The sequence below is a fragment of the Pseudomonas sp. AM8 genome, assembly GCF_036346475.1.
Taxonomy (GTDB): Bacteria; Pseudomonadota; Gammaproteobacteria; order Pseudomonadales; family Pseudomonadaceae; genus Aquipseudomonas; species Aquipseudomonas marginalis.
This window is the reverse complement of the sequence record NZ_JAOTNX010000010.1, coordinates 229,095-322,074: the sequence shown is the minus strand read 5'-3', so window position 1 is coordinate 322,074 and position 92,980 is coordinate 229,095. Positions and strand designations below refer to the sequence as shown.

General features: G+C 61.0%; 80 protein-coding genes, 2 tRNA genes and 1 pseudogene (1 of these 83 running past the window's edge). 30 read left to right on the top strand and 53 right to left on the bottom strand.

Features of this window, described 5'->3' with window-relative positions; translation table 11 throughout:
• Positions 1-169: 169 nt before the first annotated feature.
• The 13 genes from V3W40_RS23750 to hutC form a co-directional block, all read right to left on the bottom strand.
• Positions 170-1,117, bottom strand: a complete 948-nt coding sequence (locus V3W40_RS23750) for a choline ABC transporter substrate-binding protein (protein WP_065925737.1) — start codon at positions 1,115-1,117, stop codon at positions 170-172.
• Between the two features lie 131 nt (positions 1,118-1,248).
• Positions 1,249-2,049 (bottom strand): N-formylglutamate deformylase, encoded by an 801-nt coding sequence (gene hutG / locus V3W40_RS23745; protein ID WP_065925738.1) that lies wholly within the window; start codon positions 2,047-2,049, stop codon positions 1,249-1,251.
• A gap of 11 nt (positions 2,050-2,060) precedes the next feature.
• Positions 2,061-3,266, bottom strand: a complete 1,206-nt coding sequence (hutI, locus tag V3W40_RS23740; RefSeq protein WP_330215737.1) for an imidazolonepropionase — start codon at positions 3,264-3,266, stop codon at positions 2,061-2,063.
• A 15-nt stretch (positions 3,267-3,281) separates the two neighbouring features.
• Complete coding sequence (locus tag V3W40_RS23735; protein ID WP_065925740.1) at positions 3,282-4,691, bottom strand: amino acid permease; 1,410 nt, start codon at positions 4,689-4,691, stop codon at positions 3,282-3,284.
• Between the two features lie 160 nt (positions 4,692-4,851).
• Positions 4,852-6,390: a histidine ammonia-lyase gene (hutH, locus tag V3W40_RS23730; RefSeq protein WP_137211651.1), complete on the bottom strand. Its 1,539-nt coding sequence runs from the start codon at positions 6,388-6,390 to the stop codon at positions 4,852-4,854.
• 33 nt (positions 6,391-6,423) lie between these two features.
• Positions 6,424-7,932 carry a histidine ammonia-lyase gene (gene hutH, locus V3W40_RS23725; RefSeq protein ID WP_330215736.1) on the bottom strand — a complete coding sequence of 503 codons (1,509 nt, stop codon included), beginning with the start codon at positions 7,930-7,932 and terminating at the stop codon, positions 6,424-6,426.
• 117 nt (positions 7,933-8,049) lie between these two features.
• Positions 8,050-8,874 carry a quaternary amine ABC transporter ATP-binding protein gene (locus V3W40_RS23720; RefSeq protein WP_051429333.1) on the bottom strand — a complete coding sequence of 275 codons (825 nt, stop codon included), beginning with the start codon at positions 8,872-8,874 and terminating at the stop codon, positions 8,050-8,052.
• A complete protein-coding gene (locus V3W40_RS23715; RefSeq protein ID WP_027605053.1) occupies positions 8,871-9,722 on the bottom strand; it encodes an ABC transporter permease in 852 nt (283 codons plus the stop codon). The genes V3W40_RS23720 and V3W40_RS23715 overlap by 4 nt, the downstream gene beginning before the upstream one ends.
• A 71-nt stretch (positions 9,723-9,793) precedes the next feature.
• Complete coding sequence (locus V3W40_RS23710) at positions 9,794-10,759, bottom strand: ABC transporter substrate-binding protein (protein WP_027605054.1); 966 nt, start codon at positions 10,757-10,759, stop codon at positions 9,794-9,796.
• A gap of 70 nt (positions 10,760-10,829) precedes the next feature.
• Positions 10,830-12,290: a purine-cytosine permease family protein gene (locus tag V3W40_RS23705; protein ID WP_330215735.1), complete on the bottom strand. Its 1,461-nt coding sequence runs from the start codon at positions 12,288-12,290 to the stop codon at positions 10,830-10,832.
• Positions 12,291-12,432: 142 nt separating this feature from the next.
• A complete protein-coding gene (hutU, locus tag V3W40_RS23700; RefSeq protein WP_027605056.1) occupies positions 12,433-14,103 on the bottom strand; it encodes a urocanate hydratase in 1,671 nt (556 codons plus the stop codon).
• 406 nt (positions 14,104-14,509) lie between these two features.
• Positions 14,510-15,070 (bottom strand): HutD/Ves family protein, encoded by a 561-nt coding sequence (locus tag V3W40_RS23695; protein WP_065925743.1) that lies wholly within the window; start codon positions 15,068-15,070, stop codon positions 14,510-14,512.
• A complete protein-coding gene (hutC, locus tag V3W40_RS23690; protein ID WP_223841674.1) occupies positions 15,067-15,777 on the bottom strand; it encodes a histidine utilization repressor in 711 nt (236 codons plus the stop codon). Before hutC ends, V3W40_RS23695 begins: the two co-directional genes overlap by 4 nt.
• Positions 15,778-15,924: 147 nt before the next feature.
• Between hutC and V3W40_RS23685 the strand changes: the two genes are divergently transcribed.
• Complete coding sequence (locus V3W40_RS23685; protein ID WP_330215734.1) at positions 15,925-17,289, top strand: formimidoylglutamate deiminase; 1,365 nt, start codon at positions 15,925-15,927, stop codon at positions 17,287-17,289.
• 129 nt (positions 17,290-17,418) lie between these two features.
• On the opposite strand, the gene V3W40_RS23680 is transcribed toward V3W40_RS23685, so the two are convergent.
• The 6 genes from V3W40_RS23680 to V3W40_RS23655 form a co-directional block, all read right to left on the bottom strand.
• Positions 17,419-17,988: a lipocalin family protein gene (locus tag V3W40_RS23680; protein ID WP_027605060.1), complete on the bottom strand. Its 570-nt coding sequence runs from the start codon at positions 17,986-17,988 to the stop codon at positions 17,419-17,421.
• Between the two features lie 30 nt (positions 17,989-18,018).
• The gene (locus tag V3W40_RS23675; protein WP_027605061.1) at positions 18,019-18,273 is read right to left on the bottom strand and encodes a hypothetical protein; all 255 of its coding nucleotides are present in this window, start codon (positions 18,271-18,273) and stop codon (positions 18,019-18,021) included.
• A 176-nt stretch (positions 18,274-18,449) separates the two neighbouring features.
• The gene (locus V3W40_RS23670) at positions 18,450-19,460 is read right to left on the bottom strand and encodes a class 1 fructose-bisphosphatase (RefSeq protein WP_027605062.1); all 1,011 of its coding nucleotides are present in this window, start codon (positions 19,458-19,460) and stop codon (positions 18,450-18,452) included.
• Between the two features lie 109 nt (positions 19,461-19,569).
• On the bottom strand, positions 19,570-20,922 hold the full coding sequence (locus tag V3W40_RS23665) for a DUF3999 domain-containing protein (protein WP_330215741.1): 1,353 nt from the start codon (positions 20,920-20,922) through the stop codon (positions 19,570-19,572).
• The gene (locus V3W40_RS23660) at positions 20,922-24,437 is read right to left on the bottom strand and encodes a DUF2339 domain-containing protein (RefSeq protein ID WP_330215733.1); all 3,516 of its coding nucleotides are present in this window, start codon (positions 24,435-24,437) and stop codon (positions 20,922-20,924) included. Before V3W40_RS23660 ends, V3W40_RS23665 begins: the two co-directional genes overlap by 1 nt.
• A gap of 133 nt (positions 24,438-24,570) precedes the next feature.
• Positions 24,571-27,021, bottom strand: coding sequence for a glycogen/starch/alpha-glucan phosphorylase (locus V3W40_RS23655; RefSeq protein ID WP_065925746.1), 2,451 nt, complete (start codon positions 27,019-27,021; stop codon positions 24,571-24,573).
• A 238-nt stretch (positions 27,022-27,259) separates the two neighbouring features.
• On the opposite strand from V3W40_RS23655, the gene V3W40_RS23650 reads away from it, so the two are divergent.
• Positions 27,260-27,694: a YkgJ family cysteine cluster protein gene (locus tag V3W40_RS23650; protein WP_024072902.1), complete on the top strand. Its 435-nt coding sequence runs from the start codon at positions 27,260-27,262 to the stop codon at positions 27,692-27,694.
• Between the two features lie 247 nt (positions 27,695-27,941).
• Here V3W40_RS23650 and typA read toward each other — a convergent pair whose 3' ends face one another.
• Complete coding sequence (gene typA, locus V3W40_RS23645) at positions 27,942-29,762, bottom strand: translational GTPase TypA (RefSeq protein WP_053140412.1); 1,821 nt, start codon at positions 29,760-29,762, stop codon at positions 27,942-27,944.
• A gap of 139 nt (positions 29,763-29,901) precedes the next feature.
• The gene (gene thiI, locus V3W40_RS23640; RefSeq protein WP_330215732.1) at positions 29,902-31,356 is read right to left on the bottom strand and encodes a tRNA uracil 4-sulfurtransferase ThiI; all 1,455 of its coding nucleotides are present in this window, start codon (positions 31,354-31,356) and stop codon (positions 29,902-29,904) included.
• Between the two features lie 334 nt (positions 31,357-31,690).
• Here thiI and glnA point away from each other — a divergent pair, with 334 nt between their 5' ends.
• The 5 genes from glnA (at position 31,691) to ntrC (ending at position 37,251) form a co-directional block, all read left to right on the top strand.
• Entirely contained in the window at positions 31,691-33,097 is a 1,407-nt protein-coding gene (gene glnA / locus V3W40_RS23635) for a glutamate--ammonia ligase (protein ID WP_024072899.1), read from the top strand.
• A gap of 275 nt (positions 33,098-33,372) precedes the next feature.
• A complete protein-coding gene (locus tag V3W40_RS23630) occupies positions 33,373-33,912 on the top strand; it encodes a chorismate mutase (protein ID WP_065925748.1) in 540 nt (179 codons plus the stop codon).
• A 98-nt stretch (positions 33,913-34,010) separates the two neighbouring features.
• Positions 34,011-34,436, top strand: coding sequence for a cupin domain-containing protein (locus V3W40_RS23625; RefSeq protein WP_065925749.1), 426 nt, complete (start codon positions 34,011-34,013; stop codon positions 34,434-34,436).
• Between the two features lie 296 nt (positions 34,437-34,732).
• Positions 34,733-35,818, top strand: coding sequence for a nitrogen regulation protein NR(II) (gene glnL, locus V3W40_RS23620; protein ID WP_024072896.1), 1,086 nt, complete (start codon positions 34,733-34,735; stop codon positions 35,816-35,818).
• Entirely contained in the window at positions 35,815-37,251 is a 1,437-nt protein-coding gene (gene ntrC, locus V3W40_RS23615; RefSeq protein WP_323145910.1) for a nitrogen regulation protein NR(I), read from the top strand. Before glnL ends, ntrC begins: the two co-directional genes overlap by 4 nt.
• 529 nt (positions 37,252-37,780) lie before the next feature.
• On the opposite strand, the gene V3W40_RS23610 is transcribed toward ntrC, so the two are convergent.
• Positions 37,781-38,221 (bottom strand): hypothetical protein, encoded by a 441-nt coding sequence (locus V3W40_RS23610; protein WP_330215731.1) that lies wholly within the window; start codon positions 38,219-38,221, stop codon positions 37,781-37,783.
• On the opposite strand from V3W40_RS23610, the gene V3W40_RS23605 reads away from it, so the two are divergent.
• A complete protein-coding gene (locus tag V3W40_RS23605; protein ID WP_065946679.1) occupies positions 38,220-38,675 on the top strand; it encodes a tRNA (cytidine(34)-2'-O)-methyltransferase in 456 nt (151 codons plus the stop codon). The two genes, V3W40_RS23610 and V3W40_RS23605, sit on opposite strands and share 2 nt — an antisense overlap.
• Positions 38,676-38,801: 126 nt before the next feature.
• Here V3W40_RS23605 and secB read toward each other — a convergent pair whose 3' ends face one another.
• The 3 genes from secB to V3W40_RS23590 are packed head-to-tail and all read right to left on the bottom strand — an operon-like array spanning position 38,802 to position 39,993.
• Complete coding sequence (gene secB / locus V3W40_RS23600; protein WP_014716520.1) at positions 38,802-39,281, bottom strand: protein-export chaperone SecB; 480 nt, start codon at positions 39,279-39,281, stop codon at positions 38,802-38,804.
• 42 nt (positions 39,282-39,323) lie between these two features.
• Entirely contained in the window at positions 39,324-39,578 is a 255-nt protein-coding gene (grxC, locus tag V3W40_RS23595) for a glutaredoxin 3 (RefSeq protein WP_010213876.1), read from the bottom strand.
• Between the two features lies 1 nt (position 39,579).
• On the bottom strand, positions 39,580-39,993 hold the full coding sequence (locus tag V3W40_RS23590) for a rhodanese-like domain-containing protein (RefSeq protein WP_027605071.1): 414 nt from the start codon (positions 39,991-39,993) through the stop codon (positions 39,580-39,582).
• Positions 39,994-40,144: 151 nt separating this feature from the next.
• Between V3W40_RS23590 and gpmI the strand changes: the two genes are divergently transcribed.
• The 4 genes from gpmI to V3W40_RS23570 all read left to right on the top strand — a co-directional run bounded on the left by gpmI (position 40,145) and on the right by V3W40_RS23570 (position 45,280).
• Complete coding sequence (gpmI, locus tag V3W40_RS23585; RefSeq protein ID WP_330215730.1) at positions 40,145-41,671, top strand: 2,3-bisphosphoglycerate-independent phosphoglycerate mutase; 1,527 nt, start codon at positions 40,145-40,147, stop codon at positions 41,669-41,671.
• Between the two features lie 185 nt (positions 41,672-41,856).
• Positions 41,857-43,152, top strand: a complete 1,296-nt coding sequence (locus tag V3W40_RS23580) for a murein hydrolase activator EnvC family protein (protein ID WP_027605073.1) — start codon at positions 41,857-41,859, stop codon at positions 43,150-43,152.
• Between the two features lie 30 nt (positions 43,153-43,182).
• Positions 43,183-44,499: a S41 family peptidase gene (locus tag V3W40_RS23575; protein WP_027605074.1), complete on the top strand. Its 1,317-nt coding sequence runs from the start codon at positions 43,183-43,185 to the stop codon at positions 44,497-44,499.
• Position 44,500: 1 nt separating this feature from the next.
• The gene (locus tag V3W40_RS23570; RefSeq protein ID WP_330215729.1) at positions 44,501-45,280 is read left to right on the top strand and encodes a divergent polysaccharide deacetylase family protein; all 780 of its coding nucleotides are present in this window, start codon (positions 44,501-44,503) and stop codon (positions 45,278-45,280) included.
• Here the strand turns inward: V3W40_RS23570 and V3W40_RS23565 are convergent.
• The 7 genes from V3W40_RS23565 to V3W40_RS23535 all read right to left on the bottom strand — a co-directional run bounded on the left by V3W40_RS23565 (position 45,271) and on the right by V3W40_RS23535 (position 50,970).
• Complete coding sequence (locus tag V3W40_RS23565; protein ID WP_065925754.1) at positions 45,271-46,026, bottom strand: substrate-binding periplasmic protein; 756 nt, start codon at positions 46,024-46,026, stop codon at positions 45,271-45,273. The two genes, V3W40_RS23570 and V3W40_RS23565, sit on opposite strands and share 10 nt — an antisense overlap.
• 66 nt (positions 46,027-46,092) lie before the next feature.
• On the bottom strand, positions 46,093-46,863 hold the full coding sequence (hisF, locus tag V3W40_RS23560; protein WP_003171107.1) for an imidazole glycerol phosphate synthase subunit HisF: 771 nt from the start codon (positions 46,861-46,863) through the stop codon (positions 46,093-46,095).
• A gap of 9 nt (positions 46,864-46,872) precedes the next feature.
• Complete coding sequence (gene hisA / locus V3W40_RS23555) at positions 46,873-47,610, bottom strand: 1-(5-phosphoribosyl)-5-[(5-phosphoribosylamino)methylideneamino]imidazole-4-carboxamide isomerase (protein WP_027605077.1); 738 nt, start codon at positions 47,608-47,610, stop codon at positions 46,873-46,875.
• A 39-nt stretch (positions 47,611-47,649) separates the two neighbouring features.
• Complete coding sequence (locus V3W40_RS23550) at positions 47,650-47,907, bottom strand: DUF2164 domain-containing protein (RefSeq protein ID WP_027605078.1); 258 nt, start codon at positions 47,905-47,907, stop codon at positions 47,650-47,652.
• A complete protein-coding gene (gene hisH / locus V3W40_RS23545; RefSeq protein WP_330215728.1) occupies positions 47,908-48,546 on the bottom strand; it encodes an imidazole glycerol phosphate synthase subunit HisH in 639 nt (212 codons plus the stop codon).
• On the bottom strand, positions 48,546-49,139 hold the full coding sequence (gene hisB, locus V3W40_RS23540; RefSeq protein WP_017849940.1) for an imidazoleglycerol-phosphate dehydratase HisB: 594 nt from the start codon (positions 49,137-49,139) through the stop codon (positions 48,546-48,548). Before hisB ends, hisH begins: the two co-directional genes overlap by 1 nt.
• A gap of 169 nt (positions 49,140-49,308) precedes the next feature.
• Entirely contained in the window at positions 49,309-50,970 is a 1,662-nt protein-coding gene (locus V3W40_RS23535) for an OFA family MFS transporter (RefSeq protein ID WP_074848444.1), read from the bottom strand.
• Positions 50,971-51,295: 325 nt separating this feature from the next.
• Between V3W40_RS23535 and V3W40_RS23530 the strand changes: the two genes are divergently transcribed.
• The 4 genes from V3W40_RS23530 to V3W40_RS23515 all read left to right on the top strand — a co-directional run bounded on the left by V3W40_RS23530 (position 51,296) and on the right by V3W40_RS23515 (position 55,018).
• On the top strand, positions 51,296-53,506 hold the full coding sequence (locus V3W40_RS23530; protein WP_330215727.1) for an AsmA family protein: 2,211 nt from the start codon (positions 51,296-51,298) through the stop codon (positions 53,504-53,506).
• A complete protein-coding gene (mutY, locus tag V3W40_RS23525) occupies positions 53,503-54,570 on the top strand; it encodes an A/G-specific adenine glycosylase (protein WP_065925759.1) in 1,068 nt (355 codons plus the stop codon). Before V3W40_RS23530 ends, mutY begins: the two co-directional genes overlap by 4 nt.
• Positions 54,567-54,839: an oxidative damage protection protein gene (locus V3W40_RS23520; RefSeq protein WP_027605083.1), complete on the top strand. Its 273-nt coding sequence runs from the start codon at positions 54,567-54,569 to the stop codon at positions 54,837-54,839. Before mutY ends, V3W40_RS23520 begins: the two co-directional genes overlap by 4 nt.
• A gap of 103 nt (positions 54,840-54,942) precedes the next feature.
• Positions 54,943-55,018 (top strand) — tRNA-Phe (locus V3W40_RS23515).
• A gap of 129 nt (positions 55,019-55,147) precedes the next feature.
• Here the strand turns inward: V3W40_RS23515 and V3W40_RS23510 are convergent.
• The 3 genes from V3W40_RS23510 to V3W40_RS23500 form a co-directional block, all read right to left on the bottom strand.
• Complete coding sequence (locus V3W40_RS23510) at positions 55,148-55,417, bottom strand: hypothetical protein (RefSeq protein ID WP_027605084.1); 270 nt, start codon at positions 55,415-55,417, stop codon at positions 55,148-55,150.
• Positions 55,418-55,511: 94 nt separating this feature from the next.
• A complete protein-coding gene (locus V3W40_RS23505) occupies positions 55,512-57,116 on the bottom strand; it encodes a hypothetical protein (protein ID WP_074848442.1) in 1,605 nt (534 codons plus the stop codon).
• A gap of 85 nt (positions 57,117-57,201) precedes the next feature.
• On the bottom strand, positions 57,202-58,167 hold the full coding sequence (locus V3W40_RS23500) for an arsenic resistance protein (protein WP_141605333.1): 966 nt from the start codon (positions 58,165-58,167) through the stop codon (positions 57,202-57,204).
• Positions 58,168-58,339: 172 nt separating this feature from the next.
• Between V3W40_RS23500 and V3W40_RS23495 the strand changes: the two genes are divergently transcribed.
• Positions 58,340-59,278: an alpha/beta hydrolase family protein gene (locus V3W40_RS23495; protein ID WP_330215726.1), complete on the top strand. Its 939-nt coding sequence runs from the start codon at positions 58,340-58,342 to the stop codon at positions 59,276-59,278.
• 17 nt (positions 59,279-59,295) lie between these two features.
• The gene (locus tag V3W40_RS23490; protein WP_027605088.1) at positions 59,296-59,700 is read left to right on the top strand and encodes a hypothetical protein; all 405 of its coding nucleotides are present in this window, start codon (positions 59,296-59,298) and stop codon (positions 59,698-59,700) included.
• 74 nt (positions 59,701-59,774) lie between these two features.
• On the opposite strand, the gene gabP is transcribed toward V3W40_RS23490, so the two are convergent.
• Positions 59,775-61,166 carry a GABA permease gene (gene gabP, locus V3W40_RS23485; RefSeq protein ID WP_065925763.1) on the bottom strand — a complete coding sequence of 464 codons (1,392 nt, stop codon included), beginning with the start codon at positions 61,164-61,166 and terminating at the stop codon, positions 59,775-59,777.
• A gap of 555 nt (positions 61,167-61,721) precedes the next feature.
• On the opposite strand from gabP, the gene V3W40_RS23480 reads away from it, so the two are divergent.
• The 5 genes from V3W40_RS23480 (at position 61,722) to V3W40_RS23460 (ending at position 65,885) form a co-directional block, all read left to right on the top strand.
• Positions 61,722-62,495, top strand: a complete 774-nt coding sequence (locus V3W40_RS23480) for an ABC transporter ATP-binding protein (RefSeq protein WP_065925764.1) — start codon at positions 61,722-61,724, stop codon at positions 62,493-62,495.
• A gap of 13 nt (positions 62,496-62,508) precedes the next feature.
• Entirely contained in the window at positions 62,509-63,261 is a 753-nt protein-coding gene (locus V3W40_RS23475) for an ABC transporter substrate-binding protein (RefSeq protein ID WP_065925765.1), read from the top strand.
• A 74-nt stretch (positions 63,262-63,335) separates the two neighbouring features.
• The gene (locus tag V3W40_RS23470) at positions 63,336-64,028 is read left to right on the top strand and encodes an ABC transporter permease (RefSeq protein WP_027605092.1); all 693 of its coding nucleotides are present in this window, start codon (positions 63,336-63,338) and stop codon (positions 64,026-64,028) included.
• A complete protein-coding gene (locus V3W40_RS23465; RefSeq protein ID WP_315871229.1) occupies positions 64,028-64,717 on the top strand; it encodes an ABC transporter permease in 690 nt (229 codons plus the stop codon). Before V3W40_RS23470 ends, V3W40_RS23465 begins: the two co-directional genes overlap by 1 nt.
• The gene (locus tag V3W40_RS23460; protein ID WP_074848433.1) at positions 64,698-65,885 is read left to right on the top strand and encodes a methyltransferase; all 1,188 of its coding nucleotides are present in this window, start codon (positions 64,698-64,700) and stop codon (positions 65,883-65,885) included. The genes V3W40_RS23465 and V3W40_RS23460 overlap by 20 nt, the downstream gene beginning before the upstream one ends.
• 240 nt (positions 65,886-66,125) lie before the next feature.
• Here V3W40_RS23460 and bcsQ (V3W40_RS23455) read toward each other — a convergent pair whose 3' ends face one another.
• From bcsQ (V3W40_RS23455) to V3W40_RS23405, 11 genes are all read right to left on the bottom strand, one after another.
• Positions 66,126-67,055: a cellulose biosynthesis protein BcsQ gene (bcsQ, locus tag V3W40_RS23455; RefSeq protein WP_330215725.1), complete on the bottom strand. Its 930-nt coding sequence runs from the start codon at positions 67,053-67,055 to the stop codon at positions 66,126-66,128.
• 175 nt (positions 67,056-67,230) lie between these two features.
• Positions 67,231-68,355, bottom strand: coding sequence for an alginate O-acetyltransferase AlgX-related protein (locus tag V3W40_RS23450; RefSeq protein WP_330215724.1), 1,125 nt, complete (start codon positions 68,353-68,355; stop codon positions 67,231-67,233).
• 12 nt (positions 68,356-68,367) lie between these two features.
• The gene (locus V3W40_RS23445; protein ID WP_330215723.1) at positions 68,368-69,783 is read right to left on the bottom strand and encodes an MBOAT family O-acyltransferase; all 1,416 of its coding nucleotides are present in this window, start codon (positions 69,781-69,783) and stop codon (positions 68,368-68,370) included.
• Between the two features lie 17 nt (positions 69,784-69,800).
• Positions 69,801-70,466 (bottom strand): DUF4397 domain-containing protein, encoded by a 666-nt coding sequence (locus tag V3W40_RS23440; protein ID WP_065925770.1) that lies wholly within the window; start codon positions 70,464-70,466, stop codon positions 69,801-69,803.
• Entirely contained in the window at positions 70,466-71,131 is a 666-nt protein-coding gene (locus V3W40_RS23435; RefSeq protein WP_027605099.1) for an SGNH/GDSL hydrolase family protein, read from the bottom strand. The genes V3W40_RS23440 and V3W40_RS23435 overlap by 1 nt, the downstream gene beginning before the upstream one ends.
• A gap of 17 nt (positions 71,132-71,148) precedes the next feature.
• A complete protein-coding gene (locus V3W40_RS23430; protein WP_330215722.1) occupies positions 71,149-74,988 on the bottom strand; it encodes a cellulose biosynthesis protein BcsC in 3,840 nt (1,279 codons plus the stop codon).
• Positions 74,970-76,166: a cellulose synthase complex periplasmic endoglucanase BcsZ gene (bcsZ, locus tag V3W40_RS23425; protein WP_330215721.1), complete on the bottom strand. Its 1,197-nt coding sequence runs from the start codon at positions 76,164-76,166 to the stop codon at positions 74,970-74,972. The genes V3W40_RS23430 and bcsZ overlap by 19 nt, the downstream gene beginning before the upstream one ends.
• Positions 76,163-78,430: a cellulose biosynthesis cyclic di-GMP-binding regulatory protein BcsB gene (gene bcsB / locus V3W40_RS23420; protein ID WP_027605102.1), complete on the bottom strand. Its 2,268-nt coding sequence runs from the start codon at positions 78,428-78,430 to the stop codon at positions 76,163-76,165. Before bcsB ends, bcsZ begins: the two co-directional genes overlap by 4 nt.
• Positions 78,427-80,646 carry a UDP-forming cellulose synthase catalytic subunit gene (gene bcsA, locus V3W40_RS23415; protein WP_065925774.1) on the bottom strand — a complete coding sequence of 740 codons (2,220 nt, stop codon included), beginning with the start codon at positions 80,644-80,646 and terminating at the stop codon, positions 78,427-78,429. Before bcsA ends, bcsB begins: the two co-directional genes overlap by 4 nt.
• Positions 80,643-81,692 (bottom strand): cellulose biosynthesis protein BcsQ, encoded by a 1,050-nt coding sequence (gene bcsQ / locus V3W40_RS23410; protein WP_442962865.1) that lies wholly within the window; start codon positions 81,690-81,692, stop codon positions 80,643-80,645. Before bcsQ (V3W40_RS23410) ends, bcsA begins: the two co-directional genes overlap by 4 nt.
• 573 nt (positions 81,693-82,265) lie before the next feature.
• Positions 82,266-82,676, bottom strand: a complete 411-nt coding sequence (locus V3W40_RS23405) for a hypothetical protein (RefSeq protein WP_065925775.1) — start codon at positions 82,674-82,676, stop codon at positions 82,266-82,268.
• 188 nt (positions 82,677-82,864) lie between these two features.
• Here V3W40_RS23405 and V3W40_RS23400 point away from each other — a divergent pair.
• From V3W40_RS23400 to V3W40_RS23385, 4 genes are all read left to right on the top strand, one after another.
• A tRNA-Thr gene (locus tag V3W40_RS23400) sits at positions 82,865-82,940 on the top strand.
• 163 nt (positions 82,941-83,103) lie between these two features.
• Entirely contained in the window at positions 83,104-84,423 is a 1,320-nt protein-coding gene (locus V3W40_RS23395; protein ID WP_330215720.1) for a tyrosine-type recombinase/integrase, read from the top strand.
• 928 nt (positions 84,424-85,351) lie between these two features.
• On the top strand, positions 85,352-86,332 hold the full coding sequence (locus V3W40_RS23390) for an integrase domain-containing protein (protein WP_330215719.1): 981 nt from the start codon (positions 85,352-85,354) through the stop codon (positions 86,330-86,332).
• On the top strand, positions 86,329-86,604 hold the full coding sequence (locus V3W40_RS23385) for a hypothetical protein (protein ID WP_330215718.1): 276 nt from the start codon (positions 86,329-86,331) through the stop codon (positions 86,602-86,604). The genes V3W40_RS23390 and V3W40_RS23385 overlap by 4 nt, the downstream gene beginning before the upstream one ends.
• A gap of 132 nt (positions 86,605-86,736) precedes the next feature.
• Here V3W40_RS23385 and V3W40_RS23380 read toward each other — a convergent pair whose 3' ends face one another.
• From V3W40_RS23380 to V3W40_RS23350, 6 genes and pseudogenes are all read right to left on the bottom strand, one after another.
• Positions 86,737-87,483, bottom strand: coding sequence for a hypothetical protein (locus tag V3W40_RS23380; RefSeq protein ID WP_330215717.1), 747 nt, complete (start codon positions 87,481-87,483; stop codon positions 86,737-86,739).
• Positions 87,484-87,674: 191 nt separating this feature from the next.
• The gene (locus V3W40_RS23375) at positions 87,675-88,661 is read right to left on the bottom strand and encodes a reverse transcriptase family protein (protein WP_330215716.1); all 987 of its coding nucleotides are present in this window, start codon (positions 88,659-88,661) and stop codon (positions 87,675-87,677) included.
• Positions 88,618-88,944 carry a helix-turn-helix transcriptional regulator gene (locus V3W40_RS23370; RefSeq protein ID WP_330215715.1) on the bottom strand — a complete coding sequence of 109 codons (327 nt, stop codon included), beginning with the start codon at positions 88,942-88,944 and terminating at the stop codon, positions 88,618-88,620. Before V3W40_RS23370 ends, V3W40_RS23375 begins: the two co-directional genes overlap by 44 nt.
• A gap of 39 nt (positions 88,945-88,983) precedes the next feature.
• Positions 88,984-89,151, bottom strand: coding sequence for a hypothetical protein (locus V3W40_RS23365; protein WP_330215714.1), 168 nt, complete (start codon positions 89,149-89,151; stop codon positions 88,984-88,986).
• Positions 89,152-90,435: 1,284 nt separating this feature from the next.
• Positions 90,436-90,696 carry a DUF6429 family protein gene (locus V3W40_RS23355; RefSeq protein ID WP_065925781.1) on the bottom strand — a complete coding sequence of 87 codons (261 nt, stop codon included), beginning with the start codon at positions 90,694-90,696 and terminating at the stop codon, positions 90,436-90,438.
• A 69-nt stretch (positions 90,697-90,765) separates the two neighbouring features.
• A pseudogene (locus tag V3W40_RS23350) lies at positions 90,766-91,063 on the bottom strand (IS66 family transposase); the annotation flags it as partial.
• 103 nt (positions 91,064-91,166) lie between these two features.
• On the opposite strand from V3W40_RS23350, the gene V3W40_RS23345 reads away from it, so the two are divergent.
• The 3 genes from V3W40_RS23345 to V3W40_RS23335 form a co-directional block, all read left to right on the top strand.
• Positions 91,167-91,673, top strand: a complete 507-nt coding sequence (locus V3W40_RS23345; RefSeq protein ID WP_092358685.1) for a sigma-70 family RNA polymerase sigma factor — start codon at positions 91,167-91,169, stop codon at positions 91,671-91,673.
• Positions 91,670-92,632: a FecR domain-containing protein gene (locus V3W40_RS23340; RefSeq protein WP_330215713.1), complete on the top strand. Its 963-nt coding sequence runs from the start codon at positions 91,670-91,672 to the stop codon at positions 92,630-92,632. Before V3W40_RS23345 ends, V3W40_RS23340 begins: the two co-directional genes overlap by 4 nt.
• Positions 92,633-92,730: 98 nt before the next feature.
• Positions 92,731-92,980 carry the start of a TonB-dependent siderophore receptor gene (locus V3W40_RS23335; RefSeq protein ID WP_330215712.1) on the top strand. It continues 2,174 nt past the right edge of the window, so the window shows 250 of its 2,424 coding nt (coding positions 1-250); its start codon is at positions 92,731-92,733; its stop codon lies beyond the right edge, outside the window.

Below are 92,980 nucleotides of genomic sequence, written 5' to 3'. Positions count from 1 at the left end.
CCGCGCTGGGCTGCGAAGCAGCCCTAAAACCCCACGCGCTGAGTACTAACAGAAAAATCCCGGCGCTTTTATTGGGGCTGCTTCGCAGCCCAGCGCGGGGCGAGCCCGCTCACCACAGCGTTATGCGTCAACCCTTAAGATACCCATGGCTATCGGGGGCAAGCCCCGCTTAGGGTTTGAGGTAGGCCTGGAGTGACGCCAAGCCATCGCTGCCATCAAATGCTGTAACCCCGGCCAACCAGCGCTGCAAATCCTCGGGGTGGTCGCGCAGCCATTGCCTGGCCACGTCCTGCGGTGACTGGCGCTCCATGATCGGCACCATGAGCTGGCTTTCCTGGGCCGCGGTGAAGGTCAGGTTCTCGAGCAATCGGTTAGCGTTGGGGCAGCGTTCGGCGAAGTCCGGCGCGGTCACGGTGGAGACCGTGGCGCGCCCTTCGTCAGGACCGAACACGTCTTCGCTGCCAGTGAGATAGGCCATTTTCATATTGATGTTCATGGGGTGCGGGGTCCACCCGACAAATACCACGAACTCCTTGCGGTTCACCGCGCGCTGCACCGCCGCCAACATGCCAGCCTCACCGGAAGCCACCAGCTTGAAGCCGCCCAGGCCGAAGTGGTTGGTGTCGATCATTTTCTGGATATCGGTATTGGCGCCGCTGCCGGGCTCGATGCCGTAGATCTTGCCGCCCAGCTTGTCCTTGAAGCGGGCGATGTCGGCAAAGGTCTTCAGCCCGGCGTCAGCCACGTATTGCGGCACGGCCAGGGTGGCCTGGGCGTCGGCGAGGCTGGGTTTATCAAAGACTTTGACCTGCCTGGCGGCCAGAAACGGCGCGATGTTGTTGTCCATCGCCGGCTTCCAATAGCCGAGGAACACGTCCAGGCGTTTATCGCGGATACCGGCAAAGATGATCTGCTGCACGGCGCTGGTCTGCTTGCTGTCATAGCCCAGGCCGCTGAGCAGCACGTCGGCCATGCCCGAGGTGGCGACCACATCGGTCCAACTGACCACGCCCATGCGAATGGATTTGCAGGAGGCCGGTTCGGCGGCCATGGCTTGGGCACTGAGGAGTGCGGCGCCGGTGAGGGTCAACAGGTAACGGTTGAACAGTCTTCTCATGAAAGAGGTCTCACTCGGCAGCTTTTATTATGGGAAGTGGCGTCTGGTGCGCCATAACCACAACCTTACCGAGCGAGACCTCTCCCAACACGACCTGTGGCGACTGTGAGTTGCACAGGGGCGACCGTTCGTCACTCGTAGCGCTTGCGCCCCCACGCCAGCAAGCCTTCCAGCAGCTGCTTCAACACCACCTGCGTCGGCTCGGCCAGATCCGGGCGATAGCGGAACGGCTCGAACTCTTCCATATACGTGCTCTGGCACAATTCCAGCTGCACCGCATGGATATCCTGCGCCGGATTGCCGTAATGGCGGGTGATATGGCCGCCCTTGAAGCGCCCGTTCAATACATGGGTGTACTGAGGATGGGTGGCACAAATGGCCTCGAGCTGGCTGGCCAGTTCCGGATCACAGGCGGCGCCGTTGAAGGTGCCCAGGTTGAAATCCGGCAGTTTGCCGTCGAACAGGTGCGGGATCACCGAGCGGATCGAGTGCGCATCGAACAGCAACGCATAACCGAACTCGGCCTTGAGCCGCGCCAGTTCCTCTTGCAGCGCGCGGTGATACGGGCCCCAGATCTTTTGCAGGTAACTGGCGCGCTCTGTCTCGCTCGGCTCCAGACCTTCGCGGAACAACGGCACGCCATCGAACAGGGTCGCCGGGTACAGGCCCGTGGTGGCACCGGCGTACAGCGGCTTGTCGTCCGAGGGCCGGTTCAGGTCAATGACAAACCGCGAGTACTCCGCCGACAGGGTGCTGGCACCCAGCGCTTCGGCGAAGTCATACAGCGTGGGGATGTGCCAATCGGTGTCCGGCAGGCTTTGCGCTTCGGGGATCAACCCGGCTTCCACCGCAGGCGTCAGGCGCAGGCCGGCGTGGGGCATGCTGATCAGCAGCGGCACACGGCCTTGTTTGAAGTTCAGAACCTTATCCACAGCAGTGCTCCTTATAGGGTGACGTCGACGCCGTGGCGCACGACGCGTTTATCCAGCTCACCGCCCAGCCAATAGGCGAGGTCGGCGGGGCGATCAATATGCCAGGCGACAAAGTCGGCGACCTTGCCCACTTCCAGGGACCCATGGGTGTCGCCCATGCCCAGGGCGGTGGCCGCATGTTGTGTGACACCGGCCAGGGCTTCTTCCGGGGTCATACGGAACAGGGTGCAGGCCATGTTCAGCATCAGGCGCACCGACAACGCCGGCGAGGTGCCGGGGTTGAGGTCACTGGCGATGGCGATCTTCACGCCGTGCCTGCGCAGGGCGTCCATCGGCGGCAGCTGGGTTTCGCGCAGGAAGTAGAACGCCCCCGGCAGCAACACGGCGACGGTGCCGGCAGCGGCCATGGCGATGGCGTCTTCTTCGGTCATGAATTCCAGGTGATCCGCCGACAGCGCGTGGTAACGCGCCGCCAGGCTGGAGCCGTGCAGCGACGACAGCTGCTCGGCATGCAGTTTCACCGGCAGGCCGAGTTGCTGGGCGACCTTGAACACCCGCTCCACCTGCTCGGTGGAAAACGCCAGGTATTCGCAGAACGCATCCACCGCGTCCACCAACCCCTGCGCCGCCAAGGCCGGCAGCATTTCATTGCAGATGTGCTCGATGTAATCGTCGGCGCGGTCCTTGTACTCCGGCGGCAATGCATGGGCCGCCAGGCACGTGGCCCGCACGCTGACCGGCAGCGCTTCGCCCAGGCGCCGAGCCACACGCAACATCTTGCGCTCGTTGGCCAGGTCCAGGCCGTAGCCGGACTTGATCTCCACCGTGGTCACGCCATCGCGCAGCAGGCTGCGCAGGCGCTTATGGGCGCTGGCGAAGAGTTCATCCTCCGTGGCGGCGCGGGTGGCGCGCACGGTGCTGGCAATACCGCCGCCCTTGGCCGCGATGTCGGCATAGCTCACGCCCTCGAGGCGTTGCTCGAATTCGCCGCTGCGATTGCCGCCAAACACCGCGTGGGTGTGGCAGTCGATCAGCCCGGGGGTGACCCACGCGCCTTGCAGGTCATGCACCTGGGCGTAATCCGCCGTCGGTACTTCGCTGCGCGGACCGATCCACTCGATGAGCGAACCGGCGGTGACCAGGGCGGCATCCTCGATGATCGAGTATTTGCCCTGGGCCATGGTTGCGACGTGGCAGTGTTGCCAAAGGGTTTTCATCAACGCCTCCCTAAGTTATCGATGAGACAAGGCCGGGTCGTAATGGACCTTGGCCGCTTGCCCGGCGGCGGGCTTGACCCACAGCAGATAGGCAACGACCAGCAACACGATCCACACCGCACCGACCAGTAAGGCCGCCTGGGTGTCCGGGAAGTAACCGAGCACGCCAAACACAAACAGCATGAACACGATGGCCGCAGCCGGCGCGTAGGGCCAGAACGGCACCGGGAATTTCAATTCGGCGACCTGCTCTTTCGTCATCGAGCGGCGCATGGCGACCTGGGTGAACAGGATCATCAGCCACACCCATACGGTGGCGAAGGTGGCAATCGACGCGATCAGCAGGAACACGTTTTCCGGGATCAGGTAGTTGAGCAGCACACCGCCGAGCAAGGCGGCGCCCATCACCACCACCGTCATCCACGGTACGCCTTGCCTGGACAACCGGGCAAAGCCCTTGGGCGCCTGCCCTTGCTGCGCGAGGCCGTACATCATGCGGCCGGCACCGAAGATGTCGCTGTTGATGGCCGACACGGCCGCCGAAATCACCACGATATTGAGGAGGGTCGCCGCCGAGCCTATCCCGAGGTTGCTGAAGATCTGCACGAACGGGCTGCCCTGGCTGCCAATCTGCGGCCATGGGTAGATGGCCATCAAGACAAACAACGTCAGCACGTAGAACAACAGGATGCGCAGCGGCACGGCGTTGATCGCCTTGGGGATCACGCGCTGCGGATCCTTGGCTTCACCGGCGGTGATGCCGATGATCTCGATGCCGCCAAACGCGAACATCACCACGGCAAACGAGGCGATCAGCCCACCAATGCCGTTGGGCATGAAGCCGCCGTGGGCCCACAGGTTGCTCAGGCCGCTGGCCTGGGTTTCGCCGGCCGAGTGGATGCCGAACAGCATGATGCCGAAACCGCCGAGGATCATCGCCACGATGGCGCCGACCTTGAGCAGCGACAGCCAGAACTCCATCTCGCCAAAGACCTTGACGTTGCACAGGTTCAGGCCGCCGATCAAAAACACGATGCCGAGCACCCAGACCCAGCGTGCGACCTCGGGAAACCAGAAGCCCATGTAGATGCCGAAGGCGGTGACGTCGGCGAGACAGACGATGATCATTTCAAAGGCGTAGGTCCAGCCCAGGATAAAACCGGCCAACGGGCCCAGGTAGGTGCTGGCGTATTGGCCGAAGGAGCCGGAGACCGGGTTGTGCACGGCCATTTCACCGAGGGCGCGCATCACCATGAACACCGCGGCGCCGCCGATCAGGTAGGCCAGCAGCACGGCGGGGCCAGCCATCTGGATGGCCGAGGCGGACCCGTAGAACAGCCCGGTGCCGATCGCGGAACCGAGGGCCATGAAGCGAATATGTCGGGCGCTCAGCCCGCGTTTCAAACCCTTTTCTTGCTGGTGCATTTCTCGTCCCTAATTATTTTTATCCTGAGAAAGTTGTTTGTGGTGAGCGAGCCTGCTCGCGCTCGAGTGCGAAGCGCTCGCGGCCTTTTTTGGGGCTGCTGCGCAGCCCGGCGCGAGCAAGCTCGCTCACCACAGAGAGCCATGCCGTTGTCTGAACCGCTTACAGGCTCGGCAGCAACGTGGCCGGCACCAGCTCATTCAGGCAGCGGCTGGCGAGCAGTTCGCTGGCGGCGATGATGTCCGGGGCGAAGAAGCGGTCCTTGTCGTAGAACGTCACTTTGTCGCGCAGGATGCCACGGGCTTTTTCCAGCTTCGGCGAGGTTTTCAGGCCTTCGCGCAGGTCCAGGCCCTGGCACGCGGCCAGCCATTCCACCGCGAGGATGCCGCGAGTGTTCTCGGCCATTTCCCACAGGCGCTTGCCGGCAGCCGGGGCCATCGACACGTGGTCTTCCTGGTTGGCGGACGTCGGGATGCTGTCGACGCTATGGGGATGAGCCAATGCCTTGTTCTCACTGGCGAGGGCGGCGGCGGTCACCTGGGCGATCATGAAACCGGAGTTCACCCCACCATTGCCCACCAGGAACGGCGGCAGTTGCGACATGTGCTTGTCCATCATCAGCGAGATACGGCGCTCGCTCAGGGAGCCGATTTCGGCGATGGCCAGGGCCATGTTGTCAGCGGCCATGGCCACCGGTTCGGCGTGGAAGTTGCCACCGGAGATCACGTCACCCTCAGCGGCAAATACCAACGGGTTATCGGACACGGCGTTGGCTTCGACCACCAGTACCTCGGCCGCCTGGCGCAACTGGGTCAGGCAGGCGCCCATGACTTGTGGCTGGCAGCGCAGGGAGTACGGGTCCTGCACCTTGTCGCAGTTCTGGTGCGACTGCGACACCTGGCTGCTCTCACCGAGCAGGTCACGGTAGGCCGCCGCCGAATCGATCTGCCCACGTTGACCGCGAGCCGCATGAATACGCGCATCGAACGGCGAGCGCGAACCCAGCACCGCTTCCACGGTAAGGCCGCCGCACGCCAGGGCGCCGGCGAACAGGTCTTCGCCCTCGAACAGGCCACGCAGGGCATAGGCGGTGGACACCTGGGTGCCGTTGAGCAGCGCCAGGCCCTCCTTGGCGGCGAGGGTCAGCGGCGTCAGGCCGGCGACTTTCAGCGCGTCGGTGGCTTCCAGCCATTCGCCCTTGTAGCGCGCCTTGCCTTCGCCCAGCAGCACCAGGGACATGTGCGCCAACGGCGCCAGGTCACCGGAAGCACCAACGGAGCCTTTCAGAGGAATATGCGGGTACACCTCGGCATTGATCAGCGCAATCAGCGCGTCGATCACCTGCCGGCGAATCCCGGAGAACCCACGGCTGAGGCTGTTGACCTTGAGCACCATGACCAGCCGCACCAGCGCATCGCTGATCGGCTCACCGACGCCGGCGGCGTGGGACAGCACCAGGGAACGCTGGAGGTTTTCCAGGTCTTCACTGGCGATGCGGGTCGAGGCCAGCAGGCCGAACCCGGTGTTGATGCCGTAGGCGGTGCGGTTCTCGGCGAGAATCTGTTCCACGCAGGCCACACTGGCTTCGATCTGGGCCGAGGCACTGTCATCCAGACTGAGGGTTACCGGCTGCTGGTAGATGGCCCGCAGTTGGGCGAGGCTCAGTTGGCCTGGAATCAGGTTTAGCGCAGTCACATTCATACTCCTTGTGAATTATTCTTTTGAAATAAGTGTTCAGTGCAGATTCGGTAACGCGGTGTCCTTGAGCACCTTGGCGGCGGCCGCAATATCCGGCGCCAGCCAACGGTCCTGCTCATAGGCCGGCACCACTTCACGCAACAGGCGCCAGGCGCGATCGGTGCCCGCGCCGAAGCGCTGGTCTTTCAGGAATTCGAAGGCCTGGGCCGCCAGCAGGTACTCGATGGCGAGGATCTGGGTGACGTTGGCCACTACCTGGTGCAGCTTGAGCGCGGCGTTGGTGCCCATGCTCAGGTGGTCTTCCTGCAGCCCCGAGGTGACGAAGTTGTCGAGCACCGCCGGTTGCGCCAACTGGCGGTTTTGCCCGCACAGCGAGGCGGCGACGTACTGCACGATCATCATCCCGGAATTGACCCCTGGGTTGCTCACCAGGAACGCCGGCAGGCCGCTGACGTGGGGGTTGATCAGGCGGTCGAGGCGGCGCTCGGCCACCGAGCCGATTTCGGCCAGGGCAATCGCCAGCAGGTCGGCCGCCAGGGCGACGGACTGGCCGTGGGGGTTGGCCTGGGACACCACGCGGTAGTGGTCCGGCGTGCCGAGCACCAGCGGGTTGTCGGTGGCGCTGTTGAGTTCGGTCTCGATCTGACGAGTGGCGTGTTCCACCTGGTCGCGCGCCGCGCCGTGGATCTGCGGGATCGAGCGCAGGCTCAGGGCGTCCTGGGTGCGGATGCCTTTGCTGCTCGCAATCACTTCACTGCCATCGAGCAACGCACGCAGGTTGCGGCCGACATGCTGCATGCCCGGGTGCGGCTTGAGGGCGATGATTTCTTCGTCGAAGGCGTCGATCTGGCCGCGCTGGGCTTCGAAGCTCATGGCACCGATCACGTCGGCCCATTGCAGCAAATGATGGGCGTCGGCCAGGGCCAGGCAGCTCAGGCCGGTCATGCACGGCGTGCCGTTGACCAGGCACAGGCCGTCCTTGGCGCCGAGGACCACCGGCTGCAAACCTTCTTCGTCCAGGGCCTGTTGCGCCGGGACGATCCGGCCGCGATAGCTCACATTTCCGACACCCAGCAGCGCCACGCCGACATGGGCCATATGAGTCAGGTAACCCACCGAGCCCTGGGACGGTACTTGTGGCGTGATGCCGTGGTTGAGCAGCGCCAGCAGCGAATGCACCACCTGCGGATGCAGGCCGGATTTGCCGTGGCTGTAGTTGATGACCGCCGCGCAGATGATCGCGCGGGTCTGCTCGTCGCTGAGGACCGGGCCGACGCCACAGGCGTGACTCAACAGGGTATTGCGCGACAGCTGGCTCAGTTGCTCGCCTTTAAGCGACACGTTGCACAATGCGCCCAACCCGGTGTTCACGCCGTAGGCGCGTTCGCCGCTGGTAACGATGCGCTGCACGATGGCCTGGGCATTGTCGATACGCGCCCAGGCCTGGCCCGAGAGTTCGAGCACCGCACCGTGACGGGCCACGGCGACCACGTCCTGCCAGCGCAGCGGAGTGTCGGCGATGATGATTTTTACTGCCTGGGACATTGTTGACCTCTTCATATTCTCTACAGCTTTGCCGGCCTCATCGGGGGCAAGCCCCCTCCCACAGGGGAATGCATTGCAAATGTGGGAGGGCGCTTGAGCCTCACCACAGAACCTGGGTCAGACCACCGCCGCACGCCGCTGGACAAACCGGTCCACGTACTCATCCGCCGGCGAATGCAGGATCTCCCTCGGCGTGCCGACCTGGATCAGCCTGCCGTCCTTGAGGATCGCAATGCGGTTGCCGATACGCACGGCCTCGTCGAGGTCGTGGGTGATGAACACGATGGTCTTGTGCAGGGTCTTTTGCAGCTCGAGCAACTGGTCCTGCATCTCGGCGCGGATCAGCGGGTCGAGGGCGCTGAAGGCTTCGTCCATCAGGATGATGTCGGTGTCAGCGGCCAGGGCGCGGGCCAGGCCGACACGCTGGCGCATGCCGCCGGAGAGCTGGTGCGGGTACTTGTTTTCGTAGCCCTTGAGGCCCACGGTTTCGATCCAGTGCAGCGCGCGTTCAGCGCAGACCTGCTTGGTTTCGCCACGCACCTTGAGGCCGTAGGCGACGTTGTCGAGCACGCTCTTGTGGGGCAGCAGGCCGAAGCTCTGGAACACCATGCTGATCTTGTGCCGACGGAATTGGCGCAGGGCGTCCATGTCCAGTTGCAGGATGTCTTCGCCGTCCACCAGGATCGCGCCGCTGGTGGGGTCGATCAGGCGGTTGAAGTGGCGCACCAGCGTGGATTTGCCCGAGCCCGACAGGCCCATGATCACGAAGATCTCACCGGTGCCGATGCTCAGGGACAAATCGTTCACGCCGACCACGCAGCCGGTCTCGGCCAGCACCTGGTCCTTGGTCTTGCCCTGGCCAACCATCGCCAGCGCCTCCTTGGAGCGGGCGCCGAAGATCTTGAAGACGTTTTTAACTTCGATTTTGCTGACAGTAGTCATTTGCTCGCCTCATGCCGTGGACGACCATAGGCCTGGGTAATGCGGTCGATGACCACGGCGAGAATCACGATCGCCAGCCCGGCTTCGAGGCCACGGCCGACGTTGAGGGTCTGGATGCCGACCAGGACGTCTTCACCCAAGCCACGGGCGCCGATCATCGAGGCGATCACTACCATCGACAACGCCATCATGGTGGTCTGGTTGATACCGGCCATGATGCTCGGCAGCGCCAGCGGCAATTGCACGCCGAACAGCTGTTGCCAGCGGTTGGCACCAAAGGCGTTGATGGCTTCCATGACTTCGCCGTCGACCTGGCGAATCCCCAGGTCGGTGAGGCGAATCAGTGGCGGCGCGGCGTAGATCACCGTGGCGAAAATCGCCGGCACCTTGCCCAGGCCGAACAGCATCAGCACCGGGATCAGGTACACGAAGCTGGGCATGGTCTGCATGATGTCGAGCAGCGGCATCAACACCGAACGCAGGCGATTGCTGCGCGCCGACAGGATGCCCAGCGGGATGCCGATCAACACCGAGATCACCGTGGCAACCATCATCAGCGCCAGGGTCTGCATCAGCTTGTCCCACAGGCCGACCGCGCCCACCAGGAACAGCAAACCAACGATCACCGCCGTGGTCAGCACCTTGCGGGTGGCATGCCAGGCAACGGCGCCGACGATGGCCAGCATCAGCCACCAGGGGGCGGCGCGCAGCAGCCCTTCCAGGTTGACGATGGCCCACAGCAGGGTGTCGGAGATGTGCCGGAACACATCGCCGTAGTTGGTGACCAGTGAATCCACCCAACCATTGACCCAGTCGGCGATGGAAAACGTAAAACTCTCAGGAAACATAGCGTGCTCTCGATCCAGTGGGTTGTGGCCAGGCGCCCGGCTACCCATGAGGGTAGCCGTGCACACTTGACCTACAAGGCCGCGTCGATTTTCTTGGCTGCCTCGTCGCTCACCCAGGCGTGCCAGACTTCAGGATGTTCCTTGAGGAAAATTTTCGCCAGTTTCGGCGACTCAATGCGCTCCTTGGCCATGCGCCCCAGGTTCTGGTTCAGCAGGTCGATGGGCAAGTTGACTTTTTCCAGCACGGCCACCAGTTCCGGGGCTTGTTCGTGGAAGGTCTTGGACAGGCCGACCTTGATGCTCACGGTCTTATCCACACCGGGTTTTTCTTCCAGCTTGACCAGGTCGACCTGGCCCATCAGCGGGGTTGGCGACCAGTAGTAGAACAGGATCGGCTCGCCACGCTTGTAGCTCGACAGCACCGCCGCATCCAGCGCCGGGCCGGTGCCTGGGCGGAAGTTGGTGTAGGTGCTTTCCAGGCCGTAGCTCTTGAGCATTTCGCTGTTGTCCAGCTCGCAGGTCCAGCCGGCCGGGCAGTTGTAGAAACGGCCCTTGGACGGTTCTTCCTGGTCCTTGAACACCGCGGCGTACTTGGCCAGGTCGGCGATGTTTTTCAGGTCCGGCGCCTTGGCTTCCAGCTTGCGCTTGGCGTCGCCTTCGATCACGTAGCGCGGTACGTACCAGCCTTCGACGGCGCCCACCACCGGGGCACCGACACCGACGACTTTGCCGGCCTTCTCGGCCTTGTTCCAGACTTCGCTGCGGCCGACCCATTCTTCGGCAAACACTTGGATGTCGTTGCTGCTCAGGGCGTTTTCCATGGTGATGGAGTTGCCTGGCAAGCTGTCGGTTTTGCAGTCGTAGCCTTTTTCCAGCACGGTTTGCAGGATGTCGGTGAGCAACATGCCGCTTTCCCAGTTCAGGCCGGCGAATTTCACCGGTTTGCCGGATTCACACCAACCGGCCGCCTGGGCGCCAGCAGTGGCCAGCAAGCCCGCGGAAAACACGGTGGCCAACAGGGTCTTATGCATTTTCATTGTTGTGACGCTCCCAAATCTTGAAATGGATTACGGCAGTCAGTAGGCATCCTGCCCTGTCCACGTCCCATCAGGCCTGTGCAACCAGCCCGTTTGTCGTCGTCGGTGCAGCGCCCTGCTCTGTCGGCAGGGTCAGGTGTTCAGGCGTTGCGCGAGGCCACTTTTTCGCCGCCCAGTAATAGAGCGCGGCGGGAAGAACCAGGCCGATGATCCAGGAAATATCCACATCCCCCAGGGCCGCCACCAGGGGACCGGTGTAGAACTTGGTGGAGATGAACGGCAATTGCACCAGCACACCGAAGACATACACGCTGATACCGAGCAGGTTCCAACGGCCATAGCGCCCGTTCGGATCGGCCAGCGCCGGCACGTCGTAGCGATCGCGGGTGATGCAGTAGTAGTCGACCAGGTTGATCGCGCTCCATGGGGTAAAAAACGCCAGCAGGAACAGGATGAAGGACTTGAACGCCCCCAGGAACGAGTGCTGCCCGAGCAAGGCGATCAGGGTCGCCGTACCGACGATGGCCAGTACGAAAAACAGACGCTGCAAGCGCGTGACCTCGAGGCGACCGCGAAAGCCGCTGATGATCGTGGCAATGCACATGAAGCTGCCGTAGGAGTTCAGCGTGGAGATGGTGACCTTGCCGAACGCGATGCTGAAATACAGCAGCGCCGCAGTGGCTCCGGTACCGCCCAGGCCGACGATGTAGGCCACTTCGTGACCGGCAAATTGCCCGTTGGACATGGCCGCGGCAAACACGCCGAGGATCATCGCCACCTGCGCGCCAACCACCGAACCTGCGCCTGCGGCAAGAAAGGTTTTCAGCGAGGACGTGTTGCTCGGCAGGTAGCGTGAATAGTCCGCCACGTACGGGCCGAAGGCGATTTGCCAGGAGGCCGCGAGCGACACCGCCAACAGGAAGCTGCTCCAGCTGAAGTGTCGGATTTGCAGGAGTGCGCCTACGTCGGCCTGGCTCATCAGACGGCTGAACAGGTAGACAAAGGCAATCACGCCAATGACGCTGGCAACGCGGCCGATGAAGTGGATCACCCGGTAACCGAGCACCGTGACCAGCACGATGACACTGGCGAAGATCAGGATCCCGACGCTGTCGCTGACACCAAACAACTGGCCCAGGGCCTGGCCGGAAAGCACGGTGCCGGTTGCGGTGAAACCAAGGTACATCAGGCAGACCAGCACGATCGGAATCGCCGCGCCGTACACACCGAACTGCACCCGGCTGGAGATCATCTGCGGCAGGCCCAGCCTGGGCCCTTGCGCCGCATGCAACGCCATGACGCCGCCGCCCAGCAGTTGACCGATCAACAGACCGATCAACGACCAGAACACATCACCGCCCAGCACCACGGCCAGGGCCCCGGTGACGATCGCCGTGATCTGCAGGTTGGCACCCAGCCACAGGGTGAACTGGCTCAAGAGACGACCGTGTCTTTCCGCTTCCGGGATGTAGTCGATCGAACGCCTTTCGATCAACGGGGTGGTGCTTGCACGCGCGTCACTTGCAGCCATGGGTGTTCAACCTCTGATGGATTGTCTTGGGGGTCGCCGCCGCTCAACTGTGGGAGGGGGCTTGCTCCCGATAGCAGTGGGTCAGTCACCAGACCTATTGGCTGATACACCGCCATCGGGAGCAAGCCCCCTCCCACATTGGTTACTTGATCATTGGAAGATTGAGGCCCTGCTCTTTGGCGCAGTCGATGGCGATCTGGTAACCGGCGTCCGCATGACGCATCACACCGGTGGCCGGGTCGTTGTGCAGCACGCGGGCGATGCGCTCGGCCGCTTCGTCGGTCCCGTCACAGACGATCACCATGCCGGAGTGCTGGGAGAAGCCCATGCCCACGCCGCCACCGTGGTGCAGCGAAACCCAGGTCGCGCCGCTGGCGGTGTTGAGCAAGGCGTTGAGCAGTGGCCAGTCGGACACGGCGTCGGAACCGTCCTGCATGGATTCGGTTTCGCGGTTCGGGCTGGCGACCGAGCCGGAGTCCAGGTGGTCACGGCCGATCACCACCGGTGCCGACAGCTCGCCGCTACGCACCATCTCGTTGAACGCCAGGCCGAGCTTGGCGCGTTGGCCCAGGCCAACCCAGCAGATACGCGCTGGCAGGCCCTGGAAGCTGATGCGCTCGCGCGCCATGTCCAACCAGTTGTGCAGGTGTGCGTCATCGGGGATCAGCTCTTTGACCTTGGCGTCGGTTTTGTAGATGTCCTGCGGGTCGCCCGACAGCGCAGCCCAGCGGAACGGGCCGATGCCACGGCAGAACAGCGGACGGATGTACGCCGGTACGAAGCCTGGGAAGTCGAAGGCATTTTCCACGCCCTCTTCCTGGGCCATCTGGCGGATGTTGTTGCCGTAGTCGAAGGTCGGGATGCCTTGCTTCTGGAAGTCCAGCATGGCTTTGACGTGCACCGCCATCGACTGCTTGGCGGCCTTGATCACGGCAGCCGGTTCGGTCTTGGCGCGGGCGCGGTATTCGTCCCAGGTCCAGCCGGCCGGCAGGTAACCGTTGAGCGGGTCGTGGGCGCTGGTCTGGTCGGTAACCATGTCCGGGCGCACGCCACGCTTGACCAGTTCAGGCAGGATTTCAGCGGCGTTACCCAGCAACGCGATGGAGATGGCCTTGCCTTCCTTTGTGTACTTGGCGATGCGGGCCAGGGCGTCATCGAGGTCGGTGGCCTGCTCGTCGACATAGCGGCTGTTGAGGCGGAAATCGATGCTGACCTGCTGGCATTCAATGTTCAGCGAGCACGCGCCAGCGAGGGTTGCGGCCAGAGGCTGGGCACCGCCCATGCCGCCGAGGCCGGCGGTGAGGACCCAACGACCCTTCAAGTTGCTGTCGTAATGCTGGCGACCGGCTTCGACGAAGGTTTCGTAGGTGCCCTGGACGATGCCCTGGCTGCCGATGTAGATCCAGCTGCCGGCGGTCATCTGGCCGTACATGGCCAGGCCCTTGGCATCCAGTTCATTGAAGTGCTCCCAGCTGGCCCAGTGCGGTACCAGGTTGGAGTTGGCGATCAGCACACGCGGGGCATTGCTGTGGGTCTTGAACACGCCGACCGGCTTGCCGGATTGCACCAGCAGGGTTTCGTCGTCATTCAGGTGGGTGAGGCTCTCGACGATCTGGTCGTAGCACTCCCAGTTGCGCGCTGCACGGCCAATACCGCCGTACACCACCAGTTCCTTGGGGTTCTCGGCCACTTGCGGATCGAGGTTGTTCATGAGCATGCGCAGCGGTGCTTCAGTCAGCCAGCTTTTGGCGGTGAGCTTGTTACCGCGGGCGGCGCGGATTTCGACGTCACGGTATTTTGTAGGCTTGGTCACAACAAGAACTCCTCGGCGATCGATGCGCGAACATGGATGGTGCGAAGGAGAGTCTTACGCACACATCTTTACTTGTACATACAAGCATATGCAATCAAGCGGCCAACTTTCCGAGAGAGGTGTTAGGATTTTTCCGAAAAGCGTGTGCGAGCCTTGTAAATTAAGGCTTCGAGGCGTGATGAAATTTCTTGCGAAGGGGTTTTATAGCAAGGGAGGTGTGTCACGACAGCGCGGTTTTGCGCCGAGCTGGGGCGTTCGGTAACAAATTGGTGCAGGGACTGGAAACAGATTCTATAAGCGACACAAAAACAAATGTGGGAGGGGGCTTGCTCCCGATTGCGGTGTGTCAGCCCAGGATATACCCACTGATCCACCGCTATCGGGAGCAAGCCCCCTCCCACATTTTTTAACCCCGCGGGGTCAGTTCGATGATGCAGCAGCGACCCGTGACGGAAATATCCAGCAGACCGCTGTTACCGTCCACTTGCAGGCAATCGTGATGGCCCAGTACCTCGTCCAGCACCTTCACTTCATCCGCCACACTGAACACCAGCACCGTCTGCGCCGTGCTGAAAAACCGTTGCACACCATCCACCCACTGCAACCGCGCATGGTAACGCTGGGGCGAGTAGATCAGGTTGAAGTCGCGGATCGGCCCGGTAATCAAGCGGCATGAAACCTGGCTGTCGCCTTTGAAGGCGAACGGTTGCAGCGGTAACAACCCGCGCTGCTCCTCGCCATCCACGGTCAGCACCATGCCTGCGCCTTTGATCACGGTGATCACGCGCTGGTAGCCGGCAAAGGTGGAAAAACCGCCAGACTCGCCGATATCGGCAATCGACAGGCGCCAGCCGAAGCCTTCCAGGCCCTCGCCGGCATCGCGGGTGATTTCTTCGGTACTGCCGCCGCCGTTTTTCCACGGCATACGCGCGTAATCGGCGGCGCGCCAGACTTTTACTGCACTCATTTACTGAACCGTCCTTCCAGGCTGTGGCGGGAACCGGGGTGGATCAAACGCGCGGCAGTCACCGGCTGACGACCGGACCAGGTACGCCGGCGAATCAACAGGCACGGCTCGCTCGGCTCGATCTGCAGCAACTTGCACTCGGCAACGTCGGCGAGAATCGCTTCGACCACATGCTCGCCTTCGGTCAACGGCGCCACCTGGTTGAGATAGGCATAGGGGGTTTGCAGGGTGAAGTCCTGTTGCAGGTACTCCGGCGCGACCAGGGCGTTGACGAAACGGTCCTCGATTTGCACGGGAATATCGTTTTCGTAATGCACGATCAACGAGTGGAACACCCGCCCGCCTTCGCGCATTTCCAGGGCGACGGCGCGCTCGGAACCGGCAGCCTCTTCGCCCAGGGTGATGACCTGGCAGGTATGCCGATGACCGCGGGAGGCGATCTCATCGGCAATGTTGTGCACTTCGAACAGCGCCGACTGGCTCTTGGGCTCGGCGACGAACGTACCGACACCTTGCATGCGCACCAGCAAACCTTCGGCGGTAAGCTCGCGCAGGGCACGGTTGATGGTCATGCGGCTGAAGCCCAACTGGCTGACCAGTTCGCTCTCCGACGGTACGCGGTAATGGGGCGGCCAGTTGCCGTTGAGGATCTGCTGGCTGATCATCTGTTTGACGCGGGCATACAAGGGCGCCGGACTTTCGTCCATGTGGGCAGCCAGTGAAGACTTGGCGGGCGGAGTCGGCACAGGGAATCCTTGCAAGGGGAAAAGATGCATAGATTGCCGGAGTTTACCGAGCAGGCAAACGTCTGTATATGTATATACAAATAAACACACGACCGGGGTGCTCTAATCATGTCCGCTTTCTTTGCCGAACGCGCGCTGCTGCCTAGTGGATGGGCCAACGATGTACGTCTTGAAGTCAGCGCCGATGGCCTGCTGACACAGATTGAGGCCAACGCCAGCGCAGACGGTGCCGAACGGCTCAGGGGCCCGGTACTGGCGGGCATGCCGAACCTGCACTCCCACGCCTTTCAGCGCGCCATGGCGGGGTTGGCCGAAGTGGCCGGCAACCCGAATGACAGTTTCTGGACCTGGCGCGAGCTGATGTACCGCATGGTCGGCAAGATCAGCCCGGAGCAACTGCAGGTGATTGCCCGACAGTTGTATATCGAGATGCTCAAGGCCGGTTACACCTCGGTGGCTGAATTCCACTACGTGCATCACGACGTCAGCGGTCAGCCGTACGCCGACCGCACGGAACTGTCGCGGCAGATCAGCCAAGCCGCAGCGAGCAGCGGTATCGGGCTGACGCTGGTACCGGTGCTCTATACCCACTCCGGGTTCGGCGGCCAGGCGCCCAATGAGGGCCAGCGACGGTTTATCAACAGCACCGAAAACTACCTGGATCTGCAGGCGCGCATCAAACCGATTCTGGCGGCGCAGCCGGCGCAGCAACTGGGGCTGTGCTTCCACTCGCTGCGCGCGGTTACGCCACAGCAGATCAATGAGGTATTGGCCGCCAGCGACAAGACGTGCCCTGTGCATATCCATATCGCCGAACAGCAAAAGGAAGTCGACGACTGCCTGGCCTGGAGCGGCAAACGCCCGTTGCAATGGCTGTACGACAACGTCGAGGTCGATGAGCGCTGGTGCCTGGTGCACGCAACGCATGCCGATGCGGACGAGGTCACACGCATGGCCAGGAGCCGCGCGATTGCCGGCTTGTGCCTGACCACCGAAGCCAATTTGGGCGACGGGATTTTCCCGGCCGTGGATTTCCTCGCCCAGGGCGGACGCCTGGGCATCGGTTCCGACAGCCATGTATCACTGAGCGTGGTGGAAGAACTGCGCTGGCTGGAATACGGCCAGCGCCTGCGCGATCAACGGCGCAACCGTTTGTATCGCAGCGACCAGCCGATGGTCGGTCGTACGTTGTTCGATGCGGCGCTGGACGGCGGCGCACAAGCGCTGGGGCAGCCGATAGGTCGACTGGAAGTGGGCAAGCGTGCGGATTGGATCGTGCTGGACGGTAACGACCCTTACCTGGCGACAGCGACACAAGACGGCATCCTCAATCGCTGGCTGTTCGCCGGTGGTGATCGGCAAGTGCGCGATGTGCTGGTGAACGGCAAGTGGGTGGTGCGCGATGGGCGGCATGCCGGCGAGGAAGAAAGCAACCGGGCGTTCACTGAAGTCTTGAGAGATTTGCTGAGCTGACAGGCAACACATAACAAATGTGGGAGGGGGCTTGCTCTCGATTGCGGTGTGTCAGCTAGAAATAATCTGCTGATACACCGCTATCGGGAGCAAGCCCCCTCCCACAATTGGATCTGTAGTGATCCTGGGTTATTGCGAAGTCTTGGCCATCTGCTTATCCGACGTGCGCCAGATCAACCGCGTGGTGTCATACCCTTGCTGCCGCGCCCTGCTCAACAGGTCTTCACGGGTGTCCGCACTGACCGTCGGCGTGCGCGACAGGATCCACATATAGCGCCGGCTCGGGCTGCCGACGATGGCGGTCTTGTAGTCATCGCTGACGTACAGCACCCAGTAATCGCCCTTGGCGACGCCTGGCAGCAGTGACGTAAACCAGTTGTTGAATTCCACCCAGAGCTTGTCGGTCTTGCCAGGCACCTGCGGCGTGGCCGTGCCCTTGGCTTCTTCCCACTTCCACTCGGTGGTGAGGCAGCGGTTGAATACCGACATATCGCCATCAGGCAGCAATGTGTAGCGGGCTTCGGACTGCGCGCAGTTGCGCTGGAAGTACATCGGCAATCGAGCCAACTCATACCAGGTGCCCTGGTAACGCTTGAGGTTGACGTTGCTCGCTGTCTTGGGTTGCAGATCATCGCCAGAATGGCTGGCGCAGCCCGCCAAAAACAGGCTGGCGCAAAGGAACAAAACAAAACGCATCATTCTTCTTCTCCCGCAGGCTTTCGCCCCGGTTTACTTCAGGCCTTGCCCGGAAAACATCAGAACTTTGTCACCGGCATATTGAACGCTGATAAAGCTGTTTTTATCGCCCCATGTGCAGCTGGACATGCCCAGTGCGCCGGAACAATCGGTCGGCTTGCCCAGCAGCGACTCCACCTCGGCCTTAGGCATGCCGGCCGACAACTTTGCGTAGTTTTCTTGATTGACCTTGCTGCAAGCGGCCAACAGCACGCAAAAGGCCAGCAAAGCGAGACGGCGTAACGACATGGAATAACTCCTGGAGGGACGAAGCAGCTTGGGTATCTGCCAGAAGCTTAGAAGGGAAAAGAGGTGTCTGGTTCCCGACGAACGAAAACAAAAAAGCCCCGAAAACGCTGAAACGTTTCGGGGCTTCTTTAAGGGTGAACCGGCTCACAACAACGCCGTTCACTTATCGCCGCAGCTTACTTCTTGTGGTAGGCGGTCACACGCTCAACTTCTTCCTTGGAACCCAGGAACACCGCCACACGCTGGTGCAAGCCGTCGGGCTGGATATCGAGGATGCGCTGGTGGCCGTCGGTGGACGCACCGCCCGCCTGTTCTACCAGGAAGGACATCGGGTTGGCTTCGTACATCAGGCGCAGTTTGCCCGGTTTGGACGGCTCGCGGCTGTCGCGTGGGTACATGAACAGGCCGCCACGGGTCAGGATACGGTGTACGTCGGCCACCATCGCCGCGACCCAACGCATGTTGAAGTTCTTCTTCAACGGGCCTTCTTCGCCTTCCATCAACTCGTTCACATAGCGCTTGACCGGCTCTTCCCAGTGGCGCTGGTTGGACATGTTGATCGCGAATTCCTGGGTGGAAGCCGGAATGGTGATGTCTTCATGGGTGAGGACGAAGCTGCCCATTTCACGGTCCAGGGTGAAGCCTTTGACGCCATCGCCCAGGGTCAGCACCAGCATGGTCTGTGGGCCGTAGATCGCGTAGCCGGCAGCGACCTGCTCAGTGCCCGGCTGCAGGAAGGCCTTTTCGTTCAGGGCTTCGTTCTGGCTCAGGTATTCGTTCGGGCAACGCAGTACCGAGAAGATGGTGCCGACCGGGGCGTTGATGTCGATGTTGGACGAACCGTCCAGTGGGTCGAACACCAGCAGGTAGGCGCCCTTCGGGTATTTGCCCGGGATCTGGTAGGCATTGTCCATTTCTTCGGACGCCATGCCGGCCAGGTGACCGCCCCATTCGTTGGCTTCGAGCAGGATTTCGTTGGAAATCACGTCGAGCTTCTTCTGCACTTCGCCCTGCACGTTTTCAGTGCCCATGCTGCCCAGGACACCACCCAATGCGCCTTTGGACACGGCGTGGCTGATTTCCTTGCAAGCACGCGCCACCACTTCGATAAGGAAGCGCAGATCGGCAGGCGTGTTGTTGCTGCGGGTCTGCTCAATCAAATAGCGACTCAAGGTAACGCGGGACATGGAAGGCTCCGATGAAGGGGGGGCTAAAAACCCGCGCAGTTTAACGCGAGTCGGGGGTGTATTTCCTCCTATCAGAGGATTTAAACCCAATAGAGTTCATGGACTTTATTTAACGTGCCTCCGGCGGCTTGCGCAGCAAACTGTAGGCCATGCCTCCCAGCGCCGCCACGCCGAGCAGTAATACGGCCCAGAGTCCGAGTTTTTTCCAGTTCGGCCCGCTGTCGACCGCCGCCGGGACCGCTGGCGAAGTGACCGCGACGGCCCCGGCCACCTTGGCCTGTCCCAGGGTGTTGAGGCGCTCGGCGGTGTAATCCGGGATCAGCGTCGACAACGGCAGGTTCGCCGCCTTCACCGAGGCATTCCCCAGCGCCAGCGTGAACGGCGGCTCGCCCCGCGCCAGGAACACCAACTGCGTGGCGCGCACCGCGAAGTGCAGGGCCGGCGCTTCGACGCCCAGGCCACCGCCGCGCTCGTCGACCTGCAACTTGAGTTCGGTGACCGTCTGGCCGGGCAGTTGCAACTCGTCCTGCACCACATCCTGGCCATTCTGGGTCAGGCGGTAGAGCAGACCATTGCTCAGCGGCTGCCAGGCTTGATTGCCATCCCGTCGCCCCGCCAACGTCACCGGCGCCAGCGTATTGGGCTGCTTCAGCTCGATACGCAAGCGTTCGACACCCAGCCCGGTGGGCAGCTTCCAAGTGTACTCACCCGCCTTGAGCCGCGTGCCCGAGAGCGGCTGCGACCAAACCAGCGGCAGCGGCAGGCTGCTGCTGGTGGCACTGGCCAACCTGGCAGAGGTCAGCAACGGTGCCGCCTGCCCCTTCCACACCAGGCGCAGGTAACGCGCGGACTGGCCCGGCAAACTGACGTCATGCTGCTCGACCCGCTCGTCGGCAAACGACAAACGCGCCACTTGCCCATCCCCCCAGGATTGCCAGTGCTGCAAGTCATCACTGGCTTCAATGCTGAAGCGCTGGAAGCCCTCCTGCTCGCGGCTCCAGTCCAGGCTCAACTGCTGCAACGGCGCCTTGATTTTACTGGCATCGAGCACCCAGCCACGCAGCACCTGCTTGCCGGGCTTGGGTGCGGTGGACGGTTTGATTTCCACCAGGGTGCCTTCGGCCGTGGTTTTCATCACCACACCGGGCAAGGTTGCCTGGGTGTCGGCGGCGTACAGCGGGAACCACTTCACGTCGGTGACTTCACGACTTTCGGTGCGTTGCGACGCTTGACGCGACAGCGCGTAGGCCTGGGGTTCACCGGCAGCGTTAAACACCCGCACATCGCTGAGGTCAGCCTGGCGCGCATTCAGTTGCACGGCCAAGGGCAACTCAAGGCGATACCAGGGGCCGTTGCCGCTGACGCTCAGCGGCACCTGGCTGCTGAAGTCGGCCGGCGTTTCCTGCGCCCACACCGACAACGTCGTACACATGCCCAGCACGACCACGCTCAACTTACCGATCAAGAGGATGCTCCTTCAGTTTCCAACCCAGGTTCGGCACGCTTGGGCGGCAGCGGCGCAAAGTAGCCCACCACCAGCAACAACCCGCCCACGCCGATAAACGACACGATCCGCGCCAGGCCGCCACGGTTGCTCAGCTCGACAAAGAACAGCTTGGCCACCACCACCGCGATCAGCGCCGCGCCGATCAGCCACACTTCGCGGCGATGGCGCAGGTGGCCGCCGATCATCAGGCCGAGGGCGATCAGGGTCCAGACAATCGACAGGCCGGCTTGCACCAACATCGATTCCAGCAACCCATCCAGATGGAACGGCACGCCGCCCCAGTGGTGTGCGGTGCGCATCACCAGGGCCGTAAAGAACGCGAACAGCGAAATACCGGCAATGCCTTGGGCGATCAATTCAGCACGCGGCCCGCGTTGCGGCGCCACGCTGCGCGACCACAGGTACACGCCCAGCAGCGCAAACAGCAAGCCGAGGTCCAGCGGGTTGAGCAACGGCACATAGGGCAGCGGCCTGGCCGTGCCGTCGCTGAAGGTATTCGCCAGCCAGAACCAGCCCAGCATCAGCACCGCCAATGGGAGTGCCGCCAGCACTCGATATTCCCGTGGATACGCCGACACCGGCCACGGCCAGCGACGCGGTGCAGCAGCCAGCACCAGGTACAGACTTGGCAGGATTGCCCAGCCCAGCCAGCGCCAGGCGTTGTATTCGCTCGACAGCAACAACAGGCCGTAGCGCAGCTCCAGCGCCAATACGCCGATCAGCATCCAGCAACCCAACACGTGAGCAACGCTCAGGACGGTGGCCGGCACCAGCGTCGCCAAACGCCGCAGCGCGATGAAATGCACCCCGAACACCGCCAGCCAGGCCAGCCAGCCGTAGTGCGCTGCCGGGTGGTAATAATTATGCGCAGACACCAGCAATACCATCCCCGCCGCCGGCATCAACAGGGTGCAGAGCATGCCCAGGGACGCCCAGCGCAGGCGCGTCGCGAGCAACGCCCAGATCGCCACGCTGACCGCCGCACTACCCAGCAGGAGCGCACCCCGCAGCTCATCGGGTATAAACCGCAGCACTTCAGCGATCAGCGCCAACGCCCACCACGCCGCGCCCCACACCAGCAGCAGGTCCGACAGGCGTTGCAGCTTGAGTACGGCAAACACCGGCGCATGGGGTTCACGCTGCAGGCGCCAGGCACCGATCAAGGCGGCCAGGCCCAACACCATCGGTGTCCAGAACCCGCTATGCCCCAGGGGACGCAGGCCCTCGCTGGTCAAAGGCCCGAGCAGCTCCGGCACCGCCAGCAGGAACGACGCGCCGCCGATCACTTGCAGCAGTAACCCGAACACGAAACTGACGCGCTGTTGCAGGTACAGGCTCAACCAGATGATCAACAACCCACTGGCCGCCCACACACCGCTGGCGCTTTCCCATGGCAGTACAAACAGCACGGCAAGGTTGATCAGCACCAACCCGGCCAGCAGCACCACGGACAGCCCGCGCAACAGCCGTACATCGCTGCGCACCATGTCATCGCGCGCCGCCAGCAGCATGCCGCCGATCAACGCCAGGCCGATCAACGACGCGCTGAGCAGGCCGCTCCAGCCGGCGTTGAATACCGCTGCCGAGTCGCCGCCTTGCAAGCGCAGCAGGAACAACGCCCCGGCCAGCAGTTGCACGGCAAACGCCGTGAACAGGAAGGTGCGCGAGCCAATCCGCAAGCCGATGAACAGGGTCGCCAGGCCGGCGAGCGCCCAACTGATGGCAGTGCCTTGAGTCAGCAACAACAGCGGCGCGAGCAGGTACACAAAGGCCAGGCCGAGGCTGGCCAGAACCGGCAGGCCCTTGCGCTCCCACCCCGCCGCCTGCTCCGTCGCGGCCCTGCGCAGTTGGTCGAAGCTGAACAGCAACGCCGCGCCCAGCAGCAACGCCCCCAGGGGCGCCCCCTCCAGCAGCGTGTGTTCGCCGATGCGCAGCTCACTGAGAAACGCCAGCGCCGAGCCCAATTGCAGCAACAGGCCAAATGCCCGCGCCAACGGCCGCTGCTGGCGCAAGCCGAGCCAGAAGATCCCGGCACCTTCCACCGCCCAGGCGGCTGCGGTCCATCGGGCATCGAGGCCCAGGGGAATCGCCAGGCTGGCAAAGATCACCCCCAGGGCCAGGCAGGTTTCCGCCAGCAGCAAGGCGCGCCCGCCATTGAGCACGCGGGCCAGGCCCATGTAGAGGATGCCCAGGCCCAGCGCGCTGAATGCTGCGGCGAACTCAAGGTGTTGCACCAGCGCGAACTGCAGGCCAAACCCCACCAGCGGCGGGCCGAACAGCATGCTGCCATCAACGTAATCGCCCTTGGCCGCCGACCAGCGCAACAACGCATCGCGACCTTCGGGGGCGTCGCCCATCTCCCGCAATTTGCGCCGGGCGAACAACAGGCCGATAGCCAGGTACATCAGGAAAAACAGGATCAGGAACGGCTCGGTACTCCACAGCAACTCAGGCGTATAGGAACGCATGCCCCAGGCAAAGCCGATACCGAAGGTGCCGACAAAGCCGATCAGGTTGAGCAGGCGCCAGGCCTTGAACCAGGCGATGGCGAGGATACCGGCATTGAGCAGGGCAAAATAACTGAACAGCGCGACATGATTACCGGCGCCGGTGGACGTGAGGATCGGCGCCGCGAAGCCGCCGAGCGCTGCCGCACAGGCCAGTCCCAGCGCATCCTGGGTAATCGCCAGGATCGCCGAGAACACCGTGACCGCCACCAGCAGGCCCAGCGCCGCGCTCGGGTCGATCAACGGGTGCAGGCGCATCGCGGCAAACACCGTCAGGTACAGCACCGCGATCCCGGTGCCTTGCAGCATCAAGCCGTAGTTGCTGTTGCGCAGCCGCAGCCACCAGCCCAGGCCCAACAGGCCAAGGGCCGCCGCCGCAACGCCGGCGTAACGCAGTTCGATCGGCACCACCATACCTTCGGTGGCGTAGCGCAGCAGGAACGCCAGGCCGAGAAACAGCAGCACCACGCCGACACGCAGCACGGTGTTGCCACCAAACAGCCAATTGCGTGCGCCGCTGATGGCGCGTTCGATCAGGTTGGGGCCACGGGGAGCGGCAGGTTCTTGAGGCGGGCGTGGCGTCGGGGCAGGCGTCCAGACGTCATCCGGCAAGGGCTGGCTCGGTTCGGCGACCATGGCGACAGGCGTCAATTCAGCCGGCAGCTCCCACACCAGTTCAGGCGCCTTGGCGACAGGTGCCGCCTCAGGGACAGGCGGCTCGACGATGACAGTGCGTGTCGGCGTGGGTACTTCCAGTTGCCGCAGGCGCTCACCCAGGGCGATCAACGCCTTCTGCGTGGCTTCCAACTGAACAGCCTGTTGCTGCGCCTGGGCCGCCAGCTTCGACAGGCGAATCGCCTGGCCAATGCCCAACCCCAACAGCGCACCAATGCCCGCATCATAGAACGACTCATCGAGCGTCCAGCCGAGCACCAGGCCAATCAGCATGAAAATCCATTGCATGGTCGATATTCCCTAAACAAACCGTGCTGTAGGAGCGAGCTTGCTCGCGAAGAACGCAAAGATACCGCGTTAAATCAGAAAGCACGCGTTATCGTTGGCGTTTTTCGCGAGCAAGCTCGCTCCTACAGTAGATCTAGTCGAGGGCTTTCCAGATTTCCGTAGCGTACTCGCGGATCGTCCGGTCCGACGAGAACCAGCCCATCCGTGCGGTATTGAGCACCGCCGAACGCCACCACGCCTTGGAATCATGCCAATGCGCTTCGACCCGCGCCTGGGCGTCCCAGTAGGAATCGAAGTCGGCGCAGACCAGGAAGCGGTCGTAGTCGATCAACCCGTCGATCAAGCCCACATAGCGGCCCGGATCGTCCGGCGAGAACACCCCGCCCCGAATCGCTTGCAGCACATCGTTCAGACGATGGGACGCCGCAATATCGGGCCCGGCGTTGAATTCCCCGGCGTGTTTACGTGCCTCGACCTGCTGTGCGCTGAGACCGAAGATAAACATGTGATCGGCGCCCACGCGCTCGTGCATCTCCACGTTGGCGCCGTCCATGGTGCCGATGGTCAGCGCGCCGTTGAGGCCGAACTTCATGTTGCTGGTGCCCGAGGCTTCAAAGCCGGCGGTGGAGATCTGCTCCGACAAGTCCGCCGCCGGGATGATGCTTTCCGCCAGGCTGACGTTGTAGTTGGGCAGGAACACCACCTTGAGCAGCCCACGTACGGTCGGGTCGTTGTTGACGGTGCGCGCGATGTCGTTGGTCAGCTTGATGATCAACTTGGCCTGGTGATAGCTGGCCGCCGCCTTGCCCGCGAAGATCTTCACCCGTGGCACCCAGTCGGTGCCCGGCTCGGCACGGATCGCCTGGTACAGCGCCACGGTGTGCAGCAGGTTGAGCAACTGGCGCTTGTATTCGTGGATACGCTTGACCTGCACGTCGAACATCGCCGCCGGGTTCACCGAAATGCCCAGGCGCTCATGGATGATCTCGGCCAGCGCACGCTTGCTGTGCAGGCGCTGGTCGGCAAAGGCTTTGCGGAAGGTCTGTTTCTCGGCGAAGGTTTCCAGCTCGCCCAGGCGGGTTTCGATGTTGTCGAGAATGTCCGGGCCCAAGGCTTCCACCAGCATATCGGTGAGCTTGGGGTTGGCCTGGTACAGCCAGCGGCGGAAGGTAATGCCGTTGGTCTTGTTGTTGATGCGCTCCGGGTAGAGCTTGTGCAGTTCGGAGAACACCGTGCTGCGCATCAGTTGGGTGTGCAGGCCGGACACGCCGTTGACGCTGTGGGAGCCGAGGAACGCCAGATTGCCCATGCGCACACGGCGGCCGTTGTCTTCTTCGATCAGGGACACAGCGCGCAGCACGTCGAAGTCATGGATGCCCTTGGCGCGCAGCGCATCGATGTGCTGGGCGTTGATCAGGTAGATGATCTGCATGTGCCGGGGCAGCATGCGTTCCATCAGGCCGACCGGCCAGGTTTCCAGGGCTTCGGGCAACAGGGTGTGGTTGGTGTAGGACAGGGTTTCGACGGTCACATCCCACGCGGCTTCCCACGGAATGTCGTGCAGGTCGACCAACTGGCGCATCAACTCAGCCACGGCGATCGAGGGGTGGGTGTCGTTGAGTTGGATCGCCGCGTGTTCGCCCAGGCTCAGGACCGAGCCGTGCATGTTTTTGTGGCGGCGCAACAGGTCTTGCAAGGAGGCGGCGACGAAGAAGTATTCCTGGCGCAGGCGCAGTTCCTGCCCCGCTTCGGTGCTGTCCGCCGGGTAAAGCACTCGGGAGATGCTCTCGGCGCGGGCCACTTCGGCGACGGCGCCCAGGTGGTCACCGGCGTTGAAGCGCTCCAGGTGCAGGTCTTCCACCGCACGGGCACGCCACAGGCGCAAGGTATTCACGCTGGCGCCGCGCCAGCCGACCACCGGGGTGTCGTAGGCAACGGCACGCACGGTTTCGTTGGGCGTCCACACCTGGATCAGCTTGCCGGAGGCATCCGGCAGGGTCTCGACGCTGCCGCCAAAGCCAATCGGGTAAATCACCTCGGCCCGCTCGAATTCCCACGGGTTGCCGAAATCCAGCCAGCGTTCGGTCTGTTCCTGCTGCCAGCCATCGACAATCGCCTGGCGGAACAAGCCGTGCTCATAACGAATGCCATAACCATGGCCGGCGATGCCCAAGGTCGACATGCTTTCCATAAAGCACGCGGCCAGACGGCCGAGGCCGCCGTTGCCAAGCGCCGCGTCGGGCTCCAGCAGGCGAATGCGTTCGAGGTCCACACCCAGCTCGGACAAGGCTTCGCGAGCGATCTCCAGCACGCCGAGGTTGCTCAGGCTGTCGTAGAGCAGGCGGCCGATAAGGAATTCCAGGGAGAGGTAATAAACCCGCTTCTGGCCTTTGCGGTAGATACGCCGCGTGTGATCCATCCAGTGGTCGACCATCTGGTCGCGGGCGGCCAGGGCAATGGCTTCGAACCAGTCATGGTCGAAGGCATGGTCCGGGTCTTTGCCCACCGCGTAGGTGAGTTTGGTCAAGACAGCATCGCGGAATGCGGCTACCTCTGCTTCTCGTGCAAGCGGTTCCTGAGACATCGGTGTGACCTCGGGCGAGATTGAAAGAGTTGCTAGAGCCTAGTCGGTCTGACAGACGGTAGACGCTCTGGTTCGGCAGTTTTTTAACTCATTCACCTTTACAGGCATTTGATGCAGGGGTCGTGCCCGATCGGCCCATGTCCAGCCTTTGAGCTGAAATACGCAAAATATTGTTCAAAAAACCACCAATCCCGGTATGATCGCGCGCCCGGATACAGCCCCACCTTTTGGAACCCCGATGAAGCCTCAACTGATCGCCGCCGCGGAACTCGACCGTCTCGAGACTTGGCAGAAATATTCCGCCCATATGTGCGGCGGCTGCGTGTCCAGCTGCTGCACGCTGCCGGTTGAGGTGAAGATCAAGGACCTGATCCGCATTGGCATCGTCGATGAATTCGAGCGCGGCGACCCGCCGAAGAACATCGCCAAGCGGTTGCAGAAGGAAGGCATCGTCGAGCGCTACAACAACAAATCCGAGATTTTTACCCTGCAGCGCATGAGCAACAACGACTGCCTGTACCTGGATCGTAAGACGCGCTTCTGCACTATTTATGACAAGCGCCCGGATACTTGCCGCAACCACCCAAAGATCGGGCCGCGCCCGGGGTATTGCGCGTACAAGCCGAAGGAAGTGGTGCGCGAGACCAAGTTCAAGACCCTCGACAAGTTCTGATCACAACCTTGTAGTGAGCGGGCTTGTTGTGGTGAGCGGGCTTGCCCCGCGCTGGGCTGCGAAGCGGCCCTAACCCGGTGTCTGCATTTTTCCAGATAAAACTCAGGTGCCAGGATTTGGGGTGGCTTCGCCACCCAGCGCGGGGCAAGCCCGCTCACTACAAGAGCCCGCACAACACAAATTGCAGGCAAAAAAAAACGCCCCCGGCCTTTCGACCGGGGGCGTTTTTCATTCAGCCTGAGTTAACTCAGTTCTTGGCTTTCTTGGCAGCGCGGGTACGCTCGCCTTCGTCCAGGATCTTCTTACGCAGGCGGATCGACTTCGGCGTCACTTCGCACAGTTCGTCGTCCTGGATGAATTCCAGGGCCTGTTCCAGGGTGAAGCGAACAGGTGGAACCAGGGCGATGGTTTCGTCTTTACCCGAAGCACGCATGTTGTCGAGCTTCTTGCCTTTGGTTGGGTTGACGCCCATGTCGTTGTCACGGCTGTTCAGACCAACGATCTGACCGTTGTAGATCTCTTGGCCGTGTTCAACGAACAGCTTGCCACGCGCCTGGAGGGTTTCCAGGGAGTAGGTCAGTGCCTTGCCGGTTTCTACCGATACCAGGACACCGTTCTGACGGCCGGACATGTCGCCGGACTTCATGGTGTCGTAGCGATCGAAGATCGAGGTCAGGATGCCAGCGCCGTTGGTCAGGGTCAGGAACTGGTTACGGAAACCAATCAGACCACGAGCAGGGATGTTGTATTCCAGACGCACACGGCCTTTGCCATCCGGCACCATGTTGGTCAGGTCGCCCTTACGCAGGCCCATCTCTTCCATGACCTTGCCCTGGGATTCTTCCGGGGTGTCGATGGTGACGTTTTCGAACGGTTCCTGCTTCACGCCGTCAACGGTACGGATGATCACTTCCGGACGACCAACGCCCATTTCGAAGCCTTCGCGACGCATGGTTTCGATCAGTACCGAGAGGTGCAGCTCACCACGGCCGGAAACCTTGAACTTGTCAGCCGAGTCGCCTTCTTCAACGCGCAGTGCAACGTTGTACAGCAGCTCTTTGTCCAGACGTTCCTTGATGTTACGGGAAGTCACGAACTTGCCTTCTTTACCGCAGAAAGGCGAGTCGTTTACCTGGAAGGTCATGGAAACGGTTGGCTCGTCGACGGTCAGAGGCTTCATCGCCTCGACAGTGTCCGGCTGGCACAGGGTGTCGGAGATGAACAGCGAGTCCATACCGCTCACGCAGACGATGTCGCCGGCGAAGGCTTCTTCAACGTCGATGCGGTGCAGGCCGTGGTGACCCATCAGCTTCAGGATACGACCGTTACGCTTCTTGCCGTCGGCGCCGATAGCGACAACCGGGGTGTTCGGCTTGACGCTGCCACGGGCGATACGGCCAACGCCGATAACACCCAGGAAGCTGTTGTAGTCCAGTGCCGAGATTTGCATCTGGAACGGGCCTTCACGGTCAACCTTCGGTGGCGGAACGTGGTCAACGATCGCCTGGTACAGCGGGGTCATGTCTTCCGCCATGGCGGTGTGTTCCAGACCGGCAATACCGTTCAGGGCCGAGGCGTAGATCACTTGGAAATCAAGTTGCTCTTCGGTGGCACCCAGGTTGTCGAACAGGTCGAAGATCTGGTCCAGAACCCAGTCCGGACGCGCGCCTGGACGGTCAACCTTGTTGATGCACACGATCGGACGCAGGCCGGCTTCGAAAGCCTTCTTGGTCACGAAACGGGTTTGCGGCATAGGGCCGTCTTGAGCGTCAACCAGCAGCAGAACGGAGTCAACCATCGACATTACGCGTTCTACTTCGCCGCCGAAGTCGGCGTGGCCCGGGGTGTCCACGATGTTGATGTGGTAGCCGTTCCAGTTGATAGCGGTGTTTTTAGCCAGGATGGTAATACCGCGCTCTTTTTCCTGGTCGTTGGAGTCCATCACGCGCTCGTCGTTGAGCTCGTTGCGCTCCAGGGTGCCGGATTGACGCAGGAGTTTGTCTACCAGGGTGGTTTTACCATGGTCAACGTGAGCAATGATGGCGATGTTACGTAGATTTTCGATCACTTGTGTATCTCGATCAGAGGATTCGGTGTGCTGACAGGTCGTGGCAGCGATTAACAGTAGAGTCAGGCCTTGCCGTTACAGCTTGACGGCAGAGTCGGGGGGCCGGTGACGCAGGCCACAGGCAAACAGCCCCGGGCTCTTAGCTCGGTCGATAAACGCGCACATTGGCATACCCCTCACTGAGCAAATGGTGGGCATGCAGGCGACTCATCACGCCTTTGTCGCAATACAACAGGTACTGACGGCTGTTATCCAGTTCCTTGAAACGCGCGTTCAATGCATAGAACGGCAGCGTTTGTACGTCGATGCCGGCGACTTCCAGCGGCTCATCTTCAGCGGCATCCGGGTGACGGATGTCGATGACGATTTGTCCGGCCAGGGCTTCGCTGACTTCTTCGATCTGCACATCCTGGCCCAGTTCGTCGATCACACGATCGATCGGGACCAGCTTGGCGTTCTCGAGCGCACGCTCCAGAACCGCCATATCAAACTGTTGTTCTTCGTACTCCACGCGGTTGCGCTTGGCGTGGGTCTTGGGGTTCACCGAAATGACCCCGCAATATTCAGGCATGTGCTTGGCAAAGTCGGCGGTGCCGATTTCTTCTGCCAAGTCGATGATGTCCTGCTTGTGGCTGGCGATCAGCGGACGCAGTACCAGCTTTTCAGTCACGCAGTCGATCAGTGACAGGTTCGGCAGCGTCTGGCTGGAAACCTGGGAAATCGCTTCACCGGTCACCAGCGCGTCGATCTGCAACTGATCGGCGATTCGGGACGCAGCGCGCAACATCATACGCTTCAAAACTACGCCCATATGACTGTTATCGACTTTACCGAGAATTTCGCCCAGCACTTCCTCGAACGGTACGCTCACAAATAGCACGCGCTGGGAGCTGCCGTACTTCTTCCAGATAAAGTGCGCAACCTCCATCACGCCCAATTCGTGTGCACGCCCGCCCAGGTTAAAGAAGCAGAAGTGGCTCATCAGGCCGCGGCGCATGATCTGGTAGGCCGCCACCGTGGAATCGAAACCGCCGGACATGAGGACCAGGGTCTGTTCCAGGGCGCCCAGCGGGTAGCCGCCGATGCTGTCGTGCTGGCTGTGAATCACAAACAACCGTTGGTCGCGAATTTCCATGCGCACTTCAATTTGCGGCGCCTTGAGGGAAATTCCGGCGGCGCCGCACTCGCGACGCAGCTTGCTGCCGACGTATTTCTCGACGTCCATGGAGCTGAACGGGTGCTTGCCGGCACGCTTGCACCGCACCGAAAAAATCTTGCCTTCAAGGCTGTCGCCGAAGTGCCGTTTGCATTTTTCGGTGATGTCGTCGAAGTCCCCCAGCGGGTACTCATCCACCTGCAGGAAATGCGCGATACCCGGCATGCAGCTCAGGCGCTCGGTCATGTCCTTCAAGGCTTTGACGTCGGTCAGGCGGGTTTCCAGCTCGAGGTTGTCCCACACACCGTTCACCACCACAGCCGGGTCCAGATCGCGGAGCACGGCACGGATGTTCTTGGCCAACTGACGGATGAAACGCATCCGTACCGGTCGGCTCTTGATGGTGATCTCGGGGAAGACTTTAACGATTAATTTCATGGAAACAGCGCGCGCAGGGCCTGCCGAAAAAGGGGGGCGCGGATTATAGCGGAAATCGCTCAAGGTTTAACCAGTTAATATGCACAACACTCAACTCGCACTAAAGAGGTGCATTTGCATCGCCTTGCGCCACATTTCGGTGCTCGTATTTCAGGCTTTTGTCGCTATGTACCCTTTATAGGGCGTTTTTGGAGCAAAAAACCCATGTTGGCGCACTGGCATGCAATTTGCTCTCTTGTGAGGCAGGTTGCCATGGCGGACTATCCGCGCCGGCATCACCCACATTCTAAGGGCTAACTCCACTACCCCAGCCCGAAGCCACCCGGAGGACACTATGTCGAAGTCGGTTCAACTCATCAAAGATCATGACGTTAAATGGATTGATCTGCGCTTCACGGACACCAAAGGCACTCAGCACCACGTGACCATGCCGGCTCGCGACGCGCTGGATGATGCTTTCTTCGAAGAAGGCAAAATGTTCGACGGCTCCTCCATCGCTGGCTGGAAAGGCATCGAAGCCTCCGACATGATCCTGATGCCGGACGACAGCACTGCCGTCCTCGACCCGTTCACCGAAGACCCAACCCTGATCATCGTCTGCGACGTGATCGAGCCTTCGACCATGCAAGGCTACGACCGCGACCCACGTGCGATCGCCAAGCGTGCCGAGGAATACCTGAAGTCCACCGGTATCGGCGACACCGTATTCGTAGGCCCGGAGCCGGAATTCTTCATCTTTGATTCGGTCAAGTTCAAGTCCGACATCTCCGGTTCGATGTTCAAGATCTTCTCCGAACAAGGTTCGTGGATGTCCGACCAGGACGTGGAAGGCGGCAACAAAGGCCACCGTCCAGGCATCAAAGGTGGCTACTTCCCGGTTCCGCCGTTCGACCACGACCACGAAATCCGTACCTCCATGTGCAACGCCATGGAAGAAATGGGCCTGGTCATCGAAGTTCACCACCACGAAGTGGCGACTGCCGGCCAGAACGAAATCGGTGTGAAATTCAACACCCTGGTCGCCAAGGCTGACGAAGTCCAGACCCTGAAGTACTGCGTACACAACGTGGCTGATGCCTACGGCCGTACCGCTACCTTCATGCCTAAGCCGCTGTACGGCGATAACGGTTCGGGTATGCACGTTCACCTGTCCATCGCCAAAGAAGGCAAGAACACCTTCGCTGGCGAAGGTTATGCCGGCCTGTCCGACACCGCCCTGTACTTCATCGGCGGCATCATCAAGCACGGTAAGGCCCTGAACGGCTTCACCAACCCGTCGACCAACTCCTACAAGCGTCTGGTCCCAGGTTTCGAAGCACCGGTCATGCTGGCCTACTCGGCTCGCAACCGTTCCGCCTCGATCCGTATTCCTTACGTATCCAGCCCGCGCGCTCGCCGTATCGAAGCTCGCTTCCCGGACCCAGCAGCCAACCCATACCTGGCCTTCGCTGCCCTGGTCATGGCCGGCCTGGACGGTATCCAGAACAAGATCCACCCTGGCGACGCCGCCGACAAAAACTTGTACGACCTGCCGCCTGAAGAGGCCAAAGAGATCCCACAAGTGTGCGGCAGCCTGAAAGAAGCCCTGGAAGAGCTGGACAAGGGCCGTGCGTTCCTGACCAAAGGCGGCGTATTCAGCGACGACTTCATCGATGCCTACATCGAGCTGAAAAGCGAAGAAGAAATCAAAGTACGCACCTTCGTACACCCACTGGAATACGAGCTGTACTACAGCTGCTGATCCGGTAGCGCTGCTTAAGGTGGCGTGATGCGAAAAGACCTCCTTCGGGAGGTCTTTTTTTGCCTGGGGATTGTCAGGTGGCTGCTCGGCGGTCGAGCATATGGCTGACCATCGAAGACGGAGGGCGGTGGATTTGGGGTTGGCTTGAGCCCTACGCGACCACTGTAGGAGCGAGCTTGCTCGCGAAAAACGCCAGGGCACCGCATTTCTTCAACATTTACGCGTTATCGTTAACGACCTTCGCGAGCAAGCTCGCTCCTACAGGGGGATTTCCTTTGAAACATCGACTTGCGTTCACTTTGTTCTTTATCAGCGCCAGTGCATTGGCTGCGCCACCTACGCTTGAGCCTTTACTCAACAGCATCGCCGAACGCCTGGAAATCGCCGACCAGGTGGCGCTGAGCAAATGGGACAGCAAAAAACCGGTGGAAGATAAGAAGCGCGAACAAGAAGTGATCGCCAGCGTTGTCGCCCAGGCGCCGAGCTACAAACTGGCACCCGCCGCCGCCGAGCAATTCTTCTCGGCCCAGATCGAGGCAAACAAGCTGGTGCAGTACACCCACCTGTCCGATTGGCAGTTCCAGGGCAAGGCACCCGACGATCCGCGCCCGGACCTGGTGAAGCAGATTCGCCCGCAGCTGGATCAATTGCAAACACGCCTGCTGCAACAACTGGCGGACTTCACCCCCCAACGTACCGACCCGCAGTGCCCTCACTGGCTGGCCGAAGCGGTGCATGAGCCGCTGAACGACCCGCTGCGGCAACTGGCGATGATCCGCGCCACGGCCGAGCTGTGTATTCGCACAGGCCAATAACGGATGACACCCACATTATTTTAGGCACCTTCCGGCATCCCTCCCCGAACAGCGATCGTAGCCTGACCGGCCACTCAGCGAACGGGATGAAACCAACCATGGAAGCCCTCAAATGCTTGATCGCAACAGCGGCCTGCTTGTCTGCCCTAGGCTGCAGCAGCCAGCCGAAAGTCGTCGTGCAAATCGAAAAGGAAATCCTGCTGCAGAGCAGCGCTTCATGGGACGGAACACCTTACAAGGCTTATCCCTCCGGCCCGCCGGAACTCACGCTGTTGCGGCTCAAGATCCCCGCGAATACGCAGTTACCCTGGCACAGCCACCCCATGCCGAATGCAGCGTATATCCTCTCGGGCGAGCTGATCGTTGAAGCCCGTAAAGGTGGGCAAGCCCTCACCCTGACACAAGGGCAAACCCTGGCCGAGATGGTAGGCACAGTCCATCGCGGCAGAACCGGGAGCACACCGGTGGAACTGCTGGTCTTTTACGCCGGCAGCGCGGGCATGCCACTCTCCCAGCCACACTGATAAAGCCCCACCACTGAGATCGCTCTCGCACAGCCGCCGAGAGCACTCTCTCATCACTTCCTGAACAAACCTCACAAAACCGCACTATATTGGTGCGACGACCTGCACCCTTCCCACTGACTCACCCCATTTTGGTTCGAAACTTCCCGGCCAAGCTGGCAGAACGCCACAGTTTCGCGCCTTAAACCCCTATTTCAGGGGATTAACGCTTCTTTTCGGAGCCTTGGTTTGGTTTTTGCATTTTCCTTGTATCAGCGCGTGCCTCAAGCCCGCGCCTTGCTCCAAAAGAGGTCCCGATGACCATCAGCGATGCACTGCACCGTTTGTTACTCGACAATCTGACTACCGCGACCATCCTGCTCAATGACGACCTGCGCCTTGAGTACATGAACCCGGCGGCGGAGATGCTCCTGGCCATCAGCGGCCAGCGCAGCCATGGGCAGTTCATCAGCGAATTGTTCACCGAGTCGGCCGAAGCCTTGAGTTCATTGCGCCAGGCGGTGGAGCAGGCACATCCGTTCACCAAGCGTGAAGCGATGCTCACGGCACTGACCGGCCAGACGCTGACCGTCGACTACGCCGTCACCCCGATCTTGAGCAACGGCGCGACCCTGCTGCTGCTCGAAGTGCACCCCCGCGACCGCCTGTTGCGCATCACCAAGGAAGAAGCCCAGCTGTCCAAGCAGGAGACCAGCAAGATGCTGGTGCGCGGCCTGGCCCATGAGATCAAGAACCCGCTGGGCGGCATTCGCGGCGCGGCGCAGTTGCTGGCCCGCGAGCTGCCGGACGAGCACCTCAAGGACTACACCAACGTCATCATCGAAGAGGCTGACCGCCTGCGTAACCTGGTGGACCGCATGCTCGGCTCCAACAAGCTGCCGTCGCTGGCGATGACCAACGTGCACGAAGTACTTGAGCGCGTCTGTCAGTTGGTAGAAGCCGAAAGCCAGGGCTGCATCACCTTGGTGCGCGACTACGACCCGAGCATTCCCGACGTGTTGATCGACCGCGAGCAGATGATCCAGGCGGTGCTCAACATCGTGCGCAACGCCATGCAGGCCATCAGCAGCCAGAACGAGCTGCGCCTTGGCCGCATCAGCCTGCGCACCCGTGCCCTGCGCCAGTTCACCATCGGCCACGTGCGCCATCGCCTGGTGACCAAGGTCGAGATCATCGACAACGGCCCAGGCATTCCTGCGGAACTTCAGGAAACCATCTTCTTTCCCATGGTCAGCGGCCGCCCGGACGGTACCGGGCTGGGCCTGGCCATTACCCAGAACATCATCAGCCAGCACCAGGGTCTGATCGAATGTGAAAGCCATCCCGGCCACACCACGTTCTCGATCTTTCTGCCTCTGGAACAAGGAGCCCCATCGACATGAGCCGTAGTGAAACTGTGTGGATCGTCGATGACGACCGTTCTATCCGCTGGGTCCTCGAGAAAGCCTTGCAACAGGAAGGCATGACCACCCAGAGCTTCGACAGCGCCGACGGGGTGATGAGCCGCCTGGCGCGCCAGCAGCCCGACGTGATCATCTCCGACATCCGCATGCCCGGCGCCAGTGGCCTGGACCTGCTGGCGCGGATTCGCGAGCAGCACCCGCGCCTGCCGGTGATCATCATGACTGCGCACTCCGACCTGGACAGCGCTGTCGCGTCCTATCAGGGCGGCGCCTTCGAGTACCTGCCCAAGCCATTTGATGTGGACGAGGCCGTGGCGCTGGTCAAGCGCGCCAACCAGCACGCCCAGGAACAGCAGAACCAGGAAGCCCCGCCGACCCTGACCCGCACCCCGGAAATCATCGGTGAAGCGCCGGCGATGCAGGAAGTGTTTCGCGCCATCGGGCGCTTGAGCCATTCCAACATCACCGTGCTGATCAACGGCGAGTCGGGTACCGGTAAAGAGTTGGTGGCCCACGCCCTGCACCGCCACAGCCCGCGGGCGGCCTCGCCGTTTATCGCGCTGAACATGGCGGCGATCCCCAAGGATCTGATGGAGTCCGAGCTGTTCGGCCATGAGAAAGGCGCGTTCACCGGCGCAGCCAACCTGCGTCGCGGCCGCTTCGAACAGGCGGACGGCGGCACGCTGTTCCTCGATGAAATCGGCGACATGCCGGCCGACACCCAGACCCGCCTGCTGCGCGTACTGGCGGACGGCGAGTTCTACCGCGTGGGCGGGCACACACCGGTCAAGGTCGATGTGCGCATCATCGCCGCGACTCACCAGAACCTGGAAACCCTGGTGCACGCCGGCAAGTTCCGTGAAGACTTGTTCCACCGTCTCAACGTGATCCGCATCCACATCCCACGGATGTCGGACCGCCGCGAAGATATCCCGACCCTCGCCCGCCACTTCCTCAGCCGCGCCGCCCAGGAGCTGGCCGTCGAGCCGAAGCTGCTGAAAAGCGAGACCGAGGAATACCTGAAGAACCTGCCATGGCCCGGCAACGTGCGCCAGCTGGAGAACACCTGCCGCTGGATCACCGTGATGGCGTCCGGCCGCGAAGTGCATATCGGCGACCTGCCGCCGGAGCTGTTGAGCCTGCCGCAGGATTCGGCACCGGTGACCAACTGGGAACAGGCGCTGCGCCAATGGGCCGACCAGGCCCTGGCACGCGGCCAGTCGAACCTGCTGGACAGCGCCGTACCGGCCTTCGAGCGGATCATGATCGAAACCGCCCTCAAGCACACCGCCGGCCGCCGTCGCGATGCCGCTGTGTTGCTGGGTTGGGGTCGCAATACCCTGACGCGCAAGATCAAGGAGCTGGGCATGAAGGTCGATGGTGCTGATGACGATGAGGGCGACGACGCCTGATCTCCAATCTACCGAGGTCTAATGTGGGAGGGGGCTTGCTCCCGATAGCGGTGGATCAGTCAGATAGATATCGACTGACACTCCGCCATCGGGAGCAAGCCCCCTCTCACATTTGGACCTCCACACGGACTCAGAACCGTGCACCGCTTCAATGCACCCTGTTCTAGCATCGCGCACACGTTCCAAGCCCGAGGCAAGCCTCTTGTTAAAAAAATGCTGAACCCCGAAAACACCAAAGCCCCGTATTCCGGGGCTTTGCGCTTTCTGATGAAATTATTTGGCACAGTTTGGCGAGTCTGGCACGCGCCCTGCAATAACCCTTGTACAACCCAGTTTCGGGGACCTTGGTACAGGCAGGCCGAGAATCCCCTCTTTACACCCGGGGTGCTTGATGCGAACCGCGTCGCGCTCCACACCGCTTTCGGGAACCTCGGTACAGGCAGGCCGGGGATTCCCTCTTTAACACCGAAGCCTCTGGCTTCACCCCGTTTTGGGAGCCCTGGTACAGGCAGGCCGGGAACTCCCTCTTTTATTGCTCTTGGAGATGGATCTCCAGCCGCCAGCGGTCATCGACCTCCTCGCCCTTCCACTCCCCGCGCAACGGCCGAGCCGCCACCAGGTTCAGCAGCAGGCCCGCATCGGTCTTGCGCACGCGCCAGTTCACATCCTTGTCGTTGACCTTGAGCTGCCCGCTGGCGGTTTTGCCTTGTGCATCGAACAACAGCGCCACGGTGCCGTCGACGTGCTCGCCGTGCAGCTTGGGTTCGCTGTTGAACCACACCACCACACCGTCCGCCGCCGTCTCTATCTGCTGCAACTCGACCGGGTCAGGGGTGGTCAGGCGGCCGATCATCAGGCCCACCATCAGGCCGACAATCGCCAATGAGCCCATGACCCTCGGCATTAGCTTCGGTCTTGGGTCTTCTTCAGGGGTAGAATGCAGCGCATCTTTGCCTTCGGAGCCGTGCATGTTTCACGTCATCCTTTTTCAACCAGAAATTCCGCCGAATACCGGCAACGTTATCAGGCTGTGCGCCAACAGTGGCTGCCACCTGCATTTGATCGAGCCCCTGGGCTTCGACATGGACGACAAGCGCCTGCGCCGTGCCGGCCTGGACTACCACGAGTATGCCACCCTGCAGCGCCATGCCGACCTGGCCAACTGCCTGGAAAGCCTGGGCCACCCACGGCTGTTCGCGTTCACCACCAAGGGTTCGCGACCGTTCCATGATGCCAGCTTCGCCGAAGGCGACGCCTTCCTGTTCGGCCCGGAAAGCCGTGGCCTGCCGGCCGACGTACTCGACGCCCTGCCGGACGGGCATCGCCTGCGCCTACCGATGCGCGAAGGCTGCCGCAGCCTGAACCTGTCGAACACCGTCGCCGTTGCCGTCTACGAAGGCTGGCGCCAACTCGGCTTCAAGTAACACACATAACAAATGTGGGAGGGGGCTTGCCCCCGATGGCGGAGTGTCAGTCGACATCTACGTGACTGATCCACCGCTATCGGGAGCAAGCCCCCTCCCACATTGGGTTCTGCGTCGGGTTCGAGATTACTGAACCGTCGGTGCGCCTTCCTGTTGCATGCGCTGCAGCTCTTGAGCGTACAGGGCATCGAAGTTCACCGGAGCCAGCATCAACGCCGGGAACGAACCACGGGTGACCAGGCTGTCCAGGGTCTCGCGGGCATACGGGAACAGGATGTTCGGGCAGAACGCACCCAGGGTGTGGCTCATGGACGCTTCGTCCAGGCCCTGGATCAGGAAGATACCGGCCTGTTGCACTTCAGCGATGAAGGCCACTTCTTCGCCATTCTTGACGGTGACCGACAAGGTCAGCACGACTTCGTGGAAATCGCCTTCCAGTGCCTTTTGACGGGTGTTCAGGTCCAGGGCAACGCTTGGGGTCCATTCCTGGCGGAAGATAGCCGGGCTTTTCGGCGCTTCGAACGACAAGTCACGCACATAGATACGCTGCAGCGAAAATTGTGGGCCTTGGGCTTCTGCTGCTTCGGTGTTCTGTTGGTCAGTCATCGCAGATCCTTCTTGATCTTGGGGTCTTTTAGGGGTTAGGAGTCAGACGAGCAGCAGCGCATCGAGTTTACCGGCGCGCTCCAGGGCAAACAGGTCGTCGCAACCACCGATGTGTTTGGCGCCGATCCAGATCTGCGGCACTGACGTGCGCCCCGCCTTCTGGGCCATTTCGGCACGCACCTGGGGTTTGCCATCGACCTTGATCTCTTCGAAGGCAACGCCCTTTTTCTCCAGCAGGGCCTTGGCCCGCATGCAGTAAGGGCACCAATCGCTGGAATATACGACGACCTGGCTCATATCACTTCACCAGCGGCAGGTTATCGGCGCGCCAGCTGCTGATGCCACCGGACAGCTTGGCGGCGGTGAAACCGCTCTTGAGCATTTCGCGGGCGTGGGTACCGGCGTGCTGGCCCTGGGCGTCGACCAGGATGATGGTCTTGGCCTTGTGCTTTTCCAGCTCGGCCAGGCGCGCGATCAGCTTGTCCTGAGGAATGTTCAGGGCACCGACGATGTGGCCGGCGGCGAAATCCTTGACTGGGCGGATATCCACCACAATGGCCTCATCCTTGTTGACCAGCGCGGTCAGCTCCGACGTGCTCAGGCTGCGGCCACCACGGCTCAATTCGTGAGCGATCAGCAGCGCCAGCAGGATGACGAAGGCACCCACGAGCAGATAGTGGGCAGTGGCAAATGCAATCAGGTGATCAACCATCAAGGAGGTTCCAGGGCGTTAAAATGGCGGTAAGTATACACAGCCGTCAGGGGGGGCCAACCCCCGTAAGGCGGTGACGTGGTCGGAACTTCGCTTTAAACTGCCACTCCCTTTTCAATTGCCTTCCTTTATTACCGCCGCGAGAGGATCTATGACTACTACGCCTAAACCTTTGGTCCTGATAATTCTCGATGGCTTCGGACACAGTGAAAGCCACCACGACAACGCGGTGTACGCGGCCAAGAAGCCCGTACTCGACCGCCTGACCGCGACGGTGCCCAACGGCCTGATCTCCGGCTCGGGCATGGACGTGGGCCTGCCGGACGGCCAGATGGGCAACTCGGAAGTCGGCCACATGAACCTCGGCGCCGGACGAGTGGTCTATCAGGACTTCACCCGCGTGACCAAATCGATCCGCGATGGCGAGTTCTTCGAGAACCCGACCCTCTGCGCAGCGGTAGATAAAGCCGTGGCCGCCGGCAAAGCCGTGCACTTCATGGGCCTGCTGTCCGACGGCGGCGTTCACAGTCACCAGGACCATCTGGTGGCAATGGCCGAGCTGGCCTTCAAGCGCGGCGCCGACAAGATCTACCTGCACGCCTTCCTCGATGGTCGCGACACCCCGCCAAAAAGCGCGCAATCCTCCCTCGAGCTGCTGGACGCCACCTTCGCCGCCCTGGGCAAGGGCCGCATCGCCAGCCTGGTGGGCCGCTACTTCGCCATGGACCGCGACAACCGTTGGGACCGCGTGTCCCAGGCCTACAACCTGATCGTCGACGGCCAGGCCGAATTCCACGCCGCCACCGCCCAGGAAGGCCTGGAAGCTGCCTACGCCCGTGGCGAGAGCGATGAATTCGTCAAGGCCACCACCATCGGCGAGCCGGTCAAGGTCGAAGACGGCGACGCCGTGGTGTTCATGAACTTCCGCGCCGACCGTGCCCGCGAGCTGAGCCGTGTGTTTGTCGAAGACGGTTTCAAGGAATTCGAGCGGGCGCGCCAGCCAAAAGTCCAATACGTCGGCCTGACCCAATACGCCGCCAGCATCCCGGCCCCCGCTGCCTTTGCTGCCGGCAGCCTGGACAACGTGCTGGGCGACTACCTGGCGAAGAACGGCAAGACCCAGCTGCGTATCGCTGAAACCGAAAAATACGCCCACGTGACCTTCTTCTTCTCCGGCGGCCGTGAAGAACCGTTCCCAGGCGAAGAACGCATCCTGATCCCTTCGCCGAAAGTCGCCACCTACGACCTGCAGCCGGAAATGAGCGCGCCGGAAGTCACCGACAAGATCGTCGACGCCATTGACCACCAGCGTTACGACGTGATCGTGGTCAACTACGCCAACGGTGACATGGTCGGCCACAGCGGCAATCTGGAAGCTGCGACCAAGGCCGTGGAATGCCTGGACCTGTGCGTCGGCCGCATTGTCGAGGCTCTGGAAAAAGTCGGCGGCGAAGCGCTGATCACCGCCGACCACGGCAACTGCGAGCAGATGTCCGACGAAACCACCGGCCAGGCCCATACCGCCCACACCACCGAGCCGGTGCCGTTCATCTATGTAGGCAAGCGCGACTTCAAAGTGCGTGAAGGCGGCGTGCTGGCGGATGTGGCACCGACCATGCTGATGCTGATGGGGTTGGAGAAGCCCAAAGAGATGACAGGGACCTCAATTCTGGTCTGATCTCAACAAATATGTGGGAGGGGCTTGTCCCTTCCCACATGGGATGTGCGGAGTTTGGTAGATGTCTTTTTGCCATACCACCGCCGCTCGGCACCTATCTTGCCTTCCAGGCCGAATTGGGCGTTTTTTTTGCAGCGCTTGGCGGGCATACTAGGCCGTCCCTTTCCCTGGTGTCGCCCGCCTCTATGCTTCGCGCCTTGATTACCCTCGCTCTTGTCTGCCTGCTCCAACCGGCGTTTGCCGACGAGCGCGCACAAACTCAACAACAGTTGGACGCTACGCGTCAGGACATTACCGAGCTGAAAAAACTGCTCGGCAAGCTCCAGGAAGAAAAATCCGGGGTGCAGAAAGATCTGCGCGGCACGGAAACCGAAATGGGCAAGCTGGAGAAGCAGGTCCAGGAGCTGCAAAAAGAACTAAAGAAGAGCGAGTCGGAACTGGAGCGACTCGACGCTGAGAAAAAAAAACTCCAGAGCGCACGCGTTGAACAGCAACGCTTGATCGCGATCCAGGCCCGCGCCGCCTACCAGAGCGGCCGCCAGGAATACCTCAAGTTGCTGCTCAACCAGCAGAACCCGGAGAAATTCGCGCGCACCCTGACCTACTACGACTACCTGAGCAAGGCCCGCCTGGAGCAACTGAAAAGCTTCAACGAGACCCTGCGCCAGCTGGCCAATGTCGAACAGGAAATCGCCAACCAGCAGTCGCAGCTGGAGGACCAGAAAGCCAGCCTCAACGCCCAGCGCGACGAGCTGGACAAGGTCCGCAAGGAGCGCCAGTTGGCCCTGGCCAAGCTCAATGACGACGTGAAGGCCCGCGACGCCAAGCTGCAGGCCCGCGAGCAGGACCAGGCCGACCTGGCCAAAGTGCTCAAGACTATTGAAGAAACCCTGGCACGCCAGGCACGCGAGGCCGAAGAAGCGCGACAGAAAGCGCTGATCGCCCAGCAGGAAGCGGAAAAAAAGCGCCAGCGTGAGGCCGAACTGGCAGCCACCAGCGATGCCCCGGCGCCGCGTAAACCGGCGCACGCGGCCCCTGGCCCGCTGGTTTCCAGTGCCGGCGAGTCGTTCGGCGGCCCTTTTGCTTCAGCCCGCGGCAAACTTCCATGGCCGGTTGATGGTCGACTGCTGGCACGCTTTGGGGAAACCCGGGGCGATGACACCCGTGCCAAGTGGGACGGGGTGATGATCAGCGCCTCTGCCGGCAGCCAGGTCCACGCCGTACATGGCGGGCGCGTGGTGTTTGCCGATTGGCTGCGGGGCGCCGGTTTGCTGGTGATTCTCGACCACGGTAATGGCTATTTAAGCCTTTATGGCCACAATCAGACGTTACTCAAGTCGGCAGGTGATGTTGTAAAAGCCGGTGAATCTATCTCCACTGTCGGTAACAGTGGTGGCCAGGACACCCCGGCGCTGTACTTCGCTATTCGTCAGCAGGGTCGCCCGAGCGATCCCGCACAATGGTGCCGGTCCCAAGGATAGGGTCGCATCTACATTAGGAGTTCGTTCGACATGCTGCATTTGTCCCGCCTCACTTCGCTGGCCCTGACGATCGCCCTGGTCATCGGCGCGCCTCTGGCTTTTGCCGACCAGGCCGCCCCGGCTGCACCCGCCGCCACGGCCGCGACCACCAAGGCGCCATTGCCGCTGGACGAGCTGCGCACCTTTGCCGAGGTCATGGACCGGATCAAGGCCGCCTATGTCGAACCTGTAGACGACAAGACCCTGCTGGAGAATGCCATCAAGGGCATGCTCAGCAACCTTGATCCGCACTCCGCCTACCTGGGTCCGGAAGATTTTGCCGAGCTGCAGGAAAGCACCAGCGGTGAGTTCGGCGGCCTGGGCATTGAAGTCGGCGCCGAAGACGGCAATATCAAGGTGGTCTCGCCCATCGATGACACCCCGGCGTCCAAGGCCGGCATCCAGGCCGGTGACTTTATCGTCAAGATCAACGGCCAGCCGACCCGCGGCCAGACCATGACCGAAGCCGTCGACAAGATGCGCGGCAAGATCGGCCAGAAAATCACCCTGACCCTGGTGCGCGACGGCGGCAACCCGTTTGACGTGACACTCACCCGCGCGACCATCGTGGTCAAGAGCGTGAAGAGCCAGCTGCTGGAGTCTGGCTACGGTTACATCCGCATCACCCAGTTCCAGGTCAAGACCGGCGACGAAGTGGCCAAGGCCCTGGCCAAGCTGCGCAAGGACAACGGCAAGAAACTCAGCGGCATCGTGCTCGACCTGCGCAACAACCCGGGCGGCGTGCTGCAGTCGGCGGTGGAAGTGGTCGACCACTTCATCACCAAGGGCCTGATCGTCTACACCAAGGGCCGTATCGCCAACTCCGAGCTGCGCTTCTCGGCCACCGGCAACGATCTCAGCGAGAACGTGCCATTGGCCGTGCTGATCAACGGCGGCAGCGCCTCGGCCTCGGAAATCGTCGCTGGCGCCCTGCAAGACCAGAAGCGCGGCGTGCTGATGGGCACCACCAGCTTCGGCAAAGGCTCGGTACAAACCGTGCTGCCGCTGAACAACGATCGCGCCCTGAAGATCACCACAGCGTTGTACTACACGCCGAACGGCCGCTCGATCCAGGCCCAGGGCATCGTGCCGGACATCGAAGTGCGCAAGGCCAAGATCACCAACGAAATCGACAGCGAGTACTACAAGGAAGCAGACCTGCAAGGTCACCTGGGCAATGGCAACGGCGGTGCCGACCAGCCAACCGGCAGCAGCAAGAAAGCCAAGCCGATGCCGCAGGACGATGACTACCAGCTGGCCCAGGCGCTGAGCCTGCTCAAGGGCCTGAGCATTACGCGCAGCCGTTGATATGCGTGTTGCCCTGATCATCGCTGTGCTGTGCAGCCTGGCAGGGGTCGCCCAAGCGGCCCCTGCCGGCGAATCCCACAAAGCCTACCTGACCCTCATCATCGACGACCTGGGGCAAAACCTGCCCCGGGATCGTCGCGTGCTGGCCCTGCCTGGGCCGGTGACCACGGCGGTCATGCCCGACACGCCCCACGCCGCCGAATTCGCCCGCGAAGCGCACAAGGCCGGCAAGATCGTGATCCTGCACATGCCCATGGACCCCGCCACCGGCCCGTTCGCCTGGCACCCGGAACTCTCCATGGAAGAACTTGGCCAACGCCTGGACGCCGCCTTCAAGGCCGTGCCCTACACCGCCGGCATCAACAACCATATGGGCAGTCGCATGACCGCCCAGCCGGCCGCCATGGCCTGGCTGATGGCGGAACTGCAGCGGCGCAACAAATTCTTCGTCGACAGCCGCACCAGCGCACAGACCGTGGCCGCCGCCGAGGCGCAGAAGATCGGCCTGGCCCATGTCTCGCGGGATGTATTCCTCGATGATGAGCGCACCGAAGCGGCGATTGCCACGCAGCTGCAAACCGCGATCAAGCTGGCGCATAAACAGGGTTCGGCGGTGATGATCGGCCACCCCTATCCGCAGACGCTGGCGGTGCTCGAGCGCGAATTGCCCAAGCTCCAGGCCCAGGGCATCGAGTGGATTGATATCAAGCTGATGATCAGTGTGCGCAGCAATCAAGCCATGCCGGGGCACGGCAAGAACGGCGTCTACCGCTACAAATAGTCCGCCATGATCTGTTCCACCCGCCCTTCAGAGCGCAACTGATCCAACGCTGCCTGCAGCCTGGCTACCGTCTCATCCGGCACATCCTTGTTCAGCGCCAGGTACAACTGGGCACTGTTGAACCGCAGCACAGTCTTGAGCCCGGTCACACCGACCTGGCGCGCCAGGTAACGCCCGGCCGGGTCGCCGGTGGCCCACAGGTCGATCTGGCCATCCACGAGCTTTTGCGCGTTGTCCTGGTCACGCAACACCACCACCGGGTTAAGGCCCTGCTTCTCCAGGGTCTCGGCGATGGCATCGCCTTTATAGGCGCCGATCCTGTAGCGGCGCGCATGCTCCAGGTCGTCGAGCTGGATCTTGCTGTCGGCCTTGGCCAGCAGCACCCAGTCGTCCGGGCCGATGGGGCCGACCCACTTGAACAGCGCTTCACGATCCGGCAGGCGCGCCATCACAAACACGCCATAGCCGGGTTTCTCCAGGGCGAGCTTATAGATTCGCTCCCAGGGAAAACGCAGGGTGAGATTGTAGGAAATGCCGGCACGCTTGAAGGTTTCGCGCACGATGTCCACGGCGATGCCTTCGATGTTCTCGTCCCTGGCGAAGTTCTTGCCGTTCTTGGCCATGTTGTAGGGCGGGAAATTTTCCGTCAGCAACACCAGGGAGGCGTCGGACGGCTCTTCGGCGTGGGCCGCACTCACCATGAAGATGGAGGTGCTGGCGAGGGCAAGCAGCAGGGTCTTGAACATGAAGGCTACCGGAATCCATGGCAAGCGCAGAGAGTGCCGCGCGCCTGCCATGGTGTCCAGCAACGTTTAGCGAACGACGATACCGCGCGCCGCCATGTAGGCCTTGGCCTCGGGAACGGTGTATTCACCAAAGTGAAAAATACTCGCCGCCAGCACCGCGCTGGCATGGCCTTCGATGACGCCGTCGGCCAGGTGTTGCAGGTTACCGACGCCGCCGGAAGCGATCACCGGAATACCCAGCGCATCGCTGATGGCGCGGGTCACGCCCAGGTCGAAGCCGTTCTTCATGCCGTCCTGGTCCATGCTGGTCAGCAGGATTTCCCCGGCGCCCAGGCCTTCCATCTTCATCGCCCACTCCACCGCGTCCAGGCCGGTCGGCTTGCGACCGCCATGGGTGAAGATCTCCCAGCGCGGGGTTTCGCCCGGGCCGGAGACTTTCTTGGCGTCGATGGCGACCACGATGCATTGCGAGCCGAAGTGCTGCGCGGCTTCGCCGACGAACTCCGGGTTGAACACCGCAGCAGTGTTGATCGAGACCTTGTCCGCACCGGCATTGAGCAGGTTGCGGATGTCCTGCACGGTGCGCACGCCACCGCCCACGGTCAGCGGGATAAACACCTGGCTGGCCATGCGCTCGACGGTATGCAACGTGGTGTCGCGGCCGTCGACGCTGGCGGTGATGTCGAGAAAGGTAATTTCGTCGGCACCTTGCTCATCGTAGCGACGGGCGATTTCCACCGGGTCGCCGGCGTCACGGATGTTCTCGAACTTGACGCCCTTGACCACGCGACCGTTGTCGACGTCCAGGCAAGGGATGATGCGTTTGGCCAGCGCCATGGTCAGTCCTCAGCCGTTGTAGGCATCGCAGTAAGCCTGGGCTTCGGCGACGTCCAGGGTACCTTCGTAGATCGCACGGCCGGTGATGGCGCCGATGATGCCGGGGGCCTTGGCGTCCAGCAGTGACTTGATGTCGCCCAGGTTGTGAATGCCGCCGGAAGCGATCACCGGAATCTTCGTCGCCGCCGCCAGCGCAGCGGTGAACGGCACGTTGCAGCCCTGCATCATGCCGTCTTTGGCGATGTCGGTATAAACGATGGCGGACACGCCGTCGGCTTCGAACTGCCTGGCCAGGTCGATGACTTGCACGGTGCTGATTTCAGCCCAGCCATCGGTGGCGACGAAACCGTCCTTGGCGTCCAGGCCCACGATCACTTTGCCCGGGAACGCGCGGCAGGCTTCGGCGACGAAGGCCGGGTCTTTCACGGCCTTGGTGCCGATGATCACGTAGCTCACGCCGGCCTTGACGTAATGCTCGATGGTTTCCAGGGAGCGGATACCGCCGCCGATCTGGATCGGCAGGTTCGGGTAGCGCCTGGCGATCGCGGTGACCACCTCGCCGTTGACCGGCTGGCCTTCGAAGGCGCCGTTCAAGTCCACCAGATGCAGACGCCGGCAGCCCCCTTCCACCCATTTGGCAGCCATGCTCACCGGGTCATCGGAGAACACGGTGGAATCTTCCATACGGCCTTGGCGCAGACGGACGCAGGCGCCGTCCTTGAGATCGATAGCGGGGATAATCAGCATCTGGCAAACCTTATTCGATATTCAGCAATGCTTGGGAAATCAGGGTTTCTCAAGCGACCACAGGTCGCTTTCGATGCTTTCGAACCTTTCTTTAAGGAGCGTCTGCGTATCGAAAATCGCCCTGTTGTAATAGTGCGGAGCCACTTCGGTGGTGAACAGCTCAAGAATCTCGGCGACCTCGAACGAGCCCAGCTTGAGCTCGAAGCGGTCTTCCATGAAGCGTTTGATCTTGAGGGTAGCCTCACTTTCCTGCTCCGGCGTGAGGGTCAAGATCGGCAGCTTCGGCTTCCTGGCCATTTACCAGCGCCCATCCCAGGCGGCGAAGTTCTGCAGCAATTGCAGGCCATGGGTATGGCTCTTCTCCGGGTGGAACTGCACGGCAAAACGCGAACCTTCGGCCAACGCTGCGGCGAAGTCGACGCCGTAGTGCCCACCACCCACCACCTGGCACGGTTTACCGGCGGCGATGTAGTAGCTGTGCACGAAGTAGAAACGCGCCATGTGCGGGATGTCGTGCCACAGCGGGTGATCCACTGTCTGGCTGACTTCGTTCCAGCCCATGTGCGGGACTTTCAGGTGGGCGCCGTCTTCGTGCAGGTCCTTGCCGAAGAACTTCACCTGGCCGGGGAACAGGCCGATGCAGTCGACGCCGTCGTTCTCTTCACTGCGATCGAGCAAGGCTTGCATGCCCACGCAGATGCCGAGGAACGGACGATCCTGGCTGACTTCGCGCACCAGGCTGTCAAAGCCCAGGCGACGGATCTCGGCCATGCAATCGCGGATCGCTCCCACACCGGGGAACACCACGCGGTCGGCTTCGCGAATCACGCTGGCATCGCTGGTGATCAGCACCTTGCCGGCCCCTACGTGTTCGAGGGCCTTGGCCACCGAGTGCAGGTTGCCCATGCCGTAATCGATAACCGCGACCGTCTGCATTACAGGACGCCCTTGGTCGAGGGCATCTGCCCGGCCATGCGCTCATCCAGCTCCACGGCCATGCGCAGCGCGCGGCCGAAAGCCTTGAACACGGTTTCGATCTGGTGGTGGGTGTTGGTGCCACGCAGGTTGTCGATGTGCAGGCTGACAAGTGCGTGGTTGACGAAGCCCTGGAAAAATTCCTGGAACAGGTCGACGTCGAAGCCGCCCACGGTGGCGCGGGTGTACGGCACGTGCATCTGCAGGCCTGGGCGGCCGGAGAAGTCGATGACCACACGCGACAGCGCTTCGTCCAGCGGGACATAGGCGTGGCCGTAGCGACGGATGCCTTTTTTGTCGCCGATGGCCTTGGCAAACGCCTGGCCGAGGGTGATGCCTACGTCTTCCACCGTGTGGTGGTCGTCGATATGCAGGTCGCCCTTGCTGACGATATCCAGGTCGATCAGCCCGTGACGGGCGATCTGGTCCAGCATGTGCTCAAGAAAAGGTACACCGATATCAAATCGGGCCTTTCCGGTGCCATCCAGGTTGATCGAGGCTTTGATCTGGGTTTCCAGAGTGTCGCGCTCGACGGACGCCTTACGTTCGGCCATCACCAGCTCCGCAAAATCATTGGGCGAAAAAGGCAGCCATTATAGGGGCGCGGGCGCTAAACAGAAACATCGAAGGGGATAAGACTGACGAGTTGAGGCGGGGAATGTCGGGGATAGACATGTATACACAAGCGGGCGCTCCAGGATGGTGCGCCCGCTTGTATTCAACTTAGTGGAACAGTACCGCCGTCTTCTGCAGGGTCACCCACACACCCCACGCCAACGGAATACCCACCACCAGCCAGGCGGCAATTGCCAATGGCACGGTGCCGGAGGCCGCTTTCCACTCCAGGGAAGTACTGGCATCGGCACCCTTGTCATGGCCCAGCGCTTGCTCTGCGGCAAGTTCTGCATCGGTCATGAAGTACTTGTCGGCCACCGGGCGGACCAGCATGTTGCAGATAAAGCCCAGCACCAGCAGGCCGGCGAGGATGTACAAGGTGATGTCATAGGCCGCAGCGCGTTCAACGCCGATGCTCAGTTGATACTCACGCAGGTAGTTCACCAGCACCGGGCCCAGCACGCCCGCCGCTGCCCAGGCGGTCAGCAGGCGACCGTGGATCGCGCCGACCATCTGGGTACCGAACAGGTCGGCCAGGTAGGCCGGGACGGTCGCAAAGCCACCGCCGTACATCGACAGGATGATGCAGAACGCCGCCACGAACAGCGCCACGTTGCCCAGGTGCCCCAGGTTCGGGATCAGCGCATACAGGGCAAAGCCCAGGGCGAAGAACACGAAGTAGGTGTTTTTACGCCCCAGGTAGTCGGAGAACGACGCCCAGAAGAACCGACCACCGATGTTGAACAGGCTCAGCAGGCCGGTGAAGCCCGCAGCGATGGCGGCAATCGACGCCAATTGCCCGGCGTCCAGTTGGCCAAACGGCACATCGACACCCAGCAGCTTGCCACCGAACACTTCCTGCAGCAGCGGCGAAGCCATGCCGAGGATGCCGATACCGGCCGACACGTTCAGGCACAGCACCAGCCATACCAGACGGAATTGCGGGGTTTTCCACGCCACATTCACGTGCACGTGACGGTGGGTGATCATCGCGTTACTGGCTTTTTTCGCCGGTGCGGTCCAGCCCTCAGGCTTCCAGCCAGTGGGTGGAACGCGGTAGGACAGCGCGCCGCCGATCATGAACACGAAGTAGATCGCAGCCATGACCAGGAAACTCTGCCATACGCCCACGCTAGTCGGCGAAGCAAAATGCCCCATCAGCGCAGCAGCCAGCGGGGCGCCAACCATTGCGCCGCCGCCGAAGCCCATGATCGCCATGCCGGTGGCCATGCCGCGCTTATCCGGGAACCACTTGATCAGGGTCGATACGGGCGAGATATAGCCCAGGCCCAGGCCGATACCGCCAATGACCCCGGAGCCGATCCACATCAGCCAGATCTGGTGGGTATAGATACCCAGCGCCGAGATCAGCAGGCCGCCGCACCAGCACAACGCCGACACAACACCGGCCTTGCGCGGCCCGGCATGTTCCAGCCAGCCACCCCAGATCGCTGCCGAGCAGCCCAGGAAGATGAAGAACAGGGTGTAGATCCAGCCCAGCATGGAGATGGGCCAGTCGCATTGGGACGAGAAGACTTGGGCGATGAAGCTCATGTCCGGCGCACAGGCAACCGGTTTAGTGATACCCAACGCCTTGGACAGCGGCAGCCAGAACACCGAAAAGCCGTAGGCCATGCCGATGCACAGGTGGATGGCCAGGGCGGCCGGTGGAACCAGCCAGCGGTTGAAGCCGGGCTTGGCGATAATGCGCTCCTTGGACAGGAACGCAGGCTGGGCGGCGGTAGTGCCGGCCACAGTGCTAGTGCTCATTGATGAATCCCCCAGTTATTAGTATGCGTTCGTCAGGCGCTCTCTCCCTCGGCCTTGCACGCAAAGCGTGGCCGTTTTTGTAGAGTGAAGCTCCATTTTGGCGCGACGATAAGTCGCAGAAGGCGAACGAACGGCCGAAGATTAGCATTAGCGAGTGACAGAAAAACCAAAATGACATCATCTTTTTGCGATTTTTCGGTTTTATTGGCGTCAAAAACCCGTTTTCGCCCCTATGGATACAATGTAACGATCGGTGACCTGACGCAGGCCGTCGGGCGTTATACTCTGCGGCTAAATTTTGAAATCGACATACAAGGACTCGCCCATGAAAGCGTTCGGCAAAATCCTGGGTCTGGTACTTCTCGGGCTGTTGCTGATCATTGTGGCTCTGGGCTTTGCCCTGACCCATCTCTTCGATCCCAACGACTATAAAGACGAGATTCGCCAGATTGCCCGCGACAAGGCCCACATCGAGCTGACGCTCAATGGCGATATCGGCTGGAGCCTGTTCCCCTGGCTCGGCCTGGAACTGCACGAAGCCAGCGTGGCGACCCTGACCACGCCGACCCAACCCTTCGCCGATCTGCAAATGCTTGGCCTGTCGGTGCGCGTGCTGCCGCTGCTGCGTCGCGAGGTGCAGATGAGCGATGTGCGGGTCGAAGGCCTGAACCTGCGCCTCAACCGCGACAAGCAGGGCCATGGCAACTGGGAAGACATCGGCAAGAACGCGCCGGTGGCAACTGCCGGAACCCCCGCGCCAGCGCAAGCGCCTGCCGAGCCCGAAGCGGAAAAACCGTCCAAGCCGATCCGCCTGGATATCGACAGCCTGACGGTCAACAACGCCCGCGTCGAATACAACGATGAACAGACCGGCAAGCAATTCAGCGCCGAAAGTATCCAGCTGAGCACCGGCGCCGTGCACGAAGGTGCGAGCATCCCGGTGAAACTCACCGCCTTCTTCGGCAGCAACCAGCCAGTGATGCGCGTCAAGACCGAGCTCAACGGCAACCTGCGTATCGAACGCGCGCTCAAGCGCTACCAGTTCGAAGACATGAAAGTCACCGGCGAAGCCACTGGCGAGCCGCTGCAAGGCAAGACCGTGACGTTCTCCACACAAGGCCAGTTACTGGTGGACCAGGCGGCCAATATCGCCGAATGGACCAACCTGAAGCTCTCGGCCAACCAGTTGCGCGCCTTGGGCGAACTGAAGGTCAACGACCTGGACAAGACCCCGCAACTCAGCGGCGCGCTGTCCATCGCCCAGTTTGACCTGGCCAAGTTCCTCGACAGCGTCGGCAACCCGCTGCCGCCCATGGCCGAGGGCAGCCTGAGCAAGGTCGAGCTGGTCAGCCGCCTCAAGGGCACGCCGACCAGCCTGGCGCTGGAAGACCTGAACCTGAAACTCGATGGCAGCACCTTTACCGGTCGTATCGCCGTGGACGACTTTGCCAAGCAGGCGCTGCGCGTGCAGCTCAAGGGCGATACCTTCAACGCCGACAACTACCTGCCGGCCAAGTCCGAATCCGCCAAGGGTGCGACCGCCGACCGCCAGGCCGAAGTGCAGAACAGCGAAGCCGGCGCCATGGCGGCCGGGGGCACCACGCCACTGCCGGAAGCACCGACCAAAGGCGCCTGGAGCACCGACAAACTGCTGCCATTGGCCCATCTGCGCAAGCTGGATGTGAATGCCGACCTCGCCTTCGGCCAACTGACCCTGAGTAAATTGCCGATCCAGAATGCCGTGCTGAAAGCGTCCGGCGTCGACGGCCAACTCAAGCTCGACACCCTGAGCGGCGGGCTCTACAACGGCACCTTCCAGGCCAACGGCAGCCTGGACGTGCGCCAGGACATTCCGCTGCTGGCCCTGCAAAGCCGGATCAGGCAGGTGCCGGTCGAACGCATCCTGCAGGCCCAGGGGCAAACGCCGCCGGTGAAAGGCCAGGTCACCCTCGACAGCAACCTCAGCGGCCGCGGCAACAGCCAGAAAGCCCTGATCGACAGCCTCAACGGTACCGCCAGCTTTGTGATCAACAACGGCGTGCTGCTCAACGCCAACCTCGAGCAGCAACTGTGCACCGGTATCGCCCTGCTCAACCGCAAGACCTTGAGCGGCGAACAACGCGGCAAGGACACCCCGTTCCAGGAGTTGAAGGGCAACCTGACCTTCCGTAACGGCGTCGCCAACAACCCCGACCTGAAAGTGCGCATCCCCGGGCTGGCGGTCAATGGCAACGGTGACGTCGACCTGCGCGTACTGGGCATGGATTACCGCGTCGGCATCATCGTCGAAGGCGACCAGCGCGAAGTACCGGACCCGGCCTGCGAAGTCGGCGCCAACTTCCAGGGCATCGAAGTGCCGTTGCGCTGCCGTGGCCCACTGGAACTCGGTGCCAAGGCCTGCCGCCTGGACAAGGACGGCCTGAGCCAGGTCGCGATCAAGGCGGCCGGCAACAAGCTCAGCGAGAAGCTGGAAGAGAAGCTCGACAAGGTCAATCCGCAGCTCAAAGATGCTTTGAAAGGCCTGTTCAAACGATGAAAAACGAGCAGTTTTCAACGGCGGTGCTGGACTGGTACGACCGCCACGGCCGCCATGACCTGCCCTGGCAACAGGGCATCACGCCTTACCGGGTGTGGGTTTCGGAGATCATGCTGCAGCAGACCCAGGTCAGCACGGTGCTCAATTACTTCGACCGCTTCATGGCTTCCCTGCCAACGGTCGAAGCCCTGGCCGCCGCGCCGGAGGACGAAGTGCTGCACCTGTGGACCGGCCTGGGTTATTACACTCGGGCGCGCAACCTGCAAAAGACCGCGAAAATCATCGTGGCCGAGTACGGCGGCGAGTTTCCCAGGGATGTGGAAAAACTCACCGAGTTGCCCGGCATCGGCCTGTCCACCGCCGGCGCGATTGCCAGCCTGAGCATGGGCCTGCGCGCGCCGATCCTCGATGGCAACGTCAAACGCGTGCTGGCGCGCTTCACCGCACAAGAGGGCTACCCCGGCGAACCCAAGGTGGCCAAGCAGTTGTGGGCCACCGCGGAGCGCTTCACACCCCATGATCGTGTCAACGCCTACACCCAGGCGATGATGGACATGGGCGCCACCCTCTGCACCCGCAGCAAGCCCAGCTGCCTGCTGTGCCCGCTGGAAAAAGGCTGCGAAGCCCACCTGCTCGGCCTGGAGACACGCTACCCGATCCCCAAGCCGCGCAAGAGCATCCCGCAGAAGCGCACGCTGATGCCGATGCTGGCCAATGCCGAAGGCGCCATCCTGCTTTACCGCCGCCCCTCCACCGGCCTGTGGGGCGGCTTGTGGAGCCTGCCCGAACTGGACGACCTGCAAGACCTCGAACACCTGGCCAACCAGCACGCTCTCGAGCTGGGCGAGCACCAGGCACTGCCGGGGCTGATCCACACCTTCAGCCACTTCCAGCTGGCCATCGAACCCTGGCTGGTGCAGGTCGAGGAATCCGCCCATCACGTGGCCGAGGCCGACTGGCTCTGGTATAACCTCGCCACCCCGCCGCGCCTGGGCCTTGCCGCCCCGGTAAAGAAACTGCTGAAACGCGCGGCCGATGTATTGAACGCAGGAGAGTCGTCATGACCCGCACCGTAATGTGCCGCAAGTACAACGAAGAATTGCCAGGCCTGGAACGCCCTCCGTACCCAGGTGCGAAGGGCCAGGACATTTTCGATCACATCTCCGCCCAGGCATGGGGCGACTGGCTGAAACACCAGACGCTGCTGATCAATGAAAAACGCCTGAACATGATGAACGCCGAAGACCGTAAATACCTGTCAGGCGAAATGGACAAGTTCTTTTCCGGCGAGGATTACGCCAAGGCTGACGGCTACGTGCCGCCTGCTCAATAATTGATCAAAAATCGGGGTCGGCACGTAAGCGACGGTAATAATTAAATATTTTTTGAAAACTTGCTTGACGACCCCCTGAAAAACCCGTTTAATGCGCCCCGTTGCCCAGATAGCTCAGTCGGTAGAGCAGGGGATTGAAAATCCCCGTGTCGGCGGTTCGATTCCGTCTCTGGGCACCACTAATTAGTTTCAGGTGGTGCAAAAACCACCCGAAAGCCCACAAGAAGCCCGCCCAGTGCGGGCTTTTTGTTGTCCGGGATTTATAGATGCCGCCTGGGGCGATCGAGCATCGCCCCAGGGGATTTCAGTTAGCTGCGATCCGACATCAATGTGAACACTGCCACCCGCTCCTGATCGGATATCTCAAAGCCGCGCTCTTCCACCCGATCCAGCCAGCCCTGGGCTGACAGCTGCTCGCCAAAGCGTACCAGGCGCCCGTAACGCTCGAAGACCGCCCTCAACACATTGATCATCGCCGGATAGCTGCAACCACCATCGAAGCCAATGCTCAGCCTTCCGATTCGCGAGCGCTCAATTACGTAGCCACTGACGGGCCGCTTAAAGTCCTTTTTTGTCATATCCCTGTGCTTCCAATACGGCAAGTTCAAAAAACGGCACAGCCAATTTGACCGACCGGTCACTCGATCGGCAAACATACAGCAAGGTGCCAGGTCACTTCAGCAAAAACACCATCAACGGGTTGTCGTTCAATCGCCCCTCTAGGCTCGGCTGCAGGCGCTCCAGGGGCGTTCCCGGCAACAGCGCCGTTTCCTTGCGTGCCACGATCACCCAGGCAGGACGGGGCAAAGCATCCAGCCGTCCAACCTCGTTACCCGCGATAAACACGGGCTGCTCGTCGTGGTCCAGGTTCATCATGTAGCGCACGGCCCAGGTATCACGCCCCAGATTGAGAAACACCAAGGTACCCGGCTGCTTCACGCGAAGCGCCTCCACCTGCCCCACAAATCTCCGGGTATCGAACTGCAAATCCTTGGCCGGCTCCACGACAGCCACCAACACCAGCCATTGCGCCGCCAATGCAACGAGGCTGAGCCACACCAGTCGCTGCGGCCGTCGCCAGACACCCAGCGCAGCCACTTGCAGCACCAACAGGACAGCAATCAGTAGCGGCAACGAAACGTTAGGCCAGTAACCGTGCTTCTGCCACCCATGCCGACAGACAAACACGGCAACCACGCACAGCGCCGGCAGCGCCGCGACAAGCCACTCGTAGCCCCTACGCACGCCCGAAAGCCAGCCTTGCGCCTGAAGCAGCCCATAGGCCGCGACAGCCGCAAACATCGGCACCATGGGCAGAATGTAATAGGCACGCTTGAAATGCGGCACCGACAAGCCAAGCAGGATCATCAACCCACAGGCACCGAGCCGCACCACCAATTGCACCGGATCATCAAACCGCTCCGCCCAACGATGACGCAGCGCAACCAATGTGACCAACGCCAGCGGCACCACGGGGAAGTAACGGTACAGGCTCAGCTGGAAGTAGAAATAGAACGGCTCGCCGCTTTCATCAAGGCGCCCGCCCACTTGCATCTTGAACACTTCATCGGCAAACCCATCGCCGCCGCTGATGCGCGCCAGCTTCACCAACAGCCACCAACAGGCCGCCAGCAACACCAGGCCGACGATGCCGTGGATCAACACCTGCCTGACCCGCGCTCCAGGTCTGCCCAGCGCCCAATACACGCACACCACGCCGCAGACTTCGATCAAGCCCAGCGGGCCGCGTATCGCGAAACCCAGGATGAACAGCGGGAACACCGCAAGTTGCCTGAGCCGCGAACCCAGGCGCTCACCACTGTGCAGCAGGTAGAAACTGCCGACACACAGCACCGCCACCATCTGGTCCAGGCATACCGAGCGGGACTTCTCGAGCAATTGGGTGGTGAGCAACGTCAGCAGCACCGTGAGCAACGCCCACGGGCGACTCGCCGGGACCAGCAAGCGATAGATCAAGGCTACGACCCCGGCGGATGCAAGGGCAGTGGGCAGCACATTGGCCAAATGGTTGGGCGCACCGAACAACCGGGCAAATACGTAACTGAAGAAGGTCGCGGTACCAGGGTAGTCCGCGTAAGGCTGCCCATAGGTGGTGGGGAAAAGACTCGCGCCATGGCGAAACATTTCCTGCAGGAACAGCGCCCAGCGCCCGTCAAAGCCCTGGGGTTGCTGGTCCCAGATACCCAGCGTGAACAGCAACAGCGCGAACAGGAAAATGCCCAGGGACTCCAGGCGGAAACGGTTGCAGTGATCCATGGGTTGGCCTGTCAGGTAGGGAACGCCGACCTAGGGTGCCGAACGTATCCCTAATAGCACCTGAACAAACCTGAACATTCACGTTTCACCGACCAGCAGGCCACACCAGCCTCGGGATCAGGCGCACGTAGATCAACTCGCCCACCAACTCGACCAGGGTTTGCAGGATCACCGCCGTCGCCGCCACGCCGCGCACGTCTTCTGGCAACGCCAGGGCCAGCGGCAACACCACCAATGAGTTACGCGTCGATGCGCTGAACGTCACCGCCCGTGCCGTCGCCGCCGGCAGCGCGAACAGCCTCGCAGCCAACGCCCCGATCACCGGCGCCAGCAACAGGAACGCCACGTACACCGGGATCACCGGCAGCAACAGGTTAATGTCACGCACCACCGAAGTGATTTGCGAACCGATCACCACCACCAACACCAGCGCCATCGCCGGCACCGGCAACCATGCCCAGGCGTCGCTCCACGCACTGACGCCCGATGAGCGCCGCGCCAGGAATGTGGTGATCACCGCCAGCCCCATGGGCAGCACGATCAACAACAGGAACGCCTCGATAAACGGCCCCGCCTGCACCACCAACCCGGACTGCGCCCCCAGCATCAACCCCAGGTACACCGGCAACAGCAGCAACTGCAGCAACAACAGCACCGGCGTCGCCGCCAGCATCAAGCGCGAGTCGCCTTTACCGATATGGGTAAACACCACCACATAGTCGATACACGGCGTCAGCAACACCAGCAATGCGCCCACCAGCAACGCCGGGCGCTCTACCAGGCCACGGGTCAAGGCCCAGACCAGCAACGGCACGAGGATGAAATTGGCCAGCAGCAGCGCCGACAGAAAACGCTTGTGGCCCAAGCCCTGACGCAGGTCCAGAAAAGGAATTTGCAGGAACATCGCATACATCAACACCGCGATGGCGGGCGTGACCAGCGCGCCGAGGCCCTGGGTCAACGAAGGCGCGAGCAGGCCGAAAGCACCAGCCAGGAGGACAGCGGCGAAGTAGACGGGGATCTGGTGGTGTTCGAGGGTGTCGCGGGTCATGGTCGAGCTCAGATCAATCGAAAGATCGTCAGCCTATGCACCCAAAGGGCCAAGGTCGAGCGTCATGGCCATCTTCACACCCATGGCGCGCTAAATTTGTTAATTTCGACTCCCTATAAAAAGCGCGTGAGCCTCCAAGCACCACAAAAAAGCGCACGGATCGAGCGGACCTATGAACCTGCCAACCCGCCCCACCCAAGAAGCATTCCTCGAATCCGCCGCAGACGGCCACCCCCTCGGCGGCTTCACCTGGCGCCACCCGCGCACCGACCTAGAACGCCCGGTCGTCATCATCAACGCCGCCACCTCCGTGCGTTGCCGCCACTACTCACGTTTCGCCGACTACCTGTTTGCCAACGGCTTTGACGTGATCACCTACGACTATCGCGGCATCGGCGAGTCCCGCAGCGGTTCGTTGCGTGGGTTCAAGGCATCGTGGTCGGATTGGGGCACGCTGGATTTCGAAGCGATCCTGCTGCGGGCGCAGCGGGAGTTTCCAGGCCAGCCGATTGATGTGGTCGGCCACAGTTTTGGTGGCTGTGCGGCGGGGCTGGGCGCATCCGGCGCGGTGATCCGGCGAATCGTGACCGTGGGCGCGCAGTTCGCCTACTGGCGCGATTACGCCGCCGCCGGGCGCTGGCAGATGTTTGCCAAATGGCATGTGGTCATGCCGATGGTCACGGCACTCTGCGGGTATTTCCCCGGCAAGCGCCTGGGTTGGCTGGAGGATACGCCGGCAGGCGTGGTGCGCGACTGGAGCACGCCAACACCCAGGTATGAGACGCGGCCCAGCGGGCGGGCCCTGGCGGACTTGCCATTCAGTCGCGTGAAGGCGCAGGTGCTGGCGATCAGCATCACCGATGACCCCTTCGGCACCGTGGCGGCGATTGAACGGTTGCTGGGTTACTTCGACGGCAGCGAGCGCACCCATCTGCGCATCGCCCCGGAAGACATCGGCGAAAAACAGGTCGGACATTTCGCGTTCTTTCGCAGGGAGTATCAGGATCGGTTGTGGCCGATTGCACTGGCCTGGCTGCAACACGGTCAATTAACGGCGGATACCCTTGGGATTTCCCTCAACCTGCGCTTCAATACCCCACCCAGATCCTGACCCAAGGACGTGAGCCCATGGCCTCGCCGAACAAGCAGCAAAAACGTGCCCACCGGGCCAAGGCCAAGGCCAAGCAGAACCGCACCCAGCGCGCCGTCGCGAGCAAACCGGATGCGTTTGCCGGCGATGACGACCGGATTGACCTTGAGTCAGTGGATTTGACCGAGCTGTTCGTGGAGATGCGCACCGCCGGCGAGACCAGCCAGCAGGCCCTCTGCGCGGTATTCCTGGCCCACCCGCTGCTCGCGCTGGTGCTGGAGCAGGAAGGCGAAGAAGAAGCCACCGACTTTATCCTGGCGGCACTGATCGAGTATCGGCAGTGGGCCACCGACAGCGACGATGAAGCCGCCGCACTGGCGTGGATCGAATCGCCGCAGTTCCAGGCGGATTACGTCGCCGCATCCGAGGCCCTCACCAACTAAAACCAAATGTGGGAGGGGGCTTGCCCCCTCCCACATTTGAACTGCGGCGCAATCGAGCACCGCATTCCATCACATCAATTCAGCACCGCAGCGCCCACTCTCTGCGCCTTGCGACGGCTGGACACAAACAACCCCGCCGCCACTACCAGCAAGCTCAAGACCCCGGTCGCGATGATCTCGACCCGATGCGCTTCCTGGAACAGCATGATGGTCAATGTGCCGACGATGAATACCATCACCGCGTAGGTCAGGCCTGGGAACAGCCACATCTTGAAGACAATTTTCTCGCCCGCCGCCATGCGCTTCTGGCGCATGCGCAGTTGCGACACCGCAATCACCAGGTACACCAGCAGCGCGATGGCGCCAGAGCTGGCCAGCAGGAATTCGAACACCGCTGCCGGCGCCACGTAGTTGGCAAATACCGCCAGGAACGCCGCGCCGGTGGACAGCAATACCGCCCAGTAAGGCGTGCCGCTTTTGTTGGTGCGCTTGGCCACGGCCGGTGCATCGCCGCGACGGCCCAGGGAGAACAGCATGCGCGAAGCGGTGTACAGCGCCGAGTTCAGGCAGCTGGTCACGGCAACCAGAACCACCAGGTCGACGATCAGCTTGGCGTTCGGGATACCCATGCGTTCCAGCACGGTCTGGTAGGAACCTACCGCCGCCAGGGTCGGATCATTCCAAGGCACCAGGGACACGACGATGAAGATCGACAACAGGTAGAACAAACCAATCCGCCAGATCACCGAGTTGGTGGCCTTGGTGATTTGCTGGCCCGGGTTCTTCGATTCAGCGGCGGCGATGGTGACGATCTCGGTGCCCATGAAGGAGAACATGGTGGTCAGGATCGCTGCCAATACCGCGCCCATGCCGTTGGGCATAAAGCCTTGGGTGTCAAAGAGGTGGGAAACGCCGCTGACCTGGCTGGTCGGCAGGAAGCCGAAAATCGCCGCCAGGCCGAGGATCACAAAGCCCACGATCGCCACGACCTTGATCAACGCGAACCAGAACTCGAACTCACCGTAGTTCTTCACGCTGAACAGGTTGGTGGCCGTCAGCAGCAACGTGATGATCAGCGTGAAGGCCCAGATGGCCACATCCGGGAACCAGGCGTTGAGAATGGTCGCGGCGGCGTTGGCTTCCAATGGAATCACCAGCACCCAGAACCACCAGTACAGCCAACCGATGGTAAAGCCGGCCCAGTGACCGATCGCACGGTCGGCATAGGTGGAGAACGAACCGGTGTCCGGCGACGCCACGGCCATTTCGGCCAGCATGCGCATCACCAAGACCACCAGCGTACCCGCTGCGGCATATGCCAGCAGGACCGCAGGGCCGGCGGCAGCAATCGCGTGGCCGGAGCCGACAAACAAACCGGCACCAATGACGCCGGCAATCGACAGCATGGTGACGTGACGCGGTTTGAGCCCCTGTTCGAGGTCATTGGAGCTTTGCGTACTACTCATTGACACACCTTTGCGAGGAATTGCGAAAACGGTCCGCCCGGCCTGGGCTCTTCCTCGTGAAAAGAAACCAACAGGGCGTTCTTTATTTTTTACGCAAGATTTGCGCCAAAATGTTACAAAACCGCGATTGACGCGGCCTGCAGGACGATTCACCAGTCATCGCAAGTCATTGAGAACAATGGCATTTCGCTATAGCGTTACCGTGCGACTCACTTTCAAGACGAACAAGCGCACCAAAAACACACACGAAAAGTACGCGGCGCGCCATAAAAGGGCCGATAGCTACCGTTTGCCCGTTTAACCCTTCCAACACCCGGCCAAAGCTGGCACCATCGCGCCCTTTTTCACGCGAAGCCTGCGGATTCACGGGTTAAAACGGTTGTTCGGTTGTTGATGGCGCGACACCCTGCTGTGCCGATGCGACACCCTGCCGCACACCGCCCGTTTACCGCCCGCCGCGCTGTTGGCCGCCATCAGGACGCTATGCTAGCTTGGCGCCTCGCCAGGAAGGCGGCCCAACAGCGAAGATCGCAATGAACACAATGAGGACCCCACATGGCCGAGGCCACGCCCGCGCTTGAAATCCGCAACTTGCATAAACGCTATGGTGAGCTGGAGGTACTCAAAGGTATCTCGCTGACCGCTCGCGACGGCGATGTGATCTCGATCCTGGGTTCCTCCGGTTCCGGCAAGTCCACGTTCCTGCGCTGCATCAACCTGCTGGAAAACCCGCACCAGGGCCAGATCCTCGTGGCCGGCGAAGAGCTCAAGCTCAAGGCCGCGAAAAACGGCGAGCTGATGGCCGCAGACGGCAAGCAGATCAACCGCCTGCGCAGCGAAATCGGTTTTGTGTTTCAAAACTTTAACCTGTGGCCGCACATGAGCATCCTCGACAACATCATCGAGGCCCCTCGCCGTGTGCTCGGCCAGAGCAAGGCCGAGGCAATAGAAGTGGCCGAAGCCCTGCTGGACAAGGTCGGCATCGCCGACAAGCGCCATGCCTACCCCGCGCAATTGTCCGGCGGCCAGCAACAACGGGCGGCCATCGCGCGCACCCTGGCGATGCAGCCCAAGGTCATCCTGTTCGACGAACCCACTTCAGCCCTTGACCCGGAAATGGTCCAGGAAGTACTTAATGTGATCCGCGCGCTGGCCGAAGAAGGCCGCACCATGCTGCTGGTCACCCACGAAATGGGCTTCGCCCGTCAGGTCTCCAGTGAAGTGGTGTTCCTCCACCAGGGCCTGATCGAAGAGCAAGGATCGCCACAGCAGGTGTTTGAAAACCCGCTTTCGGCGCGCTGCAAACAATTCATGTCCAGCAACCGCTAACGGAGCAACATGCATGCAGAACTATAAAAAATTCCTTCTGGCCGCGGCCGTCTCGATGGCGTTCAGCGCCACGGCCATGGCAGAAACCTTGACCATGGGGATCGAAGCGGCCTACCCGCCGTTCAACAATAAAGACGCCAGCGGCCAAGTGGTCGGCTTCGACAAAGACATCGGCGACGCCCTGTGCGCCAAGATGAAAGTCGAAAAGTGCGACGTGTATGTGTCCGACTGGGACGGCATCATCCCGGCCCTGAATGCCAAGAAGTTCGACTTCCTGGTGTCCTCGCTGTCGATCACCGACGAGCGCAAGCAAGCCGTCGACTTCACCGACCCGTACTACTCCAACAAGCTGCAGTTCATCGCGCCCAAAGCCACCGCAGACTTCAAGACCGACGCCGCCTACCTGAAGGGCAAGGTCATCGGCGCCCAACGCGCGACGCTGGCCGGCACCTACCTGGAAGACAAGCTGCCTGACACCGAAGCCAAGCTCTACGACACCCAGGAAAACGCCTACCTTGACCTGACGTCCGGCCGCCTCGACGGGATCCTCGCCGACAAGTACGTGCAGTACGAATGGCTCAAGAGCAAAGACGGCCTGGCCTACGAGTTCAAGGGCGACCCGGTTGTCGAGAGCGACAAGATCGGTATCGCCGTACGCAAGGGCGACCCGCTGCGCGAGCGCCTGAACAAAGCCTTGGCAGAGATCAAGGCAGACGGCACCTACAAGAAGATCAACGACAAGTACTTCCCGTTCAGCATCGAATGACCTGAACGGCCTGCCCGGCGCGCTGACTTGAGCGCGCCGGCTTTCAGCAATGCCTGCCGCGATATGAAGACACCATGAATTTCGATCTCTACGGATTCGGCCCGGCGCTCGCTGCCGGCGCGCTGATGACCGTCAAACTGGCGCTCACGGCGTTATGCCTGGGGCTGGTACTCGGCCTCGCCGGTGCCCTGGCCAAGACTTCCCCGTACAAGCCGTTGCAATGGCTGGGCGGTACTTACTCGACAATCGTTCGCGGTGTGCCGGAGCTGCTGTGGGTGCTGCTGATCTACTTCGGCACGATCAACGCCATGCGCTCACTGGGTGAACTGCTCGACATTCCCGACCTGTCCCTCAGCGCCTTTGCCGCTGGCGTGATCGCCCTGGGCCTGTGTTTCGGCGCCTACGCCACGGAAGTGCTGCGGGGTGCAATCATCTCCATTCCCAAAGGCCACCGCGAAGCGGGTGTGGCGCTGGGCCTGTCGAAGTTTCGTATCTTTACCCGGTTGATCATGCCGCAGATGTGGCGCATCGCCCTGCCGGGCCTGGGCAATCTGTTCCTGATCCTGATGAAAGATACCGCGCTGGTCACGGTCATCGGCCTCGAGGAAATCATGCGCCATGCGCAGATTGCCGTAACCGTTACCAAACAACCTTTCACCTTCTATATGGTCGCCGCGTTCATCTACCTGGGCCTGACGTCGCTGTCGATGGTGGCCATGCACTTCCTGGAACAACGCGCCGCCCGCGGCTTCGTGAGGACGACGTAATGGAATGGGAAGTCATCATCAAGTGGCTGCCGAAGTTTATCCAGGGCGCCATCCTGACCCTGGAGCTGGTGAGCATCGCTGTGATCCTCGGCCTGATCCTGGCCATCCCCCTGGGTATCGCGCGCTCGTCCAGGCACCTGTCTGTGCGCGCCCTACCCTACGCCTATATCTTTTTCTTTCGCGGCACGCCGCTGCTGGTGCAGTTGTTCCTGGTCTATTACGGACTGGCCCAATTCGACAGCATCCGCTCAAGCTTCATGTGGAAGTACCTGCGCGATCCGTTCTGGTGTGCCACCGCCACCATGACGCTGCACACCGCCGCGTACATCGCCGAGATCCTGCGGGGTGCCATCCAGGCCATTCCGCCTGGGGAAATCGAAGCCGCCCGTGCGTTGGGCATGTCCAGGCCCAAGACGCTGTTCTACATCGTACTGCCCCGGGCCGCGCGCATCGGATTGCCGGCCTACAGCAACGAAGTGATCCTGATGCTCAAGGCCAGCTCGCTGGCGAGCACCGTGACCCTGCTGGAACTGACCGGCATGGCCAGGACGATCATCGCGCGCAACTACCTGACGGTGGAGATGTTCTTCACCGCCGGCGTGTTCTACCTGCTGATCTCCTTCCTGCTGGTACGCGGCTTCAGGCTGCTGGAACGCTGGCTGCGCGTCGATGCCTGCCAGGGACGTTGAAGCCCGCTTCGAGGCGCTGGATGCGTTTCTGATCGAGCACCAAGGGCTGTGGCGACCACGGCCCTTTACTCATCGGCAGTTGCCTTGGGAAACCGAGCATCCGCAACTGGCCCGATGGCTGCGTCAACGCTCGTTGTCCGACGCGGAAACCAGTCATAACCATCCCCACACCCTACCGGCGCCGGCGCCTTTTCCCTCACTGGCCCGCGAAGCCTTGCGCCTCAGTGCTGTGGATAAGTTACCGACGCAGCCCCTGCAACCGGCGGCGCGCCGCCTGAATGTCGACGTACCCGGGCGCAAGTGGCAGCAAATCGAAGCCTTCGGCGCCGCGCTGCAGTTTGCGCAAACACCCCGGCATTGGCTGGACTGGTGCGCCGGCAAGGGCCACCTCGGCCGCCGCCTGCTGCACACCAACCAACAGCTGACCTGCCTGGAATGCGACCCGGCGCTGATCGCGGCAGGCCAGGCCTTGAGCGACCACCACGGCCTGCCCGTCACCCACCGCCTGCAAGATGTCATGGCGGACGTGAGCCTAGACCCCGAGCACACCCCCGTCGCCCTGCATGCCTGCGGCGACCTGCATGTGCGCCTGCTGCAATTGGCCAGTGCCGCCGGCTGCAAGCAACTGGCCGTGGCGCCGTGCTGCTACAACCGCATCAACACGGACGCCTACCAGCCGCTGTCCGAAGCGGGCCGTGCTTCAGCCTTGCAGTTGTCGGTCGACGATCTTGGCCTGCCCCTCAGCGAAACCGTCACGGCCGGTAAACGCGTGCGGCTGCAGCGGGACATCTCCATGGCGCGCCGCCTGGGCTTCGATCAGTTGCAACGCCAATTACGCCACTGCGACGAGTACCTGCCCACACCGTCCCTGCCCGCCGGTTGGCTGGACAAACCCTTCGCCGACTACTGCCAGGCGTTGGCCAGTATCAAAGGGTTATCCACAGGTGAACAGGATTGGGCGGCGCTGGAAGCGCACGGCTGGCAACGTTTGGCCGAGGTCAGGAACCTGGAGTTGCTGCGTGGGCTGTTTCGGCGCCCACTTGAAGTGTGGCTGGTACTGGATCGGGCACTGTTTCTTGGCGAACGTGGCTACAGGGTCGAAGTGGGCAGCTTCTGCGAAACCACACTGACACCACGCAACTTGATGGTGCTTGCCGAGCGCGATTAAGGGGCAGGATTGTCGCACCCCAGCCTGTGGATAACTCTGTTGATGGAATCTTTACAAGGCCTGTGGCTACCTGCGCTACAGGCAAAAAGCCACGTTGTTCATTTTTTGTTCACAGAATAAAACGCACGTAAAACAGGCAGTTGCGGGGTGTTGAGAATGGCTCCACAACCTGATCATTTCGCGACAGCCCAAACAACCAATTGTGCATAAGCATCTGGCGTCAAGCACATAAACCGGCATTTACAGTTGCTTTTTGCGGGCAATCAGCAGACGGCAAAGCTCATTGATATCGTCACCGGCCAGGCTCAACGCCTGGCTGTCCAGCGGGTCGGCGCCGAACGCCAGGGCTTCGCTGATCCCTACGTCGTGATGCACCTCAAACGGCTCTTTCGTCCCCAGTCGCTGCCGGAATGCCTCAACCATATCCAGGCTGAAGGCACTGTCCTCATCCAGCTGGTTAAGCACGTAGTGAACGTGCGGCGCTCGGTCGCGCTCAAGGTGCGGCGCCAGCAGCCCATCGAGTTGGTCCAGGGTTCCCAGGGACGCCGCGTCGGCCTGGGCGACCACCAGCACCACATCCGCCACGCTCACGGCTTGATGGAAATAGACGCTGTTACCGGCGGGGGTATCGAGGATCACCGTGTGGCGGGCGTCCAGGCCCAAGGCGTGCAGCCGCTGCGCCAGCCAGTACGGTTCATGTTTCAGCCAGCGCTGCAGGGTGTCCTGCTGCTGGATATCGGTGTCGCCAAAGGTAATGACGCGGCTGCCGACAAAACCGGGCTGCTGGATGTGTTTCCAATGCGCATTCTGCAGGCTGGCGAGGCCGATGCCCGTTGAGGTCGGAGCGACACCGAAGTGACGGCGCAAGGCGTTTTGCGGGTCCAGGTCCACCGCCACCACCGATTCGCCCAGGCGCTGCAAACCACTGCTCAACAGGGTGGCCAGGGTGCTGCGCCCTACGCCTCCGTTGGCCGACACCAGCGCCACCACGCAGGGGCGCCGCTCGGCCTTCTCCATCAGCGCGGACTGTACAATGGAATCCTGAGGGGGAAAGGGGGTGCCATCCTCCACGGGAATGCGGCCAAAAAAGTGCAGTCGCGAATTCAGGCCACGGGGGTCACGGCTGACATCTTTGCCAAGCAGAGCAAGAAGACCGTCGGTAAAGCTCATAGCGCACCCTCCTCACGGCGAAGCTTAAAGACGTGAAAAGGTCAGCTGATACGACTGCTTACCGCAGGTCTTCTTGTGGTCGCCCTTGTGCAGGCAGTCTGCTTCAAGCGCACAAAAGTGTCATTATTTTGATGATTAAGCCGTCTATTTTTTAGATAAACGGCAAAACGTCAAATTACCGACCGATGCTGATCGCATCGTATGGGGTCTGCAGATCCCGCTCTGGAATTTCCCAAATCAACAACTTCGGCGGGGTTTGCTTGAACGCCGGGCTGTCGAAATACGCCTTGGCCGCGCCGGAGAACTCGCCGCCGTCCTTGCTGAAATTGCCCACGGGAGCGTTCAGGGCTTTCTGCAGGAAGCCGACAAAGTTGGAATTGCGCGAGAACGAAGTCCCGATCAGTGCCACGTTGGGCAACCCGGCGTCGCCGAACAGGTCGTCAGTGTTGCTGGTGGCGCCACCCGCTTCGTGGGCGGAGCTGGCCGCGACCGATTCCCCCGGGGGCTGCAACTTCGGCGGTAACCAGTCGAGACCGGCCAGGCGCACCAGATCACCGGGGCGCACGGCAAGCGGTGCCTGGGTGATCTCAAAGGTTTGCTCGGGCGTAGCCTTGATCTCACGTTGCTGGATGCGTTTTGCCAACGCCTGGGCGCCGGCGTTGGAGCCGATTTCGCTCCAGTGGGTGTCGGTGCGCAGGTATGACTCGGGCCCGAGGGGTCTTAAGGTATCGGTGAGGTCCAGCGCGGACACGCCAGCGGCCTGCAAAGTGGCCGTCCAGTCCTGAATCCGGCTGTTGAGCACTGCCGGTCGGTACAAGCCACACAGCTGGGCAACCGCAATGCGGCTCTTGTCCGGGACCACCACCACTTGCAGCTCGATACCTTTTTCACCCAGTTGCCGCTGCAGGTCGATCACGGCCTGGGCCTTGGTCTGTGCGTTGGCTTGGGCGTGGCGGTTGATGCGCAGTTCATCGCTGATAAACAGCCAGCCCGGGCAACCCGGCCGCACGCGTGGGCCGGTGTCGCCGAACGCCAGCCAGCTTGCGCCACGTTCCAGGTTGGCCGCCTGGATCGCCATCGGCGCCTTGGCCAGTTCCTTGGCGAAACGGTGGGTCAACTCACCGTGCAGCAGCATGTCGCTGTCGACCTTGGCGGGCAAGAAGCTGATCGGCCCCTTCACCATCAGCCAGGCGCAGGACAGCAGCCCCGCCGCCAGGAAGGGCACCAGCACCCAGGCCGCCAGGGGGCTGGTGCGAACAGCCAAGTCGCTCGGAGGAGTCGGCGCGGTAGGAGCGGGCATGGTCGGGCGTCCTTAGAACTGAAAGTACAGAAACGGTACGGCGTCGCGGCTGGCGATCAGCGCGAACGACAACACAAACCCGGCCACCGGCCACAACGAAGCGGCCACCACAAACCAGGGCTGGGTACCGAAACGCTGCTCGCAACGCACCTGCCAGATCGGCGCAATGATGCATACCAGGCCCAGCAACGCCGCCATGCCGTGGGCCGGGCGCATGGCCACGGCCATGGCGTCACCCAAGGCCACGCCATGCATACCGAACTGGCCGGCGTACATGGTCAGCGCCGAATGGAAGTCCGGCGCGCGGAACAAGGTCCAGGCCAGGCACACAAACAGCAACGTCAGGATGTGCGACAGCACCGGCGGAATGCGCGGCAGGCTCGACCGCGACCAGGCGCGATCTACACACAGCGCGATACCATGCGCCGCCCCCCACAACAGGTAGTTCCAACTGTCGCCGCCGTGCCACAACCCGGCGATTGCCATGGTCAGGAACAGGTTGCGATAGGTACGCCACACGCCGTCGCGGTTACCGCCCAGGGCGATGTACAGGTAGTCGCGCAACCAACTGGACAACGACAAGTGCCAACGACGCCAGAAGTCCTGGATGCTGCTGGCCAGGTACGGGCGGTTGAAGTTTTCCGGGAAGTGAAAGCCCAGCATCAGGCCCAGGCCGATGGCCATGGCGCTGTAGCCGGCGAAGTCGAAGAACAGTTGCAGCGAATAAGCCAGGCAACCGATCCACGCATCCACCAGGCTGGGGTTTTCCAGGTGGAAGGCAATGTCCACCAATGGCGACAAGGTGTCCGCCACCAGCACTTTCATGCCCATGCCGATCATGAAGCGCCGCGCGCCGAGGGAGAAATTCGGCCAGTTGAAATAACGCTGGTTAAGCTCACGGCGAACCCAGTCATAACGGATGATCGGGCCTGCAATCGAGTGGCCGAACATCGAAATGTACGTGGCGTAATTGATGAAGCTGCGCTCCACCGGCACCGTATGACGGTGCACGTCCACCAGGTAGGAAATCGCCTGCAGCACGATAAATGACAAGCCGGCCGGCAAGGCCACGCGCTGCCAATCCAGCGGCATGGCGCCGTACCAGGTGATCACCTCGCTCACGGTACCGACGACGATGTTGGCGTACTTGTACCAACACAGCACCGCCGTGTTGAACACAATCAACGCGATCAACAGGCGCACCCGGCCTTTGCCGTCCTCACGGGAACGGTCCACCAGCAGGCCGCCGACCCATGCCACCACGGTCAACACCATGTGCAGGAACAGGAACAACGGGCTCAGCCAGCCGTAGAACAACCAGCTGCCGATCAACAGGATGACGTTGCGCCAGCTCGGACGAGCCAGGGCATAGATCAACAGGAAGGCCGGCAGGAACAGCGTGAGGAATTCGAGTGAGGCAAAGACCATGGTGGTGTCGGGCCCGATCAGTTAGCGAGTGCGTCGGAAGCGAACAGCAACTTCGAACCTGCAGCCGAAGGGACGGCCAGCACGCTATAGCGCTCACCCGCCTTGAGGGTGAACGTCAGCGGCTGGCCCACCGGAGCACCGGCGCACTTGAGCTGCACCGACAATTCCAGCGGGTTGATCATGCGGCGTTGCAGCGAACCTTCGGCCACCTTCTTGAACAGCTCGGCCTTTTGGGCCACGGCTTCCAGGCTGGCGTCGGCGCAGGCGGCATCGGCGTTGATAAAGGCCAGGGAAGCCTTGAGCGCGTTGAAGTCGTCCGGTTGCTCACGCACCACCAACTGGCGCGTGGCGCCCTGGGCGTCGACCAACGCGACCACGGTGGCGAATTCGCCGGGGGCCACGGTCACCGACAGGTCGGCGTTTTTGCCGTCGCGGCTCAACACGCCCTTGATCGGCTTGTCACCCCCCACCACCGGCAGGAAGGCCGACACGGCTTTATCCCCGCTCAACACCAGGCTGGCCTTGGAACCGTCCGCCACCAGCTTCAACTCGCCGGGAGTGCCATTGGCAAAACGCAGGAACGCTGCGTCTTGCTCCGGCCCGGTGGGGTACAACGGGATGTCGGCGCTGTAGGCGCTGACACTGGCGAGCAAGGTCGCCAGACCCAGGGTCATGCGTTTCATTATTTGCTTCCTTTACCGTAGGCCGATGGCGGCAGGTCGCCCAGGGCCGTACCAATGGCCTTGGCCCATTTCTGGTAGCCGTCGATGGTGAAGTGCTGGCCGTCAGTGGTGATCCACTCGCCCGGCTTGGAGAAGGTCAGCGAATCGATGTAGGTGCACGGCGCCACGTTACTGGCCAGGAAGGCCGACATCAGCTTGGTGCGGGTGTCGTCCTTCTTGTACTGGGAACCGACCTTGCCCCACGGCGGACCGACCCACACGCACTTGGTGCCGGTGTCGGTGATCGCCTTGGTCAGCGAGGTCACGCTTTTCCAGGCCCAGGCCTTGGGGAACACCGGGTTGGTGTACGAGCCCATGGTGTCGCCGATGATCAGCACGACAACGTCGGGTTTGTCCTTGGCAATCAGTTCCTGGATCGGCGTGGTGCTCATGGCGTTCTTGCCGTAGATCACCGCTTTGCCGGTGGGCAGGCGCTCGCCGCCACACTCGACTTTTTTCGGTACGACCCAATCCGCCGCACCAGCACCGCAGGCACCGATGGAATGAACCACCGCGCCTTGCTTGGTCAGGTTGTCTTGCAGCGGGTTGAGCAACGAATCGGGAAAGCTCATATGACTTTCGCCCAGTACCAGCATGGTTAGGCCGGCAATCGCAGAAACAGGCATGAATGACTCCGATTTAATCAGTTGGAATAAGGGGAACGGTACGGGCTGACCGGCAAAGGCATAGGTCCGCTCAGGTCTTCGAACAAGTAGCGCAGATAAGCATTACCCGCGTACTGGCGGTAATCCTGGGCGTTATCGAGTCCGATTTCACCCCCCAGGTAGAACCGCGAGCTGAGACGGTATTCGGCAGCCGCGTTGAAGCTGTAGCCGACGCCGGTTTTGCTGGTGCTCTCGTACTTGGGATTATTCCTGGACGCTTGCAGCGTGCTTTCGCCCGGAAAGAAATCCGCCCCATCTTGCGCGATATGCTGCAGGCCTACCGAACTTTTTACCTGGTAACTGAAGCGATCAAAGCTTTGTGCCCAACGAATCGGCACGCCCAGGGAGAAGAAGCGCTGCGGACTGAAGTAACCACCGTTGCCGTAGGTGTAGAAGTCCTGGTTTTCCTTGAAGGTCATCGCCGAGCCGCTGATGCCTAGGGTCAACGTGTCCCGCTGGTTGTTGCGCAGGTACCAGTAGATGCCGCTGCCCAATTCCAGGCGGGTGTTGTCTTCGACGTTATTGCCCAGCAATTCATGCAGCGACGCGTAGCCGTAGACGCCCAGCTTCTGGTTGTCATAGCTCAGCTCACCACGGCCGCCGTTGGCGGTGACGCCGCCCCATTTGTTGCCATCGCCGTCTTCGGAACCCGCGAAGGAGGTGACACTGTCGGTGACTGGACGCCGGGAAATATTGGCGCCATAGCGGAAGTTCGAATTGGCCTCGAACGGACGCGAGACACTCACGCCACCCACCAGGGTGTTGTAGAGGAAGCCCAACGGGCTGACCCCGACGTCGGCCTTGAGGCCTTCATCCGGATTCTCGAACGCGACGGCCAAGCCAACACCGGTGTCGCTCTGGGAGCCCGCCGGGGTGGTGGTGCCTTTGCCGAAACGCGACAACGCGTCGCTGCCCACGCTGCCCGCACTTAAGTGCACCGGCGTGACGCGCAACGCTATGGTGTTATCGCCCACCGGCATGCGCGCTTCGAACGGCGCTTCCACATCGGTGATCTTGCTCAAGCCTTTCTCGCCGTTATTGCTGCGCACGCTCAAGCCCTGCACCACATACCCGGTACGGTCACGCAGGATGGTATCCAGCGCACGCCGTGCCGGGCTCAGCTCGGGGCTGTCGATGGAGGCGATGGTCGACGGCGGCACAAACGGGTCGCTCAGGTCGTTGGACGTCGCGCTGGCAAACGCGCTGGACGTGACGGTCTTGGTCGGTGCATCGATCGGCGGCGGCACGGCGCCGGCGACAGTCAGGTCGGTGACCTGGCGGCGCTGGCCCGGCAAGCCCACGAAGGGGTTATACGATTTGCCCTGAGGTTCGGCCTGGGCCACCTGGGTCCTGGCCTTCATCGCGGTTTCAATCGCCAGGGCCTTGCGCAGCAGTTCAGCGGCTTCGCTGTTCTTGCCCAGGCCCTGATAGATGCGTGCCGCCGAAGTGAGGATCTCCGGGTTGCCCGGTTCGAGCGCCAGGGCCTTGTCGCTGGCCGATTGCGCCAGGCTGCGGTCGTTGCCTTTCAGGGCGATGTCCGCCAGACCCAATTGCAGGCGCGCATTGTTCGGGTTCTGCTGGATCAACGGCGTGTACAGCTCCATGGCCTTCTTGCCGTTGCCGCTGGCCGCGTACATGCGCGCCAGGGCACCGACACCCAATGCGTCGTTCGGGCGCTGGGCCAGGGCCGGGGAAAGCATGTCGTAGGCCGCCACCAGGTCGTTCTTCTCGCGCAGGGCGTCGGCCTGCTTGACCCGGTACAGGTAGATCAAATCGTCATAGCGCTGGCGACCGATCTCGGTCAACGGCTGGCCTTGCACTTCGCGCAGGATCTCGCCCGCCTCGCTGTACTTGTTGGCCTTGAGCAGTACGTTGGCGTACAGCAGTTTCTGGTCGACGGTGGGGTTGGGGTTGTTCTCCACCACTCTCTGCATCATGTCCAGGCCGAACTGCGGGGCGCCCACTTCAACATAAGCAGCAGCCAGCACCGCCACGCGCTCAGGTTTTTGCCGGGTCAGCGACTCGGAACGACCAAGCAGCGCCAGGGCTTCCGGACGCTGGCCACGGCGCGCTGTTTCGATGGCGATGTCCGTTTGCTGATGCAGGGCGATATCGATCGCCAGCTCGTTCATGTCCGCCGTGCGCTGGGCGGTGGGGATGCGCCCGAGGGTGGCCTCGGCTTGTTTCCACTCGCTCAGTTCAGCCGACAACAGGGTACTGGTGTACAGCGCATCCGGTTGGTTGGGCTGGGTCTTGAGCAGGCCGTCGATCAGGGCACGCGCATTGCGGATCTGACCGTCGCGCAGGTACATGCGCGCCAGGGCAAAGCGGGTCCAGGGGTTTTCCGGGTCGGCGTCGAGGGCCTGGCGGTAGGCGGCTTGCGCAGCCTTCAGGTCACCGCGCTGCTCGGCCAGTTTGCCGACCTGGGTAGCGCGCAGTGCGTTGATTTTCACGCTCGGCGCAAACTTGGCGCGCTGGGCCGGAGACACCGAGTCGATCAGCTTCAGGGCTTCATCCGGCTGGCCGGATTGGGACAATACGTTGATCAAACCGCTGAGCGCATCCGGGTCGCCAGGGTGACGGGCCAACACCTTGCGGTAGCCGGCTTCGGCAACGTCGAACTGGTTGTCCTGGGCCTGGAAACCGGCCAAGGCGATTGCCGCACCCGGTTGGCCCGGGTTCAGGCGCTCGGCCTGGGCCACCAGGTCACGGGCCTGGGCACCGCGGCCGGCGCGCTGGGCATCACGGCTCTGGCTGATCAGGTTCCAGTAACGCACGTCGTTCAGGGCCGACTGCCATGCGGCGCCACCGGGCAAGCGCGTGGCCTGCACCAGGTAGTTTTCCGCATCGCTGAAACGCTCTTGCTGTTGACGCAACACGCCCATGCCACCAAGGGCATCGACGTCATTGGATTTTTGCGCAAGGCGCGCCGTGAGCAGTGGCTCGGCGGTTTTCAAGTCGCCGTCGTCCAGGGCCTTGAATGCCTTGGTCATCTGCGGATCACGCTGCCAGGCACCGCCGCCCTTGCCTTGGGCGATGCCCTTGTCCATGAGCGCGCGGATCTCGGTGTCATCCGGGTGCACGGTGAGAAATTGCTGGAACAGCGACACCTGGTCCGGCTTCGGTGGGCCGAGCCAGACCAGCGCAAAGCGCCAGGTTTCATCGGCGTTGCCGCCCACGTCGTTGTTCGAGGCCAGCTTGGCCAACGCACGGATACCGTCCGGCCGGGTTGCCGGGTTGCGTGCCAGGTGCTTGGCCAGGAACAGCGCAACGATCGGATCGTTGGGCCGCTCACGGGTCAGGCGCTGCAGGCCGGCAATGGCCTCATTGGTGCCCTTGGCGGTAAAACCCAGGGTGTTGTAGTACTCACGGGCGATCAGGCCCTGGGGCTGGCGGCCCTGGAAAATCTGACGGTACAAGGCCACGGCCTTTTCGCGCTCGTCTTCGGGCTCACCCAATTCACGCGCCTGCTCCAGCAGCTTGGCATTTTCCGGCATGTTGACGGTGATGTCCTGCTCCAGCTGCAACGCCTGGCGCGGCACCGGGCTCAGCGCTTGCAGTCGGGCCAGGTACTTTTGCGCCTCGGCCGGGTGGTTCTGCTGCATCTGGATCAGGCCGATGCCATAAAGCGCGTCCGGCTGCTCGGGGCTCAGGTTAAGCAGTTTCTGCCAGGTCTCCAGGGCCCGCTCGGGGTTTTTCTTCGCCTGCCAGTAGTAGCCCTGCTCGATCAGCAGGGACTGCGGGTCGCTGGTTTCAGCGAAGCTGGCGGTCGAGGCCAGGGCGGCGAGAATCGCAATGGCTAGCGTGTGACGGCGCATGCTGCCTCCCAGGAAAGTTTGACCGTACCGTCTTGTTCAAAACGGTACTTCTGATCGGAAAAGCCTTGGCTGAACAGGCTGAGCATGTAGTCGTAGTAGATCGGCTGCGCGCTGTACGGCGCCGAGGGAGCCAGGGCTTTGTTGAGCGCGTCGTCGACCTTGGCCTTTTGCAGTTGTGCCAGGGCGGTTTCGCCACGGGCCTGGAAGAAGGCAATGGTCGACGCCGAGAAGCCGATCGGCGAATAGCCGTTGTTCTTCTCGACTTCGCCGGTGGTGACGTGGATTTTCTCCGGCGGGAAGCCGGTGGCCGCCGCAGCCGTCGCCCGGGACATGCCCCCCAGGGACTTGAGCATGCCCGCCGCGAGTGGATCGGCCTTGGCGGTCATGCCGGCCCACATGTAGGTGCGGATCGCGTCGTAGCTGCCCAGGTCATCGGAGAACGGGTCGACCACAAACAGCCCGGTGTTGGCACTGGTCGCGCGGTAACCGACCCAGTTGGCCGCCAGGCCATGGGGGTTGCTGGCGGTGTCGGCGAGCATCCGCGCGTTGCTTTCGGCCACTTCGTTCCAGCCGGCATTCGGCCGCTCTTTATGGAAGCGACGTAGCTGCGCCAGCACCTGGTAGCTCGGGTTGAACCGCCACAGACCACCGGCATGGGCGTAACCCACCGGCCCCGGCAACAGCATCTTGCCCAGGCCCGGCACACGCACGATCAGGTTGCGTTCCACATTGGCCAGCACCAATTGCGCATCGGCGCGGTATTGCGGTGCATTCCACACGCGGGCCGCTTCAAGCAGGGCGTAGGCCATCCACAAATCCGCGTCGCTGGCAGAATTGGGGTCGATCACGCCCCAGGTGTTGTCAGGCTTTTTGCCCCACAACCAACCTGGCAGGTTCTGGCCGATATCGGCCCCCGACATGTTGGCCTTGGTCCAGGTCCACAGCTTGTCGAAGCTGCCACGGTCGTTGCCGACCAGGGCGAAGAACATCGCGTAGGACTGCCCTTCGGAGCTGCTCTCGGTAGGCTTCATGGAGGAGTTGAGCACGCGGCCGTCGTCCTGCACGAAGCGCTTGGCATAGTTCTGCCACAACGGCCAGTCGCAGCTCTGCGCCTGCGCCACACCAGCACACATCAGCGAGCCCAGCGCTATCAGGGCCATGCTACGCAGCGGGCTCATGCCAACCGCCGTTTTGCACGGGCACGCAGCGACAGGTAGATCAGCGACGTGACCACCGCCAGACTGAGGAAGGTGATCAACAGCATCCACCCCAGGTGCTGGGACAGTTGCCACTGCATGAACTTGAAGTAGTTGAGCTTGCCGACGTAGTACTGCTCGTCCGCCACCAGCGAGCTGATCTGCGTGCCTTGCACCACCGCCAGGCTGCCCTGGATCGAATCTTTGTAGTCGTCGCCGCCGATCAGGGCGGAGGTAGCTTCCAGCAGGCCTTGCGGCTGGTTGCTGGCGATCAGGACCACGCTGCGCCCGGACTTGAGCGGCGATTGGAAACCGGCCAGCCAGGTGCTGCTGCTCAAGCTGTTGAAGGTGATCCCGGTATTGGCCTTGTGGATATTGGCCGCCGGATCGGGGCTGACCCAGCTGCGCACATAACGCGGCAGGTCCGACAACAGGAACTGATGCTGCGCGCCATCGCTGGTCGCCGGCAGGTACTGCTGCCACTGCTTGAGCAGCGGTTGGTTGGCGGCGGTGGCGAGCACCAGCAGGTCCTTGTCGGCGACGCTTTGCACATCTTTGGCCTGTACCACTTTCACGGCAGTCGCCGGGTAACCGGTGGCTTCGCCGAAGCGGCCGAGCACGGTCAGGTAAGCGGTGATTTCATCGGTGCCGAAGTTGTCCGGCATGACCACGGCGGATTCCGACAGGTCGGCCAGGCGCGTGAACGGGAAACCGGAGTCGTTGAACACACCCAGGTTAGGCATGGCGATGTAGTGCTGGTAACCGGTGACATCGAGGGTCGAGTCCGGGTCGACGGAACCGCGCATGTTGTCGACGATAATGTCGCGGCATTCGCCTTCCTTGATGTAGTCGTACATAAAGCGCAACTGCAGCTTGGACTTGGGCGATGCCGAGCTGATCGGCAACAGGGTCGTCACTTCACGGGGCAGGCTTTCGTCTTTCTTCAACTGGTCGAGCAGGGTTTGACCGCCGCCCAGGTTGGTCACCGACGGCAGCGCCACGGACTTCATGAACTGGTCATTCAGACCGATCAGCAGCGCGGAATTGGTCGACACCTGCTGGGGGGTGTAACGGTATTTGAGGTGCAGCGGCACGCCTTCTTCGCGCCAGTTGAACAGGTCAGGCGGCAGGCGCATGTCGACGCTGATGGCGCCGGGATTGTAGCCCGACACACTGAGTTTCTGCTGCTCGACCAACTCACCGAGGCGCACCGGGCGGTTGCTCGGCAGCCAGTTCGGGGCGTCATAGGGACGGCGCGGCGCGAGGGCTTCGAGCTTGGTGATGACCACGCTGTTGCCGGCCAATACCGGGCTACCCAGCACCACGGCGGTGGCGGCGCGCTTGAGCTCTTGCGCGTCACGGCCGGTGACGATCAGCAGCTTGCCATTGGCGTCGGTGGGGTTGGCGATCAGGGTCAACGTCGGGCCGGTCGGCTTGGCGATGGCGACACCGTGCACATCCATGGCTTCGGCGGTTTGCACCAGCACGATGGCATTGCCCTTGGCCGGCAGCTCGCCGAGGGTGGTCGGGAAGGTCGCGCCACGGTAGCTGGCGAGGCCGCCGATCCAAGACGACAACGCACCGGCCGCTTCCAGGGCGGCACTGTCCGGCGCGGTGGCGAACACGAACGGCAGGCTCACCCGGCGCGCGTCACGCTTATCGAAGAATGGCAGCGGCAGCACGGCCAGGTCGTCCTTGAGGACGATCGGCTCGACCTGCACTTTCAGCTCACTGCTGTTGCTGATCTTGGCCCACAGGCTGCTGTGCAACGGGTCTTCGCAGGACATGGTGTAGTGACCGATGAACTGCAGGCTCAAGCGGTTGAATTCGGTGATCAACTTCGGCGGGATCTGCACCAGTTGTTCTTGCTGAGTACCGGCCCCCTCTTTGGGCAACGCCAGGCTGGCGGCTACTTCGCCGTTGACCAGCACGTTGATCTGCGACAGGTCCGCCAGCAACGCCGGCGAGTAGCTGTACTTGAGCAACAGTTGCGCGCCCTTGACCACTTCGTCGGCACGAATGTCGAAGTTGACGCTGTCGGAAGACTCCACCCCTTGCAGGTTCATGGTGTCGCGACGCCCCAATTGCTTGAGGGTCAGGCTGTAGCCGTTGTCGGTGCTTTGCACGGGCACGGTGGTCACCGCTTGCTCGGCAGCTTGCGCCAGGGTATTGAAACCCATCAGCGAGGCGATCATCAGCGCGAGTGCACGGCGCGGATGAGGGCGAGCGAAAATCTTCGAGGTCATGGCTTGTCCATCAGCGTATCAAGCGGTTTTTTGGGGGTGCGGCTCAAGGCCAGACGCAGTTCGTGTAGGGTGGCGCGGCCGAGGGTGAACAGGCCGCCGATGCCGATGGAGCTGACTTCGCGCAGGGCCGCCAGCGGCGTATCCGGTTGGCCGGCGCCCCAGCTCGCGGCCCAGGTGTCGGCGCGGGAGAAGGTCAGGCGTACCAATTCGCTTTGCTGGCGCAGGCTGAGGGGTTCGAACTGAGCGCCGATCTGCGCCCCTTTGCTGAACACCACGCGTGCATCGAACAGGCTGTCCTGGCCGTTGCGCGAGAGCACCAGTTGCACGCGCTCGCCCTGGGTGATCGAGTGACCATCGGTGAGCATCAGGCCGAAGCCGTTCTGCGAGAAATCCTGGGTAGTGCCATCCAGCACACGGCCGTCGGCACAGATAATGCTCACCGGTAGCTTGGCGCTGACGCGCGGCTCGGAACGCACCTGGCGCGCCTCCGAGGCCACGGCGACGGCGGCGCTGGTGATGATCAGGTTGTAGAGGGTCCAGGTCAGGTTGATCGCCACCGTCACGGCCGTGGACGCATCGCCCCAGATCAACTGATGGATACCAAAGCCCAGGCCGACCAGGTTCACGGCCAACAGCACCAGGTAAGGGCGCGCCAGCTTCCAGTCGAAGAACTGCTTGTCGATGATGCCGCCCTTGTCGGTGACGTTGAAGCCACCGGCCTTGGGGTTGACCAGCGCCACCAGCACCGGCGGCAGGATGTACCAGGCCAGTACGGTCTCGTATACCTCGTTCCAGAACGAGTGCCGGAAGCGGCCCTGGATGCGTGAGTTGGTCAGGCTTGAATGCACCAGGTGCGGCAGTACATAAGCGACGATCATCAGCGCCGAGGCATGGAAAATCTCCGCGCCAAAGACCAAATAGGCCAGCGGTGCGGTGAGGAATACCAAACGCGGCAAACCATAAAAGAAGTGCAACATAGCGTTGGCGTAGCAGATGCGCTGGCCCCACTTGAGGCCCTTGCCCAGCAACGGGTTGTCGGTGCGGAAGATCTGCGCCATGCCCCGCGCCCAGCGAATCCGCTGGTTGATGTGGCGCGACAGGCTCTCCGTGGCCAGGCCCGCGGCTTGCGGGATCGCCAGGTACGCCGTGTTGTAGCCCAGGCGATTGAGCTTGAGCGCGGTATGGGCGTCTTCGGTCACGGTCTCGACGGCCACCCCGCCGATTGCCAGCAGCGGCTCACGGCGAATCACCGCACACGAGCCGCAGAAGAAGGTGGCGTTCCACAGGTCGTTGCCGTCCTGCACCAGGCCGTAGAACAACTCGCCCTCGTTGGGCACGGCGCGGAAGGTGTCGAGGTTCTTTTCGAACGGGTCCGGCGAGAAGAAGAAGTGCGGCGTTTGCAGCATCGCCAGCTTCGGATCCTTGAGGAACCAGCCAAGGCTGACTTGCAGGAAGGAGCGCGTCGGCACGTGGTCGGCGTCGAACAGCGCGACGTATTCGCCGTCGGTGACCTTCAACGCTTCGTTGAGATTACCGGCCTTGGCGTGGAAGTTGTTGTCGCGACGGATGTAGTTGACCCCGACCTTGCGGCAGAACTCGCGAAAGTCATCACGGCGGCCGTCATCGAGCACGTGCACACGCAGCTTGTCCTTGGGCCAGTCCATCGCCTGGGCGGCGAAGATGGTCAGTTTTACGATGCTCAGCGCTTCGTTATAGGTGGGGATGAACACATCTACCGTCGGCCATTCTTCCGGCTCGGTCTTGAGCCACACCGGGGTGCGACGCAGCGGCCAGGCGGTTTGTACGTAGCCGAAGATCAGCACGATCAGGGCGTAGAACTCGGCGGCGACCAGGCCGTAGCCGAAGAACATGTCGAGCCAGGTTTCAAAGCCCAGGGTGGAGGTGAGTCGCCAGAACATGTAGCGCAGCGAGGCCACCAGCGACAACACCACCAGCGCGAGGATTGCCAGGCGCCCCGGGATCTTGCGCAGCACCAGCACCGCCATGAAGCACACAACGGCAAACAGGCATTGGCTGTAGAGGTCCAGCGGCGCACTGATAACGCCAAAAAACAGCAGGGCACCGAGCACGCAACTGGCAAATACCAGCACCGTACGTAGCGCTGCAGGCCAGCGATTGAAGCGCGCGATGGCGCCATTCAGGCGCTGTTCAGCGCGCCCTTCGACGAAGGGCGTGGAGGACGTATTGTCGGTCATGGAAGGTCCGAGTCGATGCGTTCGAGCAAGGCGCGGCACAGGGCGTGGACGTCCTGGCAGCCGATACTGTTGACGGTAGGGTCGAGGGGATCACGCCCGTAGGCCTGGGCTTCGCTGAACGCCAGGTCGCGGTGTACCGTGCCCAGCAGGGCACTGCCGAGGCGCGTCTTGAACACCTCGGCCATGTCCAGGCTGAAGCGGTGGGCGGCGTCCAACTGGTTGATCACATAAAAGCGTTGTGGCGGTTTTGCGCGTTGCAGGTATGGCGCCAGCACGCTGTCCATCTGCTCCAGGGTGCTGAACGACGCCACATCCGACTGCACCACCACCAGCACCGCGTCGGCAACCGACATGGCTTGGCGGAGGTACACGGTGTTGCCCGCCGGTACGTCGATGATGACCGTGTCCTGGCCGTTCAGCTTAAGGCTGGCCAAACGCTTGCCAAGCCACTCGGGATCCTGACCCAACCAGCGATTCAAGCTCTGCTGCTGCTCGTGGTCAGTGCCACCGAACGCCACCAGGCGGCAACCGCCAAAGCCGCGTTCAGGCAGGGCTTCCCAGCTTTCGTTAAGCAAGCTGGTAGCGCCGATGCCAGGGAAGTCGAGGCCCAGGCACAGGTGGTGACGCAGGGCGTTTTGCGGGTCCAGGTCGAGGGCAAGCGCCGGGTGCCCCTGGCGCTGCAAGCCACTGGCAATCGCAGCAGACAAGGTGCTACGGCCGACACCCCCTTTAACCGAAACCACCACCACCACTTTCGGCGTGGACTGCTCCGAATACACCTCGCCTTGCGGGCCCGATATTACTTCGCAGAGTGGCAGGTGGTCGGCATCGCCATGGTTCAGCTCTTCGAGCAAACGCAACAACGGGGCCGATGGGGCTTCATCCAAGAGAGCTGCCACTGCAGGCGGGGGAGCAACAACCTCCGGGCTTTCCAGGACCTCTACTTCGTCCTCGATAAACTCATGGATAAAGTCGATTTCGCGGTAGCCATTCGGGTTGGCACCCAGCTTGTTGAATAGTTTTGAAATGTCATCTGCTCGACTCACTCACTGCCCCTCCCCACCTGGTTTGCGCTTTAAAGGCGATAAAAAGGTCAGCGAAGAGCTGACCTTGTATTTTTATAGTTATGTGTTGGCCGAGGCATTCTGTGATATCACATTGATGGTGTCAGTATTTTGATGCTTTTAGCTCGATATTATCCGACGAACGGCGTGGCGCCATTTTTATGACGAATCCAGCGATAAAAATGCATTCGTTGTAAGAACATGAACTTGCACCGATTTATCGTGATTTTTGTTGGCCTGATGGTCAAAAACGGCACAAATCTGACATACCCATAAACAAATAATCCGTTGCCTCAAATCTGTCTCGAAAATTTGCCTACACGATTTTGCGATTAAACCTACTATTCATATCGCGCGACAGAATACGCAAACCGCGCCTGGATTCAAGGCAAAACCCACCCGGCGGTCGCCCGCGACGTCTGTGCACAACTAAGCAAAACCCACGCCGCTGGACACTTCCTCGACCTTCAATGAACCCACCCATTGAACCAAGAGGATACCCAGCACGAGCGCGAACGCGTTGACCATCGTCAGCCAGCGGACAACTGCTCAGGCTTATTGATGAACCCGCCGCTCGGTGAATTCATAATCACCCTGGCAATCGCTGGTGGGGTCCGCTGCCACACTCACGTAATGCACGGTGTCCGGGTCCACCAGCTTATAGGTGTACACATCCGGCGAACGCACCCCATCGGTGCGCAACTCGTTCTTACCGTCGGCCGCCGACCACGACCCCTGCTCGGTCCGAATCACCTGCGTCTGCTGCGCATCGCGAAAGAAGGTAATGGTGAAACGGCCATCGGCCTTGAGGTGGTTGGTCCACGACAGGAACTGACAGTTGCCGGTTTCCGAACGCAGGCCTTTCCAGGTACCGACCAGCGCGGGGTCGTTGCCGGGCTTGGTAATGGAGCACGCGCTGAGAGCGGCGGTGAGGAGGATGAGGCACAGGGAGAGAATCCGTTTCACGTGGGGCTTCCTTAGGCAGGGATGAACTCAAGATCGCACCGGCCAGGCCGCCCGGCGACGAGAGAAGAATCCTACCCGTGCTTGCCGGAAAAAGGGGCGTTCGTGAAAAAAGCTCGGGTTCTGCAAAAATAGTCAGAATTCAGGGGTTTACAGAACGTTGCCAATCGCTATAATCGTCGCCCTAACACGCCGGTATAGCTCAGTTGGTAGAGCAACTGACTTGTAATCAGTAGGTCCCGGGTTCGACTCCTGGTGCCGGCACCATACAAGGTTCCAGAGAAGGCTTTCAAAATCTCTGGAACCCCCGAAAAACCCGCCTTCTGGCGGGTTTTTTCGTTTTGGCGTTCCATCGGATTCCGAGGGTAGCCAGCGCTAATAAGGGTAGTTTTAAGGATAGAGGTCCGTTTCGATATCGGAGACTACCCTTATGGCCCGCACCACTGCCCCGCTCACAGACACCACCTGTCGCACGGCAAAGCCCAGAGAGCGCGAGTACAAGCTCTTCGACGGCGACGGTCTTTACCTGCTTGTGCAACCCAACGGCCGCAAAGGCTGGCGGCTCAGGTACGTGAAACCCGATGGCCGCGAAGGCCTGACCGCTCTCGGCAGCTATCCAGTGGTCGGGCTGGGCGACGCACGCCGCAAGCGCTTCGAGATCAAGCAGCAGCTTGCCAACGGCATAGATCCGATCCAGTCCAAGCAACAAGCCAAGACGCAGGCCGTGATCAACGGGCGGACCTTCGAAAGCGTTGCGCTCGACTGGCACGCCGGCATGGTGCCCAAGTGGGCGCCCGGCCACGCCAAGACTGTGCTCAGCCGGTTGAAGACTCACGTCTTCCCCATTCTCGGCGCCAGGGCAATCGTCGACCTCGACACCCACGACCTCATGCAGCCACTGGAAGCCGTGACGAAGCGCGGCACCATCGACGTGGCGCTCAGGATCAAGAATTACCTGCAAAGCATCATGCGCGAAGCCAAACGGCTGCGACTGATCACGGCGAACCCGGCTCACGATCTCGATGGCTCGATCAAAACTCCACGGGTGACTCACCGACCCGCACTACCCTTATCAAGGCTGCCAGAGCTACAGGCCTGTATCGACGGCTACAAAGGTCGTCCACTCACACGCCTTACCGTGATGCTATCGCTGCACGTGTTCGTACGCTCCAGTGAACTACGCTTCGCCCGCTGGAACGAGTTCGACCTCAAGCGCGGCATCTGGGAAATCCCCGACACTCGCCCAGCGCTCGACGGCGTGCCCTTTTCCACAAGGGGTACGAAGATGGCCGGGGACATTCACGTTGTACCCTTATCACCGCAGGCAGTGGCCTTGCTTGAGCAGATCCACGCGATAACCGGCAAGTTCGAGCTGGTGTTCGCGGGGGATGCCAAACCGTGGAAACCGATGTCCGAGAACACGGTGAATGCAGCGCTCAGGACGATGGGCTACGACACCAAGGTGGATATCTGCGGCCACGGGTTCCGAGCCATGGCGTGCAGTGCGCTGGTCGAGTCCGGGCTGTGGTCGGAGACGGCTATCGAGCGACAGATGAGCCACAAGGAACGCAACAACGTGCGCGCCGCCTATACCCACAAGGCCGAGTTCCTCGAAGAACGCCGGATGATCATGACCTGGTGGAGCCGGTTTCTGGAGGCAAATCGCGAGGACCATGTGACGCCGCATGAGTTTGCCAAGCAGACGGGCGAGAACGTCACGCGCCTTCGCAGTGCCAAGAGGACCGAGTAGCCCGCCGCACCATCTCCCCAAACTCGCTGTGAAGTTACCCACAGCCCCGCATGTAGCTCCTCCGCGCGGGTCCATTTAAACGAGGCGGCAAAGCCGCCCCGTTTCAATGGACCTAACCTTACTAAAAGCGACTGGCACAGTTATCGTCTGTGGAAAACCAATGATGTCCACCGGGGGATAGCTTTATCCACAGGTGCTAAATCCCTGAAATTGCGTTACTTGACGAATATTGTCCACAGGCGTAGACCGGTAGATGCAAGCGCTGCTGAGGCAGCCGAATGTGGCCAGCAACCTGAAAGGTCACGCCGCAACCGCGGTGGTTCACCCCCAAGTACGATTCGCGTCCGGTAGCTCGTACGGTCACTACCCATGTGATGGATGCCAACTAAACACCGTTGCCCCTGCGGCAGCCACCATACCCTCCTGCCCAGCAGCAACCCATCCGCTTGGCCATTTCGTATGCGCCAACCTGCGCCCGTCTCTTTCTCTGGAAAGAGACGGGCACTTCTACCACTGCTGCAGCCCTGATCGCACATGGCTTTGCGGCAATTCCCCTCGTGACAATCGGCGTGACAAACGCCGATGTCACCAGCAACAGCCATGTAGATGATGGTGCCGCAGACCAGGGAAAGGACTGCACCTGACTGACAGTCAGGCATGCCCCGGTCATCGCATCGCTGTGTTCACCCGGCTCAGGATCTTTCAGGCGCTGGTCTCGTCAGCCAGCGCGGCCTCCACCCGCCCACCGGTATTGGTGCTCAGGAGGCCAGATCATGAGATGCCCTTGCTCCCGGACGTAAGGAGTCGACAGTCCCGCGTTAGAGGACAACCCCACAGGCCGCAGGGGCCTCGATCCCTGATAACACTCAGCATTCTTGGCGGGATGACGTGGGGCGAGGATCGGAGAACGGCAGATGAGGTGACCGACATGGCATTGGTGGGTAGACGCAATGGCCGCAATTTCGGCTACGGCAGGCAACTGAGCTATGCAGGGCCGCAGGCGTTGAGAGACATGTTCGGCGGCGGTCATTACGGCACGGTGAAGGCACACTGTGATCGGTGGCAGGCATTCGTGAAGTGGTGCCGCTCCGAACAGGGGCCCGGTATCAATGATGCGCGGCGGATTGATCGGAAAGTGTTGGCCGACTACGCGGCATATCTGCGCGACGTGGTTGGGCGCGGTGACCTCGCCGTCAGCACCGCACAAAATCGGCTATCCAGCGTTAACAGGACCATGGCAGCGCTTCGCGGTGATCAGTGCGTGAAGTTACCAAGTCCGAGCAAGGCGTTGAATATGCAGCGCACCGGGGTTCGCCAGTCGGTGCCGCAGGGCCAAGACCGCGATCAGGTTAAAGAGATCGTCCATGCGCTTTGCCGAAATCATCAGCAACGGGCCGCCGCGATCGTCCTGTTGGCGCGAGCCACCGGCATGCGCTTGCGTGAGGCCATCTTGGCTGACCTGCCACGGCTAAGCCGTGAGGCTAACGACCTAGGCAGAATTAACATTCAGGAGGGCACCAAAGGCGGCCGCGCCGGCGCTTCGGCGCCACGTTGGATAGCAGTGAACGACCATATTCGTGGTGCACTTGGATTCGCATGGCAGGCGTCACCTGCAGGTAGCCGCAACCTGATTGCGCCAAACGAAAGCTACCTGAATTTTCTGCAAGAAAGCATCCGCCCTTCGCGAGACATCCTGCAAGCACATTACCTCAAAGGCTTCCATGAACTACGAGCGGCTTACGCATGTGAGCGCTACGAGCAGATCACCCAACACCTCGCGCCAATCAATGGGGGCCAATGTTGCCAGGCAGATAGGAACCTAGATCGTGAGGCCCGAAGGCAAATCAGCTATGAGTTGGGGCACGGTCGGATCGACGTGGTCGCGGCCTACATTGGAGGACGGACATGAGCAAGCCATTCGATATAGAACTATTCATTTCTGCGATGCTGACGGGTTCGCATGCAACCCAGAAGCGACATTTGCGCCAAGCGAAAATCATCCAAGTGGAAATTGCAAAACGCTGGCAACGAGATACACCGTGGGCTTGGCAGAAGAAGCATGTGGCCTGGTTCATCGAACATCGTCTGAATCGTCGCAGCAAGGCGACTCGATATTACTATTTGCTGACTGTCCACCTGATCACTCAGCGCTTGCAAAAATCATGGAAATTCAACCTCTAGTTAATCCCCAGCTACGGTACAGTCACTACTATCACTATCGCTCCTAAAGAGGTATTCGTTCTCCTCTCTAAGCTACAATCCAAGATCATCAAATTTTTGGGGGTATACCCACATCCCTCCAGCTCGGACTGCCTACAGGGTATCAAGGTCCGCCTTGAGTGCTGCAAGAAGCTTTTTATTCAACTCCACTGTACGCTCATTAAGCCCGAGAGCATGATTGCTAACCTCATCAGGAATTAGCTTAGTACGCCTAAAATTTTCACTAAAAACATACCCAACTACTTTTTCGAGGTACAACTTTGACTGACTTATGTTTGCTCGAAGCTCATCCAACAGGTCAAGAATCTCTTGACTTGAATTTAATTTCACACCATTAACCTGAGCAAAAAGCTTAGCTTCCTGGACCCTGACAGAGCCGATGATACTCGTAGCTTTATTATTAGCATCTGCAAACAACTTACTCGAAATACCTAAGTCACTTGCGAAGCATGCGGAGATCATTGGGGACAGTTCTTTCTCAATAATTTCAATATTAAGCCCTCGGAACGCATCAATTTCATCCATAAACCTGTGATATTCGCGGCTTTTGCTTTCATACTTATACTTCCGCTTCTGCATATCAATTTCATGATCTCTTTTTTGCTTATCAAGCTTTTCAGCACTCTGTTGCTTAAGACCTTCTATTTCTTTAGCGTGAGCTTGCTTAACTCTCTCTGTCTCTAAGGTATATTCATGTATCACTTTCTGTTTTTCTGCCTCGATACGCCCAGCATCTTCGATCAGCGCTCTGTTTTTAGCCTTCTCCTTATAAAGCGTTTTAAAAAAGATAACCACACAGGCCACAAGCAAAGACAAAACCGCAACAAACATATATTCCATAATTAGCATAGCCACTTCGACATATTTTATTTATAGAGTGATTGACAAGGGACGACTGCAGAAACTATCCTTTCCGACTATACGCCATACATACTGACTTTTTCGCTCCATGGCATCTTCTAAAACCAGCGCAGCTTAACGCAAAACCCTGAGCACGCGCCCTAGGCGAGTTACAGCGCTTCGATCAGCTACTAACCAAGATCACCCTCAATATCTTTACGACTATACAATGCCCATTTTTCATATTTCACTGCATCAATTGAAGCTGCTTCATTAATTGCTCCTGCTAACTTCTGTTTGAGTTGGACTGCAGTAAAACCATACGCAGCCCCTCTCCCACCAATAGCGTCTTGAATTTTGCGGACACCTTTCAATCTCGAATGTGGAACAGAAAGCCTAGCTTTATGTGAAATAACACCGGTGATATGGGCTGGCACTCCAAAGCGAAAAATCTTGGTTTTCTCTTTTGCTATTTCATAGCCAAAGCGACTGGCGAGAATTTTTAGCTCGGCCTGAAAACCTCCCGAAATCTGATCCCCTGAGAAAGTTAGATCATCAATATAACAGGTAAAATTCAATCCATACTTTACCGCCAGCTCCTCACATTTATCAAACAGGCCTTTAGCTGACCAAAATGAAAGAAGAGGACTGAGTGGGCTTCCGGTCGGCATTACGCCGTTCCAAGTTGTCAGCGAGGCAAGTCTGCCCGCAATGTCAGTTGGGCAGCACATAATATTAAGAAAGAAGTCGTGCACAAGACAGTAGCGGGTAGATCCATAAAAATCTTTCAGATCAAATGTCGCTGTTTGTCGAGCTCCAAGATGAATAGCTGCGTTCGTTTGGTACGAACGGTGCTTTACTCCGCCTTGAACGTAGTCAGGATATTGGACACGACGAAGCATAAATAATATCCTCTCGTGTAGCTTCCGAAGTCGATACTTAGGCTCTTGAACGACCCGTTTTTTTCGAGATTTTCCAGTAAATGGATTCGGAGCCAAAACCTTTGTGAATATTTTATAGTTATTTTGTGACTCAAGACACTCTTCAAGCTCGACTACGCTAATCTTTAGCAACTCAGCCAGCCGCCTCGGTGAGCCTACTTTATATAAGGCACACTGGTGAATTGGAAGCTCATTATCGGGCTTTCGTTTTTTCCTTGTACTTTTCTTTAGCTGCATTTCGATCCTCATTCCATTCAAGTAACGAAATAATAGTTTTCGCCAAGCCGAAACGCAAGTTATCAGTAGCTCGAGGAGAATCGATATTTTCAGAGAAGAATAAAATTGAAGATAGCGGTATATCGAAGTAGTCGCTATATTTTTTGAGCAGTTCAATAGATGGCTGCTTCTTTCCAGACTCGACCTCGGACAAGTGAGAGTTTGATACCCCCAACCGAGAGCACAACTCTGTTTGAGACAAGTCGTAGTAAGAACGAATTAGCTTAAGGGCTTTACCTAACATTTTGCACACCTTTGATGAGTGTGACACCAGCGGGGTAGGCTACTCATGGAAGAATGCGATGATCTTCGTCCAATTCCTGTCAATCATCGACAGTAGCGGCACGAGAATCTTAATCACACCAAAGCAAGTTTTGAGCAATCTCAAACGCTGCTTTCTCTTCAGTTTCACCAGGTACAGTTCTTCGGCTTTCTCGTCACGTGGTTGCATATTGAATGCTCCTGTAAGGGTTTGCGCCAGCCCACAACATGTGGAACCGACCTCTCGATGCAACCTTTACAAGCCAAATGACCGATGTTTGAACTGTATTTTTCCCCCTCGCTGAAATCACCAGGCTTCGACGTCTCGACGAAGCCTACAAGACCGCACCACATACGCGCACGGTAGCGACCGCACACGCCCGGCCCAAAATTTAGAGGTTCGAAATCAACCCCCACAGTGCCTTAGCACCTACAAACAATCGAGAAATCATCGACCGCAAAATCATCATGGCAGAACATAATAGGTCAGTCAAAAAATATTTTCGCTCACAGCGAAAACGCGCGGCACTGACACGCCCACCGCCAGACACAGCCTAGGTGTTGCTGGGTGCTGAGAGGATATAGTGGAATAGAAGCAGGCCTCCCCTCAAAGGTTAATGAAGGGGTCGAAAGGCTGCCATGCCTTCAGAACAATCGTGTCTCAGCTCACTCTTCTTGCATCTAGAAGGCTCGGAAGAGGGGAAAAGGATAGTTTTAGAGATATGATAATAATCTACGATATTTAAAATACATAAAAATCAGATAGTTATGATATTTTTCGACTCTTGGTGCCACCATACAAAACAAAGTCCTCACAGAAATGTGAGGGCTTTGTTGTTTCTGGGTTGATACAACCCAGTCGCTCGCCTGTAAATCCTTCCCCAAACCGACAAACCGCTATTGGTGGCCGACTACCAGCCGAAGCATAACGTCCGCATACCATGTACACAGCGCATACAGAACACGTGTGGAACAACGTTAATGGCAGCTCTCCCGTTCTGTCTTTCCGAGTAAAGCCCGAACTTGTCAGCGAGTTGGATCAACTGGCGCGGGCGACCGACCGAGATCGTCAATCCCCCCCTGCAGCGGGCTTTGAGCCGCTACGTGTCCGCTGAGTGCTGGCATTTAAAGCCGTGCAGGAAGACATTGCAGATACTGATGCCGGCAACGCCACTGATTGGGAATTGAGGGAGGCAGCCGTCTTCCACATTCTCAACAGCCTGGGAATGCTGGAGCGTTCCCTCATGCAGGGAAAGCGTCTCCAGTACTCGATTGCCGGGAGCTGGTTATCACTGCGTATCCGTATCGAGCGACCTCTAGTTTGCAAGGTGACCGCGAAGCGCACCACAGCACCAAGCCCCGTAACTCGGGGCTTGGTGCTATTTGGCGTTTGAATGAATATCGGCAACTGCAAGAAAATAAGGCGCACTATGCGATCCATAAACCCGACCGATCGTATGGCCGTGGTATGAAGTCAGGTATCCAAGTCGGATTCATGCTCCACTTGAGTTCTTACCCCAAATAACCGGTCGGCTATCTGCCGGCCTCGCTCCAGCCCTTCAGCCGTCAACCAAATCGATTTGTTCTTGTTCACCGGATTACTGATGAAACCATGTTCATGCAATCGGTTCATGGTCTCGAAGTCGAACCCTTTCCAAGCATTGCCGTTATCAAAACTGAAGGTTGCCAACAGGGCAAGTACGGCTTCTTCAATCAGTTTATCGTCGTATTCCATGATCGTTGCTCCGCTCGTGTTCTTTGAACTCACCGTAAACCCCACCAGCCATCAAGATGAATAGCGCGCTTAACTATGCGTCATCGGCGAGCAGTTCCAGGACAGTAAAGCTTCGTAATCCTCAACCGAAGAAGTCGTCAAGTGCGTGGCGCAGCCACGCATAGGGCTCTTGGCCGTTGGCTTTAGCCGTCTCGACCAAACTGTAAAGTTGAGCGCTGCCCGTCGCGCCTTTGAGCGTGTCGCTGAACAGCCAATTCTTGCGCCCGATCACGAAGGGCCGGATCGCACGCTCGGCGGCGTTGTTGTCGATCGGCAAGTAACCGGCTTCGGTGTAGCGCACCCACTTGCTCCCGTTGTTGCTCAGATATGGACGTAGAATTCCACCCCATCAAACAGGTGTAAACACTGTACAACCATCCGCCCGATCAATACGATGAGAAGCATTATCATTCACGCAGTGCGAGCCTCACATGCAGGATGCCAGCCCAACATCGTCCGTCGAACAGTTGTACGAGAATCATCACGGCTGGCTGCAGGGCTGGCTGAACCGGCGGTTGGGGCACAGTGCCGACGCCGAGGATCTGGCCCACGATACGTTCATCCGTGTGCTGCGCGCCCCTCAGCAGGTGTGCGAGTTGCGCCAGCCCATGGCGTTTCTCGCGGCGATTGCCAATGGACTGCTGGTCAATCGCTGGCGCCGCCAGGAGATCGAGCGGGCTTATCTTGAAGCGTTGGCTGCTCGGCCCGAAGGGGGGGAATCGTCACCCGAGGACCGGTATCTGGTGATCGAAACCTTGTTGCAACTCGACTCGCTATTGATTGGGCTCTCTGAGCGCATACGACAGATTTTCTTCATGTCTCAGCTCGACGGCCTGACGTACCCGCAGATCGCTGCGCAGTTGGGTTTGACTGTGGCTCAAGTGCAACGGGCCATGGGCAAGGCATTCAGCGTTTGCTATGCGAGCCGTTTCGAATGAGGGCCGAGATTAATCCGCAGGTGCGCGATATTGCCATTGATTGGCTTGTCAGGACGCAGTCCGGGCTTATGAGTGCGCCTGATCTGGAAGCATTGCAGTGTTGGCGCGAGGCGAGCGATGAGCATGAGCAGGCCTGGCAACGTGTCGCCAGCTTGCCGCTGTTGCAGCAGCCCGGAGCGAATCTTTTGCGCGACGCCACCGCGCGCAGGGCACTGGCGTCGGCTGGGCCGGACATGCAGAAACGTCGGCAGTTACTCAAGCGCCTGTTGGTCCTTGGTGCGGTTGGCACAGTTGCCTGGCAAGGCGCGGGTTCCACGCCAGTGCGCGCCGCGCTGGCGAGCCACCGCACAGGAACAGGCGAGCGTCACCAGTGGGCCCTGGTTGATGGCAGCTCGCTATGGCTGAACACGGCCAGTGCGGTGAACCTGGATTTTAATGACCAGGTGCGGCGCATCCAGATGATAGAGGGCGAGCTGGCCTTGAATGTGCGAGCAGAATCGCGCCCGCTGCAGTTGATCACGCCGGACGCGATCCTACAGAGCCGCGACGCGCAGTTGCAAGTGCGCCATGACCGGCAGGGCACGCAGGTCACCGTCGTGGGCGGCCAGGTGCAGGTGCACTCACGCGGCCAGCCAACGTCCTCTTCACTTGAGGCCGGATGGCAGGCACGGGTGGACCGCCTGGGTATCGGCGTACCGAGCCGTCCCGACCTGCTGGTCGCCCAGGCCTGGCTGCGCGGGATTCTGCCGGCGGATCGCCTGCGCCTGGATGCCTTGGTGGCGGAACTCTCACGTTATCGCCCCGGTGTTTTACGTTGTCATGAGCAGGTCTCAGGGTTACGCCTCACAGGCAGTTTTTCGCTGGATGACACCGACGCAGCCTTGACGCTGGTAGCGCGCACGCTGCCGGTGCGTATCGAGCGCATGACGCGGTATTGGGTCTCGATCGTGCCCGCCTGAAATATTTTTTCCGCTGCACGATAGTTTTTTCGTACTCGCTTGGCCTATAGGGATCACCCACCCGCCAGAGGTGGGTCTTGACCCCTTAGGAGCCCCGTATGACTTCACCTTCCCGCGCCCTGCGTGCCCGTACGCTTGTGCTGTTGTTGCTCAGCGTGCAACCGCTTTGCAGCCCTCCAGTCTTTGCCGCGGGTAGTTCGCAGCATTACAGCATCGACGCTGGCCCCCTGGATTCTGCGCTGTCACGTTTCGGCGCACAGGCGGGGATTACCATGGCGGGCAGCTCAACGCTGACGGCCGGCAAGAAAACCCAGGGGCTGCAAGGCGATTTCAGTACTGAGGCCGGCC

Excerpts from the sequence above, each read along its gene's own strand:
- bcsZ (WP_330215721.1), bottom strand. The coding sequence starts at position 76,166 with ATGAGCCCGCTGCGTAGCATGGCCCTGATAGCGCTGGGCTCGCTGATG.
- bcsQ (WP_330215725.1), bottom strand. The coding sequence starts at position 67,055 with ATGAGCTTTACCGACGGTCTTCTTGCTCTGCTTGGCAAAGATGTCAGC.
- hutC (WP_223841674.1), bottom strand. The coding sequence starts at position 15,777 with ATGGACGAAAGTCCGGCGCCCTTGTATGCCCGCGTCAAACAGATGATC.
- V3W40_RS23535 (WP_074848444.1), bottom strand. The coding sequence starts at position 50,970 with ATGAGCACTAGCACTGTGGCCGGCACTACCGCCGCCCAGCCTGCGTTC.
- V3W40_RS23460 (WP_074848433.1), top strand. The coding sequence starts at position 64,698 with ATGCCTGCCAGGGACGTTGAAGCCCGCTTCGAGGCGCTGGATGCGTTT.
- V3W40_RS23550 (WP_027605078.1), bottom strand. The coding sequence starts at position 47,907 with ATGGCCAGGAAGCCGAAGCTGCCGATCTTGACCCTCACGCCGGAGCAG.
- V3W40_RS23510 (WP_027605084.1), bottom strand. The coding sequence starts at position 55,417 with ATGACAAAAAAGGACTTTAAGCGGCCCGTCAGTGGCTACGTAATTGAG.
- hutH (WP_330215736.1), bottom strand. The coding sequence starts at position 7,932 with ATGTCCCAGGCAGTAAAAATCATCATCGCCGACACTCCGCTGCGCTGG.
- V3W40_RS23685 (WP_330215734.1), top strand. The coding sequence starts at position 15,925 with ATGTCCGCTTTCTTTGCCGAACGCGCGCTGCTGCCTAGTGGATGGGCC.
- V3W40_RS23500 (WP_141605333.1), bottom strand. The coding sequence starts at position 58,167 with ATGACCCGCGACACCCTCGAACACCACCAGATCCCCGTCTACTTCGCC.
- secB (WP_014716520.1), bottom strand. The coding sequence starts at position 39,281 with ATGACTGACCAACAGAACACCGAAGCAGCAGAAGCCCAAGGCCCACAA.
- V3W40_RS23570 (WP_330215729.1), top strand. The coding sequence starts at position 44,501 with ATGCGTGTTGCCCTGATCATCGCTGTGCTGTGCAGCCTGGCAGGGGTC.
- hutH (WP_137211651.1), bottom strand. The coding sequence starts at position 6,390 with ATGAATGTGACTGCGCTAAACCTGATTCCAGGCCAACTGAGCCTCGCC.
- V3W40_RS23750 (WP_065925737.1), bottom strand. The coding sequence starts at position 1,117 with ATGAGAAGACTGTTCAACCGTTACCTGTTGACCCTCACCGGCGCCGCA.
- bcsB (WP_027605102.1), bottom strand. The coding sequence starts at position 78,430 with ATGACCTCGAAGATTTTCGCTCGCCCTCATCCGCGCCGTGCACTCGCG.
- V3W40_RS23475 (WP_065925765.1), top strand. The coding sequence starts at position 62,509 with ATGCAGAACTATAAAAAATTCCTTCTGGCCGCGGCCGTCTCGATGGCG.
- V3W40_RS23440 (WP_065925770.1), bottom strand. The coding sequence starts at position 70,466 with ATGAAACGCATGACCCTGGGTCTGGCGACCTTGCTCGCCAGTGTCAGC.
- V3W40_RS23655 (WP_065925746.1), bottom strand. The coding sequence starts at position 27,021 with ATGTCTCAGGAACCGCTTGCACGAGAAGCAGAGGTAGCCGCATTCCGC.
- V3W40_RS23390 (WP_330215719.1), top strand. The coding sequence starts at position 85,352 with ATGGCATTGGTGGGTAGACGCAATGGCCGCAATTTCGGCTACGGCAGG.
- V3W40_RS23470 (WP_027605092.1), top strand. The coding sequence starts at position 63,336 with ATGAATTTCGATCTCTACGGATTCGGCCCGGCGCTCGCTGCCGGCGCG.
- V3W40_RS23480 (WP_065925764.1), top strand. The coding sequence starts at position 61,722 with ATGGCCGAGGCCACGCCCGCGCTTGAAATCCGCAACTTGCATAAACGC.
- V3W40_RS23465 (WP_315871229.1), top strand. The coding sequence starts at position 64,028 with ATGGAATGGGAAGTCATCATCAAGTGGCTGCCGAAGTTTATCCAGGGC.
- V3W40_RS23670 (WP_027605062.1), bottom strand. The coding sequence starts at position 19,460 with ATGTCCCGCGTTACCTTGAGTCGCTATTTGATTGAGCAGACCCGCAGC.
- V3W40_RS23625 (WP_065925749.1), top strand. The coding sequence starts at position 34,011 with ATGGAAGCCCTCAAATGCTTGATCGCAACAGCGGCCTGCTTGTCTGCC.
- V3W40_RS23385 (WP_330215718.1), top strand. The coding sequence starts at position 86,329 with ATGAGCAAGCCATTCGATATAGAACTATTCATTTCTGCGATGCTGACG.
- hisF (WP_003171107.1), bottom strand. The coding sequence starts at position 46,863 with ATGGCGCTGGCCAAACGCATCATCCCTTGCCTGGACGTCGACAACGGT.
- hutI (WP_330215737.1), bottom strand. The coding sequence starts at position 3,266 with ATGAAAACCCTTTGGCAACACTGCCACGTCGCAACCATGGCCCAGGGC.
- V3W40_RS23355 (WP_065925781.1), bottom strand. The coding sequence starts at position 90,696 with ATGGAATACGACGATAAACTGATTGAAGAAGCCGTACTTGCCCTGTTG.
- V3W40_RS23575 (WP_027605074.1), top strand. The coding sequence starts at position 43,183 with ATGCTGCATTTGTCCCGCCTCACTTCGCTGGCCCTGACGATCGCCCTG.
- V3W40_RS23380 (WP_330215717.1), bottom strand. The coding sequence starts at position 87,483 with ATGGAATATATGTTTGTTGCGGTTTTGTCTTTGCTTGTGGCCTGTGTG.
- V3W40_RS23705 (WP_330215735.1), bottom strand. The coding sequence starts at position 12,290 with ATGGCTGCAAGTGACGCGCGTGCAAGCACCACCCCGTTGATCGAAAGG.
- mutY (WP_065925759.1), top strand. The coding sequence starts at position 53,503 with ATGAAAAACGAGCAGTTTTCAACGGCGGTGCTGGACTGGTACGACCGC.
- V3W40_RS23490 (WP_027605088.1), top strand. The coding sequence starts at position 59,296 with ATGGCCTCGCCGAACAAGCAGCAAAAACGTGCCCACCGGGCCAAGGCC.
- V3W40_RS23370 (WP_330215715.1), bottom strand. The coding sequence starts at position 88,944 with ATGTTAGGTAAAGCCCTTAAGCTAATTCGTTCTTACTACGACTTGTCT.
- V3W40_RS23435 (WP_027605099.1), bottom strand. The coding sequence starts at position 71,131 with ATGCCTGTTTCTGCGATTGCCGGCCTAACCATGCTGGTACTGGGCGAA.
- V3W40_RS23650 (WP_024072902.1), top strand. The coding sequence starts at position 27,260 with ATGAAGCCTCAACTGATCGCCGCCGCGGAACTCGACCGTCTCGAGACT.
- V3W40_RS23695 (WP_065925743.1), bottom strand. The coding sequence starts at position 15,070 with ATGAGTGCAGTAAAAGTCTGGCGCGCCGCCGATTACGCGCGTATGCCG.
- V3W40_RS23450 (WP_330215724.1), bottom strand. The coding sequence starts at position 68,355 with ATGCCCGCTCCTACCGCGCCGACTCCTCCGAGCGACTTGGCTGTTCGC.
- V3W40_RS23375 (WP_330215716.1), bottom strand. The coding sequence starts at position 88,661 with ATGCAGCTAAAGAAAAGTACAAGGAAAAAACGAAAGCCCGATAATGAG.
- thiI (WP_330215732.1), bottom strand. The coding sequence starts at position 31,356 with ATGAAATTAATCGTTAAAGTCTTCCCCGAGATCACCATCAAGAGCCGA.
- V3W40_RS23720 (WP_051429333.1), bottom strand. The coding sequence starts at position 8,874 with ATGACTACTGTCAGCAAAATCGAAGTTAAAAACGTCTTCAAGATCTTC.
- V3W40_RS23715 (WP_027605053.1), bottom strand. The coding sequence starts at position 9,722 with ATGTTTCCTGAGAGTTTTACGTTTTCCATCGCCGACTGGGTCAATGGT.
- ntrC (WP_323145910.1), top strand. The coding sequence starts at position 35,815 with ATGAGCCGTAGTGAAACTGTGTGGATCGTCGATGACGACCGTTCTATC.
- V3W40_RS23445 (WP_330215723.1), bottom strand. The coding sequence starts at position 69,783 with ATGGTCTTTGCCTCACTCGAATTCCTCACGCTGTTCCTGCCGGCCTTC.
- hisB (WP_017849940.1), bottom strand. The coding sequence starts at position 49,139 with ATGGCCGAACGTAAGGCGTCCGTCGAGCGCGACACTCTGGAAACCCAG.
- V3W40_RS23530 (WP_330215727.1), top strand. The coding sequence starts at position 51,296 with ATGAAAGCGTTCGGCAAAATCCTGGGTCTGGTACTTCTCGGGCTGTTG.
- V3W40_RS23345 (WP_092358685.1), top strand. The coding sequence starts at position 91,167 with ATGCAGGATGCCAGCCCAACATCGTCCGTCGAACAGTTGTACGAGAAT.
- V3W40_RS23590 (WP_027605071.1), bottom strand. The coding sequence starts at position 39,993 with ATGGTTGATCACCTGATTGCATTTGCCACTGCCCACTATCTGCTCGTG.
- V3W40_RS23340 (WP_330215713.1), top strand. The coding sequence starts at position 91,670 with ATGAGGGCCGAGATTAATCCGCAGGTGCGCGATATTGCCATTGATTGG.
- glnA (WP_024072899.1), top strand. The coding sequence starts at position 31,691 with ATGTCGAAGTCGGTTCAACTCATCAAAGATCATGACGTTAAATGGATT.
- gabP (WP_065925763.1), bottom strand. The coding sequence starts at position 61,166 with ATGAGTAGTACGCAAAGCTCCAATGACCTCGAACAGGGGCTCAAACCG.
- V3W40_RS23505 (WP_074848442.1), bottom strand. The coding sequence starts at position 57,116 with ATGGATCACTGCAACCGTTTCCGCCTGGAGTCCCTGGGCATTTTCCTG.
- V3W40_RS23430 (WP_330215722.1), bottom strand. The coding sequence starts at position 74,988 with ATGCGCCGTCACACGCTAGCCATTGCGATTCTCGCCGCCCTGGCCTCG.
- V3W40_RS23365 (WP_330215714.1), bottom strand. The coding sequence starts at position 89,151 with ATGCAACCACGTGACGAGAAAGCCGAAGAACTGTACCTGGTGAAACTG.
- V3W40_RS23580 (WP_027605073.1), top strand. The coding sequence starts at position 41,857 with ATGCTTCGCGCCTTGATTACCCTCGCTCTTGTCTGCCTGCTCCAACCG.
- V3W40_RS23735 (WP_065925740.1), bottom strand. The coding sequence starts at position 4,691 with ATGCACCAGCAAGAAAAGGGTTTGAAACGCGGGCTGAGCGCCCGACAT.
- V3W40_RS23610 (WP_330215731.1), bottom strand. The coding sequence starts at position 38,221 with ATGCACGGCTCCGAAGGCAAAGATGCGCTGCATTCTACCCCTGAAGAA.
- V3W40_RS23495 (WP_330215726.1), top strand. The coding sequence starts at position 58,340 with ATGAACCTGCCAACCCGCCCCACCCAAGAAGCATTCCTCGAATCCGCC.
- V3W40_RS23710 (WP_027605054.1), bottom strand. The coding sequence starts at position 10,759 with ATGAAAATGCATAAGACCCTGTTGGCCACCGTGTTTTCCGCGGGCTTG.
- grxC (WP_010213876.1), bottom strand. The coding sequence starts at position 39,578 with ATGAGCCAGGTCGTCGTATATTCCAGCGATTGGTGCCCTTACTGCATG.
- V3W40_RS23675 (WP_027605061.1), bottom strand. The coding sequence starts at position 18,273 with ATGTCGTTACGCCGTCTCGCTTTGCTGGCCTTTTGCGTGCTGTTGGCC.
- hisA (WP_027605077.1), bottom strand. The coding sequence starts at position 47,610 with ATGCTGATTATCCCCGCTATCGATCTCAAGGACGGCGCCTGCGTCCGT.
- V3W40_RS23395 (WP_330215720.1), top strand. The coding sequence starts at position 83,104 with ATGGCCCGCACCACTGCCCCGCTCACAGACACCACCTGTCGCACGGCA.
- gpmI (WP_330215730.1), top strand. The coding sequence starts at position 40,145 with ATGACTACTACGCCTAAACCTTTGGTCCTGATAATTCTCGATGGCTTC.
- V3W40_RS23565 (WP_065925754.1), bottom strand. The coding sequence starts at position 46,026 with ATGTTCAAGACCCTGCTGCTTGCCCTCGCCAGCACCTCCATCTTCATG.
- V3W40_RS23660 (WP_330215733.1), bottom strand. The coding sequence starts at position 24,437 with ATGCAATGGATTTTCATGCTGATTGGCCTGGTGCTCGGCTGGACGCTC.
- bcsA (WP_065925774.1), bottom strand. The coding sequence starts at position 80,646 with ATGACCGACAATACGTCCTCCACGCCCTTCGTCGAAGGGCGCGCTGAA.
- hisH (WP_330215728.1), bottom strand. The coding sequence starts at position 48,546 with ATGCAGACGGTCGCGGTTATCGATTACGGCATGGGCAACCTGCACTCG.
- glnL (WP_024072896.1), top strand. The coding sequence starts at position 34,733 with ATGACCATCAGCGATGCACTGCACCGTTTGTTACTCGACAATCTGACT.
- V3W40_RS23520 (WP_027605083.1), top strand. The coding sequence starts at position 54,567 with ATGACCCGCACCGTAATGTGCCGCAAGTACAACGAAGAATTGCCAGGC.
- V3W40_RS23680 (WP_027605060.1), bottom strand. The coding sequence starts at position 17,988 with ATGATGCGTTTTGTTTTGTTCCTTTGCGCCAGCCTGTTTTTGGCGGGC.
- V3W40_RS23605 (WP_065946679.1), top strand. The coding sequence starts at position 38,220 with ATGTTTCACGTCATCCTTTTTCAACCAGAAATTCCGCCGAATACCGGC.